The sequence below is a fragment of the Thalassospira lucentensis MCCC 1A00383 = DSM 14000 genome (assembly GCF_000421265.1).
Classification (GTDB): domain Bacteria; phylum Pseudomonadota; class Alphaproteobacteria; order Rhodospirillales; family Thalassospiraceae; genus Thalassospira; species Thalassospira lucentensis.
The window spans coordinates 1-115343 of record NZ_ATWN01000001.1; the positions used below are offsets into that span (position 1 = coordinate 1).

Sequence of the window (115343 nt, forward strand, 5' to 3'; positions counted from 1 at the left end):
ACCCGGTTTGATCAGATTTGTCGTCTTTCGAATTCGACGGGTGACAACATCCCGTTGGTACTATGTTTGCGCTTCGGGTTGTAGAACATTTCTATGTAATCGAAGACATCCTGACGTGCCTCATCCCGTGATTTATAGACCCTGCGGCGGATGCGTTCGCGTTTAAGCAAGTTGAAGAAACTTTCGGCAGCATTGTCATAACAGTTCCCACGGCGGCTCATACTATGTTCAAGATTGTGCTCACGAAGGAAAGCGGCCCAGTCGATGCTGGTATATTGGGAACCCTGATCAGAATGGATCAGCACCCTGTTCTTTGGCTTTCGCCGCCAGACGGCCATCAGCAAGGCTTGCAGAACAACCTCTGTATCTTGTCGCTGCTTCAATGCCCAGCCAACCACCATGCGGGAATAAAGGTCAATTACGACGGCAAGATACGCAAACCCTTCCTGTGTCTTGATATAGGTGATGTCGGTCACCCAAACGGCATTGATCTTGAACTCATCGGTAAAATGACTCTTGGGCGTCGTAAACTCCTTGCCTCACTTTATAAGTGATGGGGTGTCTACAATTCCAGGGGCTATTCACTATGGGCCACAGCAGAGTGATCTCAGCTAAGTGCTTCAGATTCTTCCCAACTCCTTGGAGCGTATGTTCTGTACGGTTCAATTGGATATGGGGTAGGAAGTTGGCGTTTGTTCGTTAATCGCTGCGAGTCTTGGATTACTTGATACTAGGTTGAGCCAATTCGGATGATTTTTGCACGCCCCCGCAACCACTTCTGTTATAACTCCCTCCTGTGCGAGATATAACAAAGATCTAGATCAAACACCCCGCTCGGCGAAAGCCAGCGGGGTGTTTTTTTTGATTTTCCGCTTCCTACGCGGATGTGATTGAGGGCATGAAATTAAAATGAGAAAGATTATCATTATGATTTGCAATGATCGGGAGGGTTGTGTACGTTTCGGCGGTTTCTAAATTTTATTGCAGAGGGGGCTCTTGTGATTAAACCCGGTTTAACTTCACTTTTTGCCATCAGTTGTTCTTTTTTGTTTGTGCAGCAGGCTTTTGCCCAGACACAAACCGAGCAACCAAAAGTCGAAAGTGAAGAGTCGATTGAAAATGAACAATCGGCAGATGAAACAATGACCGTACCGGTTGTCATTTCAGCCAGTCGAACGAATTCCGATGTGAAATCTTCGCCGCAAAAGGTCACAATCATTACTAGGGAAGAAATTGAGCAGCAGTTGGCGATCACGACTGACTCTTCAAAAGTGCTTGCCAATTTACTTCCGGCTTACACGCCAGCACGCGAGAAATTATCCGGTAGTGGTGAGACCTTCCGCGGTCGTACGCCTCTTTTCATGATTGACGGGGTTCCACAGTCCAATCCCCTCCGCCCAACAGGAAGGGCAGCGCATACCATTGACTTTTCGATGGTCGAGAGAATCGAAGTCATTCATGGAGCGAATGCCATTCACGGTCTGGGTGCAACAGGTGGCATTATCAACTACATCACCAAGCGTCCGGAAGCTGGCACTTTTAACCAGCATATGAATCTTCAGACAACAGCTCCTACAACAGAACTTAATAGTGAAACCGATAGTTATAAGCTTGGTTACGGGTTTAATGGCAGTCTGGAAGATGTTGATTATCTTGTATCGGCAACGGTTGAAGATCAGGGGCTTTATTTGGATGCGGACGGAGATCCGGTTGGCGTAGATAATACGCAAGGTGATTTGATGGATTCGCGCACCTATGATTTTCTGAGCAAGGGAACTTATTGGATTGACGATGATCAGTCGATCGGTGCGGAATTCAATTTTTTCCGTTCGGAAGGCAAACAGAATTATGTCAGTGTGACTGGTGATCGTGATGCTGGTATTGCTACGACCTCGGAAAAAGGTACACCTCCTGGCGAGGCACCGAGAAATCAAGTTTATACGACAAGCCTGAATTACGAGAATACCGATTTCATGGATATGGACCTGAAAATTCAGGCATATTATCAGGATTTTGAGGGGCGGTTCGGTGCAACAGAATCAACTAGTTTCGTGGATTCCTCGCTTGCACCGACCGGACTTGACCAATCCCAGGCAAGTTCGACCAAAGTTGGCAGCAAGGTAACGCTTATCAAAGATGGGTTGCTTGATGATCGCTTGAAGCTGACAACAGGGTTTGATGTTCTTCGTGATACAACTGAACAGGCTTTGATTTTAACCAATCGGCTTTATGTTCCGGAAACGGAATTCTTTAACTATGCCCCGTTCCTGCAAGCTGACTTTGAAGTGCTTGAAGGACTGCAATTCCATTCTGGTATTCGATATGAAGTCGCAGAGTTGGATGTTCCGACCTATCAGACGGTGGCATCGCGAAATGGTGTGACAGTGGATGGCGGGACACCATCCTTTGAAGAAACGTTGTTGAATTTCGGTATCACCTATAGCCCGGTAGAGACTGTATCGCTGTTTGGTAACTATGCCGAAGGGTTTGGCATGCCAGATGTCGGACGTGTATTGCGCGGTATTAACCAGACAGGTCTGGATGTAGATACGTTCCTTAACCTTGAACCAATTGTTACTGAAAATATTGAGCTTGGGGTTCGTTACAACAACAACGTATGGGATGCTGAGTTTAGTGTTTACCAAACAAGCGCAGATTTGGGTTCTCGGCTTGAGCAGGTTGGTGACGACTTCTTTGTTCAACGGGAAAAATCCAGAATGCGCGGCCTTGAGCTATCCGGGGGATACTGGCTAAACGAAGACAACAAGGTCGGTCTCGGTTATTCGTATATTGAAGGCAAATACGATAGTGATGACAACGGATCGCTCGATGCCAAGTTTAACGGTTTGAATGTGCCGCCGAACAGATTGATCGCGACCTGGAGCAGTACGTGGACCGATAATTTTTCGACGTTTCTGCAAGTGCAGCATAATTTCTCCAAAAGCTTTGACGAGGCTGATTTGAATTTCTCTGGATATACGATCACCGATCTAGCTGCGACTTACGCTTTGCCAACAGGCAAGATCAACATGGCGATCGAGAACCTTTTGAATGAGGATTATGTGACCTACTATTCCCAAGCTGCGTTGGCAAATGACGACCGTTACTTCAACGGGCGTGGGCGAACTGTAACAGTTGGATACTCTGTCGATTTCTAAATCCATTTTCTCAACGAGGAATATCTACGCCCCCTGCAGAAGATGGCTGCAGGGGGTATGCTTGTTCGAACCTGAATACTTTTACTTCTACCCTTGATTCTGGGTAGCATTCAGTTTTTCAAGAAGTTCGTGACGTTTTTCAAGATCCCGTTCCTGTTTCTTTAGGACCGGATCAATCAGTTTGCTTGCTTGTTCAGGCGAGAGGATGAAAAGGCCGTCTTCATCGCCGATCACCATATCGCCCGGGCGAATTTCCTGACCGTCTATTACGGCAGGAGTATTGACTTTCCCGCCCAAGTCACTTTTTTGCGTGGTGACAGAACTCTTGCCTTTGGCAAAAGCCGGGAAAGGCAGGTCTTGCAGAGCCCGGATATCCGTCACGCAGGCATCCGTTACAATACCGGCGACACCCTTGATCATGGCGGCAATGGTACGCAGTTCCCCCCAGCAGGCATATTCCGCGTGGTCTGGCATCGAGACGACAAGGACGTCGCCGAGGTGACTATTGATTAATGCATGATAGAGGGCGCTGCCGTCCGTCCCGTGCAGGGTTACCGTCACCACATGACCAAGTAGCCTGCAGCATTGGGTTTGGGCTTTGACATTTCGAATATATCCTTCTGTGGTCAGGTGACCGATGGAGGATGTATCCACAGCGCGATACCGTTCAACAAGATCCTGCGGAATGTTCCGGCAAGACGGATTTAGTTCGAGCATTTGCTTTTCTTTCCGGGAGATAAAAGAAGGGGACAGGTCGAGCAATACTCTTGCGGCGGGGTGAGATAATAATAGCAGCAGGTTCGGCGATAGCGGATTGCGCGTTCTCCGACGGCTGTCTTATCGAAATAGAAACGTTGGAGAGGATTGTCTTTGCAGCCAAAGAGGCTACCCTCTGCTTCGGTTGTGAGATAGGCGAAGTCTTCCCGAATTTGCCGAACAGTGTCCGTGTCACCGATGGACATAAGACGACGTTCATAAAGAGAATAAACCCTGACAGCGGTATTTTCCCATAAAATGGAAAGGGTAACGCCGGAGGCTTCATGCAGGGCCTGCCACAGACGGGCGAGATTGATGGAAAAAAGTCTGCGGCATACATCTTCTCGCCAGGTTTCTCTGGCCCCCGGGGGAGGCGGGGAGGCTTCCAGATTGTAAAGATACATCGAAGACTGCCATCGCTTTGAATCGTGGCTGTAATCAATCACACAGTTTTCCAGAGACAAATCCAGCCCGCGATTATAGAGGCTCATGGGATAGAGCGTCGCTGCTGTGGTGAGGAAAGCGATACGTTTGCTGAGCAGTGATGCGGTAATCTTGCGCGACCGGGAGCCAAGCAAACGGCCTGATTCGTGCAATATGTCGCGGCAGATATCCTTATCGAGTATCTCCGGGCCTGGCACCGAAAGCCCGGGTAGACCCGTGCTTGCCGATTTGAGGCCACATAAGGTGCGTAATTCTTCTGTCCACCGGTCGTCAAGGTCATGCATGGAATTCCTCCGGCCTTGACGTACTGCGTCCGTGGGGGATGCAGATCGGTGTACCATTGAGCGGGTCGAAAATGATCCGGCATTCGAGTTCGAACACTGCACGGATCATATCTTCTGTGACTATATCGCCCGGCTTGCCCTGATCATATATCCGGCCGTCTTTCAAAGTGACAAGATGATCGGCATAACGGCAAGCCAGATACAGGTCGTGCAGAACCATAACAATGGTTTTGTTCGCATCCTTGTTCTGTTCGTGCAGCAGTTCCAGAATATCGATCTGATGGGAAAGATCGAGATAGGTCGTGGGTTCATCCAACAGAATGATATCGGTGTCTTGCGCCAGCGTTAGCGCGATCCATGCGCGTTGCTTTTGCCCCCCTGACAGTTTTTGCAACGGCCTGTTGCGCAGATCGGTCAGTTCTGTTGCTTCCAGGGCACGTTCGACCATTTCTTCATCGGTGGCAGACCAGCCTTGAAACCAGCTTTGATGCGGGTAACGGCCTTGTCGAACCAACTGATAAACTGTCATTTCTTCGGGGGCATCGGGACCCTGGGGAAGAATGGAAAGACGTTTGGCAATTTCAGAACCTGAAATCTGAGAAATCGTCTCGCCCGCAAGGAATATTTGTCCCGAGACAGGTTTCAAAAGGCGGGCAAGAGCGCGCAGCAGCGTTGATTTTCCGCAACCGTTGCTGCCGATCAGGACCGTGATTTTGCCCGTTGGAATGGCAAGGTCGAGTTCCTTGATGACAATGTTTTTGTCATAACCAAGTGTAAGGGCGCGGCTTTCAAGCGATAACATAAGCGTCTCTCTATCTTTGGCGGTAGAGAAGGTAAATGAAAAATGGCGTGCCGATCGCGGAGACAAATATGCCTGCAGGCAAATCCAGGGAACCGAAAAGTGTGCGTCCTGCGGTATCTGCGATCAGGACCAGCAGGCCGCCTATGCAGGCCGTCGCGGGAATTTGCAAAGTGATGGTGTTCTTCACAAGTCGGCGTGCGATATGCGGGGCCAGCAGGCCGACAAATCCGATGGCACCGGCATATGCCACTGCGGCACTGGCCAGAATAACGCAGGCCCCGAGTGCGATCAGACGAACGATTTGTACCGGTATACCCAGACTGGTCGCCACATCATGGCCCAAGAGCAGGGTATTCAGTGTTCGCCCCAAAAAGATTAGCGGAGGTAAAGGCAGCAATACCCATGGAAGGATGTGACGCACATCAGTCCAATCCGCACCATAGACGCTGCCGGTCAACCAGATATAGGCAGAAAGGTTCGTCATTTCGGTGCTGAAAACCATCAGCAAAGTGGTCAGGGCACCGAAAGTGGCAGAAATGCCGATGCCGATCAGGATCAGCCTTGCCGGTTCTACGGTTCCGCTCCATGCCAGAAGGAAGATCGTAATGGCGGCAACCGCCGACCCGGTTGAGGCGATCAGCGGCATCCATGTCACGCTGATAACGGGTGCCAGCCAACCGAAATAGATGACGACGGCAACCGAAGCACCGCCGGTGATGCCGATAATTTCGGGTGAGGCAAGCGGATTGCGTACCAGGGTTTGCAGAATAAGACCTGAAACTCCGAGACCTGCCCCGACCAAAAGCGCCATAGCTATCCTGGGCAAACGCAGGCTTTGGATGATGAAGGCATGCGGGCTTTCATTGGCTCCGAACAATTCGTGAATGACGGTCAAGATCGGAATATTTTCCGGGCCCGCTGCCGTGGCGACGATGGCGATCAGTGCTGTAAACAGCATGATCAGAATAAGGACCGGCAAGGCGGTACGATCAGGATCGCAGGTCCTGAGTCTGCCTAGAGATGTGAAAATATTATCCATAAGAGAAATTCCGCCGCGCAAGAATGACAAATAACGGGGCACCTATAATTGCGGTCATTGCTCCAATCGGCAGTTCTTCAGGCATGATAATCTGACGCGCGATAACATCGGAAATCAGCAGCAGGACCGCACCGGCAAGACCGCTTAGCGGGATGAGCCAGCGATGATCACTGCCTGTCGAAAGCCGAACGATGTGTGGGACAATCAAACCCAGAAAGGCGATGTTTCCGACAGCAGAAACTGCACTGCCGGCAAGCACGACAACGAGTCCTGCAATCAGGGTTTTCAACAGAAATGTATTCTGCCCCAGACCTTTGGCAATATCTTCTCCTGACATGAGAATGTTGATGTGCCGTCCGATGAGACAGCTGACGGCAACAGCAGCCGAAATGTAGGGCAGAACAGGCAGGAAGGCATCAAGCGTGCGACCCGCAAGGGAACCTGCCAGCCAGAACAGAATACGGTCAAGGCCGTCCTGATTGATGACCAGAATAGCCTGGGTGAAGGATATGAAAAGGGCTGTCAGGGCCGCACCGCCCAAAACCAGCCTTGTCGGGGTCAATCCGCCATGCCCAAGACTGCCCAGCATATAAACGATGCTTCCGGCTAGGGTTGCGCCGGCCATGCCTACCCATATCAGGCCATGTCCGGCGAAAGACGGAAACAGGGTGGAAACCAGAACAATCATAAAGATCGCACCGCTATTGATGCCCAGAATGCTTGGCGATGCCATGGGGTTTCTGGTTACGGCCTGCATCAGAACGCCAGAAATTCCAAGTGCGGCACCAACAAAACAGGCAATAATAGTGCGCGGCAGTCGACTGCTGATCACGATGACATGTTCGACGGAGTTTTCGTCAAACTGGACGAGCGCCAAAAAGGAATCCTCTAGCGATACAGGATATTGTCCCATGGTCAGACTCGCACTGAAAGACAGCACGAACATGAGCGTCAGCAACAGAAGTGCTTTGAATTCCTTACTCATTTCGCGTTTGTTTTCTTGATTGTCATATATTGTCATTCACTCTGTCAGGGGCTTTACATCGTAAATCCTGAAAAGGTCATCAAGGATCATGTTTGCGCCGATTATTCCGCCAGAAAGGCTCCAGACGATTTCGTCAACCGTGTAAATCTGGTCTGAGCGGCTGGCTTTCAGTGTCTTCCACAAGGGATGATTGCGCCAGTTGTCATAATTCTCGTCCACGGCGGGGTTTTCGGACCGCAGGAAAACGAAGAAGGCATCGGCATTCACCGTTGGCAGAGCTTCCTTGCTAGTAAGTTTTTTGTAAATCCAGCCATTGGTATCGGCAAATGAGGAATGGTCAAATCCAAGTTCACTCAGGATCAAACCGGAAAAGCTGTTGCGAGACAAAAGACGGAGATGATCTGCCCGGAAATTGAGCAAGGAGACTTCTATCGGCCAGTCCACGCTTTCCCGTGATGACAGGACCTGACGGAAATGTTCTGTCCTGCGGTTCCATCGAGTAAGAAGGTCTTCTGCCGTTTGCCCCTTATCAAGAGCCAGTCCCATCAATTTAAGGGTCTGTTTGAAATCAAAGATTTCTTCCAGAAAAATGACAGGCGCGATGGCTGACAATTGTTGATAGAGCGTTTCGTGGCGGAATTTCGACGCGATAATCAGATCGGGTTTGAGCGCGACAAGACGTTCCAGGTTCGGTTGGGTTTCCAGTCCCACAATTTCGGCGTTCTTCAGCGCGTCCCGAAGATAGGGATAAACAGGTTTGTTGACCCATGATTCAACGACGCCAATCGGAATAACCCCGAGTGCGACGGCAGTATCGGTTGCGCCCTGAAAAAGGGTGACGATCCTTTTTGGGGTACCGGTTATCTTTGTTTCCCCCATGGCATGGGGAATGACGCGCGTTGTTCCAACGTCTTCCTGCTGTGCCAGAGCGGGTTGAAAAATAACGCAGCAGAAAATCGCCAAACCCGTCGCCATAAAAAGCGACGGGTTGAAGAAGTCTGTTTTTATCTTCCGGGGCAGCTTTGGCACTACAAGACGGTAGATGGCGTTCCAGATGAAAGTAAATCCGGAAAATTTGGTCATAACCTCGTCTCTCGTTCGTTCTTAAGGGTCAATATTCTGAAACGGGTTCTGCACCTTGCCTTTGCCCCAGGGCATGCTTCCCGGTCCGCCCGCGCGGGCAATGATTGGCCGAACAAGCTGCTTATAGGGCCAATATGGCGTATCGAACAGGTGTTCTGCAATCATTGTGCGATCTTCCTTGTTGAAACTCGCATTATCGAGCGCGTGGATAATCGCGCCTTTCATCTGTTTCCAGAATTCTGAAGCTTCGATGTCATAGATATTCGCAAGGGTTTCCGCGATGGCACGCAGATTAACCTGTATGCCAAGCGTTTGCAGATAGAACAGAAGATCTTCGGGGCGATCATGGTAAAGGGTGTTGGCATAGCCCTTTTTGATACGGTACTCGGGATCTGACAGGCCGTTGCGTTCCAGCCAGGGAACAAAAATGCGCAATGAGTCATGATCACGTAGCAACAATCCGTGCGCCTGACCATCCTTCCAGACCATCACTGCATTTTGCCCGTGAATTTCAGCCAGCATACCAATTTTGAACATACGGAAATTGATATCGAAGAAGGTCTCGCAGACTTCCCGGAACAGGGTCAGGATGTTGTTTTCCGTCCTCGCCATATCGCGGTAATTCAGCCATTCGTCAAAGAAATGTACCCTGCTTCCGGGCAGCGGAGTTCCCAATGCTGCCATAGGGATGAGACGATATTGGTCGTCTTCCAGAATTTCCGGATAGGTACGAACCATGGCAGACAGATGGCGGGGGCGTTCGTCAAACAGGCTTGTGCCTTCGGTGAAGTAAGCCCACCAACTGGTTTCGTCACAGACAAAAACGCGGCTTTCAAGGGCCGGATCAAGCTGCAAACCTTTGCGCAGCAGGGCTTCGCTGAGATTACCGTTAATCATTTTGACCGCAGGCAGATACCGGGAAGCTGCCAAAGAGAATATATGCATGGGCAGTTTCAGATAGTTTCGGTTCGGGGAAAGTGGCGCCATGGATCGCAGGGACGATGTGGCCTTTACCCGGTAACCCTGAAAATCCAGGATGTGGCAGGTGCCGTCCTGAAGTTCCTGGTCATAGTGCGGCCTGATATAGTGATCAAGCTGCCATGGATGAACAGGTAGGGCAATGTGGCTTTGCGACAGCCCTTTTTTCTCCATCTCTTTCTGGAGCGCGATGTTGCAATCAGGGGTAAGCAAGGCATCTGCAATAGATTTGCTGCGGCTGTTTTCAACACCTTCGCCCAGCATCAGGCTATCTGCCTTTATCGCAATCCAAACAAGGGAGATGTCCTTGTCGAATTCGGCCATGAATTCGGTATATTCCTCGTTTGACAATCCCATTTTTGCCTTGGCAACAGGATGATAGGGGCGATCACGCAGGGATGCCCATTGCTCCATAATCTGGAAAAAGTCCTGCGGGGTTTTTGAGAGAAGCCGGTTGGTATCGATCTGATACGATAATGACAGCGCCATCTGTTCTATGCTGGTTTTTACCATGTCCGTAAAAACAGCGATCCCTTCGCGGCTGTCGGGGCTTTCGTCGATCAGTTTGCGACATACCAGATCAAGGAATGACAAGCATTCCAGATGATAAAATCCATCTGCAGACTTACCAACCAGACGGCTGTTGCGCATGAGCTGGAAGGGATAAAGGACAGCTTTTTCAACGGCTGCGTAAACAAACCGGTCGTCAGACGTTGTCCAGCGCCAGAGCATGCCGGAAGAGAGGCCCCTATCCAGACCAAGATATTGCAAAAGTTCGCTGGTTTCTTGCGTCTCTGGCAGATCGGAAAAGGCAATCAGATCGGATTTCTGGTTCTCAAAATATTCTTCTGCGTGGAGGCCTTCAAAAAGGTCCTGGCAAATCAATCGATCTGCCTTGGCAAGCTTGTCATCTATCGCGTTCATGGTTTTTCTCTGCCCCTGCTTTTGTGGTCTGAAGCTTGTTTTGTAATGCGCGAAAGGCGATGCCTCGTTCTTCGCCCAGAACGAATGCATGGACGCCTTTACGGATCCATTTTTCGTGCTCATCGGGTTCGCGCGGTATGGCGCAGTAAGGGATGGCTGCCTGCTTGCATTCGTGTTGAAGATTATTCAGGCATTCCTGTATTTCCGGGTTTTTGATCTGCCAGGGCATGCCCATGGACTGGCTAAGGTCGGCTGCCCCTTCAAGGATCATGTCGAGCCCGTCGACGGCCAGAATGTCTTGGATGTTCTCCAGTCCGGTTTTGCTCTCGATCATGGCAATGACCATGACTTCCCGGTTGGCGAAGGTCATGTAGTCAGCCAGGCTGTTTTTGCCGAAAGCACCGGGGCGGCCGCCATTCAGGCTTCGTTTGCCATCGGGGTGATAACGGGCGGCGCTAACGGCATTTTGCACATCTTCTGCTTGTTCGACCATTGGAACCACTATGCCCTTGGCCCCGGCGTCAAGCACACGCAGGATCCCTTTCGGGTCTGTGTCGCCTACCCGTACCAAAACGGTGATCTGCAGTGCATCACCGGCACGGATCATGTTTTCAAGGGTTTCCGGATTGATCAGTACATGTTCGGTATCGATGATCACGAAATCGAAATCCGCCTCGGCAATCATTTCCATGGCAGTGGGCGAGGGGATTGAACAGAACAGACCATAGGCGGGCTGCCCGGCCTGGATTGCCTTTTTCAATTGGTTTTCGGTCAGCATGGCTATGGCCTGTATGCGTAAAGGGGATTGGCGACATCCATGAAGCGTGGTTCGCTATCCCCAAACAGGCGGCGTCTGGTCAATTCTTCGACCTGAATGGTCGGAGCAAAGACGTCAAAGCATTGATAGCGTTCTGCGTGTTGGGGATTTTGTTCCTGATATTCCCGGATAACGCCTGCGGTTGTCTTCCAGAACCATTGTTCCGCCAACCCATAATTGGAATCGAGGAAAATGCCGATCTCGGCAAGGCAGATGAAGAAAAATGCATCACAGGTGAAATCGCGAACGGCATTCAGGTCGTCAGTGATAATGAAGGAATTCCTGTTCAGTCGCAGATGGCTGGCTGGTGCTGCATGCAGTTTTGGGGCCTTGTCGGGATGGGCAAGTGCATCCGGGCAATAGCGCACGCCATCGTGAAAATCCTTCAGGGCGATACGCACCGGCCAGCCGTCCTTGTGGATCAGAACAATATTCTGCCCATGGGATTCAAGTCCGACACCCTCTGCCAGTAACAAATAGATTATGGGACGAACGGCAACCTGGATCAGTTGCGCGCTCCATTCCTCCCGGCCATGAGCCTGTATCCAGTCATCAGTGATCGGTTTGCCGTTGCGTTGTATGTGTGTAAGCCCGTTAAACGGTATTGCTGCCTCACCGGGGCGCAAATATTTCGCCATGCTTTCCCGCCAGACGCTGCCTAAACCGCCATAGGCGGTGGTGCGCCGGTGTTCTGGCAAGGTTTCGTAATCAAAGCTGACCCCAAGGAATTCGCGCAGAATGACAAAATCCATTTCCCCGGCGGTTTTGTCATTTTCGATCAGATGTTGCAGCCAGTCGGTAATGACGGGGCCGTTTCTGACCGTGTGATTGGCCAGAATTCGGGTGCTTGATGTATTGGTGAGGTGCATTGCCACCTTGAGATAGGGGCGATCGGGTGCACTGACATTGGCCAGTGTACGAATGGATTGCTGTGCGTGATAGGCATCACTGCCGCGGCCAAGATAAATCAGAATACCGTCGCGTATTTCCCGGTGGAAGGCGGTGACAAGCTTTTTGTCCCACTGCCAAGGATGGACCGGTAAAAGCCGGACATCGTCGAAAGTCAGTTTGTTGTCCCGCAGAACAGTTTCGAAATGTTCAAAATCGGACGGGGCAAGCTGTTCCTGAATGACAGAGGCATAATCGTAACTGCGGGAAAGGCCGATATCGGCATGATCTTTCCGTATCGCCAGCCAGACAAGGTGGATGTCCTGACGGAATTCCGGTCCGTAGGCAGCATTTTCGGCAAGTGAAAAGCCGATCCGCGACTTGTAACATGCATGATAGGAATGGGCGTCCATGATAAGCCCTTCCAAGCTATTGTAGTCATGCCTGAACGCTGATAAATCAGCCGGAATGGGCTGGCTCAGGGACTGAACATCCTTGATAAGGGTTTGCTCCAGTTCCTCGATAAATTGCGTCAGATTGATGGTGCCGGGAATGTGGGAAAGAACTTCTTCCATAAAACCCGTCAGGCTCGCATCCGTGGTTTGGTGCGCGTCGACACACTGACGTCTGGCGATGCCGGACAGTTTGATTTGCCCGAAGCTTTCCTTGCGCTGACCTTCAAACAGGTAAATGACAGTTGCATCATCAAGTGACCGCCCTTCAATCAGAAACAGGGTCCCGTTATCGGTTTCTTGCGTTCGGACAGGAACGACTTTCTCAAAAATCAGCGTTTGCACCAGTTGTTTGAGAACCCGCTGCTCGACCCTGACAAAGCAATCCCGGTTTTGACTGCTGATCCAGGAATAGATGGCAGTGCCGGGGGTTTCTCTTTCTCGGGGAAAGGGGAGAGTGTTGACATTCATGGGCTCGTTTCCCGTTTGCAGTATTCATGTAAGGATGATCAGAGGTCAGACTTCGGGAAGACTGGTGCTTGGACAAGCACCTTTGACGGCAGGCAACATGCCAAAGGCAGAAGGCCCGCAATCAGTAGACCCGTTGCCAAAAATACCTGACTGATGGCCGTCATTTCTTCCGGTGCCGCAGGGGCATATATCTGGCGGTGCCATTCAAGATAGACGGACGCCACGACTATCCCGGCGGAAGACAGGGTCCGTCTGGAAATGTTATTCATTGCAGCACCCTGCGTAAGGCGGTTTTCGGGGATGGCATTCAGGCCTGCGGTCGTTACCGGCATGTAGGAAAGTCCAAGTCCGATGCCGCGCAGGATCATCAGGGAAAATATCCCCCACAAGGGAGTGTTTGCGTCGCATGCGCTCAGCAAAAATGCCGCAATACAGGTGATGACAAGGCCCGTTGTGACGGTCAGCCTGGGGCCGTGCCAGTCAAGCCAGCGGCCGCCAATATTGACAAAGACGCTGCCGGAAACGGCCGTGCATAAAAGTGCGGCTCCTGTCCATACGGGGCCATATCCCATCACGGTCTGAAGCTGCAACGGGATCAGTATGAGCGTTACGAACATACCGACCGATTGTACGGTCGTGATCACAATGCTGATCCGATAGCAGGGATAGGTGAACAAGCCGAGGTCAAGCAGGGGCGCCGGGCTTTTGCGTTCCGTTCTGATGAAGTAGGCAAATGCAAATACAGCAAGTATTGGCATACCCCACATAGCCAAAACAGGAAGTATTTCTTCTGACAGAAGGTTCAGCCACATCATTGTTACGGCAATGGCCAGCGTGGCAGACAGAAACCCCCTGGTGTCAAAAGGCTGCCTGTCATTTGCATCCTGCCGACCTGTCGGCAGGCCAACGAGAGCGACAACAAACGCGCTTAATCCGAATGGGATGTTCATGATGAACAGGACCTGCCAGCTTGCCAGTTCAAGCGTTACCCCGCCCACAAAGGGCCCGACAGCTGGGGCCAGCATGACGGCAGTGCCCCAGATGCCGGTGATCCTGCCGCGTTTTTCTTTCTCATAGACGGAAAATATCAGGGGCAGCGACAGAGGGATCATCAATCCCCCTGCAATACCCTGAACTATTCGTGCCGCAATCACCCAGTTGATACCGGGGGCAAGCGCGCCAAGAGATGAGCCGCAAACGAACAGGCCAAGTCCGATCAAATACAGGCGCCGTTTGCCGTACCGGTTACTCAGATAACCGGTAAGCGGCATCGTCAACCCCATCGCCATCATGAAACCCGCAACGATCCAGCTTGCAAGCAGAGGGCCGGCGTCAAAAGTCTTCATGAATTCCGGCACGGCCGGGTTGAGCGCACTGTTGTTCAGGCTGACCGTCAGGGTTCCCAGCAGCACCGATACCATCACCACCCGGGGAGGCAGGTTTTCAATCTTATTCTGCAACGTTAAGTGTCCGTTGTGCGCAGTTTTCGGCGATTGCATCGCTGAAGATGTCGATGACTTTATACATTTCGGCATTGCTGATGATCAGAGGAGGCAGGAACCGCAGAACGGCAGAATGGCGTCCTCCGACCTCAAGGATAAGGCCGCGATCAAAGCAGGATTTTTGAACGGACCGGGCGAGAGCCGGGTCTGCCTTCGGATAGCCTTGGGTATCTGATGTGCGATCCTTGATCATCTCCACGCCCAGCATCAGACCGCGCCCACGGACATCGCCAATTTGCGGGAAGGCTGTCTGAAGGTTGCGAAGGGCGGGTTCAAGTTGCTGGCCGATACGCGCAGCGTGCCCGGCAAGATCGTTTTCGCGGATGAAGCGCAAGGTGTTTCTGCCTGCGGCCATGGCAAGCTGATTGCCGCGGAACGTCCCGATATGTGCACCGGGTTGCCATTTATCGTATTTCCTGTGATAGGCGATGACAGATAATGGCAAACCGCCACCGACAGCCTTGGACATCACAACGATATCGGGTGTGATGCCGGAATGCTCGAAGGCGAAAAGTTTTCCCGTGCGCCCGAAGCCGGTCTGCACCTCGTCAATGATCAGAAGAACATCGTGTTCCAATGTTAACTGGCGCAATTCTTTTAGCCAGTCATCCGGGGCAGGGATGGCACCGCCTTCCCCCTGAACAGCTTCCAGAATAATGGCGGCCGGTTTGGTGACGCCGCTTTCCGGATCGCTAAGGACAGACCGGATGAAATTGATACCGGCTTTTTCGCCAGCCTTTCCGCCGAGCCCGAAGGGGCAGCGATAATCATAGGGGTAAGGCATGAAATGGACATTGGGCACCAACCCTTCCAGTGCTCCCTTCTGGTGCAGGTTGCCGCTCAGGCTCATGGTTGCGTGGGTGCTGCCATGATATCCTCCCTGAAAAGACAGGATATTACTGCGACCCGTCGCAATTTTTGCCAGCTTGATCGCCGCCTCGACACCGTCCGCCCCGGTCGGCCCGCAGAAATGTACGCGCGCATCGCGTGAGAAGTTTGCGGGCAGGCAAACGAGCAGTTCGTCGATGAACGCTTCTTTCGTGGCGGTTGTGATATCCAGGGTATGCAGCGGCACGTTGGCATCGATCATTTCCCGGATGGCATCGGTGACAACATTATGATTATGCCCGAGTGCCAGCGTTCCTGCGCCTGCAAGACAGTCGATATATTCCCTGCCATCCATATCCGTTACGGTCAGCCCCTTTGCATGCCGGATGGCAAGAGGGAACCTGCGGGGATAGGTGCGTGCACCGGATTCACGGTTTGCCTGTTGCTGCAACAGATCGCTGTTGCTGACTTCTATTGCCGTGTAGTCCCTGGCTGCGTTGATGGTTTCCATCGTCTGAGACTTCGATCCGACGGGGATGAAGTCGATCAGGGGTTTGGGGTGACACAGAAAATCGACATGTGAAATGTTAAAGCCATAGGCACCGGCCATTGGCAGAACCAGCAGGCTGCCGACCTTTACATTTTCCAGTTCCCGGTCCCGGCTTAGCACATCCTTGGGCGTGCATAATTGTCCGGCAATGTCGAATATACCCGACTGAGCAGCCCCATTTCCCGTGCGTGACAACGCATCAGGGAAGTGAAGAACAGGATGATTATGGTTCTGGGCAGCGGGCAGTCTGAATTGATGGGTTCCGCCGCGGCATACAAGGAAACGACGGGTGTGGCTTTCCTTGATATCGAGAACCTCAATTCCATAATAACCGCAAAAGGCGGTGATGAACCGCCCCGGTTCCAGCCGGATTTGGGGCGGGTTTTCGGTTTTGCGCAAGCTGTCTTCAAGATGCCGACAGAAGCCGGTCCAGTCGAATTGCCCGGCTTCGGTGTAATTGACACCGATACCGCCACCGACATTGAGATGCGTCAGGGTGCCGGGATCGCGTGCCTCGGATTTCCATTCGGGCCATTTTTCCAGATAAAAATCGATCAGGGTCTGATGACGCCTGCTGTCTGTCTGATGAGACATTGCATGAATGTGGAACCCCTTCAGTCGAAGGTTCGGGCAGTTTTCCGCCAGTGCGATTACTTCGGGCAGTCTGGCTTCTTCGATGCCAAACGGCGTTGCGGTTCCGGCCATTGACAGCTTTGTCTGCATGTTTTCGGGCAAGGCCGGATTGATGCGGATCAGGATATTCTGGGTTTTGCCAAGTTTGCGCGCGGTAGCATCCAGCAGGCCGAGTTCATGCATGCTTTCGACATGAACGAATTCCACGCCCTTTCTGATCGCGGATTCCATATCCGATGTCAGCTTGCCCGGTCCGGAAAAGACGAAAGGCTTTGTCAGGCTGCAATTCGCGATACGGGCAATTTCCCCGCCCGAGGAAATTTCAAACCCGTCAACCAGTGGCGCAATGGTTTCGAGAATTTCCGTTTCGCTGTTGGCTTTGATGGCATAGTAAAGTTCCACCCCTTTCGGCACCGCGGACATGACCTGATTTACGTGGTTTTTCAGTGCCTCCAGGTCATAGACAAAAGCGGCAAGAGGATCGGGTGTATCCTCGGCCAGCGCTTTGAAACGGCTCAGCACGGCTTCGCTGACGGTCCCGGACATGTCTGTGTTATTCATGATCGCATTCCTCGCTGTGCCACGGTGCTTTCAATGTGACGTAACCGGCATTTCGATCAGCCTGGGCGGTCAGTCGCACTTTGAAGTTGGTTTTGCAGGCCACTTCGCCGCTGGCGATCAACTGATCAATCTCTGGGGTCGGGCCGTGAAGGTCGCGGGAAATTTGGTGAAGTTCGCGACGGACCTGCTGCCACATGGTGTTTGCAAGTCCGGGACTGTTTTCGCTTAAGGCCAGAATGGCCTCACTCAGGTTATTGACAAAAAGGCAGTAGCTGATGCGTCGCCACCCGGCCTGTCGGCTGTATTCCATGGATTGTCGGACAGCCGGGTGAACGGTTTCGTCAATATGCGTGATACCTTTGTCCGAGGTCAGCTTGACCCCCTCGTAATCGCGCAGAAGCAGTCTGGCAACATGGCCATTTTCATGGATGATGACCGTATTTTGCAGATGCGGCTCCATGACGATGCCGTGATTGTAAAACAGGAACAGAACCGGCTTCAGAAGCGCTTTCAGATAGCTGGTAAACCATTCGAGTTTGGCGCGGTCATTCTGGTCAAGATTCCAGCGGGCAAAGTAGCGTGCGCAATTGGATTGCAGATCAAGATCGCGGGCAAACAGGGTGGCGGCGATCACGCATTGTTCGGCACCTTCAGTCTTGCAGAAGTTCCGGCGCAGGATTGCCCCGGTCTGTTCCCGAAACCAGATGTCATCTTCGGGATCAGCACCTTCGGGGCTCCAGCTGATCGTGGCGGGTTCTTCGATAAGGTTGAGGTCCCCTGTGGATGCCGGGGCCTTGCTGCTCAGTTCGCGAAGAAGACGGTTGATCCGGATCGTGCTTTCGAGTTCGTACCACGCATTTTTGCGAACGCAGTTTGTAATGCGGATATTCAAAGAACCCTTGATGAAATAGTCGTGCCCTTCGATATACATCGTCCGGATCGAGGCGGTGGGGCGGGCATGAAAACCTGTTTCACCAAGATCGCGGATCATGCCTGTCCGTAAAAGGTGCTCGACGCGCGGATTTCCAAGAAAAAGCCTGGCCTGCACCGGATGCAGGGAAATCCGTGCATATCCCGGCGGGCAGTTGTGCTGATCGGCGATGCCGTCCAGAACGGCTGAAGGGCTGGTGTCATCGGTTAGGATATTCAGCCCGGATGACGGCACCTCAAGCACATGCATCCGCACCTGCGGGGAAAATTCCGGGGAGTAACGGGCAACCGGTGCGTTATCGGGCCAAAGCCGCGCTTTCGGGGCCGGGTGGGATGGATGACCAAACCATAAATTCTGTTCGCTCGCGATATAGTCGCGGAAGGGATCGGGTTTTACGGTTTCGGCATGCAGGGCGATTTCTTCGTTTAGTGTGATGCTGGACTGAATTTGTTTTAGCAGCTCGCCATTGACCGGTGTATCTGGCGCTGCACAGCTTGACAGAAGGCGGGTGGCAAGCAGTTCCGAGTCGAGCTGTTTCCATCGCCCTCCGGGCAGTTTGCCATAGATATGCGACAGGTAATATTGACTTCCCGTGCCTGATTTCCGGTCAACAAGCACAAAGAACTCGGATTGGTCGGGCATGAAGACATGCATCGGAACAATGTGACCGGAAGCATGTGTAATCTCGACCGGAAGACGATCACGATCTTTGGGCCATTGATAGCGGATCAGCCCTTGGGGCAGGGCAAATTCCTTGACCAGACAATTGAAAAGCGCGTGCGCCGGTGGCGATTGTGCAAGCGTTGATGGTCTTGCGCCGGATTTTGACAGGGGCGGTTGCAGGTTTTCTTCTTCTTTTGGGATCGTGTTTCCAACCATGGTCTATGTCCTTGTTTCTATTTTTTAATAGAAATTCGTAGCCTGTTGTCGTTGGCCAGGGGCATGTCCCTGCTTGATCTTCTTCTGCAAGCTGCAGTGATGTCTGATACTTTACGTTGTTATGATGTTCTTTGGCTCACTCATTGCGGGCACGCTAATGATATTGATAATGATTGTCAATCGCGAAATGTGGGTGGGGAAAATTTTCACAAAACCGATATTCTTGGTGATTAAGAGATGTCTGACGGGGAGGGTAGTTAGCCTGATGTCGAGAAGCCTCTAACGCGTAACGTTATTGAGGAAAAGTTTAATTATAGTTGGGTTGCGCGTTGTAAATGAGAAAGTCGGTTTATTGATCGTAAGTGGGGTGAAACTGAGCGCAGTGCAGCGCTATAGGGCGTAGTTAATTGTGTGCCCCCGCAACCACTTCTGTTATAAATCTCTCTTTTGCGAAATATAACAATGCCAAAAGAAAAACACCCCGCTCAGCCAAAGCTGAGCGGGGTGTTTTGTTAAGCTTTCTTATCAAGAAGAATCAGTGCTTTTCGCAAAATAGCTTAAATGTGATGATCTTTGTCGGCCAGTACCGTCCTTGCCTGGTGCAGGGACGAGAACAGGGTTTCGTTCAAGCATTCGTCGCGCAGTTTTGGCATTGAAGCTCTCGACAAAACCATTCTGCATCGGCTTCCTCGGCGCGATGTAACGCCACTGTACACCATTAGCTTGGGCCCATTTGAGAACAGCCATAATGGTCTTGGGTTTGCCGCTATCAACTGATCAAGTACCCGTGTCACACGCGTCACGAACAGGGATGTGTCGGCCGCCAATACCAGATACTCACGACTATAGTCATCCACCACAGCTAAAATCTCGAAATGCGAGATGGTCCCGCCTTGCTCTGGGTCTGGTTAGGGATGCCGCCTTAGCCTGTTGTCAGAAAAGGTGATATGATACATCTATATAAATCAATATCTTACCACTTCCGATCTCCAGAAAAGCTGACACGGGCTGACACAAAAAGTAACGAAAAACTGCAAGATTGACAGAAAACCTGACATTTTCCAAAAGCCGTCAATTGAGCAGACACCAAACCTTTTCATTCTCAGAAGAAATTTCCTGATCCCTAATAGGATGACTTATCTTGAGGTGCGTCTAGTTAGTTAGACACCTTGCGCTTTCAATTCAGGGTGATCAGAAGGATGGAACCATCATCAGCCGACGAGTATTGCACGGCTGTACACCCATCAAATATCGTGGCCAAACATTTAACTCAGCATTACCAATGAGTTTTCACCTCAAAACTTCGCGTTAAAGACGTAAAAATCTTCTCACATCATCATCGAAAATATGAGTGGAGAGTTCCGTCGTACTGCGCCGGATTTCCTCCGCCACCTCATCAACGATCGTGGTCCGATTTCCCCCAGCAGGATAGAGGAAACCATATTTCAAAGTGCCATCAGGTTCGAAGGGGCGGATAACCAAATCCTCTACGCCGCTTGAGAGTGCGACGAAAGGATCTGCAAGACAGCAGCCGAGATTGAGCCCCGCCATTTGACAGGCAATGACCCCGTTGCGGGCTTCAATACGCACATTGAGCCGCTTTCCAGTTCTTTTTACAAGCGATTGGAGATGCTGCCCGAGGAGCGAGCGGGCATGAGTCGCGATGATCTGATGATTGGAAAAGTCATCAAATGTGACAACTTTTTTGGCGGCCAGAGGATGAGAGGGGTTCATAACCGCGACCATCGGTAATTCTAAAAAGGGTTCGATGTTAAAAACACCCTCTTTAATTGGCAGCGGCGCAATGCCGAGGTCAAAGGTTTCTTCTGTCACCCAGACATCAATATCGAGGCGCACGCGTGAGTCGATTTGCGCCGTCATTTCGGGGCGGCGCATCATCACCTGAGCCAGCGTTTGATTGATGACTGCGTGTGAAATAAATGGCGCAGCAAGGATGCGAATATGCTCAGTTTTGCCGCGCCGAATTTGGTCTGCGCGCAAGTTCAGATCATCATGACAAAGCATAAGCCTTTCTACTTCTTGGTAAAATTCTTTCCCTTCTTTGGTGAGCCGCAATCGCCTGCCGCGTCGCGACAGCACGGGAAAACCAACCTCATCCTCAAGTGCAGACAGCAGGCGGCTTACCTGTGGAGCTGTTCGGAAAAGACGATCTGCGGCACCGCTGACAGAGTTGGTTTCGACAAAGGCGCGAAGAGCCTCGAGGGATTTTTGATTGATCGGCATAAGCGTCTTCCCATCTGTAGAATTGCCTAATAGTTACGTAAAGCGTAACTAAAGTGAAGAATTATTCACTTTACGCAAGTTATATTATTCGCTTGTGTAATTATTAGAATAACAAACACGGACGAATTTTGATGACCTCCTTTCCTGACGTGCAAAGCCGTATCGCAGCCTATGAGGCAGAGCGCCCTGTGCCCTATACATTGCCGGAGGTGCCTGCTTCGAGCTATGTGACGATGCGCGATGGATGCCGACTTGCCGTAGATGTTTATCTGCCGCAAGGGGCGGAGCCTGAGGCACAATTCCCGACATTGATGTTCTTCACACCGTATTTTCGCCGTTTCAAGCGAACGCCCGGTTCCACAGCAATTCCCAACCCCAATACAGGTAAATTCAGCGATTATTTTGTCCCGCGCGGGTATGGCGTCGTTGTGATCGACGTGCGCGGTACAGGGGCCAGCTTTGGAACAAGAGACGGATTTCGTTCGCCGTCTGAGCGCCTGGATAGCGCAGAGATTGCCGATTGGGTCATCGACCAGAAATGGTCCAATGGCGTGGTCGGTGCGACCGGGATTTCGTATCTCGGGGCTGCTGCCGACTTTCTTGCCTCCACTGGCCATCCCGCAGTGAAGGCCATCGCGCCGTTGTTCTCTGTTTGGGACACTTATTCGGATAACTATTTCCCGGGTGGCATGCAGTGCGCCTCTCTGACCCAGATTTATGATAACCTGATGAAAGGGCTCGATCTGGATCAGCGGGCCTATCTCAAGGATTATAAATATTATGCAAGTCCGGACTATCTTGGCCCGCAGCCGGTAGATGAAGATCCGTCCGGCGCGCTGGTTGTTGCCGCTGTCGCGGAGCATCAGGCCAATTTCCGCCAGACCGATTTCATGGCTGATTTCAGCTATCGCGAGGACGGGCTTCCGTATGACCCCGACTATTCCAGTGCCACGATTAGTCCTTATGCATATTGCGATGGCGTAAAAGAGGACGTTGCAATCCTGTCCATGTCTGGCTGGATGGACGGTGCAGGCTACGCCAATGGTGCTATTTCACGGTTCCTTACGCTTGATAAAAACCCGCATCATCTTCTGCTTGGCCCGTGGGATCATGGTGCGCGAATTGATGTTTCGCCTTGGCGTGCTTCGGAAGACCCGACTTTTTCGATACTCGGTGCGGTATTGCGGTTTTTTGACACCTATCTGATGGATAAGGATACCGGATTGCGGTCAGATCCGCCTGTGGCCTATTTCAAAATGCACGAAGAAATCTGGGCCGAGGCGCAAACCTGGCCCCCAAAACCCACGCAGCTTGTTCTGCACCCTGATCAAAAGGGCGGGCTTGGCACCGAGAACGCAGAAGGCACAGCAAGCTATCAATGCGTGCCCGAAACCGGCACCGGGTTCGAAACGCGTTATGAGCGTATCGCTGGAATGGACTCACGAGATTATTACTGTGATTGGCAAGGCCGAACCGATCTTATGCTTTCTTTTGATAGCGCGCCGATGCGCGAGAATACGACGCTGTCAGGGCATGCCTTGCTTGATATGACAGCCCGCTTCGATGCGCCGGATGCCGGGCTTTTCATCTATTTGACGGAAATTGAAGCCGATGGGACGGAACGGTATATCACCGAAGGTATTCTACGCGCACTTTTCCGTGACGAAGAAGCTGCTCCGGGCAATATTCGCATCAATTGGCCGTTTCGCAGCTACCGTCGTGACAGTGCCCGTCCCTTGCCGCTAAACGAAGCACAGCGTATTCGTATTCCCCTTTTGCCAGCCGCTTGGACACTTGTGAAAGGCAGTAAACTGCGCCTTTCGATCGCGGGTTCTGACAAGGATCACTTTAAAAAAGTGCCCCATGGCAAGATGCCGAACATCATGCTTGAGTTGTCAGAAACTCGGCTCGTATTGCCGATCGAATAGGAGATTTCCACGATATGAGTGCGACAAGGCAGGGGATCGATAGCATGCTGGGTGAAATGCGCGATGTGACAGATATCATCGCCGTGACCGCCCTGCGTTATCGCAATGATGGGGCAGAAAGGATTTATTCCTCTCACCCTGATTGTTTCCCCGATACTGGTTTCAAGCGATTTGAGGATGCACCGACGATGGCGCGTGTGCGTGAGGCTAATGCCCCGGTGTTAACCGATGGGCCTGAGGCGCTTCGTGCGGGATTTCCCGATTGGCAGAAGATTCTTGATAGTGGATGTGATGCCATCGCCAACATTCCGGTGCGGGCACCATCGGGTGAAGTGCTGGGACAACTCAATTTGATGTCGCGGGCTGGACGTTTTCCTTCGGAAAGCCTTACCCGGTTGCAAGTGATCGCAGATCAAAATGCCTCATGTTTTGTGGGCCAGACTTCAAAGGAGATACTCTGATGCGGTTGACGCGTCTGACCTACCGAAGTGTGATTTTTCTCGCCTATCTGGTGATGTTGCTTCCGGTGGTATTGCTGGTTGTAACGTCATTTTTTAAGGACGCGATCATCACCTTTCCGCCCTCTGGTCTGTCACTTGACTGGTATGAGAACGCGGTTCAGCGCGAAGAATTCCTGACGGGCTTTATCGTCAGCTTTAAGGTGGCTGCGTTGGCGACCGTGATCGGTGTGCCACTGGGGATGGCGGCAGCATTGGCGCTGACACGCAGCTCCATTCGGGGAAAACAGGCGATTACAACCTTTCTTTTAGGGCCAATCATTGTGCCAGGGATCGTCGCGGGGACTGCCCTTTACCTTACTTTCCTGATGGCTCAAAACCAGTTGGATATGGATATCGTTGGCACATTGCCCGGTTTGGTTGCTGCGCACATTTTGTTGACTATTCCCTGGACAGTGCGGGTTGCGACCGCAGGATTACAGGGACTGGACCAAAGTGTTGAAGAGGCAGCGGCCAATCTTGGCGCACGTCCTTGGACCGTTTTCATTCGGGTTACCCTGCCGATGATGCGTCCGGCGATTGTTGCGGCTTCGATGTTTTCGTTTATCCAGAGTTTTGAAAACCTTGAACTGACCTTGCTTCTGGTTGGTCCGGGAATGAGCACTCTGCCAATCGCGATGTTGAACTACCTTGAGTTCCAGATCGATCCCACTCTTGCTGCTGTGGCCACTATTCAGATCGTTGTCATCGCTGCGATGATGTTGATCACGGACCGTTACGTAAAACTTTCCCGCATCGTCTGACATTGGAGACAGATCCTATGAAATCTCTAGAACTCGAAAACGTCTGCAAGAAATATGGCGAAGCGGTGGCTGTAACCGACATGAGCATGCATATACTGACAGGGGAGCTCGTATCGCTTCTTGGCCCGTCGGGATGTGGCAAGACAACGACGTTGCGTATGGTCGCCGGATTTGTAGAGCCAAGTTCCGGCTCGATACGGATCAACGGTCGAGATGTTACAAAATTGGCTCCTTATGAGCGCAATACCGCATTGGTTTTCCAATCCTATGCCCTTTTCCCGCACATGACTGTTGCACAGAACGTTGGTTTTGGTCTGGAAATGCGAAAGGTTGGCAAGGCCGAGCGCGAAGAGAAAAGCTTCGAGGCGCTTAAGCGTGTAAGGCTCGATCACCTGGCAGATCGCTACCCGCGACAGCTTTCAGGGGGGCAACAACAGCGAGCGGCTTTGGCGCGTGGACTTGTTTTGAACCCTGATATCTTTCTGCTTGATGAACCGCTTTCGAACCTCGATGCCAAGTTGCGCGGCGAAGTCCGCAGTGAAATTCGCGGACTGCAGCAATCTTTGGAACTCACCACCCTGATGGTTACCCATGACCAAGAAGAAGCGCTGACCATGTCCGACAAGCTCGTGTTGATGGAAGCAGGCGGCGTGCGACAGTCGGGCACCGCACAAGATCTTTACGAGCAGCCGGCCGATGCCTTTGTTGCAGACTTCGTTGGGCGTTCGAATGTTATCCCGGGCCGTATCGAAGACGGGCAGTTCCGAACCGAAGATGGAACTTCGATGCCGACCGTGTCGGGATCGAGTGTAGACGCACGATATTACACTGTGCGGCCCGAAAAAATCACCCTGTCGCGCGACGGCGATGGGGTCATGGGCACCCTGCGCGAGAGGCTCTATCTCGGCGCACAGACCGAGTACACGGTTATGGTCGGCAATGCCTCTATCTCCGTCGTCACAGCAACCCCCGGACCAGATGATATGCGGGCCAGCCTGCGTGTTGGTGATGCAGTTCGGCTTGCGTGGGATGCTGCATCTGCACGGCTTCTCAACAACTAACAATAAAAACACTAAAATATCAAATACATAACATATATCAGGAGAGACTCATGCCTAATCTAACCCGGCGTTCCTTTCTTGCTGCGGCTGCAGCAATGTCTGCTACTTCAATCTTTCCCCGGAACCTCATGGCACAAACAAACGATGTCGTTGTTGGCACCTGGGGGGGGACTTTTGGCGATTTGCTTGCGGTAAATGTCGACGAAGCCTTTATGCAGCCTGCGGGCTATAACATTCTTCAGGAAATCTCTGGCCCGGTACCGCGTCGCACCAAGCTGATTTCTGAACGGATGCAACGTCGTGGCAGTATGGATGCTGCCCTGTTGGCCGATTTTGATATGTACGCAGCTGCCAAGGTTGGTGCAGTTGAGAAGCTTGATGCGTCGAGCGTTCCCAATTACGACAATATTCTTCCCTTTTTGAAAAAGGCACATTCGGTCCCCCTGATTTACTCCGCACATGCGATTGTTTATCGCAAGGATCTGATCACAACCCCGCCTCAGTCCATCGCGGAACTTTGGAACCCGAAATACAAAGGAAAGATCGGGCTGAGCGATTTTCTTTATACGTCCAATATGGCGTATGCGTCGGTTCACAATGGCGGCACGCTGTCTGATTTTGAAGGCAGTGAAAAAGGTGTCGCCGCTTGGAGAGACCTGGATGCGAAACTTTTGCCCTCGACAGAGGCCGTTGGTCAGGCGCTTGCATCTGGTGATATCTGGATGACGATCATTTCTGCGGCACGCGGTTATAGCTGGTCTAAATCCGGGATTGATCTGGGGTGGGTTGTGCCGGAAGAAGGCGCATTCCCTGCTGTCTATGAGGCTGCTGTGCCGAAAAATGCGCGTAACCCAGAGGGCGGAATGGCCTATATGAATGCTCTTCTTGACCCTGCTGTTCAAAAGGCCTTTGCCGAAAAGATGGGCTATTTGCCGACGGTGAAAAACGGTGAGATCAGTCCAGAACTCGAAGAGAAGATCGGCTTCTCCGAAGCGGAACAAAATCGTCTCTGGCAACCGGATTTCGACTTCATCCTAGAAAATCAGGCGAAGCTTCTCGATACTTGGAACCGTGCACTCAAAGGCTAACAAAATGGCGAAACTTGTTCTTCCGGCGGGACTGCTCGTCCTTCTTCTTTTGGGTGTGCCCATGCTTTTGATGTTGCGATATTCGTTTAACGAATATGATCCGCTTTACATCATGCAGCAGGCGTTCACATTTGAGAATTACGCCAAAGCTGTTGTCGATCCGTATTATCAAAAAATCCTGATGACGACGATCACGGTGGCCCTGACATGTACGGTGCTGACGACGCTTCTTGCCTATGGTCCGGCCTATTGGTTGGCGCGGATGGAAAGCCGCTGGAAGAGCAAGCTGACGATTTTGACAATGTTCCCTCTTCTTGTGGGAGGAGTGGTTCGCTCGGCAGGGTATCTTGCGCTTTTGAGCACGACAGGACTTGTGAATGCCACGCTTTTGGGGCTGGGTATTATTTCCGAGCCCCTAACATTGCTTTATACGCCGGGGGCGGTGATCTTTGCGACAGTTGGGATTGTGTTACCCTACATGATCCTAACTCTTGCATCGGTTATTGAGAGTATTCCCCGTCAGGTCGAGGATGCTGCTGCTAATCTTGGTGCGCGTCCTGCAACGACGTTTTTTCGGGTACTTGTACCGCTCTCATTGCCCGGTGTTTTGGCCGGAGCATCCTTGGTGTTCATCCTGTGCATGAACGCCTATGCAACACCTTTGTTACTTGGGGGGCCGCAATTCCAAATGATGGCACCTGCAGTTTATGAACAATTTGCAAAGGCTTCCAACTGGCCTTTTGGTGCAGCACTGGCCTTTATCTTGCTCATGGTCACAATAATTCTGACTACGCTTGGCAGTTCCGTCATCGCGAACCGATATAAAGCGGGCTGAGAACACAATATCCCCGAGCCACGTTTCCGGGCTTCTTCATTTTGTTTACGACGCTGCTCACCTTCAAAAATGGTACATTGATGCAGGCCTGCCCGACTGCAGCAGCTTACGGCATCCGCAAGGTGCACTCCTCAGGCCGAAGAAGGATGTAACCCCTATGAAATTATGAGTGTCCACGGCCATACAGCACTCTCTTTGATCACACAGATCATCGTGCAGCTTGCGATAGCCATAGACTTTACCGCTGTCCTGCCATGCTTGTTTGATCAAAACGGTCTGGCGCGCCTCTTCCTTGGCCGACCTACTGACTGGTTTCTTCAGTCAGGCGTAAAGCCCGTTGGGGCGGATGTGCAGGCAATGGCACAGCGTCCGCACCCGGAACTGAGGGCGATGCACGGCGACAAACGCGTACTTCACTTTGCATCCCTGGCGAAATACGCAATGGCTTTTTAAGATGTCGCGTTCCTCGGTGACGCGTACCAGTTCCTTCTTGAGCTGTTGGATTTTCACCACAGGAACGGGAAGAGGGGGGCGAACTTCTTCTTCCAAGCATACAGGGAGCGCGTTCTGACGCCCAGCCCTTCGGATATTTCTTTCATGGGATAGCCCCGCTCGGTGATCTGACAGATGGCGTCGCATTTGAAATCGTCGCTGAAATTGGCTTTGCCCATCGTGGCCTCCTTGCCTCAAAATGAACCAAGAAGAGGCGTCTACAAATCTAGGGGCTATTCAGTCGGAGATTCTGTGCAAATTCAGCGCCGACGATACGTCTATCGCGAGTACAAATAGTTTCTTAGTTCTGAGAATGGTTGGTGAGGCGTAATTATGTGCTTATCATAAGAAGCGCGTTACTTTATGGCTTATCGGTATTGAGTCTTTTGCTATTTTCTCTGAATATTGAGGGAGAGATACCCGTCATCCGATGAAAGGTATCTGTAAAATGCGCGTGACTTGAAAACTGGAGACTCATTGCAATTTGAGTGATCGATTTTTCCTGCTGCATCAACATCTTCTTCGCCAATTGAATGCGCCTTTCGACAAGGTAGCGCCAAGGTGATTTACCGAAGGTCTGCTTGAATGCTTTTCCAAAATAATCTGTGCTCAAACTGACTGTTTGTGCGAGATCATTCACCTTCATGTTTTCTGTCAGATGCTGCTCAATATAAGCTTTGATGTTTCTCTCGCGTGTCGGTCCAAGCCCACCCGAGATGGTATGTTTTCGAGGCTGGTGTTTCTTCCCGAAAAGCTCATATAACTTGATAGTTAGAGATGTCCCTATCAGTTCGAGGCAGACGCTGTCGCAATGAGCCGGTTCTTCGAGCGATTTGCGCATATATAATAGCAATTCCAGAAGCCAGTCATTTCGAATAGCCAAGCGCGATGGCAAGGAAGGAATATTGCCGGAAAAGGCAGAAGTCATGTTATCGTCAATAAACTTGGTGCCTATTGCCACAGCGAATATTCTTTGTGGTGTTGACCAACTCAGTTCGGCAAGAGAATTTGCATTGCTGATGTGAATGTCGCCGCATTGGACCTTGAGACGATAGTCCTTTCGGGCCGAATTGTAGTGTAATAGGACAGGGTCTCCTTCATGAAGAACAATGCACGGTTGAGCTGTGCCAAGAATGAGCCCGTCGCAAGCAGAGATGTCGCAACGACAGATAAACAGGTCTCCAACGGTCTTGTGATGAAGAAACCTCAGATGTCTGGTGGGGATTGCTGAACTGAAATCCCAAATTTCCGTATCGGCCATCTATATACCCTTTGAAAGAATTAATTTTCTGGGCAATCTCTCATTTTTAAAGATTATGGTCGAACTCTATTTTGTGCTGTAAAATGGCCGAAATGTGACCATTCCGATGCTTATGCGGCATGCGTGCAAATTTATTTGAGATTACAACTCTATCCTGCAACTGATGCCTGAATCCTGAAAGCATCATGCTCCAGTCTTATCGATATTTGTCGATAACGCTTGCCGGTGTTCCATGCCCATCAAGCATATTTATTTTGCACAATGGCTGCTTGAAGGAGGCACACCACATGCATGGTTTGCCTGCAAAATCAAAACAGGTTCATCTCCGCGATTGGACGGATTCCGTTGCCTATGATGGCTTCCATGCTCTGGACAGGGCTGGATGGGCATGGCGGTGGCTTAAGAGAAACAAAGACTTTTCCGGTCACCTGCGGGAATGCTCTTTTCTAGTCGATAAACCTGTGGCGGATAAGTCAAGGGTAGTACGCATGCGATGCAATCAGAAATTGATCCCATGGCACATCATGTTTTGCCGACCGGAAAACCGATACTGTTATCTGGTCTCCGAAGATCAATCCCTACGTTCTGGTCGCGCATGCAATTCATATCCCGAGAGAAGGCGACGTCGACATCCTCAATATTTCCAGATTTGGTCCCTCAGCTACCCTTTTAATTGCGCAAGATCATCGCCAGCATTTGCTGCTGAGAGACCAATATCGTCATCTTCAAATAGCGATTACCAAAGGTACCCTTCTCGAAGGGCCAGTCCGTTTGAGATTTATCATTTCCAATATGAAGCGCCTCAAAGAACAGGCGCTCGCCTTGCAACGGTTTCACGCTTTCTATCGCACCGGACAATTTCCAAACCCCCTGTATCCGGCCGAACAACGTGCACTACGCTGGAAAATGATGCTCCAGGCCTGGGACGGGCGACAGGCGGGTGCCTCCCACCGGGAAATCGCCGAAGTGCTTTATGGCCAACGAACTGTTTCCGAAGACTGGTCGGCAGGTTTCCTGAGAACCCGTGTTCAACGCCTTCTGCGGGGTGCCGAGAGGCTGGTCCATGGCGGGTATCTGGAGATCCTGCAAGGCGGGAGCGGGGTGTCAGGCAGGAGGTCAGCCGGTCAAGAGCCAGAGTGGGCAAACACCTCTGCGACAGGTTTGTCAGGTCAAGAGAAAGGCTTTTGACCGGCCTGTCGTGGAGAAATATCATGACTGTTCCTAGTCGCAAACCCGGAAAACATACCCGCTCTAACCTCTATCAGGACATCACCGATAAAATCATCGCCCAGCTTGAACAGGGAACCTTCCCCTGGGTTCAGCCTTGGGGCAGTCCATTGGCAAGCGCCTATCTCGGATTACCGCAAAATGCCGCGACCGAACGCAACTATTCCGGCATCAATGTCCTGATCCTCTGGGGCGCAGTGTTCGAGGCCGGGTATTCATCGCAAAGCTGGCTGACCTTTCGTCAGGCGCTCAAGCTTGGTGGTACTGTCCGCAAGGGGGAACACGGTGTCACGGTCGTCTATGCCAGCCGTTTCATTCCGGGGGAGGGCAAGAAGAAAGGGCAGTTCACATCAGATGCCAGCAAGGATCCGCGCGCCATTCCCTTTCTCAAACGTTTCACGGTCTTCAATCTCGACCAGTGCGACGGGTTGCCGAAGGATGTAACGGCACAATCGGTCCCGCCCGATACAAGTCTGATCGAGCCGAAGGCCGAGGAACTGATCCGGGCATCGGGTATCGATTTCCGGATCGGTGGACGACGGGCTTTTTACAGTCCAGCGGATGATTATGTCCGGGTGCCGCCACCCCAGGCCTATTTCGAGCCGATCAACTGGCATCGCACAGCCTTGCATGAATGTAGCCATGCCACCGGGCACGAAACCCGTCTTAACCGGGATCAGAGCGGATCGTTCGGATCAAAAAAATATGCGTCCGAGGAACTGGTCGCAGAAATGTCAGCGGCTTTCCTCTGTGCTTCACTCGGTATCGTGCCTACCGTCCGGCATGCCGACTATCTCGCCTCATGGCTTCAGGTTCTACGCGAGGATAATCGCGCCATCGTCCGTGCAGCCAGTCAGGCGTCAAAATCCGCTGACTATCTGCTGGCGGGGCTTAATCCCGCAACCAGAGCCGGATCAAAGGAGGTGATATCATGCGCATGATCGTTTCTGTCAAATATGCTGTGATTACCCTTGTTGTGATCACCGGAGGGCTCGCCATCGCACCTGTGTTTGAGACGGACCATCATAGGGGACCTGCAGCGGTGATTGATGCAGACACCCTGCAAATCAACGATACCCGTTATCGTCTCTACGGGGTCGATGCGGTGGAAGCCAACCAAATGTGCCGCAAACCGGACCGAACGCCATGGCCCTGCGGTCAGCAGGCGATAGATGCGCTTTCTGATTTACTGCGGGGCAGGGAGGTCGTCTGCGAAGCCTGGCAGGGCGATCACCGTGATGCCGATGACCGCCAGCTCGCAATATGCCATGCCGGGGCCGAGGATCTGGCCGAATGGCTGGTTAAAAACGGCTGGGCGGTGGCTGATCCGGATGCCAACCGACTTTATAATTACACTGCAGCGGAGCGAACCGCGAAGTTCCTTGGCAAGGGGATCTGGTCGGGCGGTTTTGACCTGCCGCAGGACTGGCGGGTCACTCGAACGGGAAAAGAGTGAAAGAACAGGTCGGGGCTTTGTGACGGGCCCGGTTGGGAAAAGAAGGCTTTTCCCGGTCCGTCATGGAGAACAGATATGACCAACCGCAAGAAAATCTCCCTGTCCCGTTCGCAGGATATCCCGTTTGACAAACTGGTGATGAGCGAACGCAATGTCCGGCATGTCCGTGCCGGGATCTCGATCGAGGAACTGGCCGAAGACATTGCCCGGCGGACCTTGCTGCAATCTCTCAGCGTCCGGCCGGTTACGGATGATAACGACCAGGAAACCGGTCGATACGAGATCCAGGCTGGTGGGCGGCGCTACCGCGCGCTGGAATATCTCGTGAAACAAAAACGGCTGGCAAAGAACGCGGCAATCCCGTGTGTCATTCGTGAAGACGGGTTGCTTGAGGAAGATTCCCTGGCCGAAAATGTCCAGCGGATCAACTTGCATCCGCTCGATCAGTTCCGGGCGTTTCAGACCCTGAGCGATAAGGGCCTGAGCGTCGAAGATATCGCCGCGCGCTTCTTTGTAACAGCGAAGATTGTCCGGCAACGGTTGAAGCTGGCATCCGTATCGCCAAAACTGCTCGATCTTTATGCCGAAGAGGAACTGACGCTCGAACAGCTGATGGCCTTTAGCGTGACCGATGATCAGGCTCGTCAGGAACAGGTATGGGATACCCTCCGGCAGGCCTACAACCAGGAACCCTATTATATCCGCCGTTTGCTGACCGAAGATACGGTGCGGGTTACCGACAAACGTGTGCGCTTTGTCGGTATCGAAGCCTATGAGGAAGCCGGGGGTGTCGTCATGCGCGATCTGTTCTCGCAGGTTGATGAAGGCTGGCTGCAGGATGTCGCCTTGCTGGAAAAGCTGGTTGTTACCGGACTTGAGGCCGAGCGTGATGCGATTGCCGAGGAAGGCTGGAAATGGATCGAGGTCGCGGTCGATTTTCCCTATGGCCACACCATTGGTCTGGAACGGATCAGTGGTGAGGTCGAACCACTGTCAGACGAGGAAACATCGAAGCAGGACGCGCTGCGAAACGAACTGGCCGGGATCGAACAGCGCTATTTTGTCGATCAGGATGAAGACCTGCCCGAGGAAGTGGATAAACGTCTCGGGGAAATCGAGGCCGAACTTGAAGTCTTCGACAATCGACCCGTCCTTTATGCACCGGATGATATTGCCAAAGCCGGCGTGTTTATCAGCCTTGAGTCTGATGGCAGTGTGCGGATCGAGCGCGGTTTTGTGAAGCCGGAAGATCAGGAGCAGGATGACGTCATATCCGATCCTAATCAATCCGACGATCCGCAGAGCGGTGATGAAGATAATGATGCCGGGAATACCCCCGATACGGTCTCTTACGGAGCGGATGAACCGGATGAGACCCGTGTCAAACCACTCTCGGACCGGCTTGTTCTCGAACTCACGGCCTATCGGACACTGGCTTTGCGCAATGCTCTGGCCAGTGATCCTGATATTGCCTTTCTGGCAGCCTTGCATGTTCTGGTCCTGCAAAGCTTCTATCACTTTGGTTCGGGCAGTTGCCTGCAGATCACGCTAAAAAGCAGCGGCTTCTCGGTTCAACCGCCCGATCTCAATGACAGCTCGGCGGCGAACGATATCGCTGCACGTCATGAGAATTGGGAACGGCAGATGCCGGATGATCCCGACCATCTCTGGGCGGCGCTGTGCGGAATGGACACGGACAGTCGCATGGCGCTGTTCGCCCATTGCGTCTCGCTGACTCTCTATGCGGTGTCCGAACCCTGGAACCGTCACAGCGATGCCGTCCGCCATGCCGATATCCTTGCCGATGTTCTGAAACTCGATATGGCGGCATCCGGCTGGAAGCCGACCGCGGACAATTACCTCTCGCGGGTGCCGAAGAACCGTATTCTCGAAGCGATCACCGAGGCGCTGGGCGCGGACGCTGCCCAACGGATCGATCACCTCAAGAAGGGTGACATGGTACGTGAGGCCGAGCAATTGCTGAACGATACCGGCTGGGTGCCCGAGCCGTTACGGACGCCGGAACTGCAATCAGTTGCCGAGGACGAGCCGGATGATGGGCCTTCGGAACCGGTCGCGACTGCAGCCGAATAATCCCGTCTTTGTCTTCTGGCCCGGTCCGCTCTGGATCGGGCCTTTTTCATGAGGAGCGATATCATGCAGGCCGGAATGCTGGCAGATGCGCTGGCCCGTCAGGCCGTGGCGGTGTGCCGATATTATCTGGCATCGGGCAGAAAACAGGGGAGATACTGGATCTGCGGTGATGTCCATGGCAATCCGGGGCGCAGCCTTTTTGTCCGTATCAGCGGGCGCCGGGCCGGGAAATGGTGCGATGCTGCCACCGGTGAATATGGCGACCTTATCGATCTGATCATGCTCAATCGCGGTCTCGCACTGCGAGATGCTCTGGCAGAAGCACGACACTTCCTGCGTATGCCGCGTCTTCCCGAACCACCGGTTACTTACTCACATGAAAACCCGGATGTTTATGATCCGGTTGCCGCGGCAAGACGCCTGTTTGCGGCATCTGTCCCGATCACAGGCACACTTGTCGAACGGTATCTGGATAGCAGGGGCATACACTTAATGCAGGATCACACTGCCCTGCGGTTCCACCCGAAGTGCTCTTACCGCAATGAGACCGGGTTTGAGGTCTGGCCCGCGATGATTGCAGCGGTAACCGGTCTTGACGGTGTGATCACCGGCATTCATCGCACCTGGCTTGATCCGCAAACTTGCGGCAAGGCACCGGTCGCGCAACCACGGAGAGCGTTGGGACAGCTTCTGGGACATGCCGTTCGCTTCGGTCAGGTTGGCGACATCGCCATCGCGGCGGAAGGTCTTGAAACCGCGCTCACCCTCAAACTGCTGTTCCCGAACCTGCCGGTCCTTGCTGCTCTGTCGGCAGCTCATCTCGGGGCTCTGATTCTGCCCGATAGTCTGCAGCGGCTCTACGTGGCTCGCGACAATGATCCAGCCGGATGGCGGGCGTTCAACCGTCTCCGGTCCCGGCATATTGATCGGGATATTCGTGCACTCGTGCCCCGGCTGGATGACTTCAATGCCGACCTGGTCACCTTCGGTCCCGATCCGGTTCGGCACTGGATTGTGCGTCAACTGCTTCCTGAAGATGTTCCGCAGTTTGTATCTTGCTCACAGCCTGCACGCTGCCGTCATGCGTCTGGTTACGGCTCGGCATGACAGAACAGGTCTGTTCTGTCTCCACAGGACCGCATCGCGGTCTTTCCTGTGCGGGGATTTGCCGGAGGTCGGACCGGTGGCAACAGCAGGCTGTCCTCCACTGCGTTGCGGTCCGGATAGCGCTTGTGCGTCACTATCGCAAAAGGACCGAAGGATGCCACCGGCCCTGATCCCTCCGGCGGGCAATCCCCGGAAAGACCGCAAAGGATGCGGTCTCGTCACCGGGAGAAAGAACCATGCTGTCCTGCAATTCTCACCTGCAAACCGACCACTCCGATGCGTCTTCTACAAGTCTGGCAAGCGAGCAACTCCATCTCTTCGGATATCGTCCGGAGCCTGATGAAAGCAATCCTGGTCCGATGCCGGAAGCCGATCAGGCCGATCAACTGATTGCGGCCGGGATGAACATCTTCGTCGATCTGCTGGGCGACAGTGCACTTGAGAAAGATCTCGGCGAGTGCCTGTGGAATGTCGTCAATATCTTCCACCGCCGTATTGCCTGGCTGGATCGGTTGGTGGATGACAATGAGCAGCAACAGCGCCGATTGACCGCCGAACAGGATGGATCGGAGATCAAATCCGTCGAACTCGAACGCTGCCTCACCACGGGCGAGTTGATCGTCGAGCGGCGCGATATGTTCGAAACCTTCCGTGAAATCGCCTGTGATCATTACGAAACACTGACCGCTTCGGCCTGGCGTCCGCGTAACGGATCGCTCACCAACCGCCGGACAATCACCGCTGCCATGATCGACAGTCGCGACTTCCTGGCGGCCAAACGCAAGGCGGAAATTGAACCCCTGATGCCGTCTGGCCCACGCATTGCTTTTACCGGCGGTCTCGAATGCAACGATCATGTCCGTATCTGGGAAGCACTGGATAAAGCCAAATCAAAGCACTCGGACATGGTCCTGATCCATGGCGGTTCGCCGAAAGGGGCCGAGAAAATTGCCGCCTGCTGGGCGGATAATCGAGATATTTCCCAGATCGTGTTCAAGCCCGACTGGAACCGGTTTCGTAATGCCGCCCCCTTCAAGCGCAATGATCAGATGCTTGATGCGCTGCCCATCGGCGTGATCATGTTTCCCGGTTCGGGTATCTCGCAGAACCTTGCTGACAAGGCGCGCAAGGCCGGTATTCCTGTCTGGCGGTTTGGTGAGAGTGGCGCGTGACGCGCTACTCTTTCCAAAATCTGCGACCACGAAACTGTGGTTCGCACATAAGCAGGGCACCGGTCGATGCAACGAACCAACCCTTTCGCCCACGACTGCCTCCGCGATGAGTGAGCGATAAGCTTGGCTGTCCTCTTATCGTGCGCCGGGTGTTCGAGAGGTAAGTGTTAACGAGGATTTTCCCGATAGACGACCGGACGTTTTATGGCTCCGGTGAAACCACGTCCGCCTTGAGTTTTAAGCGATAAACATTCGTTTCCCGTCGTTCAAAGCCCATTCGTTGATACAGACGATTGGCTGTCTCACGAGAAGGTCGGGAGGTCAGATCTATCTTTTCGATCCCATGGGATGTCGCATGATTAATTGCTGCGCGCATCAATCTTTCTCCCAAACGGCGCTTTTGATGGGTTGTCATTACAACCACATCATCAATGAAGGCACGTAGTCCCGTCGCAACCCGAAAGATGACCAGGGTTGTCATGCCGACTATTTCTTCATTGGCACGAGCCACGAAGATTGTTGTTGACGGGTCTGCTAGCATCGCCTTCAGATTTCTCAGAGAAAAGCCAGGTTCGGTTGAAGACAATTGTGTCACCAGAGCTCCAATAGCTTGAACATCTGTCGGTTTGGCGGTCTTAAGCTGGGTGATAGCAATATCGGTCACATGCTTCTCCGGTATGCAGGGATGGGGGGATCGGGAAACTGTGACGTTCGGAGTAAGCTGCAAATGTCTTGTCCTTCATCACCGATCCGATTTAAAGACCAGACTTGCAAAGTAACGGGCCTTAAGATGTCGGTAAAGCCGAGATAACTACTCTGTTCCAAGCCTCATGCAATCGATTGGCCAACTATTCTCCACCCTCTTTGACGGCCCCGATTTTGAATTATCTCGCGAGAATTTCAGCAGCTTCACGCGTCCTTGTGACGGAATTCCCGACCGTACCGGAAATGCTCTGAATCTCGGTGAGCCTTTGTACTAGTTCATCGACCGATACCGCCATTGTCTGCATGTTTTGGGAAACACTCTCTGTCACAGCACTTTGTTCTTCAACGGATGATGAGATGCTTGTCACACTATCGCGCGCGGTCTCAATCGAGCCACGAATTGTTTCAAGTGATTGAACAACCTCATTTGAGATTTCTTGCACACCACTGATTTCTTCTGAAATCTGATCGGTGGCTTTGGCCGCCTGATTGGCAAGGTTTTTGACCTCATTGGCGACAACGGCAAATCCCTTTCCGGCTTCCCCGGCGCGGGCGGATTCAATGGTGGCATTCAGCGCCAACAGATTGATCTGCCCGGCAATGCCCTGAATGACTTCGACGATGCCGGTCATGGCAGAGACCACGTCCGCCATTTTTTGTGTGGATTGGTTGGCATTGACGGTTTGCGAAAAAGCGCGTTCCGTTTCATCCCGGCTTTGTGCCATGCTGCGCGAGATTTCGGCGATCGAGGCGGACAGTTCTTCGGCACTGGCCGCGACGGTTTGAACAGAACTGGAACTTTGGGCCGCCGCCGATGCACCGCTTGCCGCCGCCGTGTCGAGACTGATGATGTTCTCGTCGATCTCGCCAAAGTTGGTGTCGATCATCGCTTTGAGATCAATCAGAAGCTGCACCTGTTCGGTAACATCCGTTGCAAGTTTGACGACCCTTTCCGGGATACCATTCTGATCGAAAATCGGATTATAGGCGGCTTCCAACCATACTTCCTTGCCATTTTTGCCGAGACGTTTGAACTGGGCGGCCTGCACCTCGCCCTTTCTCAATTTGGCCCAAAACTCTTTATATTCGTGTGAGCTGTCATAGCCCGGTTCGACAAACATGCTGTGCTGTTTTCCGCTTATTTCATCCTCTTTATATCCCATGGTTTGGAGGAAATTCTGATTGGCTTTGAGAATTTTGCCATTGAGATCAAATTCGATAACGGCTTGGGAGCGATCAATTGCATTGAGCATTCCTTCCAGTGCGGCGCGTTCTTTGCGGCGGGTTGTGATGTCTGTGGCGAACTTGACGACTTTGACAGGTTTGCCGCTGGCATTGAGGATCGGATTGTATGTCGCCTCGAGCCAGACGGTTTCGCCATCCTTGCGAATGCGTTGAAAGGCATCGCGCGCAAACTCACCGTTTGAAAGTTTCTTCCAGAATTCGTTGTAAGCGGGACTTTGGGCATATCCGGATGAGACAAATAGGGAATGATGCTTGCCGACAATCTCATCCAGTTCATACCCCATTGTGACAAGAAAGTTCGGATTGGCGGTGAGGATTTTACCCTCCAGAGAAAACTCGATCACGGCCATTGATCTGCCCAGAGCTTCATAAATCTGATGTCCCTGCAACGCACTATTACCGTTCTTGAAAAGATTGAAAGCCATGAAAGGTTCTGCCCCGAAGTGAGTTATGATCGCGATGGGCGATCTTTAATCGTGTAACGACGGCCCGTAACTACTGTCCTATTCATAAGTATGGGGTGTTGCCTTTGATTCAAGTTCGTATGGGCGAGAAATAATTCTGGGAATTGCAGGATTTAATGCGGTCAGGAAAACGGTTCAAAGCCGATACCTTGATCGAACGGTTTTGGTTTGCCTCAGATCTGATGGCCATTCGTCTCCGTTTCTGAGCTGTTTGTGGCTCGTGGAAACCATTCCTGCATGTCTTTGGGCGCGTAAATCCCGCGCCGTTCCGTTCAACCCGCCGGATCGAAAAATGTCCCCGCCGTCCTGCGTCCGGCTTCCTCGCGCGACAAATTTTACGCTCAGGCGGGTGCTTCGCTGTGCTGCGCTCCTTCGGATGAACCGTCCCGGCTATGCGGTCTTTTCGCTGGCGACATCGCAGGGATGATCCCGCGATAAAACAGCAAATGGAGACCTATCATGGCTATCACCCTTGGCACTTTTACCAAACAGAATGACGGCAGCTTCACCGGCCTTCTCAAAACCCTGAATATCAACGCCAATCTGGTTATCGTTCCGACCGAAAAAATCGCCGAAAACGCCCCCGACTATCGCGTTTATGCCGGCAACGGAAACCGCTACGAGGTCGGTGCGGGCTGGAGCCAGATCGCCAAAACCAGCGGTGAAACCTATATCAACCTCAAGATCGCCGCCCCCGAATTCGGTCCCAACTGGGTCCGGGCCCGCCTCGTCAAACTCGAAACACCGACCGAGGATGGCGTCTCGCATCTGGCCCTCTGGGAACCGCGCGAACGCTGAAAAATATCCTTCTCACTTGGCCCTGCCGAGGTATCTCGGCAGGGCTTTTCTTATGCTCACGCATCACAAGCTGGGCGCTTTGTGGGGGGTAAGGGGAAAGAGGGAAGAGGGAAGAGAGTTTGTCGTCTCGAATATGTCATTTTGCCATCCGGCTTTCTGCATCCGTCAAGGATCGCGGGCCCCGCCAAAATGCGCCATTCCGCTTTGCGTCATTCTGCATTTCGGTTCCTCCCGCGCCCGCTTCGCGGCGGCTAAAGCCGTCCCTGACCGATGCAACGCGGATGGCCTTCGGATCGCTGTTCTCAATGACAGAACGGTTCAATCGAAGGAACACACCATGTCGCATCGTATCGCATATCAGGGCCATCTTTACAGTGAAGACGAACTGCGCGAGGCCCTCTGGCTGGTGCAAGTCGAACTGCGAAACGGTCTCCCAGCGGATGAAAAACGGGAAGCTGAACAGCAGATTCTAGAGCTAAATGGTCTGCTAAAATCCCTGCGCAATCCATAACCGGAGGGCATGTTCCAGACTGCAAAAGGCGGTTGGCAGGGCTTCCATTGTTGTTGGAAACCCCGTCATTAACAGGGGGATCGTTTTTGATGGGGAGCTGTTTTCGAGCGTCCCCAGACCCGTCCTGTCCCGCCACACTCCGATCGCTTTTGACGATGTTCGACGAAAGGATCGCGTGATGACGGATTACAACACACGGGCGATGGAAGCCCGCAAGGGCAGCCCTTTCCTCTCCACCCAGCAGGCGGCCTTCTATCTTTCCCTGTCAGCCAGAACCCTTGAAAAGATGCGTTTCAATGGCAAGGGGCCACGCTATCGCAAACATGGCCGTTATGTCCGCTACCATATCGACGATCTCGATGCCTGGTCGGAAGGGCGTGAACCCGGCACGCACTCCGATGACGGAGAACGCGCATGAGATGCCGTCATTTAACGCGGCATTTGATGCCTCGGAAAGATGTCCGGCATGTCGTCGGTTCCTTTCTTTGCGGTGTTATCGGGATTGGCCTGATTGGTTTCTCTGCTGCCCATAACAGCCCTCCTTGGTTGATCTGGAATGCATCACCGAGCGCTCCGGTCGGGCTCTATCGGATGGTTTCCGGCGCGCCCCAGGAGGGTGATTTCGTTTTGGTTCGCCCCCCGAAACCGGTATCCGTCTTGGCAAGTTCACGCCACTACATCCCGGCCAATGTCCCGCTTGTCAAACGCATTGCCGCGATTGCCGGGGACCATGTTTGTGTGGCCCGTCGCGTCATTCTGATCAACGGTCATGCGGTTGCCCGGCAGCTTGGTCGCGACAGTTCCGGGCGCAAAATGCCCCTGTGGCAGGGCTGCCGATTGATGCATGAGGGCGAATATTTCCTGCTGATGACAGAAGCGCCAGCCTCCTTTGATGGCCGGTATTTTGGTCCTGTGATGCGCGAAAATCTGATCGGGAGGCTCGTACCGATATGGGTAGATTAAGCCTTCTGGTCCTCGGTTTTTGTTGGCTCTTCACCAGCAATATTCATGCTCAACCAATAGAAAATTGGGATCGCGAAATCGCAACCGCATCGCAAAGATTTGCCATTCCCTCGGAATGGATTCGTGCCGTCATAGAGGTGGAAAGTGGGGGCAGACCGGACGCGGTTTCATCGGTGGGCGCAATGGGGTTGATGCAATTGATGCCAGCGACCTGGGGTGAATTGCGAGAGCGTTATGGCTTTGGCAATGATCCCTTCAAGCCGCGTGACAACATTCTCGCAGGCGCCGCTTATCTACGCGAGATGTATGACCGGTTTGGCTATCTGGGGCTATTTGCGGCCTATCATGCCGGTCCCGGACGGTATGAAGCTCATCTGCGTTTCGGAAAGCCCTTGCCGGTGGAAACGGAGCGCTATGTCGAAAAGCTTGAAGAGATTTTGTCAACGCGAGAGGGCGGCAATACAGGTGGGACCGGAGACTTTTCCGGCTCCGCTCTGTTCTTCCCGCTTTCCGCTCCCCGCAATGGTTCCGATGTGTTCCCATGATTCCTCTCGCACGGTTGAGGAGAGTGAAAATGTGTATCTGGATGCAGGCAGACGGGAAGGGCGGCGTAAGGCAAGATAAAACAATGGCACCATCGCGTTGCCTCGATGCCCTCAAGTCTTTGTCTGCACATCTTTTTTTCATGTTCAGGGATAGTGCCAAGGCGGGTGAGGATGGTGCCATTTTCCGCGCTAACCCTTGGAAACCCTTGTCTTAAACAGTACCAAATGTTGCAGGCAGGTCGTGGAGAACGCAATGGCAGATGACGTCTTCAAACCCAAGCTTGGCAAGATCCGCTCACGTGGCGGCAAGGGCGGGCGCAAGTTCCTGCATCGGGTGTTGGCTGCCACCAATCGGGCAGGGGGATTTCGGCGTTTGGGCCGGTCCCGCTTTACCGGCAGTCGATTGGGGCGCGCGAGCGGGGCCGGGCAGGTTCTCGCAAATCGTGATCATTATGCTGCCTTCCGGCAGCGCCGGGTGATTATCAAATCACGGATTGTCCGATTGACCGGGAAAGGCATGCAGGGTGCACGGGCGCATCTGCGCTATATCCAGCGCGACGGCGTCACAAGGGAAGGTTTGCCAGGTGAGCTTTACACCGCGGATCAGGACCGGGCGGATGGCAAAGAATTCCTCGAGCGGGTCGATGGTGACCGGCATCAGTTCCGCTTTATCGTCTCGGCCGAGGACGGTGCAGAATATGCCGATCTCAAACCTGTCACCCGTCGGCTGATGAGGCAAATGGAAATCGATCTGGGCACGACACTCGATTGGGCCGCGGTCGATCATTTCAATACAGGCCATCCTCATAGCCATATTCTGGTGCGCGGCAAGGACGATGAGGGGCACGATCTGGTTATTGCCCGCAACTATATCTCACGCGGCATGCGCGAGCGGGCGGCCGAGATTGTCAGCCTCGATCTCGGACCGCGCACCGATCTGGAAATTGAAAATCGTTTGCGACGTGAAATTGATCAGGATCGCTTGACCAGCATTGACCGTAACCTGCTGCGTCAGATGGGCGAGGACCGGATTGTCAGTGCAGCAGATAAAGATGCCTTTCGCCAAAGCCTGCGTGCCGGACGCTTGCAGAAGCTCGGACGCCTCGGACTGGCCGAGGAAATAATCCCCGGTCAGTGGCGACTGGAGGAAGGCCTGGAAGCAACATTATCCCGGATGGGCGAACGCGATGACATCATCAAGACTCTGCATCGCGAGATGAAACGCCGGGAGATTTCCCGCAGTCCCGCCGATTTTGTGATTGATGCCAAGCATGAACTGGACAAACAACCCATCGTCGGTCGTGTTGTCACACGTGGCCTATCGGATGAACTAAATGATCGGCATTACCTGATCGTCGACGGGGTGGATGGCAAGACCCGCTATGTCGAGATCGGCAAAGGCGAAGCAACCGAGCTGGTTCCGGAAGACAGCATCGTTCAGATATCTGCAAGAGACATCCAGCCCCGGAAAGTTGATCGCACGGTGGCCGAGATCGCCCGCGAGAATGACGGGCGATACAGCATCGACATGCATCTGGAACATGATCCGACGGCAACGGAAGAATATGCCAGAACCCATGTCCGGCGGCTGGAAGCCATGCGTCGGTTAACCCAAGGTGTCCAACGTGAACCGGATAGTACATGGATCATTGCATCCGATCATCTTGACCGGGCAATTGAATATGAACGGGAGCGCGGCAAATCCTCGCCGGTGATCATTCGGCAACTATCCCTTCTGTCGCTTGAGCAGCAACTCGAAAGTGACGGGGCGACCTGGCTGGATCGTGAGCTGGTGGCGTCAGACTCATTATCTGTCCGGGACGCCGGTTTTGGCCGGGAGATGCGCGACGCTCAGGCCAGACGTCGGCGATGGCTGATTGCGCAAGGACTGGCGCGTCAGGAGCAGGACCGGGTCATTTATCGTTCCGATCTGATCAATACATTGCAACGTCGGGAACTGGCACGTATGGCCCGTCAGCTTTCGAAAGAACTCGATTTGACCTATGTCGAGACAGGTTCAGGCGAGCGCGTGGAGGGAACATTACGGCGTTCGGTGGATCTTGCCAGCGGGAAATACGCACTCATTGAAAATAGCCGGGAGTTTACGCTTGTTCCGTGGCGAGCGGTTTTGGAGCGTCAGCTTGGTAAGCAGGTGTCGGGGATTATGCGTGACGGGAATACGATATCATGGGCAATTGGCAGGCAGAGAGGTGGTCCGTCTGTTTCATGATGAGAATACTTGGAATTCGAAGTATTGGGTTGTTCGCTTTTTATGTAAGCAGTGTGTGACACGGTAGCATTCATAGCTCAGCTGGATAGAGTGCTACCCTCCGAAGGTAGAGGCCTCAGGTTCGAATCCTGATGGGTGCGCCATTAACCTCGAAATTCCAAGATGTTGAAATGGTCTGGCCGCCAAGGCGATCATATGCGCGCGTCGGGTCCCGCGAGGCACACGAGTATCAAAATCTGTCCTGCTGACTTTCGCTATGAGTGAGGGACCGGCTTAGGGCAGGTCAGATCACCAAGTCCCTGAGCAGATACGGACACTAGCGGTGCTGCGGACGGGCACCGTCGTGCGCGGTGCTGCCAGACAGCGCGCCGCAGCCCATCCTGGCCATCAGGTGCAGGACGCGCTTACGCCCGAGGCGGTAGCCATGGTTGCGCAGGTGCCTCGCCATCTGACGGCTGCCGTAGAAGGGGGGGCATGAATTGTGCACCGATCAGCTTCATCTGCGCTAAGTTCGGCGGGCTCTCGGTCTTGCCCCTGCCTCTCTCAACGGGACGGTTCGCTCCGGCGTCCGGTTCCAGACCATCAGGGGCTGTCCGGCGCGGCGCAGGTTCAGCGCCATAGGTTCGCCCATGGTGCCCAGGCCGACGAAGCCGATCTGTTCTCCTGATGCCATGACTGTCTCCCGTTTCTGCGGGACCCAAGCTAGCCGAGCTCAATAATTTAGAATAACGAATTGATCGAAAGTTTGTGTTCTACAAATCGGGTAGGTTTTCCTGCCGCTGATGTTGACAGTGCCAGGTTTCTCGGGCAGCTTGCTGCCACTCACCCGGGGGGTCTCGACAAGAGGCTGAGATACTGATGGCCGGACGCGACGTCCGCGCAGCGCAGTGACCCGATGAACCTGATCCAGTTCACACTGGCGTAGGGATGGTGCACTGGCCGCGCGGGCCCCGATCACGTGATGCACGTGGGGGCGTATCCCACACCGGCAATCCCATTCGACGCGGAACTGGGTCTCCAACGCTTTGAGCTATGGAGGCTCCGACCGATGAAAGACCTGACCCTAACCGTCACCACGGGCCCGCTGCCCGCCTCTCGCCGTGTCTGGCACGCGGGCGAGCGTCACCCCGATATCCACGTGCCGATGCGCGAGATCGACCTGCACCCCACGGCGGGTGAACCACCCGTCACCGTCTACGACAGCTCTGGTCCCTATACCGACCCAGAGGCCGAGATCGCCATCGACCGCGGGTTGCCGCGCCTGCGCGAGGCCTGGATCGCCGCCCGTGGCGATAGCGAAACCTATGGGGGCCGCCATGTGCAGTCCGCAGATAACGGCTTTGCCGAAGGCGCGCGGCTGGTGCCGGAATTCCCCGTCCACAACGCCCCGCGCCGCGCCACGCAAGGCCGGGCCGTCACCCAGATGGCCTATGCCCGCGCCGGTATCGTCACGCCCGAGATGGAATTCGTCGCGATCCGCGAAAACCTCGGCCGCAAGGCGCAGGCCGAGGCGCTGACCCGCGACGGCGAAAGCTTCGGCGCGGCGATCCCGGATGTCATCACGCCCGAATTTGTCCGGGACGAAATCGCCAGGGGCCGTGCGATCATCCCCGCGAACATCAACCACCCCGAGGCCGAGCCGATGGCCATCGGGCGCAACTTCCTTGTGAAGATCAACGCCAATATCGGTAATTCGGCGGTGACTTCTTCTATGGTCGAGGAAGTCGAAAAGATGGTCTGGGCCACGAGATGGGGCGCCGATACGGTCATGGACCTGTCGACGGGGCGCAACATCCACAACATCCGCGACTGGATCCTGCGCAATTCGCCAGTGCCGATCGGCACCGTGCCGCTCTACCAGGCGCTGGAGAAGGTCGGGGGCATCGCCGAGGACCTGACCTGGGAGGTCTTCCGCGACACGCTGATCGAACAGGCCGAGCAGGGAGTGGATTACTTTACCATCCACGCAGGCGTGCGGCTGCACATGATCCCGATGACGGTGAACCGGGTGACGGGGATCGTGTCGCGCGGCGGGTCTATCATGGCCAAGTGGTGCCTGCATCATCACCGCGAAAGCTTCCTCTACGAGCATTTCGAAGAGATCTGCGAGATCGCGCGCGCCTATGATGTGTCCTTCAGCCTCGGCGACGGGTTGCGCCCCGGCTCCATCGCGGATGCCAATGACCAGGCGCAGTTCGCCGAGTTGGAGTCGCTCGGAGAGCTGATGCAGATCGCCTGGGCGTGCGATTGCCAGGTGATGATCGAGGGGCCGGGCCATGTGCCGATGCACAAGATCAAGGCCAACATGGACAAGCAGCTCGAGGTCTGCGGCGAGGCGCCGTTCTACACGCTCGGGCCGCTCACCACGGACATTGCGCCGGGCTACGACCACATCACTAGCGGCATCGGCGCGGCGATGATCGGCTGGTTCGGCACGGCGATGCTCTGCTACGTGACGCCCAAGGAACACCTTGGGCTTCCTGACCGCGATGACGTGAAGGTGGGGGTCATTACCTACAAGATCGCGGCCCATGCGGCGGACATGGCCAAGGGCCATCCGGCGGCGCAGATCCGCGACGATGCCCTGTCGCGCGCCCGGTTCGAGTTCCGTTGGGAGGACCAGTTCAACCTCTCGCTCGATCCCGAAACCGCCCGGTCCATGCATGACGAGACCCTGCCCAAGGAGGCCCACAAGGTCGCGCATTTCTGTTCCATGTGCGGGCCGAAGTTCTGCTCAATGCGCATTTCCCACGACATCCGCGCTGAGGCGCAGAAGGAGGGTATGGCGCGCATGGCCGAGAAGTTCCGCGAGGGTGGAGAGCTTTACGTACCGCTGGAGGACAAGGCATGAGCCAGACACCGGACATCCTCTTATCGGCGCTGCGCGCCAATCGGTAGCGCAGGTTGCCATGCTGGGTTGGGATGCTCGAACCGCCGGTTAGCCGCCGCTGCGTCATCATCTCCCTTGGCGCGAACAGGCGAAGTTCGAGGCGCGCGTTCCCAGCGGCGGTTGGCTGCATAAAACGCGCTTGATTTGGAAGCGATCATTTTCTATAAGCAGGTATGTCCAATGTTTCACCCTACTCAGCCAACACGCGTGGTCCCGGCCGTCCCCGCGAATACGATCTAGAAGAGGCTCTCGACAGGGCCATTCGGGTCTTCAGCGAACGTGGCTTTCACGCAGCGTCAATCGGTGATCTCACCGAAGCGATGGAGTTGACCCAGGGCAGTATCTACAAGGCCTTCAAGGACAAGCGGGCCGTCTTCCTGGCCGCATTCGACAGATATGTTGCTGTGAGAGCGGAAAGGCTCGCGGAAGCAACACGGACTGCGAAGACGGGGTTGGACCGTATTCGCAAGCTGCTGACTTTTTACGTCGAATCCGCACATGGACTGGAAGGAATGCAAGGTTGCCTGATCGTTGGGAGTGCAGCGGAGCTTGCGGTCTTCGATGATGAAGTCGCACGAAAGGTTGCCGCCGCCCTTGATCGAAATGAGGTTTTGATCGCCGAGTTCATCAGGCAAGGCCAACAGGATGGTTCCATTCCCTCCCGGGTCGACCGAACGGCCACGGCCAGGTTCATCCTCTGCCTTCTCCAGGGCATGCGTATCATCGGCAAGACCGGACGAGCACGCAAGGACATGGCGGCGGTGATGGAGGTTGCGATGCGCATAGTCAGCTAATTTTTTTGCCTAAATAGAAAATGATTGTTTCCTTATTGCAGAGACCACAATGACCGATACGACCTTAGAGCGCTTGTCTGAGCGACGGACTGTTTCAACCGGGATGACCTTCCTTCTGGCCGTGGCCTGCGGCCTGATCGCGGCCAACATCTATTATGCGCAGCCGCTTGCCGGCCCGATCGGCGAGGCGCTCGGGTTCTCACCACAGGCAACCGGCCTCATCGTCACACTTACCCAAATTGGCTACGGTGCGGGCCTGCTGCTCCTCGTGCCGCTTGGCGATCTCGTTGAGAACCGCCGACTGACCCTAGCGATGATCGGGGTCGCGACGCTCGGCCTGCTGGGGGCCGCGTTGTCACCTCACGCGCTGCCGTTCCTGCTTGCGTCGCTCTTCATCGGCCTGGGGTCCGTCGCAGTGCAGGTGCTCGTTCCCTACGCGGCTCATCTTGCACCTGAGGCCACGCGAGGACGCGTCGTCGGGAACGTGATGAGCGGGCTGATGCTCGGCATTATGCTGGCCCGTCCTGTGTCCAGTTTCATTGCCGAGTTATCCTCGTGGCAAACCGTCTTTTTCGTATCAGCGGCCGCGATGATTGTTCTCGCTCTGGTGCTCCACCGCGCTTTGCCGCCGCGCGTGCCGACGACGAAGTCGGGCTATGGCGAACTGCTGGCTTCGATGGCCAAGCTTGCAATGACAACGCCTATTCTGCAGAGGCGCGCGTTCTATCATGCGTGCCTGTTCGGCGCGTTCAGCCTGTTTTGGACGATAACGCCATTGTTGCTGGCCGGGCCGGAATTCCGTCTGTCGCAAGGTGGCATCGCTCTCTTTGCATTGGCAGGTGTTGCAGGCGCCGTCGCCGCGCCGATTGCAGGCCGGGTTGCGGATCGTGGATGGACCCGTCCCGCAACGGCCTTCGCCATGCTGGCCGTAGCAGGCGCATTTCCCATCACGCATGTCGCACCTGCCGGCTCGGAACTCGCGCTCGGAATTCTTACCGCCGCAGCGATCGTTCTGGATTTTGGCGTGGCCGCAAACCTGACGCTTGGTCAGCGTGCGATCTTCGCACTTGGCGCCGAGTTCCGCAGCCGCCTGAATGGCCTCTACATGGCAATCTTCTTCGCAGGCGGCGCGATCGGATCCGCCTTGGGCGGATGGGCCTATGCGCAAGGCGGCTGGACGCTCACCTCCTGGATCGGGTTTGCGCTCCCCATGGCTGCGCTGGTCTACTTTGCAACGGAATGAGGTATGCAAAGATATGTGGCCTTCATTGCTAGCTCTGCAGCAAAATAGATCACCGGGGTTGCCATCATGGTGGATGGCGGCGTGAACGACTGAACCGGAGATCACTGTCAGTTGGACGCGCAAGAGGTACGAAACGATCAATTACTGTGGGCTTGGCATCGTTTGGGCGCACTCTGGAAACATTGTAGCTCCCGTCTGGCCATTGTGGGCGATGTCGGCGGAAGGCGTTTCGTGCGTGACGTCTTCTTCCTTGTTGTCGTCGATGTCGCTCATGATCCTTGCCCTCCGCTTGAACTCCGGGCGTTCGCCGCTTGAGAAGCTCCACTGGAGTTTCTCATCCCCTCACGGGAACCGTTCCTCACCCCGTCGGTGGGCACGGTTATGACGGTTTGCTGATGGTCACCGCTGCCGAGACGCAGCTCGGCGGCCGCAAAGATGCGATCGACGATCAGGATGTTGCGATAGATGCGGCTGTTGACGATCTCGGGCTCGCCGTCAGAGTCGAGCACAAAGAGCGGCGGCATCTCACCCTGCACGATCCCGGCAGGGAACACGATGTAAACGCGCCGCCCCTCGCGGATCAGAAGGAAGAGAGCATGAATAAGGTATCACAGAATCGTATCATTGGCATAGACGTCAGTCGCGACTGGCTGGATATTGATTGTTTGCCAGACGGGGAGAAGCTGCGGCTGCCAAATTCGGATCAGGGGCATGCCCGAATTGTCGATTTGGCACAATCGATCAGCGCGCTGGTGTGTTTTGAAGCCACGGGCGGACAGGAATGGCGTCTGTGGTCTGCCCTTGACGCTGCCGGGATCGCAACGCGGTAATTGCCACAAGCTCAGATCAGGGCTTTTGCCACCAGCCGGGGGACACGGGCTAAAACCGACCGGGTCGACGCGGAACTCATTGCACGCTTCATGGTCTTCCGGCCGATGCCGGGCGGGGCCTGTCGCATGAAAAGATACGTTTTGCCAGAGTCTTAACCTCAAAGCGCGGGCAGTTGATCGAAACGCGCAAACGGCTTTTGTCGCAGATCAAGGCGCATGAGAGGTTGGGTTCGGAAGGTATGTTCGCGACTATGGATGAAGAGCTCAAAGGTCTTCTGGACCACCAGATCGCAGAGCTGGAAGCGCGGATCGAGGAGACAATCGCTTCGGATGATGAATTGACAGGAACTGCCGATATACTGCGATCCGTTCCCGGGACCGGCCCTGTCGCCAGCGCCATGCTGATCGCCGAGATGCCCGAACTCGGACAAATAACAGGCGAACAGGCTGCAGCCCTCACAGGTCTTGTGCCTATTGCGCATGACAGCGGTGCCATGCGGGAGAAGCGGGCCATCGGAGACGGGCGGCGACTGTTACGACACGTGATGTTCCAGACCGCCCTCGTTGCCAGTTATCACAATCCGGTCCTGAAAAACTTCGCAGACCGTCTGCGCGCCGCCAGAAAACCGCACGAGGTCGTCATCACTGCCGTTGCCAAAAAGCTCGTCACTATCGCCAATGCGATTTGCAAATCTCGGCAAAAGTGGAATTACCAGACACCATGAGAAATACAGTTGCTAGTCGTGCGCGAGGAAGGCCCAGGATTGAGAGGGTTGGGCGTAATCGGCAGGGGCAAACGTCTCAACGAGTAGCTCAGTCAGGACCTTTACCTTGCGCGGCGTATACTGGCTCGGCGGGCGCACGATGTAGATGCCGATATCCGGCAGCGTGTAACTCTGCATGATCGGCGCTAACGTTCCCGCCTCAACATAGTGGTTCGCGATGAGCTCGGCCATCGCGACGACCCCGAGCCCGGCTGCTGCTGCGTCCGCGAGCATGTAAGCGTTGTCTGCCTGGAAGCGGCCTCGCGGATGGACGGTGAAGCTCTGCGCGCCGTCGCTGAACGTCCAGCTGTTCGCCCCTGGGGTGATCGCGGCATGGTTGCCGATATCGGCGGGCGAGTCCGGTGCGCCGTTTTCTCGGATGTAGTCCGGGCTGGCGTAGAGGCGAATGGGAAGCGATCCGATCTTGCGCGCGATCAGGTTCGAATCCGGCAGGTAACCCACGCGGATGCCGCAATCGAAGCCTTCTGCGGCCAAGTCGACGTAGCGGTCCGAGAACCGCGCATGGACGTGCAGGGAAGGATGGCGGCGAGCGAGTTCGGTGAGCGTCGGCGCAAATTGCATTCCGAACGACGAAGGACCCGCGATGCGGAGTAGGCCGCGAAGCTCGCCATTCGGCGAGATGTCCTCGCGCGCGGCGTCGAGCCGCGAGCAGATATCGGCGGCCTGATCCCGGAACAGCAACCCCGCCTCAGTGAGAACTGCGCCGCGCGTGGTGCGCACAAACAATTCCGCGCCGAGTTCCTGCTCCAACCGTAGCAGCCGGCGGCTGACGATAGACTTGGCGAGCCCGAGGCGTCGCGCTGCGGCGTTGATCCCGCCGGCGTCGGCGATCTCGACGAATGCTCTAAGGTCCTCGGTCTCCAACGTCACCCCCCGCCGTAAAATCACACGAAGTGTTCCGAATTCGGGACCACCGAGTAGCATCTTTGCTGTCTAGTGGCAAGTAGAGACTTCCCACACCATTGGTTCAGCGGATGATCGTCATCCTGCTCCAACTGGAGATGAACCATGAACAGCACTCGTTTTCTTCCGTTCGCCGGCAGGCTCCTGATCGGCCTGCCTTTCATCCTCTTCGGGCTTGGCAAGGCCACGAGCTATGCCGCGACCGTTGCCACCATCGAGGCCGTCGGCCTGCCGCTGCCGCCGCTCGCGTTCATCGGCGCCGTCGTGCTCGAAGTCGGCGGAGGCGCATTGCTGGTCGCAGGCTTCAAGGTCCGGCCGGTTGCGGCCGCGATGGCGGTGTTCTCGATTGTGACCGCTATCTTCTTCCACAGCGACCTCGCCGACCAGAACAACTTCGTGCACTTTTTCAAGAACATCATGATGACCGGCGGCCTGCTTCAGATCGCTGCTTTCGGTGCCGGAGCCTTTAGCCTGGATAATCGCTCGACCAATCGGCGCAGCGCCACAGGTGTTCTCGCCACTACGGACTGATCCGCTCACCCTCCGCGATCTCCCAAGTCAGGCACGCATTGACCTGCATGCCTGGCTTTTTCGTGCTCGGGTCACAGCGAAGTGTTCCTATTTCCGCGACCCCGCTGCGCAGTCTCGCTGACTAGTCGTGGCGCCATCCGCAAGCCAATTTTCAACTGTCAACTGAGCAGCCGAAGAGTTCGCTGCGCTTCGAGGAGAATAATCATGTCGACCATCAATCTCATTCGTTCTGACCCCCAAGAGCCGGCCGAAATCCGTGCCACTGCCGATCGCCCGGTCGTCTACCGGACCCGCGGCCGCGGTCACGGTCCGATCACCCGGCTAATGAGCCCCAGCGATCTGGGCGAGCAGCTTAAGCCGTTCGTGTTTCTGGACATCTTCGACGCGAACATGAGCGAGATGACGGCGGCGGGCGTTGTGCATCCCCACTCGGGGATTGCGACTGTCACCGTCATTACCGAAGGCGACGTGCACTATGACGATCCCGAGGCAGGCCAGGGCTACATCGAATATGGCGGCGTCGAGTGGATGCGCGCCGGCGGCGGTGTCTGGCACGGCAAGGAACTGTCCTCCGGCAGGTCCGAGCGCGTCAGAGGCTTTCAGCTGTGGCTCGCGTTGCCGTCCGAGCTCGAGCTGGCTCAGGTCGAAAGCCAGTATATCGAGGCGTCGGCGATGCACCATGTCGGCCCCGCGCACGTCATCATCGGCACGCACGAGGGCGTCACCAGCCCCGTCAAAGCGCCCGTCGGGACCACCTATCTGCTGGTGACGCTCGCGCCCGGAGAGCGTTGGACCTACACGCCTCCTGCTGACCACACCGTCGGTTGGCTCGCGCTCTCGCACGGCAGCCTAGTCGGAACGGTTACCGGTTCCGCGGGTGAGATGCTCGTCCTCGCCGAAGGTGAGGACGTCGTCGAACTGGTGGGAGGAGCTGATGGCGCGACCTTCGTGCTGGGCTCGGCGATCCCCCATCCACATGATCTTCACCTCGGCTACTACTCGGTTCATGCCACGGCCGAGGGGCTGGTGACGGGCGAGCGCAATATCGAATTGCTCCGCGAAAAGCTGGAGGGGCTCGGCGACCGTCGGCGCGCGTCCGGTGCGACGCCGATCTATCGCGGCTAACTGGTACGCATATTCATAGAAAGGACAATAACATGACCCAAGTAACGGAAACTTCAGTTGCACAACCCACCCGCGACGAGTTCGTCGCTGGACTAGTCTCCGCAATGCAAAACCCGGCGCGCTCGCCGATCCTGCGCTCACCGGCCGATGACGGCATCGCTTTCGAGGACATCTACTTTCCCGCTGCGGACGGCGTGACGATCGAGGGCTGGTTCATCCCCGGCGACAGCGACCGCCTGATCGTCGCCAATCACCCGATCTGGGCCAACCGCTACGGCTTCCCCGGTCATCTGAAACCCTACAGCGACGCCTGGGAAGCCAGCGGCAACAACATCGAAGTCAACTTCATGCCGGACTACAAGCACCTGCACGAAGCAGGCTATAACATCCTCGCTTATGACCTGCGCAACTTCGGTCAAAGCGGCGCTGGCAGCGGCGGCGTTATCGGCAACGGCATCCGCGAATATCGCGACGTCATCGGCTCGCTGCGCTATGTTCGCACGCGGTCTGACCTCAAGAACCTGAAGCTCGGTCTGCTCAGCCGCTGCTGCGGCATGAACGCGACCATGGTCGCCATATCGAAGCACCGTGAGGAGTTCGACGACGTCCGCGCGATCGTCGCTCCGCAGCCGATATCGCTCAGCTCCTTCTACCGTACGATCCTCGCTCACATGGACATGTCGGACGCGCTGCCGGAGGTTGCCGACGCGCTGCGCCGCGCGACCAGCATGGAGTTGAAGGATATGGACATGCCGCAATACGCGGCCGCGGTGGACATCCCGGCTTTGCTGCTGCAGGTCCGCGACGACACGCTGACCACGCCCGATGACGTACAGGCGATGTTCGACGCCATGCCGACCGACCAGAAGGACCTCATCTGGATCGAAGGTACGAACCGGCGCTTCGACGGCTACAACTATCTCCCAGCCAACCCCAAGCCGATGCTCGACTGGTTTGAGCGGTTCGTTGCCTAACGCATGCGATCGCTGCACCTAAGGGGAGGGGCTCCGTCGCGCGGAGTCCCGAACCATTGCCAAAGAGGTCATCCATGTACCTTTTGCCAGCGGCACCGACGGCAGATTTGCCCTCGATCTCTTGCGTGTCGACGGACCTGATTTGTTGGATCAGGATTGGCGAAACGCCGCCTGTTTTTACTTGCAGGCGAGATTACCGGCCCGCGGAATCCGTCCGCAGTTCCTTGGTGCAGTGACGCATTCGTAACCCTTCAAGACATTGAGCGAGAACGTAGGAACCAGTCAAAGCGTTTTGCTATCAACGGGCTCACAACAAAGACAATGAGGCTTACTGTGATCGGCGTTAGAACCAGTGTTCGATGCCACAAAGCCCAGTTGTCGGCCAGCGAACTCAATGCATAGAGCAGGAGTGTCACGATGGGATACACGAATACCATCATGACGATTGTCATTCTGATTTTGGATGGTTTGAAGGGAACGACGGCGGGGCCGTCGTATGCCTTCAGATTCTTCGAATTGCAGATCATAGCTCTAGACTTATCCAAATGAACAACTTCCTAGTAATCGGTGCTCGGTCGCTGGCGAAACTTCTTGTACCAAACGTCAAGGCGCGGATGAGCGGAGCCAAAGGGTAGGTCGAACCTCTCCCGACATGTTTGAAAAATTGAAAATACTGTGCAGTCCGCGACTGTAGGCATGTTTCCTGCCACGAACTCGTTATCGCCGATCGTCGTCTCAAGAACATCCAGTATTTCGGTGACGTACTCAAAGAGCTTGTTGGCAACCTCCGGTGATGGGGATGCTTCTTTGGCAGGAAAGGATTGGGTAACGTTCCATAGCCAAAGCTGAGACCGGACCACCAGATCTGTGCCCAGGCGCTCAAGCGACCGTATTTGCGATCGAGAAATGATATCCGTCCCCATCATTGGCGGGTCGGGATATAATTCCTCCAGATACTCGACAATGGCAGCCGAGTCCGTGATCGGCACACCCTCGTCGGTGACGAGCGTCGGGGCTCGTCCGCTGGGATTGATTGCGAGGTATTCGCGGGACTTGTGCTCTCCTCCCGCGTAATCAAGTTCATATCGCGGAATCTCGATCCCTTTTTCGTTCAGGTAGATGATAACGCGTCGCGGATTCGTCCCCTTTTGAAACTGGTAGAAGAGCATACAATTCAACCTTTCGCCTTTGGTGTTTCGCTCAATAGTCATGTCTCTGAGGTTACGCGCAATTAATCCTATTACAATGTGGTTTTTATGCTATTACTAAAGTGATGTTTTATGAGGTGAGAAGTGGCGTCTGATCGTTTAATGCGCGTGCCGGCCAGGCAGACGTTGGCGGACTTCATTCGCCATTGTCGCGAGCGCACCTCTCCAGAATCGCTGGGCTTGCCGCAGGTGCGCCGCCGTCGAACCAGAGGCCTTCGTCGTGAGGAAGTCGCCGCGTTGGCTGGTGTCGGCTTGACGTGGTACACTTGGTTCGAGCAGGGGCGTGACATAGCGGTATCGGATGATTTCCTCCATCGATTGGCGCGAGGACTTCGGCTTGACCGAGCCGAACGGGAGCACTTTTTTGCACTGGCTGGCCGTGAGACATTTACGGATGGAGCTGAAAGTGCCGAGCTTCCTCTGTCACTCGCAAGGATGATCAATGCGCTTGATCAAGCCGCCTACATAATGAACAGCTCTTGGGATGTTCTGGCCCATAACAAGGCGGCAAGGATCCTGTTTGAAGACCTCACATTGCCGCGACCGAATATGCTCCGTATAGTCTTCTTTTCGGACCACTACAGGCAGAAGATTCAAGACTGGCAGTTCGCCGCGAGGCTTGTCCTGCTTAAGGCGCGCCATGACTATCTGACGGGCGGGAAGAGCCCGATTCTAAAGTCCGTCCTCGACGAGGTCCTTCAAGCCGTTCCAGAAACTATGGAATGGTGGGATGATCCCGAAGTTCTCCGGATCGGCGATATGGACATTACGCTCCGCGACGCACAGGGCAGGTGGAGAAGCTATCGTCTCAATATCCTCGTCTCCGAGGACAGGCCCGGACTTCGCATCGCCTTCTACGATGAAAAAGTAGTAGCTTGAACGGACAGCCTTACAGCGTGGCCGTGCAGCTGTCCCTGATTTCCTTGGTTGACAGCGCGGGCGGTGTCGGGATGTCCCAATACTACCAAGCATGTAAATCTCTTCTTTCGGAGCGGGGCCTGGCCTGGCCGAGAGTAATGCGTTCGAGCAAAGCGCACCGGTGAATATCGGGATACTGCTCTAAGCGGTGTGGACAGTTATCTAAGCCGCAATACGATGGCGGCATGGCGCTGGGAGCCAGGCGGCTACTGGGGAGAGACCAACGATCATCTGAAGCCGAAGAGCGGCCAATGGAATTGCGTCCTGTCGTCGACGACTGCACGGTTTCAATTACTATCTCGCGCCTGCGCATCGTATGACCGCAGAAACCTGATGAAAGCCGTCAATTGCGGAGGAGGACTACGGCGGCCTGGATAATAGAGCATGTAGCCCTCTTCCTCGGCGGTCCATTCCGGGAACAAGTCGACGAGCTGGCCGGCGGCGAGCCCCGCCTCGACCATGTCTCTGAGGACATAGGCAATGCCGAGCCCGCCTAGCGCGGCTTCAACCATGAGGACCATCCGGTCGAGCGTGAGCTGCCCAGGCACATCCACTTCGAGCTCATCGTCGCCGCGCGAGAACTCCCACAGGTACCGGCGTCCGTCGGGCATCCGGATGCGGATGCATCGGTGAGCCATGAGATCGGTCGGATGCTCAGGGCGGCCGTGTTGCTCGATGTAGGCTGGCGACGCTACGGCGATCCAGCGGAGGGGCTTGCCGAACCGCACGCCGATCATGTCGCCCGAGACAGTCTTGCTCAACCGGATGCCGGCATCGCATCCCTGTGCGACGACATCGATGAGGCGTTCTTCATGATGAAGTTCGAGCTCGACCAGCGGATGGTGCAATCCGAACGCCGGGATGATCTCTGTCAGAAGGTAGAGCGCTGCTGATAAGGGCGCGTTGATTCGGAGGACACCCCGAATGTGGTCGTCTCCGCGTATCGGTGCCGCAAGAGCCTGTCCCAGCCCGGAGACGAACGGCTCGATCTTCGCCAGAAAGGCAGCCCCTTCGGGCGTTGCCGCAACGCTTCTGGTCGTCCGATTGAAGAGGCGAAATCCAAGACCTTTCTCAAGTGACGTCATTGCGTGGCTGAGGGTCGAGGGTGCGAGATCGAGCCGTTTGGCCGCCCCGCGGAAGCTGCCGGTCTCGGCGATGCAGAGAGCGATGCGGAGGTCTTTTAGGTCGGGTTCGTGCATAGGTGGTCATCTTCGAACAGGGTGTGCGCAATTGATGGTATTGTTCTTTCTATAGGACAAGTCTATTTGTCCATGGCGGCCCCCAATCGCAGGGGCCCTCAGCAAGAAGGAGTAGATCATGCCAGTCGGCAACGAGCCCAATCTAAGAGCAGACGATTCCACCTTGTCGCAGCGTGCACGCGAGCTTATTCGGATCGGTGAGATCGGAATCGCGCGCGAGAATGCGACCGAGATGAGCAAATTCTTCCACCCCGATTTCCGGTTCTACGGTCCCGACGGCGGCGCGTTGACCCGCGAAGAGCTTTGGGACTTCTTCGCGGCCTGTCGGGCGGCATTCGATGATTTTGCAGTCACACGGCAGCAGATCTTCGAAGATCGACAATATCTCGGCGCTCGCACGACCTTTTCGGGCATCTTCGCTAGGCCATTCACGGCTTCGCCCATTGGGACGATCCAGCCCACTGGTCAGTCGATGTTCTTCAACATCAACAACGTCTTCGGCTACGCACCCGACGGGACTCTGATCGAAGAATGGGCGCAATACGACAGTCGCCTATTTCTGGAGCGGCTTGGCGTCCGGCTGATTCCGGCCTCGGCCTAACCCTATCCGGAGGCATTTCCGAAGATGCAGCGCGCCGTCCAGGGTCGTGGCCTCGATCAGGCTTGCGAGTACAAGGCAGCCTTGACGCCCTTCCGAGCCGGAAGCAGAATCCAGATAAAATCGCAAGGTTTCTGCAATGCGCTCACGCCCGGTGTGCGATCCGCGCAGCCGCTCGGCAAGCTGTTGCTGCCTATCCTCCACGTAGTAGGTGAACGCGGCTGCAAAGACCCCTTTCTTGTCTTTGAACGCCTTGTTGAGGTTTCCCGCGGTGAGGCCGGTCGCGTCCTTGAGCAGGTCAATGGATGCGCCATCGTATCCGTGCTCGCGGAAGACGGGCGCGGCACTGGCTAGAACCGCTTCCATTTTAAAAGCGCGAGGCCGTCCCATCACAGGGCGGTGAGACGGGGGAATGCTTGTTCATGACCCAACATAGGAAACGGTTATTTCCTATGTCAAGTGCAAAAGCAATGTTGCCGGCGCTCTCTCGCCTCTAGGCATGAGCCACAGCCTTCCGCTTCGCACTGGGCGTCACCATTTTTTGCGGCGAAATCCTTCAGGATCGCGTTATCGAGCATCTGTTCGGCCAGCAACTTCTGGAGGCGGGTGGTCTCGTCCTCGAGGGTCTTCAGTCGACGCGCATCCGACACGTACATCCCGTCATACTTCGCCTTGAGCTTGTAGAAGGTCGCCGAGGAGATGCCGTGCTTGCGGCAGACATCAGCCGTCGCCGCTCCCCTGCTCCTTCAGCATCCCGATGACCTGCTCTTCCGTGAACCGTGAGGGGGGCATCGTCCGTCTCCTTATGTGACGGGGACTCTACTCAAATCTGGAGAATCGGGGGCTCAGGTCATCCTGAATGGCTTGATAGCGATCGACTGAAAAATAAGGCAAGGTCTCCGATTAATCCAACCGCTCGCGGGTCTACATCTGTCAGCGCACGATAATGCCGGAAAGGAAAAGATCGACCAGATGAATAACGCGCGTTTTCGGTGAGTTGTCCTTTTCGAGCGCGATCGAAATTGCGCTGACCACGTAGATAAAGTCGGCAAAAGTGACATCCGCGTGGACCGCCCCGGCTTCTTGCGCGCGCCGAAGCAGTCGATTGCCTTCCGCAGTAATCGCATTGCAACCGGGCGTACCGCATTCAACCACCGTTCCCAGAGAAGCTGCCAGACTCTGATAGGTGCTTGTGTTCAAAGCCAGCTCTTCAAGATACGCTCGTATGGCGGCGCCAGGATCATGATCTGCATCTCGTGCCTGGCTGGCTTCCGCGAGTGACAAGAACCGCTCATTGCTGGTGGCCGCTAACAGTTCTTCGCGTGTTGGAAATCGACGATAAAGCGTGCCAATCCCGACTTTTGCGCGCTTCGCCACCTCGTCCAGCGGTACTCCGGCCCCTCGTTCGAGAAACAATTCCTCCGCCGCGACGAGGATCTGTTGACGGTTTCGTTCCGCGTCGACCCGCAGCCCAGACTTATCGCTCAATATTTTTTCCCTTTGCAGCCTTGCTAAGTGGAGGATAGCTCCATATTTAAAATGGAGGAACCCTCCATTTCATTTTAAAGGTAATCAGATGACGAAGCGATTTGAAGACAAGGTCGTGGTAATTACCGGCGGCAGCGACGGCATCGGCTTGGCAACAGCAAAACTCTTCGCAGAGGAAGGTGGCCATGTTTACATCACGGGGCGTCGGCAGCACCTGCTCGATGAAGCTGTAAACCAGATCGGTCACGGGGCTATCGGCGTACAAGGGGATGCCACCAATCTGGCCGACCTGACGAGCCTCTACGAGCGTATCAAGCATGATCACAACAAGGTTGATATTGTTTTCGCCAATGCCGGCATGCACGAGGCCGTTCCGCTCGAAGCGATCGACGAGGCCCATTTCGATTCAATGTTCGGTCTCAACGTGAAAGCTATGGTCTTCACCGTGCAAAAAGCGCTGCCGCTGATGACGGAGGGGAGCGTGATCGTCCTCAATGGTTCGATTGCGGGGTCCAAGGCGTATCCAGGCCAGTCGCTCTACAATGCCAGCAAGGCAGCCGTGCGCTCGTTCGCCCGAAGCTGGACAAATGACCTTAAGGAGCGAGGCATCCGCGTGAACGTGGTCTCGCCTGGTGGAACAGAAACACGCCTGATACGGAGCTACCTCGACGCGCAGCCGGAAGTCGAAGAAGCGCTAAATAAAAGCGTTCCGCTTGGGCGGTTGGGGAAACCGAACGAGGTAGCACGAACAGTCCTCTTTTTGGCATCAAGCGAGAGTAGCTTTGTCGCTGGACATGAGCTTTTTGTCGATGGCGGTGTCGCCGCGGTTTAGGCCTCTGGCAAGTCCCGTCCAGTCCAGTCCCAAAAGATGGATTATGCAGCACATTGTTGTTGGTACTGAAAGCGAGCGTGTCGAGGTGTTAATTGCGACATCCCACCCCAATCACCGTAACGGTATTGCCTATCAGCATCGGCTGGACAAATTGACCGGCTTCACCAATTTATGAGGCGACGAGAGCATCCTCTGGGAGGCCTTTGGTCGTCTCACTCTGGTTTCAACGCTGATCAGACAGGGTGTCTACAATTCAAGCGGCTATGTGCTGGGAATTCGGATAGGTAAATGTCGAACTTGACCTCAAAAAGCTGAAAACTCTCTAACAAGCACACAGAATAACCGTCCAGTCGCAAGAGCGACAGGTTAAGGGCGTCGTGGAACGTAAGTAAGCTGACATAAGTCCGGTTTCTGCTTTACCCGCATGATGATTTCCTGACCGCCACTGTGTGTTTATCGCGCTGCAAGGAATGGCGAGATCAGATATGACCCCGACCAAGCTGTTGATTGGTCAAATCCTTGTTGTTTTTTCCGTCATCATACTCGGTGTATGGGGAGCCACTCAATGGTGTGCCGATATGCTGGACTATCAGGCGCAACTCGGTAATCCCTGGTTCATTATTCTCGATTGGCCGGTTTATGAACCATGGAAGCTGTTTGCGTGGTGGTACTTCTTTGAGGCCTATGCGCCTGAGGTGTTCGATAAGGCCGGAATGCTGGCAGCTGGAAGCGGCTTCATCGGATGTGCTGCCGCAGTGGCTGGTTCCTTATGGCGCGCCCGTCATAGCCGGTTGGTAACGACCTATGGGTCCTCCCGCTGGGCTTTCCCGCGCGAAATTTCGAAAGCAGGATTGTTTCGTCCTAAAGGCGTGTTTCTCGGAAAATATCAGGGCAGGTATCTCAGGCATGACGGGCCGGAGCATGTGATGGCCTTTGCGCCAACGCGTTCGGGCAAAGGTGTTGGACTGGTCATTCCGACACTTCTGTCCTGGACCGGTTCAGCCGTGATCCACGACATCAAGGGTGAGAACTGGCAACTGACGGCGGGATGGCGCTCCAAATTCTCCCACTGCCTGTTGTTCAACCCGACCGATCCCCACTCGGCCCGTTACAATCCCCTGCTGGAAGTGCGTAAAGGACCTGACGAGGTCCGGGATGTACAGAACATTGCAGATATCCTGGTTGATCCAGAGGGCGCTCTGGAGCGTCGGAACCATTGGGAGAAAACCAGCCATGCCCTTTTGGTAGGTACCATTCTGCATGTGCTTTATGCCGAGGAAGAAAAGACATTGGCGCGCGTAGCAACATTCTTATCCGATCCGCATCGTTCCTTTCCGGCCACCTTGCGCCGGATGATGGCAACCAATCATTTGGGGACACCGGATGATCCCAAGGTCCATCCGGTCGTCTCCTCGGCAGCACGGGAAGTGCTCAACAAATCCGAGAATGAGCGATCCGGAGTCCTGTCGACGGCGATGTCCTTTCTCGGGCTGTATCGCGATCCGACGGTGGCGATGACGACCGCAGCGTGCGATTGGCGGATCGCCGATCTGATGGATGCGGATAAACCTGTTTCGCTCTATCTGGTCATCCCGCCTTCCGATATCTCCCGAACCAAACCCTTGGTGCGACTGGTGCTAAATCAGATCGGTCGCCGATTGACGGAACGTCTTGAAGGCGATCCGGCCAAGGGACACAAGCATCTACTATTGATGATGCTCGACGAGTTTCCTGCTCTTGGTCGGTTGGAGTTCTTCGAGACGGCTCTGGCCTTTATGGCCGGCTACGGCATCCGGGCTTATCTTATTGCCCAGTCGCTCAATCAGATATCCAAGGCCTATGGCGAGAACAATGCCATCCTTGATAACTGCCATGTCCGGATCGCATTCTCGTCAAATGATGAACGGACTGCCAAGCGGATTTCGGATGCGCTTGGCATGGCAACGGAACAACGGGCGATGCGCAATTATGCTGGCCACCGGTTGGCGCCTTGGCTCAGCCATGTAATGGTCTCGCGTCAGGAAACGGCACGACCGCTTCTGACCGCCGGTGAGGTGATGCAATTGCCGCCCAAGGATGAACTGGTTCTGATTTCCGGGCTTTCGCCGATCCGGGCGAAGAAGTTGCGTTATTACGAAGACCGGAATTTCACGTCCCGTATTTTGCCGGCACCGGTTCTTTCAGACGTAGAATATTCGGACAAACCGAACGCACGCAAAGACGGCTGGTCAGGACAGGTACGCAAAATGGATGACCGTCTGTCTGGTACAGATCGTGATCCTTCCGTTTCCGGGAGCGCGGATGAAGGTGGAATGCAGCAGCAACGACATCCTTCATTATCCGAAGAGCAGAAAATCACTGAACCGGAACTTACGCAAGCTGATCTGCCCGGATTGCTTGATGAAGATAGCGAGGTCGTTGCGGACAAACGGGTGATTGATCGTTTGTCAAAGCCTGCCCGTGTCTATGGTTTGAATGAGGCCTTGGGGCCTGATCGGGATTTGCTCGACGGATTATAAACGGTGTCAGTTCTGTCCGAACATTTAAAAACTTACAATTGTGTTCTGTCGATAAAGAACGTGTTTCGTCGTAGGTAGGGCACATAAGAGATTTTGGCCCTTTGTCCCATCCTTCCCTGACCTTTTCCGATAGTCAGGGCAGGGGCGATGAAGCCGCGTCACAACATCTATATTGATGCCGATACCAGTGCCGAGCTTGAGGCTCTGGCGGCACGTCCGGGGACCTCCAAGTCGGCGATCATCGGCGATGCCCTGCGTCATTATCTCCGTCATCGCGGTGCCAATGCTCTTGATGAAGCTTTGCGCATTCGTCTGGACCGCCTCAGCCGGGAGAGTGCGCTGGTTCGTCGGGATATCGACGTTCTGACCGAGAGCCTCGCGTTTTTCGTACGGCTCTATCTCACCTTCAATGCCCATACCCCGGTCCCGGACAAGGCCACCCAGGCGGTGGCCAATGAGCGCTACCAGAAATTCATCGAACAGGTCGGCCGCCAGATTGCCGGTGGGCGCAAATCGTTCGAGAGCGACGAGACGGAGGCGGAACAATGAACACCGTCTCCGAGCAACGCCGCCGCGACATGCTGCGCTCCGCATTGGGGGCCCCGATCTCCGAAGCGCTCCGGGACCCTGCCGTGATCGAGATCATGGTCAATCCGGATGGCAAGCTGTGGCTGGATCGGCTGGGGCAGGGATGCATCAATACCGGGGTGGTTATTCATCCGGCCGAAGCGGAACGGATCATCCGTCTGGTGGCATCGCATATCCGCACAGAGACCCACTCCGACCAGCCGATCGTCAGCGCCGAACTGCCTGCTCAAACCAATGCCGTCGGTGGCGAACGTTTCGAGGGATTACTGCCGCCCGTGGTTCGTGCCCCCTGTTTTGCCATCCGCAAACCGGCCGAATGCATCTATACACTCGCCGATTATGTTCGTGACCGGATCGCGTTGCCGCTGCAGGCCGATGCTTTGCGCAAAGCGGTGCATGATCGCAGGAATATTCTGATCGCCGGGGGTACCTCGTCGGGCAAGACCACATTGGCCAATGCGCTGCTCGCCGAGATCGCCGATTGCGAGGATCGCGTGATCCTGATCGAGGATACGCGCGAGCTGCAATGTGCCGCCCGTGATTGCGTGGCTCTGCGGACCCGGCGTGATGTGGTGTCGCTTTCCGATCTGGTGCGCTCGACCCTGCGCCTGCGGCCCGACCGGATCATTGTCGGTGAGGTGCGGGGACCGGAAGCGCTCGACATGCTCAAGGCCTGGAATACAGGCCATCCCGGCGGACTTGCGACCGTGCATGCCAATTCCGCCCATGCCGCCCTCTATCGCATCGAACAGCTGGTACAGGAAGCGGTCACGATCGTACCGCGTCACCTGATTGCTGAAGCCATCGATCTGGTGGTGTTCATCTCCGGGCGTGGTCCGGCGCGCAGGATCGAGACCATCGCCGTGCTCAACGGTCTGGATGGCAATGGCGACTATGCCCTGACCCCGCTCACTCTTCCCCGACTTCAATCGATCTGAATGGAGGAAATTCATGTCCGCAAGACATTGCGTACCGCCTCGTACTCTCCTGTCGGCTTTCTGTCTGGCGGCAGTAATGCTGATCGTGCTGGCACCCGATGCCATGGCCGCCGGTTCGGGTATGCCCTGGGAAGAGCCGCTGCAGCGCATTCTGGAATCCGTTCAGGGGCCGGTGGCCAAGATCGTTGCCGTGATCATCATCATCGTCACCGGTCTGACCCTGGCTTTCGGCGAAACCTCCGGCGGGTTCCGGCGCCTGATCCAGATCGTGTTTGGTCTGTCGATCGCCTTTGCGGCCAGTTCCTTCTTCCTGTCCTTCTTCTCGTTTGGCGGTGGGGCGCTGGTCTGATGCGTGATGATCGGTCCATCAAGGGGTTAGATATTCCGGTCCATCGGGCACTGACCGAGCCGATCTTTCTTGGAGGCGCACCGCGTTCGGTCGCCATCCTCAATGGCACTTTCGCAGCGGCCATCGGGCTTGGCCTGCAGCAATGGGCTGCCGGATTGGGGCTGTTCTTCATCGGCCAGACACTGGCAGTGTTTGCTGCCAAGCGTGATCCGGATTTTTTACCGGTCCTTGCCCGCCATCTGCGCCAGAGGAGATGGTGGCGATGCTAAATCTTGCCGAATATCGCAACAAGAATGCGTGTCTTGCGGACCTTCTGCCATGGGCGGCTTTGGTCGCACCGGGGATTGTGCTGAACAAGGATGGTAGCTTTCAGAGGACCTTTCGGTTTCGCGGCCCCGATCTCGAAAGTGCGACCGAGGCCGAACTGGTCGGGTTTTGTGCGCGGGTCAATAATGTGCTCAAGCGTCTCGGTTCGGGCTGGGCGCTGTTCTTTGAAGCAAACCGGCGCGAGGCCGAGACCTATTCGGTATCTGAGTTTCCCGATCCCGCCTCATGGCTGGTCGATGAGGAACGTCGGGCGGCCTTTGCCGAAGCGCGTCAGGGGGCACATTTCGAAAGCCGCTATTACCTAACCTTACTGTTCATGCCGCCGCCCGACATCCAGTCACGCGGCACAAAGCTGTTTGTGGAAACCGGCCGGAAGGAAGAAGGACGGAACTGGCGGCTGGAACTGGAACGGTTCACCGAGGATACGGAGCGGGTGCTGGACCTGCTGGCAGGCTTCATGCCCGAAATCGTGCCGTTGGATGACGACGAGACGCTGACATTCCTCCATGAAACCGTCTCGACCAAACACCATCCGGTGCATGCACCCGAGACCCCGGTCTATCTTGATACCATCCTTGCCGACACACCGCTTGTGGGTGGGTTGGAGCCGATGCTGGGTGATTGGCATCTGCGCAGTATCACCATTCTGGGCTTTCCCGATACCACCCGGCCCGGCGTGCTGGATGCGCTCAATCATCAGGACTTTGCCTATCGCTGGGTCTCGCGTTTCATGCCGCTGGATCGTACTGATGCCAACAAGGTGCTGACCCGCTTGCGCAGGCAATGGTTCGCCAAGCGCAAATCGGTTGCCGCCATCCTGCGCGAGGTAATGACCAATGAGGCATCAGCACTTGTTGATAGCGATGCGGATAACAAGGCAGTGGATGCTGATGCCGCGCTGCAGGCGCTGGGCGGCGATCATGTCGGGTTTGGTTATCTGACGGTAACAGTCACGGTCTTTGATCGCGATCTCCAAGCCGTCGAGGACAAGATCAGAACGGTGGAGCGGATCGTCAATGGGCATGGCTTCACAACAATCCGCGAGACGATTAATGCAGTGGAAGCATGGCTTGGCAGTTTGCCCGGTCATGTCTATGCCAATGTCCGCCAGCCTTTGATCCATACGCTTAATCTGGCCCATCTCACACCACTCTCAGCGGTCTGGGCCGGGCCAATTGATAATGTCCATCTCTCCGAGGTCACAGGACAGTTCTGTCCGCCATTGTTCTATGCGCAAACTTCGGGGACCACGCCGTTTCGCTTTTCCACCCATATCGGCGATGTCGGCCATATGCTGATTGTCGGGCCGACCGGGGCAGGAAAGTCGGTTCTGCTCGCCCTGATGGCGATGCAGTTTCGCCGTTACCCCGATGCGCAAATCTATATGTTCGATAAGGGCAACTCGGCCCGCGCTGCGGTGCTGGCCATGGGTGGGGAGCATTATCCACTGGGTGCCAGTGAAGGCCTGTCTTTTCAGCCGCTGCGCGAGATCGACGATCCGGCGGTCCGAAGCTGGGCCGCGGACTGGATCGCGATGCTGCTCGCTCATGAGAAGGTCCGGGTCACACCCGAGATCAAGGATATGGTCTGGTCAGCCCTTTCAAGTCTGGCAAGTGCACCGGTCTCGGAGCGGACGCTCACCGGACTTGTCATGCTTTTACAGTCCAATGCAATTAAAGCTGCATTGCAGCCCTATACGCTGGAAGGCCCACTTGGCTATCTGCTCGATGCGGCTGAAGACCGGCTAACACTTTCCGACATTCATTGCTTCGAGACCGAGGAGTTGATGAACCGGGCCGGGGCGGTGCTGCCGGTTCTGACATGGCTGTTTCATCGGCTCGAAGCGCGGTTTGACGGCCGCCCGAGCCTGCTCATTCTCGATGAGGCCTGGATCTATCTTGATAATCCGCTGTTTGCCGCGCGCATTCGCGAATGGCTCAAGGTTCTGCGCAAACGCAATGTCTCGGTGATCTTCGCCACCCAGTCATTGGCCGATATCGCGGATTCAACCATCGCACCAGCCATCATCGAAAGCTGCCCGCAGCGGATATTCCTGCCCAATGACCGGGCGATCGAACCGCAGGCCAGAGAAGCCTATGAGCGGTTCGGTTTGAATAGTCGTCAGATTGATCTGATCGCCCAAGCTACCCCCAAACGTCACTACTACCTGCAATCCAGGCAGGGCAATCGGCTGTTTGAGCTCGGGCTCGGCCCGATCGCATTGACCCTGTGTGGTGCCTCGGACCCGGCCGCCCAGAAGCTCATCGATCAGGTCTTGGCCGATCACGGGCATACGGATTTTGCCCAACACTTCCTCGCGGCCAGAGGGTTGGAATGGGCCGGGGATCTGATCGGTCAGTTTTCCAAGGCAGGAGAGGTCTCATGAAACGCACGATGTTCAAAGCCATTTCAATTGTCTTGCCAGTTCTGTTCTGGAGCCATGTGACCCTTGCCGCCTGGCCGGTCTTCGATGCGACGAATTTCGCCCAGAACATTCTGCAGGCCAGCCGGGCACTGGAGCAGATCAACAATCAGATCCGCTCGCTTCAGAACCAGGCAACCATGTTGCAGAACATGGCGCGCAATCTCGAACGTCTGGATTATTCCTCCGCCAGCCAGATGATGAGTGCGCTCGACCGGATCGATGGCTTGATGATGCAGGCTGACGGGATCGGGTTTGATGTTGCCGATCTCGATTTGCAACTCGCCCGGCAATATCCCGACAGTTATGAGGAAACCCTCAAGGCCAGTGAGATTGCGACCGCGGCGCGCGCACGCTGGCAAAATACCATGGACGCCTATCGCAAGAGCCTGCGTTTGCAGGCCGGGATCGCTGGCAATATCCAGCAGGATCGTCAGCTGCTCAATGATCTGGTGGTGCGAAGCCAGGGCGCTCCCGGTGCCTTGGCCGCCCAGCAAACCGCCAATCAGTTGCTGGCCCTTTCGACAAAGCAGCAGATGCAGATCCAGTCGATGCTGATTGCCCAGCAACGTGCGGAAACCCAGGATCGGGCGCGCAAGGCCCAGAGCGAGGAAAGCGGGCGTGCTTTGACCCAACGCTTCCTCGGCTCATCCAGTGTCTATGACGAATAATCGGATCGGGTTTGGGTATGGAAGATCTCGGCATCATTGATCGCTTCATGGAGGTGTTTGGCCGCTATATCGATAGCGGCTTTGGACTGCTATCGGGCGATGTCGGGTTTCTGACCTCCATCCTGATCGGGATTGATATTACGCTGGCCGGTCTGTTCTGGGCGCTGGGCGGCGAGGACAATATTCTCGCCCGCCTGATCCGCAAGGTGCTTTATGTCGGGACCTTCGCCCTGATCCTCAATAATTTCCAGAGCCTGAGCGGGATCATCTATGCCTCGTTTGCCGGGCTGGGGTTGCAAACCGTACCAGGAAGCCTGACCGCAGACGATCTGTTGCGACCGGGCAAGATTGCCGCGACCGGCTATGAGGCGGCATGGCCGCTGATCGCGCAGGTCGGCAACCTGGTCGGCATTCCCGATCTCTTCGTTAATGCCCTGACCATCTTCGTGCTGTTGTTGGCCTGGTTTCTCGTGATCATCGCCTTCTTCATTCTCTCAATCCAGCTCTTCATTACGGTGCTTGAGTTCAAGCTGACAGCGCTTGCCGGCTTCGTGCTGGTGCCGTTCGCGCTGTGGAACAAGACGGCCTTTCTGGCCGAACGCGTACTTGGCAATGTCATTTCATCAGGTGTGAAGGTGATGGTACTCGCCGTGATTGTCGGGATCGGTTCCACCCTGTTTACAAGTTTTACCAATGCCCTTCAGGGACAGGAACCCGACATGGCCGCAGCCATGTCGATGGTACTCGGAGCTCTGGCGCTTTTGGGGCTGGGTATCTTCGGGCCCGGTATTGCCTCGGGTCTGGTCTCAGGTGCACCTCAACTCGGTGCCGGGGCTGCACTTGGAACGGCCGGTGCAGCCGCCGGGGCGACGCTTTTGGTCGGTGGTGCCGCACTGAGCGGTGTCGGGGCGGTTGCCGGCGGCGGTCTGGTTGCCCTGCGTGCGGCAACTGCACTTGGCGCTGGGGTCACAACGTCCTTTCAGGTGGGACGTGCCGCCTCGGGGGCCTCCGGTCTGGCCGGGACCGCTGCCGGTATGGGCGGTGTTGCCCGTGCTGCCGGTGGCAAGGCTTCCCAAACCGCGCGTTCCGTGTCGGATCGCGCTGTCAAAACCCTGAAGCTGGAAGCCGAGAAGGGCAGGGCTGCCGCCTGGACCGCGACCGGTGGCGTGCCTACCGGATCGGCAAGCTTTCATGCAGCCAACAGCAATAGGGCGACGGCACCTGACTGGGCACGACGTCTGCGTCATGAGCAGAACATGCGAGCCCATCGGCACTCGACCACGCAGGCTGTGCGCGATGGTGATCGCCCCGGTTCTGGCGCCAATCCGTCTCTCGATGAAAAGGGGGAATAGATGCCGTTTAAAAGATCCCTGCAGCGTTATGGTTCGACGCCCGAACCCGAAACACCCTATCAGAGAGCCGGACAGGTTTGGGATCGGCGTATCGGATCGGCGCGCGTTCAAGCCCGGAACTGGCGGCTGATGGCTTTTGGCTGTTTTGCTTTGGCTTGTTCGTTATCGGGTGGATTGATCTGGCAATCCCTGCAAAGCCGGGTGGTGCCCTATATCGTCGAGATCGATCGTTTCGGCGAGGCGAGAGCAATCGCACCGGTCGCGCCGGACTATCAGCCGAACGATGCACAAGTCGCCTGGTATCTGGCGCGCTTTATCAAACTGGTCCGCTCGGTTTCGACCGATCCGGTGCTTGTCCGGCAGAACTGGCTGGCAGCCTATGATTTTGTCAACGGTCAGGCCGTACAGTTCCTCAACGATTATGCCAATCGTAACGATCCCTTCGCCGGGATCGGCGAACGGAGTGTGTCGGTCGAGGTCTCAAGTGTGGTGCGGGCGTCTGATCAATCCTTTCAGATCAAATGGCAGGAGCGGATTTATGAGCGCGGCGTGCTGATGGGCACCGAGCGCTGGACCGCCATCCTGACCGTGATTTCCAAACCACCGGTCGATGCTAGAGAACTGCGCAAGAACCCGCTCGGGCTCTATGTCCGGGCGATCGACTGGTCGCGCGAGTTCGATACATCCTCTCCCGGATCGCAGGAGTAATTCACATGAAACCCGATGCGATGATGCTTACCTGTTCGATGATGGTGCTCACGGCCTGCAAGGCGGGGACACCGCCACCTGCAATCAGCTATGATCGGGCCAGCTTCAAAGAGGCGACCATTCAAGCGGAGCCCGCACGTCCGGTCGAAATCGTTGAAGTCCCCAAACCCTTGCCCCTGCCGGGGCAACTGATGCCGCTGCCAGACAGATCACCGGCAGACAAGCTTTCGCCCGAAGAGAGGGTCGAGACGGCGAATAAGGCAGCGCTTCTGGAGCCGACAAAACACGGATATGTCAATGCGGTGCAGGTCTATCCCTACAGTGAAGGCGCGCTTTATCGCCTCTATGGCGCGCCGGGGCATGTGACCGATATTGCCCTACAGCCCGGTGAACAGCTCCGCGCCGTATCGGCCGGGGATACGGTGCGCTGGGTGATTGGCGATACCACCAGCGGATCGGGCGACAAACAACAGGTTCATATCCTGATCAAACCCTTCGCACAGGCGCTCAAAACCAATCTCATGATCGCCACCGATAGGAGAACCTATCATCTGCAAATGCTCAGCACCGCAGAAACAGCCATGGCAGCGATTTCCTGGAGCTATCCGCAGGACCGTCTGGTGATGTTGCGCCGAAACAATGCCGAGGCCCTTGCGGCACAACCGGTCGATCGCAATCTGGTGCTTGAGAAGATCAGTTTTAGCTACGAGATCGAAGGAGACAATCCGCCCTGGCGGCCGATCCGAGCGTTTGATGATGGACGCAAGGTCTATATCGAATTCCCCGAGCATATTGATTGGGGCGAGGTGCCGCCACTGTTCGTGATCGGGGCCAATGGCGACACCCAACTGGTCAATTACCGCAAGCGCGGCACCTATTACATCGTCGATCAGCTGTTCCGGGCGGCTGAACTGCGTATGGGAACCGACCCGCAACAGGTGGTGCGGATCACGCATCTTGAGGCGTCAGGTGGAGGAGTCCGCGATGACGGATAGATCGGAGGAGAGTTTTGAGCTGCGCGGCCGGCCCGATGCCCGGATTGTTCGCTTCCGGCGCAGCATTGTGATTGGGGTTACCGCGCTGGGATCGGGAGCCCTTCTCGGGATCGCGATGATGGCCTTGCAAACGCCGTCCCTGAAAAACGACACCGATAATGACGAGCTCTATCATGCCGGGCAGCAGGCGAGACCCGATCAGTTGGAAAACCTGCCCAAGGATTATTCCGAGATAAAGCAGGATGTGCCAAAGCTTGGGCCGCCTTTGCCGGGCGATCTGGGACGTCCGATTGTCGCAGCCCAGCGGGCACAAGGAATGGACATCACGTCCGGCGAACTTTCGCTGGCCGAACAGCGGCAGGCCCAACAGGCGATTGACGCACGGGAGTCCGGTGTATTCTTCTCGCTGGCCAATACGGTGTCGTCCGAGCGTTCAAACACTCAGGCTTCCGAAAATCGAGCAATGATAAATGGGGATGTTGCCTCAATTGCAGCCAGTACCGATCCGAATGCGGTTCCGGACGAGCAGCAGCGCAAGCTCGATTTCATGCGTAAATATGACGATGGCGGGATTTACAATCCGCATCCGTTGGAAACGCCGGTCTCGCCCTGGCAGGTGATGGCGGGCAGCATCATTCCGGCCAGCTTGGTTACCGGGATCAATTCCGATCTTCCCGGCTTGATCATCGCCCAGGTGGATACCAATGTGTATGACACTGTCACCGGCATGACCGTGCTGATCCCGCAGGGGGCCAGACTGATCGGCACCTATGACAGTGTGGTTGCTTTCGGCCAGTCGCGCGCGCTGGTGGTCTGGCAGCGCATCCTGATGCCCGATGGAACGTCGATCCGGCTTGATAACATGCCGGCCTCTGATGCCAGCGGCTATGCCGGGCTCGAGGATGAGGTCGATTACCATACATGGCAGTTGCTCAAGGGCATATCGCTGGCGACCCTGCTCGGGGTCGGGACCGAACTGACGCTTGGCAGCGACGAGAGCGATCTGGTGCGCGCCATTCGCGAAAGCACACAGCAGAATGTCGACCGGGCCGGACGACAGATCACCGAGAAGAACCTCAATATCCAGCCGACCATCAAGATCCGTCCCGGCTGGCCGGTCCGGGTGATCGTTCAGCGCGACCTTGTGCTTAAACCCTATGATGGAGAGCAAAGATGATGAAGCTTGCCAAACTGCCCGATCGCAAACCTGTCAGACTGACGGTGACTGTTAATGCCGATCTGAACCGGAAGCTTCGGGATTATGCGACGCTCTATCGCGAGACCTATGGCGAGAGCGAGGCGGTTGCTGAACTGATTCCGTTCATGCTGGAAGCGTTTCTTGAGAATGACCGTGCCTTTGTGCGGGCACGGAAGGAGGGGATGACTGGTACCGTGCAGGAGGGGCGGCAAAGCAAATCGTCGTGAGTGATGTGGGTCAGGTGTCAGTCTCATATGATGCCGGGGGCGGTGTTACAAAAGCTCGGCATTTGTGAATGGATGCCGAGGATTTGTAACATCTCGACGTATAGGGGTACTGCTCTCGGGATATTTTACTAAATACTGTTTTTGATGGTTAAAAGCCATCAAAAACTGGGAAATTAAAAATTCAATTGATGATGTTTTCAAAAAATGCGATTTTGATGGTTATGAGCCATCAAAGAACTCCAAGGTTGAAACCGATGCTGGAGCGGGTGCCACCCGGCTTCCTGGTTGATGCGGCATGGCTGAAGCGGTTTGGCGTCGATCCCAAATCGATCCATAACTATGCCGAGCGCGGTTGGCTGGAGCGGGTGGTTCGAGGTGTTTACCGTCGGCCATTGTCACGCACGGATCATTCACCCCGTTTGAACCAAAATCCCGCTCCCGATTGGCAGCTTGTTTTGCTGTCGATCCAGTCGATCATGGAACATGAGGTCCATCTGGGAGGATTGAGTGCACTGACCTTCCACGGTTTCTCTCATTATCTCTCACTGGGCCATAAAGAGCGTATCTATCTCTATGGCGAGGTGCCGTCCTGGCTTGCCCGATTGCCGGGAGAAACAGAGTTTATTGTTCGCTCGACCAACCTGTTTGCGGATGATCCGGCTGGTATCGAGAACGTGGAACGTCCGCTCGAGAATATGAGCGGCAATACTGGTCCAACCATTAGTCCGTGGCATTGGCCGCTCAAGGTATCCTCACCAGAACGGGCGATCCTTGAAGCACTTGATGAATTGCCATCGCATGCGGGTTTTGACAATCTCGACATGATCTTCCAGGGGCTTGCCAATTTGCGACCGAAGCATCTCATGAAGCTCTTGCGCACTTGTCAGAGTATCAAGGTCAAACGGCTGTTTTTCGTTTTTGCTGATCGTCATTCCCACGCCTGGCTGAAATATCTCGACAAATCTGAGATCGATTTGGGATCGGGGCCGCGCGCCTTGATCAAGGATGGAAAAATACATCCGATCTACCGGATCTCAGTCCCCGAAGCATTCATGCCCTCGGAGCAGGGGGAGGGGAGCCATAATGCGTGAGCGCTATGTCGAACAGGTCCGGCTGCTGATGCGCCTTCTGCCGGTGATTGCGCGAGAGGAAGTCTTCGCGCTGAAAGGCGGTTCGGCGATCAATCTTTTCTACCGAGATTTACCCCGTCTGTCTGTTGATATCGACCTCACCTATTTGCCGATTGAAGATCGGGCGGCGTCGCTTGCAAATATTGATCAGGCACTGGACCGGATCATTGTAGCGGCAAGCCGAGATAACAGGGATGTACGGTTTCAGCGGATCGCTGGTGGTGGAAATCTGGAAACCCGGATCATGGCTACGCGAGGAACAACCAATGTGAAGATTGAGACGTCTCCGGTCATGCGCGGCACTGTTCTGCCACCCGTTTTGCACAAGGTATCGGATGCTGTGGAAGAAACCTTCGGGTTTGCCGAGATGCATGTCCTCTCATTTGAGGATCTATATGCCGGAAAATTGCATGCCGCCCTTGATCGGCAGCATCCGCGGGACCTGTTTGACGTCAAGCTGCTATATGAAAATGAAGGGCTGACCGAAGGTCTACTGAGGGTTTTCCTAGTCTATATCAGCACATCGGGACGGCCGCCGCATGAGTTATTGGCACCGGCACTTGTTCCGATTGAGGAACAGCATGATCAGGAATTTGCGGGGATGACGCGAGACGAGGTCAATCCCGTTGATCTGGAAAACGTGCGATCACGGTTAATTGCCGATATCCGAAATACCCTCACAGGGGATTTCGCCCGCTTCCTGTTGTCGCTGCATGATGGAGAGCCGGATTTTAACCTGATAGGTTTGCCAGCAGCAGAACAGCTTCCGGCTGTCCAATGGAAGCTTCTTAATCTGCGACGCCTTAAGGATGAGAACCCGATGAAGCATGCTGAATTGAGTAAATGCTTACAAACCTTAATTTCCTGAAATTGCCCAGAACTCAATTTTTTAACCAACATGGTTTTATCGCTACTTAAAAGACATCGATCTCTTGCTCTCTAAATTGAGAAAATGGCCATGCATTGATCTAGAAGATCCTGTTGGCGAGTTTTGAAGCTCTCAAGGTTCCAAGTGTCGTACTCTGCAATTGCACGGTTGATTGCTAAGTCCGATTTGGAGAAAACTTTCTTTTTTTGTTCAAAGGATTTATTGGCAACAGCATCATTTTCAGCTTGGCTCATAACTGTAAGGTTTCCAAGCGAGTTGATATACGGCGTCAGTTGTGGGTCTAGGTTCACCGAGTTTGATGCCTCTATGTGTTCTAGCGTTATGCTTCGGAAGTCTATAACCCGCGTAACGTCTCGGCAAGTTGGTGTTCCTTGTGGGTTTTCACCATACCACCTGCTCATATGCTCTATCATAACTAATGCATACCGAAGTGGTTTTCGAGTGTCTCTACCATATTCCAAATTGAGGAGACGCTCTTTAAAAAGGTCGTTTCCTGCGTATGCAGATATCAATGTGGTTAGGTCACCTTTCAAGTCACTTATGCGGAAATCACGTGGATTTGCTCTAAGCGTTCGAATATGAGCTTCGAAAACTGGTTCTAAGGCATGAATTGGAGCTCTAATAACAACGCCATAACGAAAAGAAAATCGTTCAACTAAGTCACAAACACTCACGTAGGCGCGTGGCTCCAGGCAGGCAGCAGCATGCAAAAAAGGGATGCAGTAGCTCTGATTTAAAACTGCCGTAAGAGCATCGAAACGAGACCGAAACACAGGTGTAAACCTATCATGTGCCGGTTGGCAGATCTGTCCACTAGCTATGGTCGATAGTTGCTCCACATCTCTCCTGAGTTGACCAACCGTACGGAAAACCTCTTGGGCTTCTTCCGTGGTTGGCTTCTCGTCTGATTGTAAAAGAGGAAACAGTTCTTCCTCGAGCTGATCAATGGGGGCATTTTTCTGCCGTGCGATGCCTGTGCGGGAGTAAAATGCAGCATCCAGAGCGTCATCAGGGCCAAGTTGGGTTGCTGCAAGGATCACGTCCCAATCTTGCGCCATCGCATCGATGTCGTTGTTTTCAAGCTTCTTGGCCGCAAGTTCGAGAGTTGATGCTCGAAGAAGGTCAGTGTTTGTCACAGGGACGCCACGGCTGTTGAGAACACGGTAGATACGATTTGCTTCTCGGTCCGTACCAGCTGCAAGTTGTACGATTAGCCAATCCTTAAGGAAAACAACATAAAGGCTATCCAATATCCTCCGTATGTCTTCCTGGTTTTCTGCTCGGCTCTGCAGCTCATTGAGATAGGATTCAATTGCTGAGTTGGCCTTTTCAAGGCGTTTGTGTGAAGCTCGGGTAGGGGTTCTGTCCTCCTGCGCCAATAAACGTGCAAAGAAGGGATCGTCTGCTTTGTTCAGTATGAGTTTACGTACTGATTTTTGAGATTTGAATTCAATGTCTTGTGCACATTCAAAGGCATGTGTCAGATTTTCTGCTCGTGCTCCAAAATAAACAGCAAGTTCTTCAGCGTCTCCGGAACCTCGCGCCGTTGTTTCCGCACGTTGATATTGTCTCCTTAGGGTCGTAATGAGCATAAAAACTGTTGCTAACCTTTGCTGACCATCAATAATGATCAGGTGTGGTCGTGATGTGCCGGAGACCTCACCAGGACTTGTTACGACGGCTCCGAAAAAATGAGGTAGTGGGGTGGAGGCCTGCCGTCTGCGGCGGCAACGTTCCACGTCGTCGATGAACACAGAAACTGCGGCGTCGTCCCATGCATAGTCTCTTTGAAAATCCGGAACCGAAAGTGTTCCAAATCCTCCAAACAAAGCCGAAATAGTGGTTTGTGAAGGCCGGAAACTTAGTGCTGCTTGTAAGGACTGATTCTCTCCCCTCGTCATTTCCTGGATACCTCTCGTTCCCAAAGGTCGTGGAATCTGAGCAAGAATTCTTGCGCCGTCACAGGTTTTGGCTGGAGGTTTTCGGCAATGAACTCGAAACCACCCGCAGCATAGAGATTTGCTTTGGTCATACCGTTCCCTTCGCTCAGTCGAGTTGGGGAATTGACATCCAGCAGTTTTGCGATCTCTCGCTCAAAATCTCTGTCTGAGTATTCTTCTGTGTCTAATCGTCTAAGCTCTGCTTCTACGATTAGACCCGCGATGAACTCTTTGCTGCTTTTGAAGGGCTCCGGATAACCTTCAATGAAATTCGTGCTCTCTAGGTCACTCTCGCGTCCTAATCCAGACAGGCATGTACCAACTAATAAGCAGGCATAGTAGGCATCAAAGAGAAGTAAATCACGGCTTCTATCTTGCTCTCTGGGAGAGCTCTGAAACATTCTCTGGTCGCGATATCCAAAATATTCACGTGCACTCTTGTGAAGAATGAAACTCATAATGATCCTTCACGTTTGGAGTGAAAACTCATGAACTCTTCCTTGCCATTCAGCAACTTTGGACGTCCAACTACCGGGTCGACCGATATGGTGACAAACTCAACGTCGTCTTCACTGCGATCGAAAAAAGTATCCGCAAACCCCTCCCGTTCACTCGAGATAACAAAAATGATCATCTGATCGAAGAGAGGAGGGATAAGTTGCCCTATTGTTCTACGTATTTGAACATCTAGAGAGACTGCAGGGGAATCTACCACAAAAGGAAACTTGTGAGGTGCTTCGGCAAGCAAAGCCGTAAGGAAAGCATAAGAAACCGCTAGTTTCTGGCCTTCACTGACAGAAGATTTCAACTCGACCTTGTCTGTGGTCAATCGCAAGCTTCCATCGATCGATGCCACTCTAAGCGGCTCGTTCGCTAAGATGTTTTCAAGGTGGTGGTTTGTGGAGAGTTTGATCCGCTTTCTAAGTCGTGTAATCGCACCTAATTCTACGTTTCGGACTAAAGTCTTGAGAGCTTCAGTCTTTTGAATGAATTCGTATGTTCCGGCAGCGGTATCACGTTTCCTACTTCTATCTTTAACTTCATTGCGGCATGCGGGAATGTTTGTTTTCCAGGCAATATCGCTAATTTGCAGGTGATTGCTTGTAAGCTTGTCTAAGGATTCGAGGATTCCTTCCAAGAGGAAGGTGATTTTGGTCTTCTGCTGCTTGAACTCGCCAATTTCAGTAAAGCCAGCTTCCTCAAGTTCATCTTCGATGCGAAGTCGGCGTTGCTCAGCAAGTTGCAATCCATCACGAGCCGCTCGAAGCTGTTCTAAGGTACTTCCTAGTGTCTCTCCACGTTGACCGGAGTCCCTTAGAGCCAGTTTCATTTGATTGATCACGGCAATCTGATCGTGCCCAAGAAATTCCTTAGCATTTGCGATGATTGCATTTTTTTCTTCCGGTCCAATTTTGTGACCACATATGCACTCGTCTTCCTCTGCTAACTGAAGAAAGAACTCCTCCGACATGGTGCGCGGTAGTTTTAGTTTTTGCATCGTGCCACCAAGCGAGTTTAAACGATCTCGGACGGATGCATGGAAAAGTGGTGGGGAGCGAAACAGCTCCGTGGATCGTGTTGTCAGCTCAGAAATCGCAACTTTATCTTGAATGATCTGCGCTTTCACCTCAGCAAGTTCGTCTGAGTACTGCTCTTGTTGGCTCGACAGCTCTCCAATCTTTTTATCAAGTTCGGAAAGTTGCGTTTCTGCCTCCGACTTACGGTTGAGCAATTTGCGCTCTTCACGCTGCAAATGTGCGAGCATGATTTCCGCTTCTTCAAGGTCCTTCGTGAACCTGTCGATTGCTTTCTTTGTCGTCGCCGCTGAGATAGATGCCGCATTGCTTCGGCGCTTCTTCGCTTGGGCGTCAATATCCCGATACAGATCTCCAAAGCTGTCGAGTTTATAAAGTGCTCTGATGGAGTTGTCGGCTCGATCTGCCCCATGCTCAATAATTTCCGCAGCAAGCTCTCCGTCGAACACGAACAGTTCAGTTATACCCTTTTGAAGACTGTCTCTCAGGGTTGTCGGCAATCGTCCCGTCCTGTTACCCCCAGAGCGTGCGCCCACTGACGTCGTAGTGTACTCACACCTTCCGAAGCGGAAGTCGAAATTCATCTCGACGCGCCATGGTTCATCATCAATTGTCAACGAAAGTTCAAAGAACCCATTCTCAACAGAATCATCAGCCTTTAGGCTGTTAATTTCTTCTGTAGATAAGTGTGTTCCCGTCAGTGCGTCGCGAAAGAGACGCATTGTTGTGGTTTTTCCTGTACCATTAGGCATTTGGAATAAAGTCCAGCGCTTTGGATGCGCTGAAAGATCAATATCAATATCTCTAAGGTAACCCCTTAGGTTCTTGGCACGCCACCCAGTTATCTTTACCCTCATTCTGACCTACCTTTATTCGATAGAGGAAGGTCCTCGATGAGATCAAAAAGATCAGATTCCTCAAACTGGCCAATCAGTTTGTTGATTAACCGCCGTTCGAGTTTCTTCCCATAAGGGGTGTCTTGCAGTCCCGCTTTTGTCAGTGCGTCTGTTATAGCATCCACAATGTCGTGGTCTACTTCACTTTGTTGGCCCATTGTGCTCTCCATCGCATGGCGCAACCGCCGACAACTGCGTAAACCACTTATAGCGGTCAATATCTGCTGAGGCGTTTTCAGTACTTTCGTTTTCTTGTTCAGAAAAGTCTACGAAATCCAGTACATGCGCGCGTTTAGTTGGGTTCCCCGGATCCGTTCTCAAGCAGCGCCCTAATCTTTGGATGGTTTCGAGCTTTGCCCTCGAGGAGGAGAAGAGCACGATGTTCTGGACAGATTGAATGTCGATACCCTCCGACAGTCGATGGCAACTTATAAGACACTCTAGTCGTCCCTCTGCAAATCGTCTGAGGTTCTCGCTCTCGTCCGTTTGAAAATACGTGTGGTATGGGATTTTAGCCTTCATCAGCAATTCCTGTACATCTTTACCGAACTCCGCAGTTTCGACAAAGATGAGGCACCTCCTGAAAAGATGTGGTTTGTCAGCAAGGAAGTTCTCAAAAGAAGGGATTTTTTCTCTTGTTATTTTGCGAACGCGCGCAATATCTCTGTAAAGGGCTTCATCGCTATCTAACTCACCCGCAGCTTGCTTCGCATGATGCCGCTTGATCAGGTCACGGATTTGCACTTTGTCATCGTCAGACAAGGTGTAGCTGAGTGCTGTGTATTCAAAGTCACAGAGGATGCCCCTCTTTATGGCGTCTTCCAGCCCAAACTCGAAAACGACTGGACCAATTTCCTCAGTAATGAAGGCATTTCCTTCCTGATCGTACTCACGTTCCGGAGTTGCACTTAAGCCCAGCCTATAACGGAATCTGCTAAGCTGCCCAGACAGATTCCGAACCATGGACGGCGACCCCATCCCGTGAACTTCGTCGCAAATAAGTAAAGACTTATCGACATCCTTGTCGTGAAGGTAAGGGATAATGTTCTTGAGTTGCTGCCGGGCGATCAAAAGTATTTTAGGTAGTCGGCAAGTCATATAAGCAGAAGCTTCCTTCCACTTGCCGAAGTGGCGAAATACTGCAAGATCTGAATTTCCGATGGCAGATTTGTGCCACTGATTCAGTAAATCAGTCCCGGACATTGTGATTACTACGGCGTTGATTTGTGCGCGTTCTAACAGCTCGTCAAGAATCTTGAAGGCAGTTCTGGTTTTGCCTGTGCCGGTAGCCATTTCCAACACGCCATGCCTTGCTTCAAGAAAGGAGTTAACGGCTTCAGTTTGATGGGCCCATTTGTCTTGGGATAGAGTTGGGGGCTTGCCTGGTGGCGCTTTGTAGGGCCTGCCTTGATTGTTCGTGAACTGAACCAAGTTTCTTCGGATTGCGTCCGGCAAAGGGAGTACGCGAACATTTGGGTCTTGATTGTCCCAAAGGCGTTGAAAGCGATACTTGTGCTCAGAGACCCGCTGTGCTTCACGTTCGTCAACCCACGAGTAAAATACACTAATGGATTCATAATTGCGGAAAGCACTCGCACTATCGTTTTGAGACCCGTGAAAAGCGACATTGTTTCCATGGTTATCGAGAAAAATGCCAAATTTGTCGTGAAAATCTCCGTCAAGATCGCCTCTAGGAATTGCGATGCGTATGTCCAGTAGCTGATCCGCTATCATCCAAGCTAAAGCTGTGAGCGTTTGAGTTTCTAGGGCGAACGGTAGGTTCTCTACGGCACTTTTCAAACTCTCGTAAAGTAAGCTGTCCGTTTTTGCCTGATCTCCCTGATTCAGTGCTGCCCAATCTTCCGAACCCATATGCGGGCTTACGACAAACCTTGCACGCCCCGCATTTCCGGCGAAAACGGCCAATCCGGAAGAGGCTAAACGAAGCCAGTTTGATGTAAAATAACCAACACCTCGGTCGTACCGATTGGCCAAAGCTAAAGCAGGGCCATAGAACTCAGAAATCATCCTATTGGTTGATGTGTTGAGCGACGGCAATATTGGTAGCTGGCTAAGTGACATGGATAATAGCTGCTTTATTCGAGTGCAAAGATGAAGGCTCAAAGATTTTTCATCATCAATAAGAGCTTAGCAGTAACATCTTGGCTTTGAAAATATTAACTTACGGCGCATTGTGACCATGTCTAATGCGAAATGATCAACACGACTCGGTGACTGAAGATAGGTGTAATGTGCTGCCTGTTGAGGAGTTCAGATATATCTATGATGTTGGAACACGTCTTGCAAAGTGAAATCGATTCTTTAAACGATCAGTTGCAGGCGCAGCAAGAGCCGTTTGACGAACTGTGGTCTGCCAGAACCCATATTTCCGGTGAGATCTTTTTGGTGTCACTTAGAATTCACGCTCTGCGTGTACTTAGAGTGGTTGGCAGCCTCGCCACTAACGGAGAACATTCAGTATGGGGTGGTGTATACGACAACCTTCATACCGTTGTAGCGCTGCAGAGTATCGCGCTAGATACCGATGTGCATGGAGAAAGTCTCATGTGTCGTCCAGCTTCAGAATATCATGACATGAAGTCTGGAGCCAAGGAGCGGTTTGTCGCAGGGAAACTGGTTTTTCAAGGGGCATGGAACGCTCTTGAAATGGCGGGAAATTTGCTTTCGACGGGTATGGTAAATGCAACTATACAAGCAATACGTCATCAATTGGCCAAGGGTAGCTATCGTCCGTTCTTTGGATTGAGAGAAGCACTTTTTGACGCACACCGACTTGTAGCTTGTTACATTGATACCGAACATGTTGCTTACCGAGAGGCTATTGCGTCGGGCAATTACCTTTGCGTTGCAACAGAGTACCTTCGCCAATTTAGGAACGGTATTCTGCATGGCAAAATTGCGGAGACAATCTCTTTCGACTGTCAGGAAAATTCAGAATATGGAGCACCTAACTTACAAACTGAACTGTTTCATACCCAAATTCGTCTGATCCTTTTTTTGCTGCAGGCGGTCATTGTTAGGTTGGAAGACAGGCACATTATGATCTGGCCCAATGATGGTGACTATGTCGAGGAGATTATTTACGGTCTCCAGAAAGAAAACTCTATAGAAACTGATGGTGCCTGGGGGGACGATATCCCATTGACCCTTTTTGCAGATCAAAAATATATAGATCAAATATAGGTGTCTTGGAGTTAACTTTTGCGTTAGATAGACCGCAGAAGTAGTAATTCTGACGTCGCACATACGAAGAGATCGACAATTTTGGCAATGTCTTGCTCTTTCGTCTGGCGCCCCAGTCCCAAGCGGAAAGCATTTCGTGCTCGGGGGGTCTTTCCAAACATTGCTTGAAGGACGTGAGATGTTGCCACATGCTCAGTCGCGCACGCACTGGATGCTGAAAAACAAAGGTCGTTCCTGAGCTTCTGCATTAAGGCCTGTGGGACGACATTGTCGATGCTTAGCGATAGTGTATTTGGTAATCTAGGTACATCCGAACCGTTGATCTGGAGCGAGATCTTATCTTGTAATTCTTCCTGTAGTCGATCCCTGAGGGCACCAATCCTTCGCGCGTCGTCGTTCCACTTTTCGCCAATCAGTGCAAAAGCGTGACCGAGTCCCGCGATACCGGGAGTGTTCAACGTTCCAGCTCGAAGTCCTTTCTCTTGCCCTCCACCGAACAGAACTGGGTGAAGATTGACCCTGGGTTTCCGGATGGAGCGATAGAGTGCTCCAACACCTTTGGGACCATAAGCTTTGTGGCCAGAAAAACTGGCCATATGGATTGGAGTTCCGTTTAGATCTAAAGGCATATAAGCGGTAGCCTGTGAATAGTCTGTGTGGAATAACGCCCCGGCAGCCTCTGCTAGGTGTGCAGCTTCAGAAATCGGCTGTAAAACCCCCGTTTCATTATTCGCGGCCATGATAGAGACAAGACCAGTTTGACTGCATAACACATCAGAGAGCTCATCTAACAAAATCTGCCCGTTTTCATCCACTCCCAGCCGGGTAACCCGGGCACCTTTCTCTTCGAGATGGTCGAAGCAAGCCAAAATCGATGGGTGTTCGATCAACGATGTGATGCAATGGGTTCGACCAGTTTTCTTAAGCTCTGGATATGATCCAAGAATTGCCAAGTTGTTTGCTTCTGTGGATCCACTCGTGAAGAGGATTTCCGACGCTCTACAGTTAACGAACTCTGCAATTTGAGATCGTGCAGCCTCAACAACTTTACCCGCGGCGGCACCTTGATTGTGTTCTATACTTGATGGGTTGGCATAGGCGTCCCGGCTTATGCGAATTACTGTTTCTAGAACGGCTGGGTCAATTGGCGTTGAGGCATTGTGGTCTAGATAGATCGAGTTTGCCATTGGTTCAAACGTTCCCTGCAATCAGTTCTGCTGCGTCTGCTGGAGACTTGATCCGCACAGACAATTGTCGAATCCCACGGTCTATGTGTAAGCGAAGCCGTTCCAGAAGAACGCTTTCGTTGACGTCAACGTCTTCCAAGCCGAACTCAACAAATTTAAGCATATCAATAAAGATGGGTTGGAAATCTCCAAATAATGTATATGCATTAAATTCCTGCCCATCTTGATAATCTTCAGAGTTACCAGTTACAGGTCCTGCTTCGAACGACAAAAGCATGGCCATTCTACATGCTAGGTTGGGTGTTAGACCCGCGCGTTGCGCAACAATTTTTGCGTGCCCTGTTGCAGTAGGTGAAATGCGGAATTTATTAATGTGCACGAGAGAACTCCACTGCGCTGCTGGTCTTAGTTGGCCGGGTTTCCGATATCGTCGTGGTTAGTCCCCCATCAGTCACTCCAATTTGATAACGACGCTTCACGTGCGGTTCAATAATCGAGGCGAGATCGGGGGTTAGCTCTGAATCCGTGCATAGCATGACGACTTGGGCGCTGGTGCGGGGAACATAGTTTGCCATCAAGCTGGTTCGATGTTGCCGATCTAAACGAGACAGTGGTGTGTCGATAATCATCGGCAATTCTCGCCCGCTGGTCCGTCCGAGAGCCCATAGCATTGATATCGCAAATAGCTGACGTTCGCCGGCAGACAATTCTGAAGGAGTGATTTCCTCATCTGCCGCTCGGAATAGCCTAATGTGAAAGGTTTCAGGGTCTACCAAAACCTTTTGAACAAGCCTCTTGCGCTTGACTAAGCCATTGAACGCCTCAATGAAATGACTGGAGAGTGAAGCTAACCGCATCTCAACAATGCGTTTTTCATAGTCGTTTAAGGCAGCCTGAGCGCGGGTAGCGAGATCTCTCTGTTCCTCTGCTCTTGCTGTATCAAAAATGGCGTCTTGCACTTTGCGTAGCTCTCGATCTAATCGCTCTACAAGTGCTCTTAATTGTGTCGCTTCAGTTCGCTTGCGGTTAAGCTCAGCCTCAAGTGCTCCAAGTTCATACTCCGCTTTCTTTAGTTCTTCAAAAGCACCGGTGGCACCACCTGGCCTGAAGTTCTTAAGTTGATTTCGAAGCATCGTACGCTTGCTTTGAAGTTCGCTGAGTATTGTGGACAAAGTTGCGACCTGGATGCGCTCATCTGCTACAATGGCAAGTTTGCTAAGAACCCAATCCGGATCAGTGCTCAGCGAAATCGTGGTATCTGTTGTATATTCATTATCCGAGAAGGTTCTGAGCGCTTTGAAATGAGAAGCCGTCCAGTCACCGTCAGTTTTGTTGTTCATTTTATTTTCAAATGAAGTAATAAATTCCTCAATGTTTCTGTTGGATTGCAGTCTTTTGGCTCGTTCAACTTCATAAGAAAACGTAGCTACAATTTTTGGAGCTAGTGCAAAGGGGGCTGCACTATTTACTAGACTTTTGAATTCGGCGGTGCGTTTGGTTAACTCTGTCTCTGTTTTCTTCAATTCATCCGTTAAAGTGTCGCGGCTGAGCGCAATTGAGCCGCCTTCTTGCTCAAAAAGAAGCTGAGCTGCTTCACTGCGGCGGGCAAGCTGAATGCGTTTGGAAGCAAGAGAGCCGATTTGCTCTTCGGTAATAACGAGCTCGGTTTTTGCCACTTCTAAGTCTCGTTTAGGCGCTTCTGGATCTGGAATGTTGTGATGGTCTGCGTTGCGTGATTTGTAAAGTGCCAAGTCACCCCTAAGTTGGTCGATTATGTCGATGCCTAGTAGGGATTTGATAGCCTCAGATAGGCCTGCATTATCCTGATTATCTGCTATATCCTGAATCTTCTCGCCATCGAAGAAGAACAACTGTGAAACACCAGCTGGTATTATGTCTTCAAGATAGTGGTTCCAATCATCACGCGGGATCTCGTCGACTGCGTTCCCATTGCGATCAAATTGTAGAGCCTCTATGACACTTGCGCCTCGGGATGCCCAGGATCTCCGAACAGTATAGGTGTCATCCTTTCCGAGATGTTGGCTCTTGAACACGAGCTCCACATATGCGTTTCGCTCCTGAGCAGTACTATTGATCCGACGAAGAAGGTATTGCTCGTATTCAGCCTGCCCAACGCGAGGGCCAAGCGAGCGTTTACCGTAAAGCGCTAGCCGGACAGCTTCAAGGAAGGTAGTTTTACCAGACCCGTTGTGCCCAACTATCAATATGACCGACTTATTGGCTTCTGGGTCTGGCGTAAGGTCGAACAGATGATGTCCACCATAAAGACCAAAGTTATGGAGGCGGAGAGATTGCAGTATCATGTTTCTGTCTCAAAAAGCGGGTCTGATGAAGCGTGTTGCCTTTGAAGTGCAAGTCGCTCTTTGCGTTCCTCTAGGACTGCGTCCTCGCCTCTCCACTCTTGTTCGAGAATTGCCGCGACTTTTCTATGGATATGTGTTCGTCGTTTCAGTCCTCGAACTGAGCGTTCTGCTTCAAGGAGTTGTGCCAATAGGCGTGGAGGAAGATCGTGTTCACTGCAAACTTTAGTGAGAACTTCAGCGTCGCTCGGTTGAAATTCATAGTTATCCGTCCCATCGAGGGGTAGTTTCCTGCCTGTGATGGACATCACAATTTTGGAAACTGCGTCGCCCCAATCACCTTCTTCGCTTCTCCAGATTCTGCGAATTTCGCGAAGCTCCTCGTCCTGTATCAGAGTAGTTTTTTCGCCCGGCGGAGCATTCGTATTGACCAACTCCTGTGCTTCGAGAAGTTTTTGCAACAGCTCTTTTCGGTAGTCGAAGAGATAGGGGCCAGGAATTGATGTTTCCGCATCGCCGACAAAGGTAACCGAGCCATCTCTGCGCTTAAAGTCTCTGAATTCCCGCTTTCTATCAGGGTTTTGTGTCGCTGCGAGTTCATTACGTAGATCCAGAAGTGGTTCTAGCCACTCTTCGCCATTTTCGACCAAAGCTTCCATCGCTTTATCTTGAGTGACGACCGTACAAACCCAGCAACCGAAACGCGAATTCCCACAGCTTTCCGTCTGTTTGTCGACAACAAGTGGGCATTCGCCTGCTTGGGCGTTTCGATACATCGCCAAAAGGTCACTATTATCTGAGCCCCAAGGGGACTCATTTTGAAGTAGGAATGCCCAGACATCGTCGACACTGAAGGCCTCAATCGGTGTGAAGACGAATGCTCCAGGAAGCGTGGAATGTTTGGATAGGGCTGTGCCATCGATTTTGTGCAGCGACATAACTTGTGCACGCGTCGCACTTTCCGAGGATCTCACGCCCAAAACCATGACAACCTCACCAAACTCCGCGACGCGGTTCTTGATAAAAGTGTTGGCAGGGTCGATCTTTAGTCGTTCTGTGCACCAGCGGAATCTCTTTGATGGTGCCGGATAGCCACGGCCGATAAGGTTTACCCAGAAGCTGTCTGAAATCTCTGGTACAACCTTTTGCGCTGAAATCGGCATCCCCTGAATTTCAGCTGCTGCATTGATGGCCGCGAGAGTTTCGTCGATGTAATTGACGATGATCGGCGTCTCTACTAGAGTATCTGAACTAAGTACGTAGACTGGTTTACGCCTCTCCTCTACAGATAACTCCTGCACCGCGCTCCAAATTAGTTGGAGTGCACATGTGGAGTCTTTGCCCCCGCTATAGCCGATAACCCAAGGCCGGTCATCGGCCCGGTAGACTGCTCGAATGTGTTCTTTCAGAGCGGCCAGATTTATACTAGCTTTTGGGTTTTTCATCTGAATGTCTGGGTTTGAGTTCATGCATTCACCACTTGTTCGCTCAATGAGGCGACATAAGCGTCCTCATTTGCTTGCTCCTTTTCATTAAGTTGGAGGCCGACTGCTTGAAGCAAAACATTTGCTGCTAAATGAACTGATTTAGTGCTTCCATCAATCCTGTTGGCGCCCATAATACGAGGCCGCCAAAGTTTGGTGTTCCGTTTGCTCCAGTTGATCGTAGAAAGCGATTTTAAAGATGAAGGCCAAGCGATAGGTTTTGCTTCGATCAGCCGTGCACCCATAACCCCCATAGCCTGAAGCATAACTCCATGTGCGTGGACTGTTTCTTTTCGCAGTTCACCAGAAGTGATGGTGCCTAGCATCAGTCGTTGCCAATCTGGGATCGCCTCGGAAATGCTCCACCAATACTTCACCACGGTCTTATCAGTGTCTTTCCCAAACCGATCCGCATTTGGCCCAGCCAGCCATTGGTTGGCTTGATTCAAACTTGAGAGGGTGAATAGATTCTTCGCGCGGTTTGAGAGCGATGTTTTTTCAAGTTCCACAAAACTTTGAAAGAATGGGATAGCTTCAAGTACGCTTGTGCTCAACCGTGCCAATGGGCTTCTTCTATCGTACAACACATTTAGTGAACCGGATGGCCTCACGGCGTTCTTGTTTAAGTCTGCAAACATCTGTTGGCAACGTGCTAGTCCTTGATCGACGAAAAGGACTACGGAGATGGTTTCGTTTTCGAGCTTGGGTCGGGTTTTTAGAGCTTCTTCGATTGCGGCTCTTCTGTGCTGGCCGTCGTTCAGAATAATCCGTGCTGTCATTGACAGCCTAAGTACCCCCACATTTCGGAACTGAAGGCTGTCATTTGCAGGTGAAAACTCCAAATCACCATCAATAGAGGCGCAGAGAGAGGAAAGAATGTACTCTTCGAAATTGTCCGACAGATAGGCTGCTATCTGAGGCACACGAACATTCGATAGCACACGTTGTGCTCTCAAATCAGCAGGCAGATCTTGACTATCAAATGCGAAGATTTTTGGTACCATTTTAAGAGGTACCATAACCACATAATATTCCGATCCAGCTTGAACGCCACGGATTGCAGCAAAGTTGTAGAAATTTCCACTCATTTTCAGCCTCCATTCAATGGAAGTCTAGGGAAATTCGAGTGGAAGTCAATGTTTGTTGGTCGAATTGGCCGGAGTTGTGAGGCCTCAATTAGATGGTTTGGGTGTGAAAACGATGTTGTTAATACCTGTGTTCACTAGCTCGCTCTGTGAGGAAATACGAGTATTTTCAAAGCATTGAGTTCTACTAGCCGCATATATACAGTGCTAAAAATTGAAAGTCGCACGATTAATTTCCTCGCCCAAAGCTAAATCTTAACCACGAATTGTGGCTATACTTTAGGGAGTGGGGTGAGAGCTCGCTGCTATGTGCCATGAAGTTTTGCCAGTTGGCCTTGGCTCTCTTTTTAGTATGCCGTGCCTCGCCGTTGTCATCAGTGTCAATTTCGACCCTAGTGTCGAAATTCTCAACCGTGCTTGGAGTGATAAGTCGATATAATGAGCTGTTGGGTACAGTAGATATCGCATTGAATCTGATGGCTAACGTGAGGGGCTGCTGATCGTAAATAAGGATGGTTCCCAATTTACTATTCTACCATCATTATTTTAGCATCTTCTCTTATCACAAGAAGCAAGTTCATGATCAAGAATAGGCGAGAAAGGAAAAGTGTCCCATTTCCAGCCAATGATAACGGCGTATCGGACGATGGGAGGCAGGGAGATTCAGACCGCATTAGGGCTGTCGCACGTGCCGTTGGCTACCAAATAGCCCGAGAACATTTCGCAGCTTGGGAGAAAAAGCAACGTCGGGCAGCTAATGACAATAGTCCTGCCACATTGGGCGAAGAGATAGAGAGGCAAGGCCCTAAAGGGTGAACCTTTTGTTTTACGGGAAAGGAAAACCTCATGACCCGTGTAGCGCTCTATGCCCGTTACTCCTCTGACAACCAAAGTGAAAACTCTATCGAAGATCAATTCCGTATTTGCCGGGAGCAGGCAAAGCGGGAGAGATGGCGAATTGTCGGCACTTACCAGGATGCAGCAATCTCGGGTGCCAGCATAACTTTGCGACCGGGCGTTCAAAGCCTGCTGCAGGACGTGCAGGCGAAGAAGTTCGATGTGGTGCTGGCCGAGGCGTTGGATCGTGTCAGTCGCGATCAGGCCGATGTCGCAACCTTGTTCAAACACCTCAAGTTTGCCGGAGTGCGCATCGTTACACTGGCTGAAGGTGAAATATCCGAACTGCATGTTGGCCTCAAAGGCACCATGAATGCGCTCTTTCTCAAAGACCTTGCCGATAAAACCCGTCGAGGTCTTCGTGGTCGTGTTGAGAACGGTAAGTCCGGCGGCGGGGTTTGCTACGGATATGATGTTGTAAAGCGTTTGAACAGCGACGGCGAGCCGGTTACGGGTGAGAGAAAAATCAACGCGGGAGAAGCCGAAATTGTTCGCCGTATTTTCCGTGAATTTTCTGCGGGTAAAAGTCCGAAGGCGATCGCTGCTGACCTCAACCGGGAAGGTATACCCGGGCCGTATGGTCGGGTTTGGGGTGATACGACCATTCGTGGTCATGTTTCCCGAGGGACTGGCATCGTGAATAACGAGCTTTATATCGGGGTGATGGTTTGGAATAGGCTCCACTATGTAAAGAACCCGGCGACCGGAAGGCGGGTTTCACGACCTAACCCGGAAACCGAGTGGGTTCGGACTGAGGTGCCTGGGTTGCGTATCGTTGACAATGATTTATGGCAGGCCACGCGTCGTCGGCAGGAAGAAATTTCCAGGAAGTATGCAAATGTTACCAAGGGTGTTCGCGCATACCATGCCGCAAAGCTCAATAGCTTGCGCAGACCAGCTTTCCTGTTTTCAGGCCTTATCAAGTGCGGTTGCTGTGGTGGTAACTACGGCATCATCACCCGGGACCGTTATGGTTGTCTGAATCGTTATCGTCGTGGAACCTGTGATAATGGTCGCACAATTGTTCGGGACAAAATTGAAGCCCGTGTTCTGGCCGGGCTTACTGAAAAACTGGTTTCTGCAGAGGCCGTGGCAGAAGCGGTTCAGGCGTATGCCGAAGGTTTGAACCAGATCAACCGGGAGCGCCGAGCGCAAGCTGTCCTTGATCGGCAGAAACTGGAAAAGGTCGAGCGCGGCATTGCCGGTATTATGTCGGCTATTGAAGATGGCATGTACCAGTCAGCGATGAAGTCCCGAATGGAAGAGCTTGAGCAGGAAAAACAAGAGATCATCGTGCGTATGGATGAGGTTCCTCAAGACGTTCCTGATATCCATCCAAATGTTGCGGAGATTTATCGGAAGAAGGTGCAAAATCTGACGGCTGCACTTGATGATCCGCAGATGTATGCGGAGGCGGCAGATGCAATCAGGTCCGTGGTTGGAGAGATAATTGTTACACCCGGAGCTAAACGCGGTGAATTTCAAATCAGCTTGCGCGGTGAATTGATGGGCATTCTCGACATTGCGACCGAGGACAAAAGCCAAAGCCCACCTGAAGTTATAACAAAGGTGACCTCGGGCCCCCGCAACCAAACGATCAAACCCCGCCAGTGGCGGGGTTTTGTCGTTTTAGTCTTGGTGCAGAATTTGAACCTACGATCTTCCTTGGGTATGAGCCTTCTCATAACTTGAAGGCTGAGAGCGTTTAGAAAAGGTGCCAGTGGCACCTTTTAGCAAAAGAGGAGCAGCCCGGTAGCTCGTCAGGCTCATAACCTGAAGGTCGTAGGTTCAAATCCTACCCCCGCAACCACTCTTTCCGATCCGTTGAGTTTTGAGATATAGACTCGACGGATTCGCGAAACAAGAGAAAAAGTTCGGGTGCATGCCTCTAACAGAGGAGGCGGCACAACCGAGTTTCATTTTTCCCGGACTTTTCAAATAGATAAAGAAAAAACCCGTCGGCTGCAACCAACGGGTTTCTGAAAAGGCTTAAACTGCCCTCGACTTCAAATCTGAGGTAAAGTTTAGGCGACGGGATCGCTTTGTCAAGTGCAAATGCGATGTTTGAACTCTGCCGATACCACACATGACATCTTCATATTCCCAAACGCAAACCGGCGCGGTTGCTGAACAATCAGCACCGGTCGGAACGTCTGCCGTTGCCCGTTGGCACTGGGTGCAGACAAAGATCCTCCATCATCCTGATTTATCAACAGCCGAGATCTGTGTTGCTATCGTTCTGGCATCGCATGTCAATGATCGCACGCAGGCATGCTTTCCCAAGATTGACACGATTGCACACGAGACAAGCCTGTCTGATCGCAAGGTGCGTCAGGCACTCAAGCGTTTGGCAGACCTTGGGTTGGTAGCAAAGCTAAGCCGGGCGGTTGGCAGGCTTCGCAATCGAAATGCGTATCAACTGGTCGGCCTTGGCTCTAAACCGGCACCTGGTTCCTCCATACCGGCATCAGATTCCGGTGTTAAACCGGCACGTGGTGCCGGTTCCAATAAGAAGAACACGGATAAAGAAGAAAACACGGATGAAAGAGAACAGGCGAATGCCGTTTCTGGAACCGGTGCAACGGTCCTTCCTGCCGTCGATGATCAATGTTTGATTTTAGCCAGGGAGTGGCAGCGATTGTGTTCTGAGCCTTGGACGCTGGCCAATGCTTGCTTGCGGGTAAATGAAGCGATTGACCGCGTTGGTTTTGATGCCGTTAGTGCTGAGCTGGATGGTTTACGACAGAAGGGAAAAAAGCCTTCGCGTCTGGCGATCCTGGATGTTCTTGATGGTCTGCAGGCGAGTACGCCAGTAGATGATGAAGGTCCTCAATGGCCGAAAGTTTGTGACCCAGATGCACCAGAGGCATGGCGGGAGATATGTGGGGTGATTTCTAAAAGGGAGCTTTCTGGATGTCGAAATCCAGGGGCCTGGCTGTCCAAGATTAAGGCCTCATTGATAGGAGATACGTTGCTACTGTCAGCGAACAATCGTTGCGTTCGCGATACGGCTCGGTATCATTTGCTTACAGAAATACGTGAGCACGCGGGGCAACGTGGCCTTGTGGTGAAAGGGCTAACGTATGATTAAGTCACCTCATGTGGTGTTGTTATTGTGGAGGCGTTTGTGTAACCAACTCCCCTTATTTTAAGCGCCGTGGACGCATGATTAATAGCCAAAATCTATCTTCTGCCCGCAGCTCGGTGCCGTCATTTCTTTCGGCACTCTGAAGCGAATTAAGAACGTCTTTGTCGCCAGCAATCGCTTGTGCCACTTCCAAGCCAGTCTTCAGTTTGGAGCCGGCTTTGCTCGTATGATTTTCCTGCGAAAGTTGATCAATCTTCTTGAAAGTACTTTTGGTGCTATATCGGATGCTCTTGCCGACATCTGTGATCTCTTTCCCCCCGGCTGAATGCAGGAATTTCTTCTCTGCTGCCGGGTACAAGGCATATTGAGTGCGATATGCTTTAGGTTTAAAGAATCCCCAGACAGTTGCGCATAAACGTAGCTTGCGATGTTCGTCAGTTGGCTCACATCACTAAGCTGACCACAATTGCTCGACTTCTTCTTCGACTTGAGCTTGTGACAATGCGTCTGTTACGAGCTCTTCGTCACCTGTTCGGCTCACACCTGCCATGATCGAAACAAGCTGTTCCACCTCATGAGACACCAGATCTCGACCATCTGCAAAACTGATGTGGTCCAGTTTTGCAGATGTATCCTCTCCGTACCAATCAACAACGTTTATTGATTGATCCCCGCCGAGAACTTCTATCAGCAGGTCGTCACCCGATTTGGAGAACCAGAGCTGTTCCGGGGAGATATCGGCATTGAAAAGAATACTGTCATCTTCGAATGCACTGCTTGATGCGTTATCGATGATGTCATGGCCAAGACTTCCCGAGAAACTGTAGGTGTCATCGCCTGCCATTCCAACGAATACCTCGTCATCTGCAGAGGAAACAAACAACTCTTCACCTGATGAACCAATCTGAACAAGGGCATTATCATTTTCAAAGACTGAACGCGGCAGCCTGACCACACCATTCTCAGATTGCAGGCCGATATCAGCCAGCCCGTCACCGTCAATATCGCCCAGGTCAACGATATCAGTATATCCTGCTGCCAGTTCGATCCTTGGTGCATTATCGATATCCGCCTGCAACAGCGTGTTTGAGGGCGCAACACGTAAAATGGAACTCAAACCATTTTCGTCACCAAGACCAATCAATAGTGTCTTGCCTTGGGCGACATCGATTTTGGAAAGCGAGATTGATTTAATTTGTGCAGAAGTCGTGAGGTTAGGTTGATCTGACAGATTGACCGTTTCCCCATCCGCAGGGATGTTCAGCGTATATAGCTTTGCGCCCGCAGCAACAAACGACACGTTTTCGGCATTACTACCGGCACCGCCAATCACGCCGACAACCGCGTCACCGGTATCATTCTCAAGATTGAACGCCTCAGACGTCGTAGCACCTATTTCGGCGTAGCGGAATACATACTGGCCTGAGTTTTGGTCAAAATATGCGACATCAGTTTGACCGTCACCGTTAAGGTCTCCGACATTAAAGACGTCGTTTGAAACGAGTACCTCGGTATGCATTGTCCCAATATCCAGTAAGCCGCCGCCGAGCTGATAACTGCCTCGGCCACTGACCACACCGTGATAATAGTCCACTCGAACTTGCAACAGCGCGTCATCCGGCAGTTCCTCAGCAAAGTTAATACGATAGTTGCCCGAGAAATTGACTGATTGCCAGTCACCGCCGTAACTACGGATTGTGCCACTACTCGACCAATCCGACCACTGACCATCTTCGTCCTGAAAACGGTAGTAGGAATAGAATGCACCATTCGTCCAATGGTAATTATTGGCGATGTAGAAGCTGTAATCGAAATCGACGAATGAAGCACCACCAGCTTCCATCTCGGAATTCACGGATGCAACAACCCGATTAAAGTAAACCGGATGATTGGTATCAATATAACCAGACATCAAAACACCAATTGACGTATCTCCACCCTCGATATAGGTCTGCTTCAATTGAGTTTCATCCACCCCGTAAAGTGATTGCTCAATCTGGTTATCTGTATTCTGCTGATCGATGAGATACGCAGTTCCAGTTACATCCTCAAGGGCAACGGCAGCTTCTCCTCCTGATGCCACCTGATCGACTTTCACATTGAACGTTTCGGTCCCTTCAATTGCCGTATCAGCATTGGCACCAATTTTCGTCGAACCGTTTGTATCGCCTGCACTGACCGTGATAGCCCCCGTACTTGCCAGAAGGTCACTTGCGACCGCCCCACTGCCGTCCGTGAGCGAGAAGTCAAAAACGACGTCCTCATCAACAGGTTTGGACAATTCGACCGCAACCGTCATTTGACCGGTTTGTTCATCGCTGATGGTTTCTGATGCAATAACGACTGGAGCATCCATCATGTCCGCACTTAGCGGCTTGCCCAACCCTTCAAAGATCACTTCACGGCCATTGTCAAAAATGACCGAGACATTGCCATCTTCATCCATTGTTTGATTTGCCAGCGCATTGGTCGCAGCAGCAATCAATGTGGCACCACCAACACCGGCCAGCGAGAACATGTCACCTTTGGACGGTGTAAAGTCACGAATGCGGACAGTACCTGTTGCACCAGCGGCAATGTTAACCGCAAACGTATCCGCACCGGCCCCGCCAGTCAGCGCATCATTGCCCGACGAGCTGTAAAGGCGGTTGTTCTTGGCATTCCCGACAATCACATCGTCAAACGTGGTGTCATTGACGTTTTCAAAGCCGGAAATCGTGTCGCCATCCGCATGCCCGCCCGAAACAAGACTGGACGCAAGGTCAACGTTCACAGAACTGGTTGATTGTGAGTAGTCCAGCGTATCCGAACCTTCACCGCCCTCTAGCACATCGGCACCGGCACCCGACACCACAGTGTCATCACCAGCACCCAGTGAAACATGACTTCCCGCCGCAAAAAGGTCGGTCACGGTTTCCGCGCCAGCCCCCCCGACGACATTCTCAATATTGATACCTGTCATATCAATCGTCATGTCAACGCCATCAGAAACCGTCAGGGTATCGCTGCCAGAACCGCCATCGATATCGGCAAGGTTGTCACCAAGCCCAACCTCAATCACATCATCCCCGGCACCACCTTCGATCCGGTCCTTACCATCGCCACCAATCAGGGTGTCATTGCCATCACCGCCCTGAAGCACGTCATCCCCGGCACCGGCATCGATATAAAGGTCACTATTATCAGATGAATAAAGGTAGTCATCGCCGCTCCCGGCAATGATTTCTTCCAGATCATAGGCGCTGAGATCAAGCGTCAGGTCATCCACATTATGGATAATCAACCGATCCCGGCCCGAACCGGCAAACATCCGGTCGAGGTCATCGACATTGACAATCTCAAGCGTATCATCGCCATCCCCCCCGAAAAGGGTATTGTCCCCGCTGCCACCAATCAGCGTATCGTTACCTTCACCCCCATAAAGGGTGTCATCGCCATCCCCGCCATCAAGTGTATCCTCTCCGGCGCGACCAAGCAGAAGATCATTTGCAGCACCACCGGTCAGCGTGTCGTCTCCGGCAAATCCGTCAAGGATATCGCCCAAGCCACCCGCCTGAAGAATATCGTCGCCCTCACTGCCCAACCGGGTGTTGTCGGCGGTAATTTCGAATGTTTCCCAGGCTGAATACAATTCCCCGTCGAACGTTCTGGCAATCAGGGTTTCGGCTGTATTCAGGTTATGGGAGGGGATATAACGCACACGGTCAAGCTCGCTGGCAAGAACCCGAACGGTCGTATCGTCACCAACCGCGACACCATCCACTTCAAAATGGCCAAGACCGGCCGCATCGCGAAGATCAACATAAACGGCATCGCCATCGCGATCACTCGCCGTGACAAGACTTGTCAGGTCAACAGCCGTACCGTAATGCGTGCGGGTGCTTTGTACCGAAATTTCGGGCGTATCATTGACCGGTGACAAATCGATATTAAGGACGGACTCAACCCGGTTTCCGTACCCATCATGGATCCAGTACCGTACTTCGGCCCGACCGTTATAGTCCGCATCCGGGACAAAGGTCATATAGCCGTCATGCACCGACACTGTCCCATGCGATGCCGAAATGATCCCGTCAAGCCGAAGAACATTGTTTTCACGGTCATGGTCATTGCCCAGAAGGTCGGAAAGTGCGACGCGAATTTCCTGATCTTCAAGGCTGAAGACATAATCGTCAACCGCAGTTGGTGGCGCATTAAAGAACGCAACCCCGTTATCGTCGGCGCCAGAGTTTTCGCCAGATTCTGATGCGTCATCCTGTGTCTCGGTCGCGTCCGAAGACGCAGTATCGTCGCTTTCATCGCTGCCTGAAACGCTATCGGATACACCACCATTGGCGCTTTCATCATCCAGCGCGTCGGCGGCCAAAGCCGCCTGCATTTCATCTTCGCTCAGAACCCGCGCAATTGGCGCATCACTGCCACTTTGGGCCGCAGCCCCCAATTCGCTCAGAATGGCGTCAAGCTGATCACTCTTGGCAAAGGCGTTGGCAACATCCGCGGTTACGTCGCCATTTGCGGCCAGCATATCGTCACCGCTAGCACCGGCGACATTATCGGAACCATCCGTCCCGCCATTATCGGCAAGTGGCGCCACCAGCCAGATATTATCACCCTCTGCGCTGGCCTGATCCGCATCAGCCGCCGCCTGAATAACCTCTGCCGCCTGCGCCGTATTGTCATAGCTACTCGCCAAGCCGCCAAGTGCTGCTGCGGCCGCCACCGAGGCCGCAAACGACGTCTGGGACATTTCGTCGCGACGCTGACGCGCGGTATCCGTCACGCTCGGAAGATCATCGTCATCAAGCAAATCTTCAACGGCAAAGTCACCATCATCAAATCGGATGGTCTCGGCGTCTTCGATGCGGGTTGTACCATTTTCCCCGGTCACAACAAGATCGTCACCATCGCGCGTCAGCAAATAGTCATCACGACTGCCTGCAAACACAACTGTATCGTCGCCTTCGCCACCAAAGATCAGATCATCGCCAGAACCACCAAACAGGATATCATCACCACTCCCGCCACTGATGATATCGTTACCATCACCGCCCGAAAGCGTATCATCACCTTGCTGACCAAGGATGGTGTCATCCCCCGAACCGCCATCAAGGATGTCATCCCCAAGCCGCCCGGTCAGAACATCATCGCCAAGCTCGCCAGCCATTTGGTCATTGCCGCTGCCTGCGGCCAAATCATCATCTGCGCTCGAACCTACAACCTGTTCGATATTCTCCGCACGATCTTCAACGGAGCCTGCCTGATAGCCGGTGGTGTCGGACATATCCAGTCGAACACCCTCATCCGCATCGCTGTAATCAAGCGTGTCAGAACCATCGCCACCATCAATGATGTCCCCATCACCACGGGCAACAATCCGGTCATCCCCGGCACCGGCATTGATCGTATCCTGACCCGTCCCGCCACTGAGCGTGTCGTTACCATCACCACCCTCAAGCGTATCGGCACCATCACCGCCATCAAGAACATCATCGCCCGAACCGCCAACCAACAGGTCATCGCCCGCTTCACCCGAAAGGTTGTCATCACCTACACCGGCATCCAGGGTATTATCGGTCGCATTGCCGGAAATTACATCGTCATGATCCGTTCCAATAACATTCTCGACACCGTCAAAACTGTCCCCGGCGGCAGCACCAGCAGTGCCACCGTTTTCAAGCGATAGGTCAACGCCTTCGTCACCGCCGGAATAATCAACAAGGTCCTCGCCATCCCCACCGGTCAGGTGGTCGGCTCCGTCATTGCCGACAAAGGTGTCATTGCCCGAGCCACCGTCAAGCACATCATCCCCGGCACCACCATCAATCACATCGTCGCCAGAACCACCCAAAAGGCTGTCATCACCGCTGCCCGACGTCAGGGTGTCATCACCGGTACCACCATTGATATAAATGGCATCTTCAAGACCAAGTGCGCTTAATTCATCATCGCCAAGTGATCCCAGAACGCTCTCAACCCCGGCATCACTGAGATCAAGCTGAACGCCTTCGTCGCTGGAGAATTTGACAGTGTCGGTCCCGGCACCGCCGCGCAGCGTATCATCACCATCAGACAGCAAAACATCGTCACCAGCCCCACCATCCAGAAGGTCCGAACCCTCTCCGCCATGGAGAACATCATCTCCGTCCTGACCATAGAGTTGATCATCGCCATCGCCGCCGGTCAGAAGGTCATCACCGCCACCTGCTGCAATAACGTCATCGCCCTCACCACCTGAAAGTATTTCGTCCGCTGACGCACCGGCTAGACCAATTCCATCCTCGCCAACAGCTTCGGCCAAGTCACCCAGTTTTGCCGCCATAGCAACACCGACATCAAGAATGGTGCCGTCCGCTGCAAACCCCAGATTGCCGAGCATCGCATTCAGATCAAGCGACGTACCATTGGAAAATTCAATCCCCTCAATCCGGTCACGGGCATCCTGCCAGTTCACCAACCGTAATTGATCGCCCAGTTCGTCAAACGTTGCATCAGGGTTATCGGGGTCTTTAAGGGCAATGATAATATCCTGGCCGTCGGCCTTGATCATCAGATCATCGGGATTGATATCTGCCCCAAACAAGATCGTGTCATTACCTGCATCCTCATGAATATCGACAGTGCGGTGCCGAACGTTTCGTTTGGAGCCATCTGAATACAGATCGTAGATCGTATCTGTTCTCGTATTGTGGGAAAAATCCCGAACAGTGTCAGAACCATCCCCACGGCCAAAGATATAGGTATCATCCCCGTAGCCACCCAAAAGACTATCATCGCCGTGACCACCACTAAGCCAGTCATCGCCCCAGCCGCCAAAGACGGTGTCATCGCCTTCACCACCATCAATTGCCGCTTCATGTGTCTGGTCGGTGCGGATGACGTCATCACCGCCACCGGAATTAAAAATCTCAACTTCATAATCGGTGATGTTGATATCAAGGTCCGCATCGCCCATGAAAATGACGCGGTCTTCACCCGCACCGCCATTGAAGTCATCATTTTCATCGACAACCAACGTATCATTCCCGGCACCGCCGTGCAGGGTATCCGCCCCAAGGCCACCGGAAAGCAGGTCATCACCCGTACCGCCAATGACCTGATCATTCCCGGCACCGCCATCCATCGTCACATGCTGGGCATTACCGGTGCGGAGATCATCATTGCCTTCGGCACCATAAGCGGCCTCGGTGTTGGTCGCGCCGAGGTCAATAGAAAGATCTTCTTCCCCTTGCCCCAGAACAACGTCGAATCCTGCACCACCATCAATAGTATCATCCGCGTCAACAAACAGGACATCATGGCCCCCACCGGCAAGAACGGTGTCCGCACCATCCCCACCGGAGAGCCACTCGTCACCATCCCCACCAATAAGGGTATCGTTCCCAGCACCAGATGAAAGATAGCCACCTTCGCCGGAACTATTGGCAAGAGTATCGTCGCCCGCCCCGGTGATCAGGCCGTCATAGTCCGTGTCAGCTAAGTCACGGTTTTGATCTTCGTCACCTTCAACAACCAGCGTATTGCCATCTCCAATTTCGATCCCGTCTTCCGTCTCACGATAACCATAGCTTGAAGCATGAAAGGATACATCGCCAACATCACCAGTCGTGCCGTCCTCACGGGTAAATGTCGCACGCCCATGAATAGTATTCCCGGCGATTTCTTCTTCCACGCCATCGGAAACCAGTCCGACTTCGGTGATATTCAGTTCTTCAAGGGTGCTGACTTCCCCTTCCTGAGATTGACCATCCCCGTTCCAATCCTGCCAGACTCGGAAGTCTTCCCATGCCGCGTCTTCGGCATTCAGAACGCCATCACCATTACTGTCATAAAGCTCGGCAAGCGCTTCGAGGTCGGTATCTTCGGCAGCGGTTTCACCTGCAAAGACGAACTCGGTTGCATCATCAATGGTTCCTGATTCGTTGAGGTCGATTGCGAGGATGCCATCATCGCCGGTAACCCAACCGATATTCTCAAGATAGTCGTCGGCATCGTAATCGAAAAAAGCTGCACTTTCCGCAAGGTCAATTAGTTGGAAATCATCGTTAGATAGGTCAAGAATGACCGGATTTAGCCAATCACTAAAGGTTTCAAAGGCAAAGTCATTTCCAGCTTGCAGTAAATCTGCTAACTTTTTGCTGATCCCAAATTGCAGATCTACAAAGGCATAACTACCGCCGATAGCTGCCCCAAATGCTGTCCCAAATCCCGGAACAGCAGAACCTATAGTACCTCCAGTTAAAGCCGCCGCGCCTATTACCGCAGTTGCAGATACAACGCCGGTAGTTAACCCCAGCATTGCTGCGTCAATTGATTTATCTGCTGCCCCTGCCATTCCTCCACTAAAGTATCCAGAATAGCCGCCAAGAACACTTCCAACCACAAGGTCGGTGCCAGGTGGCAAATCAAAACTCATCTTTCCAAATGACGAACTCTCAAGAATGGACTTAGAAAAATCTATTCCGATCGACATCCCACCCCAAGTTTGATCAATAGCATCTATCGCGCTAGAACCATTATACTCGACGTTGCTGCTATCATTTCCATTGGAGTCTGGGTCTTCGTTTTTTTCAAATGAATATTCATCGTCACTTATATCTAAGCTAAAATCCCAACTCGGTCCCCAATCCCAATTACTCAGTGCCCCGCCAATCGACAAATTACCAGTTACATCGTAATCTTCGACCGTCCCAGTCTCTGTTTTCTCACTGGTTTTCGTGGGCGATGAACTCTCCGAGCCCCCATCACCTCTTCCAGAATAGTCTGGATGAGAGGGATTGTTTCTGGAGCGGGTATCGTTGAAGGCCTTACCACCACGGACACTGTCGCGAGATGCTCGCCCTCCCGAGGAACTTCCTGAATTATTGCTAGACGCACCATCTTCCATACCGATATACCCTCCGCCAATTCACAATCGACACTTCTATCTAGAAAACTTCACAAAATAGGCCCCAAATCCAGAAATTATTGAGCTATATAAAAACCATATCGATGCAAACATAAGATCACTTTCAAATATAGATAGAGATGCAAATATCAAAATTGACAGAAGACACATAAGAAAATACGATTTAAAATCAAAATGTGATTTAGTAAAAACATTTTTTATATGATTTCTTGAATTTTCTTCAGACATTTTACTTAAGAATGCCATCACATAAAATAAACTGCCGAATAAAACGAAGAAAACAAAAGCGCAGTATCTGAATGTTTCATTGATAAAACTTCGATATGACACATCAATTGCAAAGTAAACAACTGAAAGAATAGTAACTACAGCTACTAAATAAGAATAATTTATTTTATTTTTCAGCATTAATGAATTCCAATAATAGCACTTATCTCTCTCTCAAACTCTCATCCCGATACCGCAACATCGGACCGAGGACGTATTCCAATAAACGACGCTCACCCGTACGAATATCTGCCGTAACTGTCATGCCCGGCTGCAACGGCGCTTCACGCCCCCGTACTGTTAGATATTGCTGCGCCAATTCCACCTTTGCCAGGTAAACCGGCCCCAGTTTTTCATCAACAACCGCATCCGGCGATACATCAATCACCGTACCGTCAATCGCACCGAACTTGGTGAACTCAAACGTTTCGACCTTGATCCGGGTTTTCTGGCCGATATCGACAAATCCCGCATCCCGGTTGGCCAGCTTCACCTCAGCCACCAGTTTGCTGTCTTCGGGCACAATTTTCATTAATGTCTGGGCGGCTTCGACAACCCCACCAACCGTATTGACCGTCAATTCCTGTACTACCCCATCAATCGGCGCACGCAGGATTTGCTGATCGCGGCGGCGTTCGGCCTTAATCCGTTCCTGCACAAGGGTGCCGAATTCCTGATCAAGCTGTGCGCGTTCATCAAATAGGCCTTCTTCAAAATCCGCCACCGTGCTTTGCAACCGTTCGCGGGCCATGGCGATATCGGCATTGGCCTTTTGCAGATCAAACTGCAATTGGCGGCGTTCCTGTTGGCGCTCGACCAATTCCTGCTCAAGTTCCAGAAGGGATGTCCGCGTTGCATAACCATCAGCAGTCAAGCTGCGCCGTCCCTCGACCCGTTCGGTAATCAGCGGCAGGATGGCATCGACCCGGTCAATCGATACCGCAATGCCATCGCGCACAGCGCGAAGTTGCCGAATTTCCTGCCCAAGGGTCTCCACCCTTTGTTGCTGCGCACGCGCCTGACCGACCATGGCATCAAATGCCGCAATGGCCTGTCGTTCGGATACCTCTGCTGGAGGAAGAAAATGGATCGCAGGGTTGCTGATATCGGTCAAAAGCGCATCAATCCTGGCAAGTTTAAGCCCGGCGGTTGCGATGTCCTGCTCCGTTCGGGTCAAATCGGCGGTGCTGTCCGTGCCATCCAGTACGATCAATTGATCCCCGGTTTTGACCTGTTGCCCGTCACGCACATTGATTTCGCGCACCACGCCAATTTCAAATGGCTGGATAACCTTGACCTTGCCGGTCGGGACCAATGTGCCCTGGGTCGGGCTGATAATCGCGACTTCGGACATCCAGGCCCAAAGACCCGCCACCATGAACAAAACCATTAATACAATCGGCAATATCCACGCAACCGGATTTGGGGCACGTTCGGTGACTTCCAGAATGCCGGGCATAAAGGCGCTATGATCCTGCTTCATCATTCTGCGGCCTCGCGTGATTTCGTCGGTGTTTTCCGAGGTAGGGGGCTGCGATCACGATTATGATCAAGCCCGGCCTGAATCATATGCAATCGCGCATAGGCACCACCAAGTTTCAGCAAGTCCTGATGCGTGCCGCTTTCAACCAACCGCCCGTTATCAAGTACCAAAATACGATCCGCGTGGTGTAGGGTTGAAAGCCGATGGGCGGCAACGAACACGGTGCGGCCTTTGGTGATTGTTTGCATCTGGCTTTGGATCGCACGTTCCGATGCACTATCAAGCGAACTTGTTGCCTCATCCAGAAGTAGGATCGCCGGATTGGTCACAAGGGCGCGGGCCAGTGCAATACGCTGTTTCTGTCCGCCCGACAGAATACCGCCACGTTCGCCGATCACCGTGTCATAGGCTTGGGGGAGTTGCGTGATAAATTCATGGGCATTGGCAAGCTTTGCCGCGGCAATCACACGTTCCATCGGCATACCGGGCATGGCAATTGCTATGTTTTCGCGTACCGTGCGGTTAAACAGGAAGTTGTCCTGCAACACTGCCCCGATTTGACGGCGCAGCCATGCCGGATCGGCCGCGGCGATATCCATCCCGTCAATCAGGATGCGACCATTTTCCACCGGGTAAAACCGCTGCATCAAACGCAGAAGCGATGTTTTACCGGCCCCCGAAACCCCGACCAAACCAATAACCTGACCCGGTTTGATATCGAAACTGACATCATCAAGGATTTTTGGGCCATCGGGCGCATAACGGAACGTTACATGCTCAAACTTCACACCACCAGAAATGCGGGGCATTTGGGACCGTTTGGCATTGCGGCTTGGTTCTGGCGCAGCGTCAAGGATATCCGCCACCCGACGCAGGGCGACTTTGGTTTGGGCCAGTTGCTGCAACAATTGGGCAATGCGCATGACCGGTGCGGTCACACGCCCCACCAACATGTTAAAGGCAATCAATTGGCCCGCCGTCAGCCCGCCATCCATCACCATCCGCGCACCCAGCCAAAGGGTCAGGGCAATCAGAACTTTGTTCAGAAACCCTGCAGCCTGCTGGGTGGCGGAACTGACCTTGTCTGCGCCGTAGGCGGAGTCTGTTCGGGCGGCCACCTGATCTTCCCAATGGCGCTGCATTTGCGGCTCGATCCCCAGTGCCTTGACGGTTTCCATGCCTGAAACAGCCTCGACCAAAAGGGATTGGGAATCGGCATTATCCTTGAACCGTTCCTGCAGCTTGTCTTTGATCAATGGCCCGATCAGGCCATAGATGATCAGGATTGCGACAACAAACCCAACCACAATGGTTGCCAGAATTGGTGCAAAACCAAACATTACGATCAGGAAGATTGCGGTAAATCCAAAATCAACGAAAACAGTCAAAGCCGATCCGGTTAGAAAGGCCCGAACGGATTCAAGCTCCTTGATCCGCGCCACTGTATCGCCGGTGCGCTTCCCGGAAAAATAGGCCATCGGCAGACGTGTCAAATGGCGAAAAACCGTCGCTCCCAGTTCGGCATCAATCTTGTTGGTGGTCAGCGAAAACACATAGCGCCGCAACCCGCCAATCACCAGATCAAACACCGCAATCGCCACAAGTCCGATAATCAACACATCAAGCGTCGACATATTTCCTGAACTCAACACCTTGTCGATGATCACCATGACAAACAGGGGCGTGATTAGCGCAAATATCTGAATGAAAAGCGATGCCGCCATCGCATGCGACAGCGCCGCGCGATGCTTTTTCAAAAGCGGAAGGAACCACTTGAAACCAAATGGCTGGGAAGGCCCGTGTTCGCCGTCACCCTCGCTGCTGCCTTTGCCGCGCCCGATCAGAAGGGCCCTACCGGAAAAACCGGAAAGGAATGCATCCTCGCTCATCAATTCCGGCTTGCTGTGGCGCGGATCACGCACAAGCAAACGCCCGTCATGCGCCCGGCGTGCGACGACGACATAACTTTCGTCATCCAGCAATGCAATCATTGGAAAAGCCACCGACGCCAGGTCTTTGGCCGTCAGCGTGACACTCTTGGCCCGCGCACCATAGCGCTTGGCCAAGCGCAGGATATCTGCATCGGCAAATGCAGTACCCGACACTCCCGCGTCGTATTTAATCTGCTCAGGATCTGCTGAATACCCATGCATCACCAGCACCAAAGCCAACGACGCAACCCCTGTATCCATATCCTGTTCAAGAACCTTCGGTTCTTTCATCGGTCGCGGAGCCCCTCAACAACGTGTCAGTGGCTCCCCCAAGACTTTTTATTCTTATGTGCTAAAGCATCGCAGATCATCGAAGCTACAGCAACCTACACAAAGGTGGGGCACGCATCCACTTCCCATAGACCATTGTCTATTTTTACATTGCTCAAAAAGGCTTAGGCATTTTGACGAGTGAGGTCCATCGCGAATTATGACAACTCGTATAGCCTAGATGTTTGGTCCCAGCGTTTGGCGCAGCATCCCGGTTTGCCGGACGAACGATCCGATGAGGCTTGATGGCTGAGGTTGTCGCAAATGTGTTTGAACTTCCAGCCTTCGACATAATATTCAGAAATTTCTCGGATGATTGCGGTTTGCTCTTCATTGACTTTGCACTTGCCGCGAATGGGTTCGCGAAACTCGTCGAGGGCGTGAACGAGATCGTACCCGGGAAGCTGGCCGCCTGGTACGCAGCCGCGCAAGACCACTGCAATCACGCCTCTGTGTATTTTGTCTGAAAGGTCTTTGAAATAGAGCGCATTCATGGTGCTTTTCAGGTCATTATGCAGCTCGTCAGGCTTAGTCGCTTGGTCCGAAGGTTCAAATCCACCCCCCGCAACCAAACGATCAAACCCCGCCAGTGGCGGGGGTTTGTCGTTTTAGTCTTGGTGCAGAATTTGAACCTACGATCTTCCTTGGGTATGAGCCTTCTCATAACTTGAAGGCTGAGAGCGTTTAGAAAAGGTGCCAGTGGCACCTTTTTAGCTCGAAGGTTGAGCACGACCGATAGGGCGCGCGCAGACTGCGTCGTCCGACATCTTCCAACTTATCCGCCTGAAGCAATCCTAACTCAGCATTCGGGTATGTTAACCGCGATGCCGGGATATGAAGTTTTTGCATCGAGGGAAACTAGGCTAGTGTTGTGAGCGGAGCTATAAAGTTTACGTGACAACGCCGAACGACGCCTTCAAGCTCTTGGGGATGAACCTATGAACGGTCTTGATCTCGATCCATTTGGTCTGCGATCTGCTTCAGATAGTCCTCAATGGTTTTGCCTGTTTCCGGCTGGAAGGCTTCCCCAGTCGGTTCGCAGTGCTGCATCTGATCAATCCGAAAAGCCCGGAAGCTATTGCGGAGCTCGCACCAGGCAGAGCACGTCCAGACGCGCCCCCAGAATTCGGTTTGCAGCGGACGGATCACGCGAGTGGAATTCCGGTCATCCAGAGACCGGTAGTCGATCCGAAGCTTGAGCCCCTCCCGGATCGCGCGACGGATCAGTGGCATATGTCGGAACCCCTCCTGAGCCCGCTCGAAAGCGTAGACCCCAAATCCCCAGGACTTGGGAGCCTGACGGCGGTTCGACGCATGCTCACCCACCTTGTTCATCACAGCAACCGCAGCGGCTTGCAGCTCCTCGTCGGCGGCCTCTTGCACGATTGCCATCCCAAGACTGAGTGCTTCAAGCTCGGTAAACGACAGCGCCATGGGGGGAAGAAAGACCGGTTCGCGCAGCAGATAACCCACACCGCGCTCTCCATCTATCGGAACACCGGACGCCACCAGCGTGTCGATGTCCCGATAGACAGTACGAACGGAGACTTCGAGCGCATCTGCGATGTCGCGGGCAAGATGAAGCCGCCCGTCTCGGACGATCTCCACGATTTCCGCAAGTCGCTCGCTGCGCTGCATGAATGGGTCAGTCGATGACCACTTCCAGCTCGGAATGCGTGAGCTGGACAGTCGGTCCGTTGATGGCGAAGAGGAAGTCGGCGTTCCCAGGCTCTTTGCTGATCTCGGCCGCGGCGGCTCTGGCGGCGTCCATGTCTTTCCACTGGATATGCTCTATCCATGTCCCGTCTTCTGCGCATGAAAGACGACGCGACATGAAGCCGCGACGGGCCACGACCCAGGGGCTCATTCTTTTTGCGGCGGCAACAAAGTCTTCGCGGCTCACACCTTCGTTGAGCTTGAAGGTGACGGTTTCGATTACATGCTTCGACATTGGATACTCCTGTTTGCCTTATAAGCGATCCGCCACTTCTATGCCACCTCAACTGACATATTGTGTCAGTTGAGGTGGCGAAATTGAAAGCTGATGCCCGAGAAGAGGACACTGGAGCGCGGTTTTCGAACGGCAACAGTCCGCTTTGCTGCTATTTAAGCGCAATGAGTAAAGCCCATTCCCTTGCTTGTCGCGCATCCTACTCACCGCCAACAACCTCATCGACAACACCAGACCTCACCAAATCCTCCGTACTCGGAAACCAGATGCCTGACGACGGGGCAAGGAAAACCTGCGCAAGAAAATCCTCTGATATCCCTTGTTGGCGATAGAATTTGATTTCTTTTTCCTGTTCGCCTTTAAGATCGTACTGCGGAAACGGGGATTGCAGTTCAAGCTTATACTGATGAAAGCCAAGCTGGGCGTTTGGGCCGAGGTGACGTTTGGCGCCACCGATGAAGGCGGTTGTGCAGGCGGACTTGCAGGTGTCAAACACATAGGTGTCGAGCTTCCGGTCGCGGATCAGGTAGGCGACACCGCGCCCCTCATAGATATGCCCGCCCTCACTGCGCAGCTCAATTCCGGTGACGGTGGGGTTTTGATCGACAAGGGCGTTGAGTTTTTGCGTCATGCCAAGGGTAAATATCCCGGCAATATGAATGCGTTTGCCATTCGGACTGAGGCTTAGCGTATATTGACGTGCACGGGCGTCTTCGAGCGCGGTTGGGCTTACGACGATAAACCGTTCTGGCGCCAAGGCCCGGAAAGAGGTGGCAATGCTGAGCGCAGTAAAAGCGATGCACAGCGCAATCGCGCCATAGGCAACGACGGTCCAGATGCCGGAAAGACTGCTGGTTTGTTGCCCGGTGGCGCGCAGCACGCCGACCACCTGCCAGAGAAAAACAACGCCATGCCCCAGAATGATAAAAAGGATGGTTGCCATCAGGGCATCGGTGCGGTCCGGGATAAAGGGCGGGAGCGTATATCGGTCGGCAAACAGGATGAGGGCGCGCAGCCCGATCAGGTTGATCAACAGCGCATAGATAAGCGCATGCTTCCCCTGCCAGTGATCCCGAATATAGCGCAACCGATCTTTCCTTAAGAAATTTCAGATCCTTTTTTCAGGGTACAGTTTTATTGCGGCCCCGAATAGCGGAATGCGGGTTTGTGGGGGGTATGGCTTGCCGGTGACTAAAAAGGGGACTGTCCCCTTTTCTTCGGAACGATTTTAAACCGAAGGTCGAGCACGACGAAGTCGCGCGCAGTCTGCGTCGTCCAATACACTCCAACCTTCCAATAACGTCAGCTCGCCCTTGTGGCGGGCTTTTTTAATGTCTGGAAGGTGGGGTAGGTGGACTTGAACCTTATGTTCAAACCAAGCAAAGCACCGCTTTGCGCAGGTTCAGCGAAGCGCGCAGCTAAATCCTACCCCCAATACCATCAACGCTTTAGCTGAGAGATTGGCTAAGGCGTTTTTGCGTTTGGAAGCAATGTGGAAGCTTCTTGTTCATCGAATAGCTGGTAAATATCGCTCTTACGAGTAGGTGTTATAAACTTAAGAAAGTGCTACTTTTAGCTGTTCTTGGAATCAGGCTAGGGGGGGAGTATGGCGAACACTTATCGAGTTTTGAGCATTGATGGGGGAGGGATGCGAGGTGTGTATAGCGCCGCTTACCTAAACTCTCTTGCTTCCCATTATTCAAAGAAAAGAAGTATTGATTCGATTGATCTGGGCAAGGCATTTGATCTGATTACTGGAACGAGCACAGGTGCGATCTTGGCGTGCGCTCTCGCCAAAAAAACTCCTATGGCACAAGTAATAAAATTATACCGAGAGCACGGGCCAAAAATTTTCCCAGAGAAAGTGCCGAGCAACATCTGCCGGCTGCTATTGCAGGCGCCGAAAAGATCTAGGCTAAATAAGAAAGGTGCAATTGCGCTTGAAAAGGCGCTTTCTGCTGCATTGGGAGACACAAAGGTTATTGATATCTGGAAGCAACGGGGGATTGCCTTGGCTGTTCCCTCCGTCGAGATGTCAAATCACAGGGCGTGGGTTTTTAAAACACCTCACCTTGCAAATAGCAAAGACCGAGATGGTAATTACACTTTGATCGATGTCTGTTTGGCAACGTCCGCCGCACCTATCTTTCGGTCAATTGCAGCGATTAAAAACCCTGATGGTGAGGGGAAATTCGCGTTTGTTGACGGAGGACTTTGGGCAAATAATCCAGTTCTAGTTGGTCTGATTGATGCATTGGAGATGACCAAAGAAGGTGATCAAATTGAAATATATTGTATGGGAACCTTTCCTCCACCGTCAGGGGATCAAATTAGTCAAAGCAATGCGCATTGGGGGTATGCCAAATGGAAATTTGGAGCAAATGTTCCCAATGTTTCCATTACAGCGCAACAATATGCTTATGACAATATGGCAAGGATGCTCGCCAAGCACGTCAACAGAGATGTCAAAATAATACGTTTTCCAAAAGGCGAAGCACCTCCTTCGCTAATGAATTACCTAGACTTAGATGAAACATCGACCGATGGGATGGATGCCCTCATTAGACAAGGCGAAACGGACTCGTATTTGACATTCAGCAAATCGGGCGACGGAGTTGATGTAGACGGGAAGAAAATCGACGAATTAATGATGCTAGCGCCGGAGGATACTGAGAATGTTTGATTGTCATAAACTGTTACTGAAGTATCACAATGAAAATGTAGGCTTGTCCACTGGCGATAGAAAGGAAATGAGGGAGCGACGGAACGCTAACCGGAAACGATTAAAAGCGGGGCTAAAAAAGGAAGGAAAGCCTAATCCGCTTGGCTGTTATAGCCAAGGTTCATACGCGATGTGGACTATGATCCAGGATGATAACAAGGATTACGACATTGATGACGGTGTTTATTTTGACAAGGCAGCGTTAGTCGGTCCCAAAGGAGGAGACAAAACGGCGCGAGATGCCAAGGAGATGGTTCAAAATGCGGTCAGTGACGACAAGTTTAAAAAAGAGCCGGACTGCCGAACTAACTGCGTTCGAGTGTATTACGATGCAGGCTATCATGTCGATATACCCGTATACCGGCAGATAACGAACGGCGCTGGAGAGGTTGAGTTTGAGCTCGCGAGTTCAGACTGGAAAAAATCTGACCCGCTTGCCGTTACAAAATGGTTCAAGGAGCAGGTAAAAGAACAGAGCCCAAACACCGTTAACGGCGGGCAGCTGCGGCGCGTAACCAAGTTGCTTAAGGCCTTTGCAAGGAGCCGACTATCGTGGCGCGCCAGCATGGTCTCGGGTTTTGTCATCTCGAAGCTTGTAACTGAAGTATATGTTCCAAATGACGAGAGAGAAGATCTGTCTTTGCGAGATACGATGCAAGCTATAGTTGATAGATTGGATTATAATAAAGAGGTTGAGCATCCTGTTCTTGATGAATGTCTCACAAGTGGCCCAGATGACCCTAAGGTGACATTTTTTAAGGATAAGCTTGCTTGGGCGCTGGGAAAACTTGACTCACTTAATCAGCAAGATTGCTCTGCTAGTCAGGCGCACAAAGTGTGGAATTTAGTATTCTCCACAGAGTTTTTCCCGGTTGACGATGAAGAAAAAAATGCAACGAGAACCAGTTCATCAATATTGAAAGATGGTTCCTTGGCTGGGGCCTCGGAAGCCGCTGTCGATAGGAGAGGTGGCGATAGGTATGGTTGAGCGGGTGGATGCTTTCCTCGCCAGCTATAGCCTGCGCGCAATCTCAGAAATTGAAGAATGTTTGGAGCAATATGACGCCGTTGAGTTGGATGCTACAGAACTCAATCGGTTTGGGGCCAAAACTTGGTATGCTGGTTGGAAGTTTCCAGTTGAATTCTCAAACAAAGAAACATTTTGGCTAGTGCTGCTTGCTCCGCGGGGGGGGCCGCACGCAATGCTTCGGTTGGCGGTTCTGAACCCTCCGCCCCTAGGGTCTTGGCCTCATTTGGAGGCTATGGGCCTCCTGTGTGTCTATCCCCCAGATAGTTCAATGGCTTTCGAGCGGCTTCGAGACGTTGTCCATCAGCTTGTTGTCGATGGTACTAGATTGATCGAAGAAGCTTTGAGTGAAAGTAACTTAGACGACTTCAGAGAGGAGTTCGTCTCTTATTGGAATTTGCTGGGCCAAGGCAGAAGAACAGTTCGTTCTTTGGTTTCTCCGCAAAAGAAAAATCGTATTGTCTGGTCATGGAGCGGAAAGAATCTCTTGGCCGTGGCGGATAGCCCTGAAGAGCTAAGTCGCTGGTTTTTCCGCGTCTATAAGAGAGATATATCTGATTGCGACGAGATTGTTCCGGCGCTGCTGATCTGGCTTGATGAAGTTCCTCTACCAGCGAAGTTTCCTACGTCTGGCCTAGAGCTAAAAAGCCTGATCGCTCAAAAAAAAGATGAGCAGGACTTACTGGCGCAAATATTCAATAAGTGCGCTGGAGTTTTTGATGTTGTTATTGGTGTTGATACGCCCTCAGGAGTGGGTTTTGGAACGGTTAGAGTTTCGGAACCGAAAGTTACAGGTGCTCCGGGAAGGCGGTCCAGCGCCATAACTAAGGGGTTTCGTCCCGGAAAAGTCCCGGCCAAAATCGCTCTGGCTAGAAGATTAGGTGGAAACGTTGCCGTAGAAAGGAGCCAAGTGGACAGAGTGGATCATGACTGGATACATGGTCGTGGCTATGATCCACAGCAAGCTATTTTAAAAGAGTCAAAAGTTGTTGTCGTAGGGGCAGGTTCACTCGGGAGTGGGGTGGCAGATTTACTAGCAAAGTCTGGTGTTCCAGACATCTACATAATCGACAACGAACGACTGTCTTGGCCCAATTTATCGAGGAATGTTTTAGGTGCAGATCATATAGAGCAGTCGAAAAGTGAGGAGCTGGCGAAGCTTCTCACAAAGAACTTGCCGCATCTAGCTAACATTGATGCTGTCAATGCGAAGTTTTGTGCCGAGGCGAATTTAGACTGGGAACGGATCACTCAAGCTAGTCTGATTGTTTCAACTACCGGTGTATGGGCTTGTGACTCATTCCTAAATTATTTGCGTGTTAATGGCTTCGTTCCATCAGTCTTGTTCGGGTGGCTCGAGCCGCGTGCGATTGCAGCACATGCTGTTTTCATTTCACAAAGTGGAGGGTGTCTACGTTGTGGAACAGACGCAAGGGGGCGCCCAGTGTTTAACATGGCGAATTGGTCGGATGGCGGGCGGCTTCAGGTGCCCGCTTGCGGCGGAGGATTTTCGCCATATGGGGCGGCTGATGTTGCATGGGCACATGCAATGATTGCTAGCGAAGTCATTCGTCACCTTGTGAATAGTTCGACCTCAAGCAGCCATAAGATTTGGGCTGGATTTACAGCCGACTTGGAAGTGGCAGGAGGATGTTTATCAAGTGAATGGAAAGATGAATTCGGCAGCGATTGCTCAGGGCGTGTTGTCGAACGTAGCTGGCATCGGATCGAAGATTGTCCGGCTTGTAAGGACAAAAAAAGGTAAAAAATTGATTGTTTTTTTGGCTGGGAATGGAAATGAAACAATCCTGTTTTCTGATGAAGTTCTCGCGCATTTTGAGAAGTTTAGGCAGTATGGGCCAAAGCAACATGAGGCGGGCGGTCAGTTATTTGCAAATCTATCTGAGGGGCAAGTTCATGTGGCAAAAGCAACCGGTCCGAACGCAAATGATAAGAGAAACAGGTTTTCTTTTCTAATTGATAGATGGCAAGCGCGTACAGATATCATAAAACTGCATAAGCAAGGGCTACATTATGTTGGTGATTGGCACACCCATCCCGAGGCGTTTCCTAAACCATCGTCTGCAGATGTCGCTGCAATTTCCGATTTGGTTAAATCTTCTCGTCATAGTTTAGGAGGTTTCTTGATGGTCATTGTCGGGACGGCTGAGGGAACGGATGGTCTTTATGTTGGAATTTCAGACGGGATCGACGTTAAGAGAATTTTGCCAGACTATTAAGTTAGGTTTTGACGAGCTCAGGAACGCTAAGCGTTTGGTTGCGCGTTGAATACTGTTCCGGAAGCTGGAGTTTTCGCTCTGAATGCGACGTTGAAGCTACGCAAGTTATACTTATCCTTCAGTTCTTTCTGCCCTGCTCGAAATTCAACGCGCCAGACGTGTTTGTCGGTGTTCGTGGGGGGCGCGATCTCCCAGACTTTGAACCAGTAAGTTGTTTTCTTCTCTATCGCAGGCGTACGTTTGTTATAGATGATGACTTGGCGACCGGGCATTTTGCCAATCGGGATGGATTCCAGTTTCATGCCTCTGAAAATCGTGCTCGGATGATTGTATTTTTCGCTACTTGCGTTCTTTTCTCGCCAATAGCTAGTCGGGCTCATAAGTTGGTTAATTTATCCAGCAGCCCTTATTTGCAATAATCGTGGAAAGATTGCGAAATCAAATTTAAGTATTATTTTGGTTCCTAGTTTTCATCAGATACACAAAAAAACACCCCCAGCCATCCGACCAGGGGTGCTCCCATCTCAGAGCCCAAAAGCTCCAAAAATCCTCACTGCGTAGACAGCAAGCGATTAAGCCAAATCAAACCGATCCGCATTCATCACCTTGGTCCAAGCCGCGACAAAGTCTTTGACGAACTTCTCGTGGTTGTCATCCTGTGCATAGACCTCGGCATAAGACCGCAGGATCGAGTTTGAGCCAAACACCAGATCAACGCGGGTGGCGGTGAACTTGGTGGCACCAGATTTCCGATCAACGATGTTATAGAGGTTGTCGCCCACCGGTTTCCAGCTGTTGGCCATGTCGGTCAGATTGACAAAGAAGTCATTGGTCAATTTGCCCACCCGGTCGGTGAACACACCGTGTTTGGTGCCACCATGGTTGGTGCCAAGCACACGCATGCCGCCGACAAGCACGGTCATTTCAGGGGCTGCGAGGCCCAGAAGCTGCGTGCGGTCGAGCATCATTTCTTCCGGGCTGACGACATAGTCTTCCTTGACCCAGTTGCGGAAACCATCCGCCAAAGGCTCCATCGCGTCAAAGCTGTCGGCATCGGTTTGGTCATCGGTGGCGTCCCCGCGACCCGGTGCAAACGGCACAGAGATGGTGACACCGGCATCATGGGCGGCCTTTTCAACCGCCGCCGTGCCGCCAAGCACGATCAGATCGGCGATGCTGACTTTCTTGGCCAAACCAGACTGGATGCCTTCAAGGGTTTTAAGCACCTTGGCAAGGCGTGCCGGTTCATTACCCGCCCAATCCTTTTGCGGGGCCAAGCGAATGCGTGCGCCATTGGCGCCACCGCGCATGTCCGACCCACGATAGGTGCGCGCAGAATCCCACGCGGTTGCAATCAGCTCGGCCGAGGTCAGACCCGATGCCAGAAGTTTGGCCTTAAGGTCAGCAATTTCGGCATCACTCAGCGTGTAATCAACCGTCGGGATCGGGTCCTGCCAGATCAGGTCTTCTGCCGGAACATCCGGGCCGAGGTAACGGGCCTTCGGGCCGAGGTCACGGTGGGTCAGTTTGAACCACGCACGGGCAAAGGTGTCCGAAAAGTATGCCGGGTCCTTGATGAACTTTTGGCAAATGGCGTTATAGGTCGGATCGACCTTCATCGCCATGTCGGCATCGGTCATGATCGGCATGCATTTGATCGACGGGTCTTCGACATCGACCGGCATGTCTTCTTCTTTGATGTCGATGGGCATCCACTGCCATGCGCCTGCCGGGCTTTTTTTCAATTCCCATTCATAGCCGAACAGAAGATCAAACCAGCCCATATCCCACTCGGTCGGGTTTTTCGACCATGCGCCTTCGATGCCAGACACAACCGTGTCGCGGCCAATGCCACGGCCCTTGGTGTTCATCCAGCCCATGCCCTGTGCGGTGACGTCGGCGGCTTCTGGCTCTTCGCTCAGGTTCGCGGCATCGCCATTGCCATGGCATTTGCCAATGGTGTGACCACCGGCGGTCAGGGCAGCGGTTTCTTCGTCGTCCATTGCCATGCGGGCAAAGGTTTCGCGGACCTGCTCGGCGGTTTTGGCCGGGTCGGGCTGGCCATTCACCCCTTCGGGGTTGACGTAAATCAGGCCCATCTGAACAGCGGCCAGCGGGTTGGCCATGGTTGATGGGTTGGCAACATCGTCATAACGGCTGTCACTTGGTGCCAGCCATTCTTTTTCCGCACCCCAGTAAATATCCTTTTCCGGGTGCCAGATGTCTTCGCGGCCAAAGGCAAAGCCAAAGGTTTTAAGGCCTGCAACTTCATAGGCAATGGTGCCCGACAGAATAATCAAATCCGCCCAGGAGACCTTGTTGCCGTATTTCTTTTTGATCGGCCACAGAAGACGGCGGCCCTTATCGGTATTGACGTTATCGGGCCAGGAGTTAAGCGGCGCAAACCGCTGATTACCGGTACCACCACCGCCACGGCCATCGGCAAGGCGATAGGACCCGGCCGCATGCCATGCCACGCGGGCGAACATGCCGACATAGCTGCCCCAATCGGCTGGCCACCAATCCTGACTGTCTTTCATCAGCGCACGCAGATCGTTTTTAAGCGC

The 115343-nt window shown here is 53.3% G+C and carries 98 protein-coding genes, 1 tRNA gene, 5 pseudogenes and 1 riboswitch (1 of these 105 running past the window's edge); of the genes and pseudogenes, 54 read left to right on the plus strand and 50 right to left on the minus strand.

Annotated features, from left to right (window positions below; genetic code table 11):
- Positions 1-11 precede the first annotated feature (11 nt).
- Positions 12-488 (minus strand): annotated as a pseudogene (locus K355_RS22670) (IS3 family transposase); the annotation flags it as partial.
- 510 nt (positions 489-998) lie between these two features.
- On the opposite strand from K355_RS22670, the gene K355_RS0100010 reads away from it, so the two are divergent.
- A complete protein-coding gene (locus K355_RS0100010) occupies positions 999-3158 on the plus strand; it encodes a TonB-dependent receptor (RefSeq protein WP_022730060.1) in 2160 nt (719 codons plus the stop codon).
- Between the two features lie 87 nt (positions 3159-3245).
- Here the strand turns inward: K355_RS0100010 and K355_RS0100015 are convergent, their stop codons facing one another.
- The 14 genes and pseudogenes from K355_RS0100015 to K355_RS22685 all read right to left on the minus strand — a co-directional run bounded on the left by K355_RS0100015 (position 3246) and on the right by K355_RS22685 (position 21209).
- Complete coding sequence (locus K355_RS0100015; protein ID WP_022730061.1) at positions 3246-3875, minus strand: RraA family protein; 630 nt, start codon at positions 3873-3875, stop codon at positions 3246-3248.
- Positions 3863-4642 carry an IucA/IucC family C-terminal-domain containing protein gene (locus tag K355_RS0100020; RefSeq protein WP_022730062.1) on the minus strand — a complete coding sequence of 260 codons (780 nt, stop codon included), beginning with the start codon at positions 4640-4642 and terminating at the stop codon, positions 3863-3865. Before K355_RS0100020 ends, K355_RS0100015 begins: the two co-directional genes overlap by 13 nt.
- Positions 4635-5444: an ABC transporter ATP-binding protein gene (locus K355_RS0100025; RefSeq protein WP_022730063.1), complete on the minus strand. Its 810-nt coding sequence runs from the start codon at positions 5442-5444 to the stop codon at positions 4635-4637. The genes K355_RS0100020 and K355_RS0100025 overlap by 8 nt, the downstream gene beginning before the upstream one ends.
- 10 nt (positions 5445-5454) lie before the next feature.
- On the minus strand, positions 5455-6504 hold the full coding sequence (locus K355_RS0100030; protein WP_211219007.1) for a FecCD family ABC transporter permease: 1050 nt from the start codon (positions 6502-6504) through the stop codon (positions 5455-5457).
- A complete protein-coding gene (locus K355_RS0100035; RefSeq protein WP_028791166.1) occupies positions 6476-7468 on the minus strand; it encodes a FecCD family ABC transporter permease in 993 nt (330 codons plus the stop codon). The genes K355_RS0100030 and K355_RS0100035 overlap by 29 nt, the downstream gene beginning before the upstream one ends.
- Positions 7469-7504: 36 nt before the next feature.
- Positions 7505-8551 carry an ABC transporter substrate-binding protein gene (locus K355_RS22675; protein ID WP_022730066.1) on the minus strand — a complete coding sequence of 349 codons (1047 nt, stop codon included), beginning with the start codon at positions 8549-8551 and terminating at the stop codon, positions 7505-7507.
- Positions 8552-8572: 21 nt separating this feature from the next.
- On the minus strand, positions 8573-10453 hold the full coding sequence (locus K355_RS0100045) for an IucA/IucC family protein (protein ID WP_022730067.1): 1881 nt from the start codon (positions 10451-10453) through the stop codon (positions 8573-8575).
- Entirely contained in the window at positions 10437-11231 is a 795-nt protein-coding gene (locus K355_RS0100050; RefSeq protein WP_022730068.1) for an HpcH/HpaI aldolase family protein, read from the minus strand. Before K355_RS0100050 ends, K355_RS0100045 begins: the two co-directional genes overlap by 17 nt.
- Before the next feature lie 2 nt (positions 11232-11233).
- Positions 11234-13081, minus strand: a complete 1848-nt coding sequence (locus K355_RS0100055) for an IucA/IucC family protein (RefSeq protein ID WP_022730069.1) — start codon at positions 13079-13081, stop codon at positions 11234-11236.
- A gap of 38 nt (positions 13082-13119) precedes the next feature.
- Positions 13120-14541 (minus strand): DHA2 family efflux MFS transporter permease subunit, encoded by a 1422-nt coding sequence (locus K355_RS22680; protein WP_022730070.1) that lies wholly within the window; start codon positions 14539-14541, stop codon positions 13120-13122.
- A complete protein-coding gene (locus K355_RS26245) occupies positions 14531-17155 on the minus strand; it encodes a diaminobutyrate--2-oxoglutarate transaminase (protein ID WP_022730071.1) in 2625 nt (874 codons plus the stop codon). The genes K355_RS22680 and K355_RS26245 overlap by 11 nt, the downstream gene beginning before the upstream one ends.
- Positions 17148-18965, minus strand: coding sequence for an IucA/IucC family protein (locus K355_RS0100070; RefSeq protein WP_022730072.1), 1818 nt, complete (start codon positions 18963-18965; stop codon positions 17148-17150). The genes K355_RS26245 and K355_RS0100070 overlap by 8 nt, the downstream gene beginning before the upstream one ends.
- A gap of 578 nt (positions 18966-19543) precedes the next feature.
- Positions 19544-19840: pseudogene (locus K355_RS25980) on the minus strand (integrase core domain-containing protein); the annotation flags it as partial.
- 433 nt (positions 19841-20273) lie between these two features.
- A complete protein-coding gene (locus K355_RS22685; protein ID WP_022730075.1) occupies positions 20274-21209 on the minus strand; it encodes a LysR family transcriptional regulator in 936 nt (311 codons plus the stop codon).
- 131 nt (positions 21210-21340) lie between these two features.
- Between K355_RS22685 and K355_RS0100090 the strand changes: the two genes are divergently transcribed.
- From K355_RS0100090 to K355_RS0100115, 6 genes are all read left to right on the plus strand, one after another.
- Positions 21341-23137: a CocE/NonD family hydrolase gene (locus K355_RS0100090; RefSeq protein ID WP_022730076.1), complete on the plus strand. Its 1797-nt coding sequence runs from the start codon at positions 21341-21343 to the stop codon at positions 23135-23137.
- A gap of 44 nt (positions 23138-23181) precedes the next feature.
- Entirely contained in the window at positions 23182-23598 is a 417-nt protein-coding gene (locus K355_RS22690) for a GAF domain-containing protein (protein WP_051145914.1), read from the plus strand.
- Positions 23598-24398 (plus strand): ABC transporter permease, encoded by an 801-nt coding sequence (locus tag K355_RS0100100; RefSeq protein WP_022730078.1) that lies wholly within the window; start codon positions 23598-23600, stop codon positions 24396-24398. The genes K355_RS22690 and K355_RS0100100 overlap by 1 nt, the downstream gene beginning before the upstream one ends.
- Positions 24399-24415: 17 nt before the next feature.
- Positions 24416-25459 carry an ABC transporter ATP-binding protein gene (locus K355_RS0100105; protein ID WP_022730079.1) on the plus strand — a complete coding sequence of 348 codons (1044 nt, stop codon included), beginning with the start codon at positions 24416-24418 and terminating at the stop codon, positions 25457-25459.
- Positions 25460-25587: 128 nt separating this feature from the next.
- Positions 25588-26547: an extracellular solute-binding protein gene (locus tag K355_RS0100110; protein ID WP_211219008.1), complete on the plus strand. Its 960-nt coding sequence runs from the start codon at positions 25588-25590 to the stop codon at positions 26545-26547.
- A 4-nt stretch (positions 26548-26551) separates the two neighbouring features.
- Positions 26552-27382: an ABC transporter permease gene (locus K355_RS0100115; RefSeq protein WP_022730081.1), complete on the plus strand. Its 831-nt coding sequence runs from the start codon at positions 26552-26554 to the stop codon at positions 27380-27382.
- A gap of 189 nt (positions 27383-27571) precedes the next feature.
- Here the strand turns inward: K355_RS0100115 and K355_RS25985 are convergent.
- Both K355_RS25985 and K355_RS24890 read right to left on the minus strand, forming a co-directional pair.
- A pseudogene (locus K355_RS25985) lies at positions 27572-28053 on the minus strand (transposase); the annotation flags it as partial.
- Between the two features lie 182 nt (positions 28054-28235).
- Positions 28236-29135: a helix-turn-helix domain-containing protein gene (locus tag K355_RS24890; RefSeq protein ID WP_022730082.1), complete on the minus strand. Its 900-nt coding sequence runs from the start codon at positions 29133-29135 to the stop codon at positions 28236-28238.
- A gap of 287 nt (positions 29136-29422) precedes the next feature.
- Here K355_RS24890 and K355_RS26250 point away from each other — a divergent pair.
- Positions 29423-29560, plus strand: a pseudogene (locus K355_RS26250) (transcriptional regulator domain-containing protein); the annotation flags it as partial.
- 244 nt (positions 29561-29804) lie between these two features.
- Here the strand turns inward: K355_RS26250 and K355_RS25650 are convergent.
- Positions 29805-29993, minus strand: coding sequence for a hypothetical protein (locus K355_RS25650; protein ID WP_162142268.1), 189 nt, complete (start codon positions 29991-29993; stop codon positions 29805-29807).
- Between K355_RS25650 and K355_RS26255 the strand changes: the two genes are divergently transcribed.
- The 6 genes from K355_RS26255 (at position 29928) to K355_RS0100155 (ending at position 36191) form a co-directional block, all read left to right on the plus strand.
- Positions 29928-30323 carry a DUF2285 domain-containing protein gene (locus K355_RS26255; RefSeq protein WP_114091526.1) on the plus strand — a complete coding sequence of 132 codons (396 nt, stop codon included), beginning with the start codon at positions 29928-29930 and terminating at the stop codon, positions 30321-30323. The genes K355_RS25650 and K355_RS26255 overlap by 66 nt on opposite strands.
- A gap of 23 nt (positions 30324-30346) precedes the next feature.
- Positions 30347-31303, plus strand: a complete 957-nt coding sequence (locus K355_RS22710; protein ID WP_022730084.1) for an ArdC family protein — start codon at positions 30347-30349, stop codon at positions 31301-31303.
- Positions 31294-31818, plus strand: coding sequence for a thermonuclease family protein (locus K355_RS0100140; protein WP_022730085.1), 525 nt, complete (start codon positions 31294-31296; stop codon positions 31816-31818). Before K355_RS22710 ends, K355_RS0100140 begins: the two co-directional genes overlap by 10 nt.
- A gap of 75 nt (positions 31819-31893) precedes the next feature.
- Positions 31894-33912, plus strand: coding sequence for a ParB/RepB/Spo0J family partition protein (locus K355_RS0100145; protein WP_022730086.1), 2019 nt, complete (start codon positions 31894-31896; stop codon positions 33910-33912).
- A 63-nt stretch (positions 33913-33975) separates the two neighbouring features.
- Positions 33976-35019, plus strand: a complete 1044-nt coding sequence (locus K355_RS0100150; protein ID WP_022730087.1) for a DUF7146 domain-containing protein — start codon at positions 33976-33978, stop codon at positions 35017-35019.
- A 236-nt stretch (positions 35020-35255) separates the two neighbouring features.
- On the plus strand, positions 35256-36191 hold the full coding sequence (locus K355_RS0100155) for a DUF2493 domain-containing protein (protein ID WP_022730088.1): 936 nt from the start codon (positions 35256-35258) through the stop codon (positions 36189-36191).
- 202 nt (positions 36192-36393) lie between these two features.
- Here K355_RS0100155 and K355_RS0100160 read toward each other — a convergent pair whose 3' ends face one another.
- Together K355_RS0100160 and K355_RS0100165 are read right to left on the minus strand one after the other, a co-directional pair.
- Positions 36394-36855, minus strand: coding sequence for a GNAT family N-acetyltransferase (locus K355_RS0100160; protein ID WP_022730089.1), 462 nt, complete (start codon positions 36853-36855; stop codon positions 36394-36396).
- A 220-nt stretch (positions 36856-37075) separates the two neighbouring features.
- Complete coding sequence (locus K355_RS0100165) at positions 37076-38566, minus strand: methyl-accepting chemotaxis protein (RefSeq protein ID WP_022730090.1); 1491 nt, start codon at positions 38564-38566, stop codon at positions 37076-37078.
- Between the two features lie 498 nt (positions 38567-39064).
- On the opposite strand from K355_RS0100165, the gene K355_RS0100175 reads away from it, so the two are divergent.
- From K355_RS0100175 to K355_RS0100215, 7 genes are all read left to right on the plus strand, one after another.
- Positions 39065-39403 carry a DUF736 domain-containing protein gene (locus tag K355_RS0100175; RefSeq protein ID WP_007092084.1) on the plus strand — a complete coding sequence of 113 codons (339 nt, stop codon included), beginning with the start codon at positions 39065-39067 and terminating at the stop codon, positions 39401-39403.
- A gap of 337 nt (positions 39404-39740) precedes the next feature.
- On the plus strand, positions 39741-39914 hold the full coding sequence (locus tag K355_RS25485; RefSeq protein ID WP_022730093.1) for a hypothetical protein: 174 nt from the start codon (positions 39741-39743) through the stop codon (positions 39912-39914).
- 178 nt (positions 39915-40092) lie between these two features.
- Positions 40093-40332 (plus strand): helix-turn-helix transcriptional regulator, encoded by a 240-nt coding sequence (locus K355_RS0100190; RefSeq protein WP_007092083.1) that lies wholly within the window; start codon positions 40093-40095, stop codon positions 40330-40332.
- Between the two features lie 26 nt (positions 40333-40358).
- Positions 40359-40877 (plus strand): conjugative transfer signal peptidase TraF, encoded by a 519-nt coding sequence (gene traF / locus K355_RS0100195; protein ID WP_245562876.1) that lies wholly within the window; start codon positions 40359-40361, stop codon positions 40875-40877.
- The gene (locus tag K355_RS0100200; protein WP_022730095.1) at positions 40865-41422 is read left to right on the plus strand and encodes a lytic transglycosylase domain-containing protein; all 558 of its coding nucleotides are present in this window, start codon (positions 40865-40867) and stop codon (positions 41420-41422) included. The genes traF and K355_RS0100200 overlap by 13 nt, the downstream gene beginning before the upstream one ends.
- 253 nt (positions 41423-41675) lie before the next feature.
- Positions 41676-43652, plus strand: a complete 1977-nt coding sequence (gene rlxS / locus K355_RS0100210; RefSeq protein ID WP_022730097.1) for a relaxase/mobilization nuclease RlxS — start codon at positions 41676-41678, stop codon at positions 43650-43652.
- Between the two features lie 66 nt (positions 43653-43718).
- Positions 43719-43795, plus strand: a tRNA-Arg gene (locus K355_RS0100215).
- Between the two features lie 173 nt (positions 43796-43968).
- Here K355_RS0100215 and K355_RS26260 read toward each other — a convergent pair.
- Both K355_RS26260 and K355_RS25490 read right to left on the minus strand, forming a co-directional pair.
- Positions 43969-44139: an IS3 family transposase gene (locus tag K355_RS26260; protein ID WP_373964467.1), complete on the minus strand. Its 171-nt coding sequence runs from the start codon at positions 44137-44139 to the stop codon at positions 43969-43971.
- 18 nt (positions 44140-44157) lie between these two features.
- Complete coding sequence (locus tag K355_RS25490; protein ID WP_022730098.1) at positions 44158-44325, minus strand: NAD(P)-binding domain-containing protein; 168 nt, start codon at positions 44323-44325, stop codon at positions 44158-44160.
- Positions 44326-44469: 144 nt separating this feature from the next.
- Positions 44470-44598: riboswitch (TPP riboswitch) on the plus strand.
- Positions 44599-44700: 102 nt separating this feature from the next.
- Between K355_RS25490 and thiC the strand changes: the two genes are divergently transcribed.
- From thiC to K355_RS0100235, 3 genes are all read left to right on the plus strand, one after another.
- Positions 44701-46503, plus strand: coding sequence for a phosphomethylpyrimidine synthase ThiC (gene thiC, locus K355_RS0100225; RefSeq protein ID WP_022730099.1), 1803 nt, complete (start codon positions 44701-44703; stop codon positions 46501-46503).
- Between the two features lie 212 nt (positions 46504-46715).
- Positions 46716-47336 carry a TetR/AcrR family transcriptional regulator gene (locus K355_RS0100230; protein WP_022730100.1) on the plus strand — a complete coding sequence of 207 codons (621 nt, stop codon included), beginning with the start codon at positions 46716-46718 and terminating at the stop codon, positions 47334-47336.
- A 49-nt stretch (positions 47337-47385) separates the two neighbouring features.
- On the plus strand, positions 47386-48579 hold the full coding sequence (locus K355_RS0100235; RefSeq protein ID WP_022730101.1) for an MFS transporter: 1194 nt from the start codon (positions 47386-47388) through the stop codon (positions 48577-48579).
- A gap of 141 nt (positions 48580-48720) precedes the next feature.
- On the opposite strand, the gene K355_RS26145 is transcribed toward K355_RS0100235, so the two are convergent.
- Positions 48721-48852: a hypothetical protein gene (locus K355_RS26145; protein ID WP_022730102.1), complete on the minus strand. Its 132-nt coding sequence runs from the start codon at positions 48850-48852 to the stop codon at positions 48721-48723.
- The gene (locus K355_RS25295) at positions 48849-49103 is read right to left on the minus strand and encodes a TrbG/VirB9 family P-type conjugative transfer protein (RefSeq protein ID WP_425425728.1); all 255 of its coding nucleotides are present in this window, start codon (positions 49101-49103) and stop codon (positions 48849-48851) included. Before K355_RS25295 ends, K355_RS26145 begins: the two co-directional genes overlap by 4 nt.
- 72 nt (positions 49104-49175) lie before the next feature.
- Between K355_RS25295 and K355_RS26265 the strand changes: the two genes are divergently transcribed.
- Both K355_RS26265 and K355_RS25990 read left to right on the plus strand, forming a co-directional pair.
- On the plus strand, positions 49176-49409 hold the full coding sequence (locus K355_RS26265) for a hypothetical protein (RefSeq protein WP_425425729.1): 234 nt from the start codon (positions 49176-49178) through the stop codon (positions 49407-49409).
- A 173-nt stretch (positions 49410-49582) separates the two neighbouring features.
- On the plus strand, positions 49583-50134 hold the full coding sequence (locus K355_RS25990) for a transposase (protein WP_245562877.1): 552 nt from the start codon (positions 49583-49585) through the stop codon (positions 50132-50134).
- A 12-nt stretch (positions 50135-50146) separates the two neighbouring features.
- On the opposite strand, the gene K355_RS0100255 is transcribed toward K355_RS25990, so the two are convergent.
- Positions 50147-51058 (minus strand): LysR family transcriptional regulator, encoded by a 912-nt coding sequence (locus K355_RS0100255; RefSeq protein WP_028791175.1) that lies wholly within the window; start codon positions 51056-51058, stop codon positions 50147-50149.
- A gap of 144 nt (positions 51059-51202) precedes the next feature.
- Between K355_RS0100255 and K355_RS22720 the strand changes: the two genes are divergently transcribed.
- The 3 genes from K355_RS22720 to K355_RS22725 all read left to right on the plus strand — a co-directional run bounded on the left by K355_RS22720 (position 51203) and on the right by K355_RS22725 (position 53727).
- Positions 51203-51628: a DoxX family protein gene (locus tag K355_RS22720; protein ID WP_022730104.1), complete on the plus strand. Its 426-nt coding sequence runs from the start codon at positions 51203-51205 to the stop codon at positions 51626-51628.
- Positions 51629-51832: 204 nt separating this feature from the next.
- Positions 51833-52753 (plus strand): pirin family protein, encoded by a 921-nt coding sequence (locus K355_RS0100265; protein WP_022730105.1) that lies wholly within the window; start codon positions 51833-51835, stop codon positions 52751-52753.
- Positions 52754-52785: 32 nt separating this feature from the next.
- Complete coding sequence (locus tag K355_RS22725; RefSeq protein WP_081649429.1) at positions 52786-53727, plus strand: alpha/beta hydrolase family protein; 942 nt, start codon at positions 52786-52788, stop codon at positions 53725-53727.
- 557 nt (positions 53728-54284) lie between these two features.
- On the opposite strand, the gene K355_RS0100280 is transcribed toward K355_RS22725, so the two are convergent.
- Positions 54285-54896: a glutathione S-transferase family protein gene (locus K355_RS0100280; protein ID WP_028791177.1), complete on the minus strand. Its 612-nt coding sequence runs from the start codon at positions 54894-54896 to the stop codon at positions 54285-54287.
- A 123-nt stretch (positions 54897-55019) separates the two neighbouring features.
- On the opposite strand from K355_RS0100280, the gene K355_RS22730 reads away from it, so the two are divergent.
- On the plus strand, positions 55020-55814 hold the full coding sequence (locus tag K355_RS22730) for an MmyB family transcriptional regulator (RefSeq protein WP_147250383.1): 795 nt from the start codon (positions 55020-55022) through the stop codon (positions 55812-55814).
- A 326-nt stretch (positions 55815-56140) separates the two neighbouring features.
- On the opposite strand, the gene K355_RS0100290 is transcribed toward K355_RS22730, so the two are convergent.
- Positions 56141-57052 carry a LysR family transcriptional regulator gene (locus K355_RS0100290; RefSeq protein ID WP_022730110.1) on the minus strand — a complete coding sequence of 304 codons (912 nt, stop codon included), beginning with the start codon at positions 57050-57052 and terminating at the stop codon, positions 56141-56143.
- A gap of 118 nt (positions 57053-57170) precedes the next feature.
- Here K355_RS0100290 and K355_RS22735 point away from each other — a divergent pair, with 118 nt between their 5' ends.
- Complete coding sequence (locus K355_RS22735; protein WP_022730111.1) at positions 57171-57653, plus strand: ester cyclase; 483 nt, start codon at positions 57171-57173, stop codon at positions 57651-57653.
- Here K355_RS22735 and K355_RS25305 read toward each other — a convergent pair.
- From K355_RS25305 to K355_RS0100310, 3 genes and pseudogenes are all read right to left on the minus strand, one after another.
- Positions 57606-58016, minus strand: coding sequence for a TetR/AcrR family transcriptional regulator (locus K355_RS25305; RefSeq protein WP_245562878.1), 411 nt, complete (start codon positions 58014-58016; stop codon positions 57606-57608). The genes K355_RS22735 and K355_RS25305 overlap by 48 nt on opposite strands.
- Positions 58017-58149: 133 nt before the next feature.
- Positions 58150-58442, minus strand: a pseudogene (locus K355_RS24815) (transposase); the annotation flags it as partial.
- Positions 58443-58583: 141 nt separating this feature from the next.
- Positions 58584-59138: a TetR/AcrR family transcriptional regulator gene (locus K355_RS0100310; protein ID WP_022730113.1), complete on the minus strand. Its 555-nt coding sequence runs from the start codon at positions 59136-59138 to the stop codon at positions 58584-58586.
- A gap of 88 nt (positions 59139-59226) precedes the next feature.
- On the opposite strand from K355_RS0100310, the gene K355_RS0100315 reads away from it, so the two are divergent.
- From K355_RS0100315 to K355_RS0100390, 16 genes are all read left to right on the plus strand, one after another.
- Positions 59227-59970, plus strand: coding sequence for an SDR family NAD(P)-dependent oxidoreductase (locus K355_RS0100315; protein ID WP_022730114.1), 744 nt, complete (start codon positions 59227-59229; stop codon positions 59968-59970).
- Positions 59971-60013: 43 nt separating this feature from the next.
- Positions 60014-60145 carry a hypothetical protein gene (locus K355_RS26150; RefSeq protein ID WP_022730115.1) on the plus strand — a complete coding sequence of 44 codons (132 nt, stop codon included), beginning with the start codon at positions 60014-60016 and terminating at the stop codon, positions 60143-60145.
- A gap of 310 nt (positions 60146-60455) precedes the next feature.
- On the plus strand, positions 60456-62489 hold the full coding sequence (locus tag K355_RS0100325) for a conjugal transfer protein TraG (protein WP_022730116.1): 2034 nt from the start codon (positions 60456-60458) through the stop codon (positions 62487-62489).
- 147 nt (positions 62490-62636) lie between these two features.
- A complete protein-coding gene (locus K355_RS0100330; RefSeq protein WP_007090702.1) occupies positions 62637-63038 on the plus strand; it encodes a ribbon-helix-helix domain-containing protein in 402 nt (133 codons plus the stop codon).
- On the plus strand, positions 63035-64015 hold the full coding sequence (gene trbB, locus K355_RS0100335) for a P-type conjugative transfer ATPase TrbB (protein WP_022730117.1): 981 nt from the start codon (positions 63035-63037) through the stop codon (positions 64013-64015). Before K355_RS0100330 ends, trbB begins: the two co-directional genes overlap by 4 nt.
- A gap of 13 nt (positions 64016-64028) precedes the next feature.
- A complete protein-coding gene (locus tag K355_RS0100340) occupies positions 64029-64364 on the plus strand; it encodes a TrbC/VirB2 family type IV secretion system protein (RefSeq protein WP_051145917.1) in 336 nt (111 codons plus the stop codon).
- Positions 64364-64633 (plus strand): VirB3 family type IV secretion system protein, encoded by a 270-nt coding sequence (locus K355_RS0100345; RefSeq protein WP_022730119.1) that lies wholly within the window; start codon positions 64364-64366, stop codon positions 64631-64633. Before K355_RS0100340 ends, K355_RS0100345 begins: the two co-directional genes overlap by 1 nt.
- Positions 64627-67077, plus strand: coding sequence for a conjugal transfer protein TrbE (trbE, locus tag K355_RS0100350; RefSeq protein WP_022730120.1), 2451 nt, complete (start codon positions 64627-64629; stop codon positions 67075-67077). The genes K355_RS0100345 and trbE overlap by 7 nt, the downstream gene beginning before the upstream one ends.
- On the plus strand, positions 67074-67784 hold the full coding sequence (gene trbJ, locus K355_RS0100355; protein WP_022730121.1) for a P-type conjugative transfer protein TrbJ: 711 nt from the start codon (positions 67074-67076) through the stop codon (positions 67782-67784). Before trbE ends, trbJ begins: the two co-directional genes overlap by 4 nt.
- Before the next feature lie 17 nt (positions 67785-67801).
- On the plus strand, positions 67802-69136 hold the full coding sequence (gene trbL / locus K355_RS0100360) for a P-type conjugative transfer protein TrbL (protein ID WP_022730122.1): 1335 nt from the start codon (positions 67802-67804) through the stop codon (positions 69134-69136).
- Positions 69137-69844 (plus strand): conjugal transfer protein TrbF, encoded by a 708-nt coding sequence (trbF, locus tag K355_RS0100365; protein ID WP_022730123.1) that lies wholly within the window; start codon positions 69137-69139, stop codon positions 69842-69844.
- 5 nt (positions 69845-69849) lie between these two features.
- Positions 69850-70839: a P-type conjugative transfer protein TrbG gene (trbG, locus tag K355_RS0100370; RefSeq protein WP_022730124.1), complete on the plus strand. Its 990-nt coding sequence runs from the start codon at positions 69850-69852 to the stop codon at positions 70837-70839.
- A complete protein-coding gene (locus tag K355_RS0100375; protein WP_022730125.1) occupies positions 70829-72016 on the plus strand; it encodes a TraB/TrbI/VirB10 family type IV secretion system protein in 1188 nt (395 codons plus the stop codon). Before trbG ends, K355_RS0100375 begins: the two co-directional genes overlap by 11 nt.
- Positions 72013-72264 (plus strand): DUF2274 domain-containing protein, encoded by a 252-nt coding sequence (locus K355_RS0100380; protein ID WP_022730126.1) that lies wholly within the window; start codon positions 72013-72015, stop codon positions 72262-72264. Before K355_RS0100375 ends, K355_RS0100380 begins: the two co-directional genes overlap by 4 nt.
- A gap of 254 nt (positions 72265-72518) precedes the next feature.
- Positions 72519-73355, plus strand: a complete 837-nt coding sequence (locus K355_RS0100385) for a type IV toxin-antitoxin system AbiEi family antitoxin domain-containing protein (protein ID WP_245562903.1) — start codon at positions 72519-72521, stop codon at positions 73353-73355.
- A complete protein-coding gene (locus tag K355_RS0100390) occupies positions 73348-74262 on the plus strand; it encodes a nucleotidyl transferase AbiEii/AbiGii toxin family protein (protein ID WP_022730128.1) in 915 nt (304 codons plus the stop codon). Before K355_RS0100385 ends, K355_RS0100390 begins: the two co-directional genes overlap by 8 nt.
- Positions 74263-74333: 71 nt before the next feature.
- Here K355_RS0100390 and K355_RS0100395 read toward each other — a convergent pair whose 3' ends face one another.
- Genes K355_RS0100395 through K355_RS0100415 form a run of 5 tightly spaced genes read right to left on the minus strand, consistent with a single transcriptional unit; the run spans position 74334 to position 80736 of the window.
- A complete protein-coding gene (locus K355_RS0100395; protein ID WP_022730129.1) occupies positions 74334-76184 on the minus strand; it encodes a DUF262 domain-containing protein in 1851 nt (616 codons plus the stop codon).
- Positions 76181-76681 (minus strand): hypothetical protein, encoded by a 501-nt coding sequence (locus K355_RS0100400; RefSeq protein WP_022730130.1) that lies wholly within the window; start codon positions 76679-76681, stop codon positions 76181-76183. The genes K355_RS0100395 and K355_RS0100400 overlap by 4 nt, the downstream gene beginning before the upstream one ends.
- Positions 76678-78615, minus strand: a complete 1938-nt coding sequence (locus K355_RS0100405; RefSeq protein WP_022730131.1) for an AAA family ATPase — start codon at positions 78613-78615, stop codon at positions 76678-76680. The genes K355_RS0100400 and K355_RS0100405 overlap by 4 nt, the downstream gene beginning before the upstream one ends.
- Entirely contained in the window at positions 78612-78812 is a 201-nt protein-coding gene (locus K355_RS0100410) for a hypothetical protein (RefSeq protein WP_022730132.1), read from the minus strand. Before K355_RS0100410 ends, K355_RS0100405 begins: the two co-directional genes overlap by 4 nt.
- Complete coding sequence (locus K355_RS0100415; RefSeq protein WP_028791181.1) at positions 78796-80736, minus strand: DEAD/DEAH box helicase family protein; 1941 nt, start codon at positions 80734-80736, stop codon at positions 78796-78798. Before K355_RS0100415 ends, K355_RS0100410 begins: the two co-directional genes overlap by 17 nt.
- 201 nt (positions 80737-80937) lie before the next feature.
- Between K355_RS0100415 and K355_RS0100420 the strand changes: the two genes are divergently transcribed.
- Positions 80938-81858, plus strand: coding sequence for a hypothetical protein (locus K355_RS0100420; RefSeq protein ID WP_022730134.1), 921 nt, complete (start codon positions 80938-80940; stop codon positions 81856-81858).
- Positions 81859-81881: 23 nt separating this feature from the next.
- On the opposite strand, the gene K355_RS0100425 is transcribed toward K355_RS0100420, so the two are convergent.
- Genes K355_RS0100425 through dndB form a run of 5 tightly spaced genes read right to left on the minus strand, consistent with a single transcriptional unit; the run spans position 81882 to position 87938 of the window.
- A complete protein-coding gene (locus K355_RS0100425) occupies positions 81882-83045 on the minus strand; it encodes a cysteine desulfurase family protein (RefSeq protein WP_022730135.1) in 1164 nt (387 codons plus the stop codon).
- A 4-nt stretch (positions 83046-83049) separates the two neighbouring features.
- Positions 83050-83424 carry a DNA sulfur modification protein DndE gene (dndE, locus tag K355_RS0100430; protein ID WP_022730136.1) on the minus strand — a complete coding sequence of 125 codons (375 nt, stop codon included), beginning with the start codon at positions 83422-83424 and terminating at the stop codon, positions 83050-83052.
- Entirely contained in the window at positions 83414-85369 is a 1956-nt protein-coding gene (gene dndD / locus K355_RS0100435; RefSeq protein ID WP_022730137.1) for a DNA sulfur modification protein DndD, read from the minus strand. The genes dndE and dndD overlap by 11 nt, the downstream gene beginning before the upstream one ends.
- Positions 85366-86835 (minus strand): DNA phosphorothioation system sulfurtransferase DndC, encoded by a 1470-nt coding sequence (dndC, locus tag K355_RS0100440; RefSeq protein WP_022730138.1) that lies wholly within the window; start codon positions 86833-86835, stop codon positions 85366-85368. The genes dndD and dndC overlap by 4 nt, the downstream gene beginning before the upstream one ends.
- Positions 86832-87938 carry a DNA sulfur modification protein DndB gene (gene dndB / locus K355_RS0100445; protein WP_022730139.1) on the minus strand — a complete coding sequence of 369 codons (1107 nt, stop codon included), beginning with the start codon at positions 87936-87938 and terminating at the stop codon, positions 86832-86834. Before dndB ends, dndC begins: the two co-directional genes overlap by 4 nt.
- 843 nt (positions 87939-88781) lie before the next feature.
- Between dndB and K355_RS22745 the strand changes: the two genes are divergently transcribed.
- A complete protein-coding gene (locus tag K355_RS22745; protein WP_022730141.1) occupies positions 88782-90524 on the plus strand; it encodes a recombinase family protein in 1743 nt (580 codons plus the stop codon).
- A gap of 394 nt (positions 90525-90918) precedes the next feature.
- The gene (locus tag K355_RS0100465) at positions 90919-91923 is read left to right on the plus strand and encodes a helix-turn-helix domain-containing protein (RefSeq protein WP_022730142.1); all 1005 of its coding nucleotides are present in this window, start codon (positions 90919-90921) and stop codon (positions 91921-91923) included.
- A gap of 52 nt (positions 91924-91975) precedes the next feature.
- On the opposite strand, the gene K355_RS0100470 is transcribed toward K355_RS0100465, so the two are convergent.
- The 8 genes from K355_RS0100470 to K355_RS24905 form a co-directional block, all read right to left on the minus strand.
- Positions 91976-92278, minus strand: coding sequence for a hypothetical protein (locus tag K355_RS0100470; RefSeq protein WP_022730143.1), 303 nt, complete (start codon positions 92276-92278; stop codon positions 91976-91978).
- A 93-nt stretch (positions 92279-92371) separates the two neighbouring features.
- On the minus strand, positions 92372-100321 hold the full coding sequence (locus K355_RS22750; RefSeq protein WP_162142270.1) for a cadherin-like domain-containing protein: 7950 nt from the start codon (positions 100319-100321) through the stop codon (positions 92372-92374).
- Positions 100322-101255: 934 nt separating this feature from the next.
- Complete coding sequence (locus tag K355_RS0100480; RefSeq protein WP_022730145.1) at positions 101256-102578, minus strand: HlyD family type I secretion periplasmic adaptor subunit; 1323 nt, start codon at positions 102576-102578, stop codon at positions 101256-101258.
- A complete protein-coding gene (locus K355_RS22755; protein WP_022730146.1) occupies positions 102575-104797 on the minus strand; it encodes a peptidase domain-containing ABC transporter in 2223 nt (740 codons plus the stop codon). The genes K355_RS0100480 and K355_RS22755 overlap by 4 nt, the downstream gene beginning before the upstream one ends.
- A gap of 197 nt (positions 104798-104994) precedes the next feature.
- Entirely contained in the window at positions 104995-105330 is a 336-nt protein-coding gene (locus K355_RS25495) for a hypothetical protein (RefSeq protein ID WP_155988746.1), read from the minus strand.
- A 442-nt stretch (positions 105331-105772) separates the two neighbouring features.
- Positions 105773-106474, minus strand: coding sequence for a helix-turn-helix transcriptional regulator (locus K355_RS0100495; protein WP_022730148.1), 702 nt, complete (start codon positions 106472-106474; stop codon positions 105773-105775).
- A gap of 7 nt (positions 106475-106481) precedes the next feature.
- Positions 106482-106787: a hypothetical protein gene (locus K355_RS0100500; RefSeq protein WP_028791182.1), complete on the minus strand. Its 306-nt coding sequence runs from the start codon at positions 106785-106787 to the stop codon at positions 106482-106484.
- A 199-nt stretch (positions 106788-106986) separates the two neighbouring features.
- The gene (locus K355_RS24905; RefSeq protein ID WP_022730149.1) at positions 106987-107874 is read right to left on the minus strand and encodes a COG3904 family protein; all 888 of its coding nucleotides are present in this window, start codon (positions 107872-107874) and stop codon (positions 106987-106989) included.
- Positions 107875-108393: 519 nt separating this feature from the next.
- Between K355_RS24905 and K355_RS0100510 the strand changes: the two genes are divergently transcribed.
- Genes K355_RS0100510 through K355_RS22765 form a run of 4 tightly spaced genes read left to right on the plus strand, consistent with a single transcriptional unit; the run spans position 108394 to position 112776 of the window.
- Positions 108394-109470, plus strand: a complete 1077-nt coding sequence (locus tag K355_RS0100510) for a CBASS cGAMP-activated phospholipase (protein ID WP_022730150.1) — start codon at positions 108394-108396, stop codon at positions 109468-109470.
- Positions 109463-110497: a cyclic GMP-AMP synthase DncV-like nucleotidyltransferase gene (locus tag K355_RS0100515; RefSeq protein ID WP_022730151.1), complete on the plus strand. Its 1035-nt coding sequence runs from the start codon at positions 109463-109465 to the stop codon at positions 110495-110497. Before K355_RS0100510 ends, K355_RS0100515 begins: the two co-directional genes overlap by 8 nt.
- Positions 110490-112301 (plus strand): ThiF family adenylyltransferase, encoded by a 1812-nt coding sequence (locus K355_RS0100520; protein WP_022730152.1) that lies wholly within the window; start codon positions 110490-110492, stop codon positions 112299-112301. Before K355_RS0100515 ends, K355_RS0100520 begins: the two co-directional genes overlap by 8 nt.
- Positions 112302-112305: 4 nt before the next feature.
- A complete protein-coding gene (locus tag K355_RS22765; protein ID WP_022730153.1) occupies positions 112306-112776 on the plus strand; it encodes a Mov34/MPN/PAD-1 family protein in 471 nt (156 codons plus the stop codon).
- Between the two features lie 26 nt (positions 112777-112802).
- Here K355_RS22765 and K355_RS0100530 read toward each other — a convergent pair whose 3' ends face one another.
- Together K355_RS0100530 and katG are read right to left on the minus strand one after the other, a co-directional pair.
- Positions 112803-113078 carry a hypothetical protein gene (locus tag K355_RS0100530; protein WP_147250381.1) on the minus strand — a complete coding sequence of 92 codons (276 nt, stop codon included), beginning with the start codon at positions 113076-113078 and terminating at the stop codon, positions 112803-112805.
- 270 nt (positions 113079-113348) lie between these two features.
- On the minus strand, positions 113349-115343 hold the 3' portion of the coding sequence (katG, locus tag K355_RS0100535; protein WP_022730155.1) for a catalase/peroxidase HPI. 189 nt of this gene lie beyond the right edge of the window; 1995 of the gene's 2184 nt are visible here — the last part of the coding sequence; its start codon lies off the right edge, out of view; it ends in the stop codon at positions 113349-113351.

Bases quoted from the DNA above. Each gene is read 5' to 3' on its own strand.
- K355_RS0100290 (WP_022730110.1), bottom strand. From the start codon at position 57,052: ATGCACGAACCCGACCTAAAAGACCTCCGCATCGCTCTCTGCATCGCC.
- K355_RS0100235 (WP_022730101.1), top strand. From the start codon at position 47,386: ATGACCGATACGACCTTAGAGCGCTTGTCTGAGCGACGGACTGTTTCA.
- K355_RS0100045 (WP_022730067.1), bottom strand. From the start codon at position 10,453: ATGAACGCGATAGATGACAAGCTTGCCAAGGCAGATCGATTGATTTGC.
- K355_RS0100325 (WP_022730116.1), top strand. From the start codon at position 60,456: ATGACCCCGACCAAGCTGTTGATTGGTCAAATCCTTGTTGTTTTTTCC.
- K355_RS0100515 (WP_022730151.1), top strand. From the start codon at position 109,463: ATGTTTGATTGTCATAAACTGTTACTGAAGTATCACAATGAAAATGTA.
- K355_RS0100400 (WP_022730130.1), bottom strand. From the start codon at position 76,681: ATGAGTTTCATTCTTCACAAGAGTGCACGTGAATATTTTGGATATCGC.
- K355_RS0100200 (WP_022730095.1), top strand. From the start codon at position 40,865: ATGGGTAGATTAAGCCTTCTGGTCCTCGGTTTTTGTTGGCTCTTCACC.
- K355_RS0100385 (WP_245562903.1), top strand. From the start codon at position 72,519: ATGCTGGAGCGGGTGCCACCCGGCTTCCTGGTTGATGCGGCATGGCTG.
- K355_RS25295 (WP_425425728.1), bottom strand. From the start codon at position 49,103: ATGCCGCCGCTCTTTGTGCTCGACTCTGACGGCGAGCCCGAGATCGTC.
- K355_RS0100480 (WP_022730145.1), bottom strand. From the start codon at position 102,578: ATGATGAAGCAGGATCATAGCGCCTTTATGCCCGGCATTCTGGAAGTC.
- K355_RS26255 (WP_114091526.1), top strand. From the start codon at position 29,928: ATGAAGCGCCTCAAAGAACAGGCGCTCGCCTTGCAACGGTTTCACGCT.
- K355_RS0100280 (WP_028791177.1), bottom strand. From the start codon at position 54,896: ATGCTCTTCTACCAGTTTCAAAAGGGGACGAATCCGCGACGCGTTATC.
- K355_RS0100380 (WP_022730126.1), top strand. From the start codon at position 72,013: ATGATGAAGCTTGCCAAACTGCCCGATCGCAAACCTGTCAGACTGACG.
- K355_RS26145 (WP_022730102.1), bottom strand. From the start codon at position 48,852: ATGAGCGACATCGACGACAACAAGGAAGAAGACGTCACGCACGAAACG.
- trbG (WP_022730124.1), top strand. From the start codon at position 69,850: ATGAAACCCGATGCGATGATGCTTACCTGTTCGATGATGGTGCTCACG.
- K355_RS0100265 (WP_022730105.1), top strand. From the start codon at position 51,833: ATGTCGACCATCAATCTCATTCGTTCTGACCCCCAAGAGCCGGCCGAA.
- K355_RS22720 (WP_022730104.1), top strand. From the start codon at position 51,203: ATGAACAGCACTCGTTTTCTTCCGTTCGCCGGCAGGCTCCTGATCGGC.
- K355_RS0100530 (WP_147250381.1), bottom strand. From the start codon at position 113,078: ATGAAACTGGAATCCATCCCGATTGGCAAAATGCCCGGTCGCCAAGTC.
- K355_RS0100055 (WP_022730069.1), bottom strand. From the start codon at position 13,081: ATGAATGTCAACACTCTCCCCTTTCCCCGAGAAAGAGAAACCCCCGGC.
- K355_RS0100020 (WP_022730062.1), bottom strand. From the start codon at position 4,642: ATGCATGACCTTGACGACCGGTGGACAGAAGAATTACGCACCTTATGT.
- K355_RS0100090 (WP_022730076.1), top strand. From the start codon at position 21,341: ATGACCTCCTTTCCTGACGTGCAAAGCCGTATCGCAGCCTATGAGGCA.
- K355_RS0100500 (WP_028791182.1), bottom strand. From the start codon at position 106,787: ATGTCGAAGCATGTAATCGAAACCGTCACCTTCAAGCTCAACGAAGGT.
- K355_RS0100190 (WP_007092083.1), top strand. From the start codon at position 40,093: ATGACGGATTACAACACACGGGCGATGGAAGCCCGCAAGGGCAGCCCT.
- K355_RS0100050 (WP_022730068.1), bottom strand. From the start codon at position 11,231: ATGCTGACCGAAAACCAATTGAAAAAGGCAATCCAGGCCGGGCAGCCC.
- K355_RS0100345 (WP_022730119.1), top strand. From the start codon at position 64,364: ATGCGTGATGATCGGTCCATCAAGGGGTTAGATATTCCGGTCCATCGG.
- K355_RS22710 (WP_022730084.1), top strand. From the start codon at position 30,347: ATGACTGTTCCTAGTCGCAAACCCGGAAAACATACCCGCTCTAACCTC.
- K355_RS0100510 (WP_022730150.1), top strand. From the start codon at position 108,394: ATGGCGAACACTTATCGAGTTTTGAGCATTGATGGGGGAGGGATGCGA.
- K355_RS0100110 (WP_211219008.1), top strand. From the start codon at position 25,588: ATGGCACAAACAAACGATGTCGTTGTTGGCACCTGGGGGGGGACTTTT.
- K355_RS25485 (WP_022730093.1), top strand. From the start codon at position 39,741: ATGTCGCATCGTATCGCATATCAGGGCCATCTTTACAGTGAAGACGAA.
- dndB (WP_022730139.1), bottom strand. From the start codon at position 87,938: ATGAGTGGAAATTTCTACAACTTTGCTGCAATCCGTGGCGTTCAAGCT.
- trbB (WP_022730117.1), top strand. From the start codon at position 63,035: ATGAACACCGTCTCCGAGCAACGCCGCCGCGACATGCTGCGCTCCGCA.
- K355_RS0100495 (WP_022730148.1), bottom strand. From the start codon at position 106,474: ATGCAGCGCAGCGAGCGACTTGCGGAAATCGTGGAGATCGTCCGAGAC.
- K355_RS0100035 (WP_028791166.1), bottom strand. From the start codon at position 7,468: ATGAGTAAGGAATTCAAAGCACTTCTGTTGCTGACGCTCATGTTCGTG.
- K355_RS22735 (WP_022730111.1), top strand. From the start codon at position 57,171: ATGCCAGTCGGCAACGAGCCCAATCTAAGAGCAGACGATTCCACCTTG.
- K355_RS0100100 (WP_022730078.1), top strand. From the start codon at position 23,598: ATGCGGTTGACGCGTCTGACCTACCGAAGTGTGATTTTTCTCGCCTAT.
- K355_RS0100105 (WP_022730079.1), top strand. From the start codon at position 24,416: ATGAAATCTCTAGAACTCGAAAACGTCTGCAAGAAATATGGCGAAGCG.
- trbL (WP_022730122.1), top strand. From the start codon at position 67,802: ATGGAAGATCTCGGCATCATTGATCGCTTCATGGAGGTGTTTGGCCGC.
- K355_RS0100155 (WP_022730088.1), top strand. From the start codon at position 35,256: ATGCTGTCCTGCAATTCTCACCTGCAAACCGACCACTCCGATGCGTCT.
- K355_RS0100115 (WP_022730081.1), top strand. From the start codon at position 26,552: ATGGCGAAACTTGTTCTTCCGGCGGGACTGCTCGTCCTTCTTCTTTTG.
- K355_RS0100340 (WP_051145917.1), top strand. From the start codon at position 64,029: ATGTCCGCAAGACATTGCGTACCGCCTCGTACTCTCCTGTCGGCTTTC.
- K355_RS0100175 (WP_007092084.1), top strand. From the start codon at position 39,065: ATGGCTATCACCCTTGGCACTTTTACCAAACAGAATGACGGCAGCTTC.
- K355_RS0100465 (WP_022730142.1), top strand. From the start codon at position 90,919: ATGACATCTTCATATTCCCAAACGCAAACCGGCGCGGTTGCTGAACAA.
- rlxS (WP_022730097.1), top strand. From the start codon at position 41,676: ATGGCAGATGACGTCTTCAAACCCAAGCTTGGCAAGATCCGCTCACGT.
- K355_RS22725 (WP_081649429.1), top strand. From the start codon at position 52,786: ATGACCCAAGTAACGGAAACTTCAGTTGCACAACCCACCCGCGACGAG.
- K355_RS0100145 (WP_022730086.1), top strand. From the start codon at position 31,894: ATGACCAACCGCAAGAAAATCTCCCTGTCCCGTTCGCAGGATATCCCG.
- K355_RS0100025 (WP_022730063.1), bottom strand. From the start codon at position 5,444: ATGTTATCGCTTGAAAGCCGCGCCCTTACACTTGGTTATGACAAAAAC.
- dndC (WP_022730138.1), bottom strand. From the start codon at position 86,835: ATGAACTCAAACCCAGACATTCAGATGAAAAACCCAAAAGCTAGTATA.
- thiC (WP_022730099.1), top strand. From the start codon at position 44,701: ATGAAAGACCTGACCCTAACCGTCACCACGGGCCCGCTGCCCGCCTCT.
- K355_RS22745 (WP_022730141.1), top strand. From the start codon at position 88,782: ATGACCCGTGTAGCGCTCTATGCCCGTTACTCCTCTGACAACCAAAGT.
- K355_RS0100070 (WP_022730072.1), bottom strand. From the start codon at position 18,965: ATGGTTGGAAACACGATCCCAAAAGAAGAAGAAAACCTGCAACCGCCC.
- K355_RS0100315 (WP_022730114.1), top strand. From the start codon at position 59,227: ATGACGAAGCGATTTGAAGACAAGGTCGTGGTAATTACCGGCGGCAGC.
- K355_RS0100230 (WP_022730100.1), top strand. From the start codon at position 46,716: ATGTCCAATGTTTCACCCTACTCAGCCAACACGCGTGGTCCCGGCCGT.
- K355_RS0100390 (WP_022730128.1), top strand. From the start codon at position 73,348: ATGCGTGAGCGCTATGTCGAACAGGTCCGGCTGCTGATGCGCCTTCTG.
- trbE (WP_022730120.1), top strand. From the start codon at position 64,627: ATGCTAAATCTTGCCGAATATCGCAACAAGAATGCGTGTCTTGCGGAC.
- K355_RS24890 (WP_022730082.1), bottom strand. From the start codon at position 29,135: ATGGCCGATACGGAAATTTGGGATTTCAGTTCAGCAATCCCCACCAGA.
- K355_RS0100375 (WP_022730125.1), top strand. From the start codon at position 70,829: ATGACGGATAGATCGGAGGAGAGTTTTGAGCTGCGCGGCCGGCCCGAT.
- K355_RS25305 (WP_245562878.1), bottom strand. From the start codon at position 58,016: ATGGAAGCGGTTCTAGCCAGTGCCGCGCCCGTCTTCCGCGAGCACGGA.
- K355_RS0100395 (WP_022730129.1), bottom strand. From the start codon at position 76,184: ATGACGAGGGGAGAGAATCAGTCCTTACAAGCAGCACTAAGTTTCCGG.
- K355_RS0100140 (WP_022730085.1), top strand. From the start codon at position 31,294: ATGCGCATGATCGTTTCTGTCAAATATGCTGTGATTACCCTTGTTGTG.
- K355_RS26245 (WP_022730071.1), bottom strand. From the start codon at position 17,155: ATGAATAACACAGACATGTCCGGGACCGTCAGCGAAGCCGTGCTGAGC.
- K355_RS22675 (WP_022730066.1), bottom strand. From the start codon at position 8,551: ATGACCAAATTTTCCGGATTTACTTTCATCTGGAACGCCATCTACCGT.
- K355_RS0100165 (WP_022730090.1), bottom strand. From the start codon at position 38,566: ATGGCTTTCAATCTTTTCAAGAACGGTAATAGTGCGTTGCAGGGACAT.
- K355_RS0100425 (WP_022730135.1), bottom strand. From the start codon at position 83,045: ATGGCAAACTCGATCTATCTAGACCACAATGCCTCAACGCCAATTGAC.
- K355_RS0100410 (WP_022730132.1), bottom strand. From the start codon at position 78,812: ATGGGCCAACAAAGTGAAGTAGACCACGACATTGTGGATGCTATAACA.
- dndD (WP_022730137.1), bottom strand. From the start codon at position 85,369: ATGATACTGCAATCTCTCCGCCTCCATAACTTTGGTCTTTATGGTGGA.
- K355_RS22685 (WP_022730075.1), bottom strand. From the start codon at position 21,209: ATGCCGATCAATCAAAAATCCCTCGAGGCTCTTCGCGCCTTTGTCGAA.
- K355_RS25490 (WP_022730098.1), bottom strand. From the start codon at position 44,325: ATGGCATCAGGAGAACAGATCGGCTTCGTCGGCCTGGGCACCATGGGC.
- K355_RS0100150 (WP_022730087.1), top strand. From the start codon at position 33,976: ATGCAGGCCGGAATGCTGGCAGATGCGCTGGCCCGTCAGGCCGTGGCG.
- trbF (WP_022730123.1), top strand. From the start codon at position 69,137: ATGCCGTTTAAAAGATCCCTGCAGCGTTATGGTTCGACGCCCGAACCC.
- K355_RS0100420 (WP_022730134.1), top strand. From the start codon at position 80,938: ATGATGTTGGAACACGTCTTGCAAAGTGAAATCGATTCTTTAAACGAT.
- K355_RS25495 (WP_155988746.1), bottom strand. From the start codon at position 105,330: ATGAATGCGCTCTATTTCAAAGACCTTTCAGACAAAATACACAGAGGC.
- trbJ (WP_022730121.1), top strand. From the start codon at position 67,074: ATGAAACGCACGATGTTCAAAGCCATTTCAATTGTCTTGCCAGTTCTG.
- K355_RS22755 (WP_022730146.1), bottom strand. From the start codon at position 104,797: ATGAAAGAACCGAAGGTTCTTGAACAGGATATGGATACAGGGGTTGCG.
- K355_RS26150 (WP_022730115.1), top strand. From the start codon at position 60,014: ATGCAGCACATTGTTGTTGGTACTGAAAGCGAGCGTGTCGAGGTGTTA.
- traF (WP_245562876.1), top strand. From the start codon at position 40,359: ATGCCTCGGAAAGATGTCCGGCATGTCGTCGGTTCCTTTCTTTGCGGT.
- K355_RS0100015 (WP_022730061.1), bottom strand. From the start codon at position 3,875: ATGCTCGAACTAAATCCGTCTTGCCGGAACATTCCGCAGGATCTTGTT.
- K355_RS26265 (WP_425425729.1), top strand. From the start codon at position 49,176: ATGAATAAGGTATCACAGAATCGTATCATTGGCATAGACGTCAGTCGC.
- K355_RS0100330 (WP_007090702.1), top strand. From the start codon at position 62,637: ATGAAGCCGCGTCACAACATCTATATTGATGCCGATACCAGTGCCGAG.
- K355_RS22690 (WP_051145914.1), top strand. From the start codon at position 23,182: ATGCTGGGTGAAATGCGCGATGTGACAGATATCATCGCCGTGACCGCC.
- K355_RS0100405 (WP_022730131.1), bottom strand. From the start codon at position 78,615: ATGAGGGTAAAGATAACTGGGTGGCGTGCCAAGAACCTAAGGGGTTAC.
- K355_RS0100520 (WP_022730152.1), top strand. From the start codon at position 110,490: ATGGTTGAGCGGGTGGATGCTTTCCTCGCCAGCTATAGCCTGCGCGCA.
- K355_RS0100415 (WP_028791181.1), bottom strand. From the start codon at position 80,736: ATGTCACTTAGCCAGCTACCAATATTGCCGTCGCTCAACACATCAACC.